At 70.9% G+C, this 110,980-nt stretch carries 107 protein-coding genes, 2 tRNA genes, 3 pseudogenes and 1 riboswitch (2 of these 113 only partly in view); of the genes and pseudogenes, 59 read left to right on the top strand and 53 right to left on the bottom strand.

What is annotated here, in order from left to right; all coding sequences use genetic code 11:
• On the top strand, window positions 1-191 hold the 3' portion of the coding sequence (locus AC6JBM_RS43730; RefSeq protein ID WP_350622652.1) for an acyl-CoA dehydrogenase family protein. The gene continues 967 nt to the left of window position 1, outside the view; only the last 191 of its 1,158 coding nucleotides appear in the window; the start codon falls outside the window, past its left edge; the stop codon is at window positions 189-191.
• Here the strand turns inward: AC6JBM_RS43730 and AC6JBM_RS43725 are convergent.
• Window positions 188-1,660, bottom strand: coding sequence for a glutamate-cysteine ligase family protein (locus tag AC6JBM_RS43725; protein ID WP_497979611.1), 1,473 nt, complete (start codon window positions 1,658-1,660; stop codon window positions 188-190). The two genes, AC6JBM_RS43730 and AC6JBM_RS43725, sit on opposite strands and share 4 nt — an antisense overlap.
• Before the next feature lie 202 nt (window positions 1,661-1,862).
• Window positions 1,863-2,438, bottom strand: a complete 576-nt coding sequence (locus tag AC6JBM_RS43720; protein ID WP_350622656.1) for a YceI family protein — start codon at window positions 2,436-2,438, stop codon at window positions 1,863-1,865.
• A gap of 97 nt (window positions 2,439-2,535) precedes the next feature.
• Between AC6JBM_RS43720 and AC6JBM_RS43715 the strand changes: the two genes are divergently transcribed.
• On the top strand, window positions 2,536-3,024 hold the full coding sequence (locus AC6JBM_RS43715) for a MarR family winged helix-turn-helix transcriptional regulator (RefSeq protein WP_497979610.1): 489 nt from the start codon (window positions 2,536-2,538) through the stop codon (window positions 3,022-3,024).
• Between the two features lie 142 nt (window positions 3,025-3,166).
• Here AC6JBM_RS43715 and AC6JBM_RS43710 read toward each other — a convergent pair whose 3' ends face one another.
• The 3 genes from AC6JBM_RS43710 to AC6JBM_RS43700 form a co-directional block, all read right to left on the bottom strand.
• On the bottom strand, window positions 3,167-5,716 hold the full coding sequence (locus AC6JBM_RS43710; protein WP_497979609.1) for an ATP-binding protein: 2,550 nt from the start codon (window positions 5,714-5,716) through the stop codon (window positions 3,167-3,169).
• 74 nt (window positions 5,717-5,790) lie between these two features.
• Window positions 5,791-7,827, bottom strand: a complete 2,037-nt coding sequence (locus tag AC6JBM_RS43705; protein WP_497979608.1) for an MMPL family transporter — start codon at window positions 7,825-7,827, stop codon at window positions 5,791-5,793.
• Window positions 7,828-7,866: 39 nt separating this feature from the next.
• Entirely contained in the window at window positions 7,867-9,066 is a 1,200-nt protein-coding gene (locus tag AC6JBM_RS43700) for a hypothetical protein (RefSeq protein ID WP_497979607.1), read from the bottom strand.
• 292 nt (window positions 9,067-9,358) lie between these two features.
• On the opposite strand from AC6JBM_RS43700, the gene AC6JBM_RS43695 reads away from it, so the two are divergent.
• Window positions 9,359-10,168, top strand: coding sequence for a PASTA domain-containing protein (locus tag AC6JBM_RS43695; RefSeq protein ID WP_497979606.1), 810 nt, complete (start codon window positions 9,359-9,361; stop codon window positions 10,166-10,168).
• A gap of 90 nt (window positions 10,169-10,258) precedes the next feature.
• On the opposite strand, the gene AC6JBM_RS43690 is transcribed toward AC6JBM_RS43695, so the two are convergent.
• On the bottom strand, window positions 10,259-10,531 hold the full coding sequence (locus tag AC6JBM_RS43690) for a hypothetical protein (protein ID WP_350622668.1): 273 nt from the start codon (window positions 10,529-10,531) through the stop codon (window positions 10,259-10,261).
• A gap of 367 nt (window positions 10,532-10,898) precedes the next feature.
• Between AC6JBM_RS43690 and AC6JBM_RS43685 the strand changes: the two genes are divergently transcribed.
• The 4 genes from AC6JBM_RS43685 (at window position 10,899) to AC6JBM_RS43670 (ending at window position 13,349) form a co-directional block, all read left to right on the top strand.
• Window positions 10,899-11,699, top strand: a complete 801-nt coding sequence (locus AC6JBM_RS43685) for a helix-turn-helix domain-containing protein (protein ID WP_497979605.1) — start codon at window positions 10,899-10,901, stop codon at window positions 11,697-11,699.
• Window positions 11,699-11,926, top strand: coding sequence for a DUF397 domain-containing protein (locus AC6JBM_RS43680; RefSeq protein WP_497979604.1), 228 nt, complete (start codon window positions 11,699-11,701; stop codon window positions 11,924-11,926). The genes AC6JBM_RS43685 and AC6JBM_RS43680 overlap by 1 nt, the downstream gene beginning before the upstream one ends.
• Before the next feature lie 233 nt (window positions 11,927-12,159).
• On the top strand, window positions 12,160-12,654 hold the full coding sequence (locus AC6JBM_RS43675) for a hypothetical protein (RefSeq protein ID WP_497979603.1): 495 nt from the start codon (window positions 12,160-12,162) through the stop codon (window positions 12,652-12,654).
• Between the two features lie 392 nt (window positions 12,655-13,046).
• Entirely contained in the window at window positions 13,047-13,349 is a 303-nt protein-coding gene (locus AC6JBM_RS43670) for a hypothetical protein (RefSeq protein WP_350622674.1), read from the top strand.
• Window positions 13,350-13,435: 86 nt separating this feature from the next.
• On the opposite strand, the gene AC6JBM_RS43665 is transcribed toward AC6JBM_RS43670, so the two are convergent.
• The 3 genes from AC6JBM_RS43665 to AC6JBM_RS43655 form a co-directional block, all read right to left on the bottom strand.
• A complete protein-coding gene (locus AC6JBM_RS43665; protein ID WP_497979602.1) occupies window positions 13,436-14,242 on the bottom strand; it encodes a WecB/TagA/CpsF family glycosyltransferase in 807 nt (268 codons plus the stop codon).
• Between the two features lie 4 nt (window positions 14,243-14,246).
• Entirely contained in the window at window positions 14,247-15,320 is a 1,074-nt protein-coding gene (locus AC6JBM_RS43660; protein ID WP_497979601.1) for an NAD-dependent epimerase/dehydratase family protein, read from the bottom strand.
• Between the two features lie 286 nt (window positions 15,321-15,606).
• Window positions 15,607-15,689: transfer RNA gene (locus tag AC6JBM_RS43655), tRNA-Leu, on the bottom strand.
• Window positions 15,690-15,856: 167 nt separating this feature from the next.
• On the opposite strand from AC6JBM_RS43655, the gene AC6JBM_RS43650 reads away from it, so the two are divergent.
• The 7 genes from AC6JBM_RS43650 to pknB all read left to right on the top strand — a co-directional run bounded on the left by AC6JBM_RS43650 (window position 15,857) and on the right by pknB (window position 25,147).
• Window positions 15,857-16,639 carry an FHA domain-containing protein gene (locus AC6JBM_RS43650; protein ID WP_497979600.1) on the top strand — a complete coding sequence of 261 codons (783 nt, stop codon included), beginning with the start codon at window positions 15,857-15,859 and terminating at the stop codon, window positions 16,637-16,639.
• Between the two features lie 41 nt (window positions 16,640-16,680).
• Window positions 16,681-17,160: an FHA domain-containing protein FhaB/FipA gene (locus AC6JBM_RS43645; protein ID WP_433054374.1), complete on the top strand. Its 480-nt coding sequence runs from the start codon at window positions 16,681-16,683 to the stop codon at window positions 17,158-17,160.
• Window positions 17,157-18,569, top strand: a complete 1,413-nt coding sequence (locus AC6JBM_RS43640) for a PP2C family protein-serine/threonine phosphatase (protein WP_497979599.1) — start codon at window positions 17,157-17,159, stop codon at window positions 18,567-18,569. The genes AC6JBM_RS43645 and AC6JBM_RS43640 overlap by 4 nt, the downstream gene beginning before the upstream one ends.
• A gap of 60 nt (window positions 18,570-18,629) precedes the next feature.
• The gene (locus tag AC6JBM_RS43635; RefSeq protein WP_497986673.1) at window positions 18,630-20,102 is read left to right on the top strand and encodes an FtsW/RodA/SpoVE family cell cycle protein; all 1,473 of its coding nucleotides are present in this window, start codon (window positions 18,630-18,632) and stop codon (window positions 20,100-20,102) included.
• On the top strand, window positions 20,099-21,619 hold the full coding sequence (locus tag AC6JBM_RS43630) for a peptidoglycan D,D-transpeptidase FtsI family protein (protein ID WP_497979598.1): 1,521 nt from the start codon (window positions 20,099-20,101) through the stop codon (window positions 21,617-21,619). The genes AC6JBM_RS43635 and AC6JBM_RS43630 overlap by 4 nt, the downstream gene beginning before the upstream one ends.
• A 13-nt stretch (window positions 21,620-21,632) precedes the next feature.
• Entirely contained in the window at window positions 21,633-23,336 is a 1,704-nt protein-coding gene (locus AC6JBM_RS43625) for a serine/threonine-protein kinase (RefSeq protein WP_497979597.1), read from the top strand.
• Between the two features lie 86 nt (window positions 23,337-23,422).
• The gene (pknB, locus tag AC6JBM_RS43620; protein WP_497986672.1) at window positions 23,423-25,147 is read left to right on the top strand and encodes a Stk1 family PASTA domain-containing Ser/Thr kinase; all 1,725 of its coding nucleotides are present in this window, start codon (window positions 23,423-23,425) and stop codon (window positions 25,145-25,147) included.
• Window positions 25,148-25,213: 66 nt separating this feature from the next.
• On the opposite strand, the gene AC6JBM_RS43615 is transcribed toward pknB, so the two are convergent.
• From AC6JBM_RS43615 to AC6JBM_RS43600, 4 genes are read right to left on the bottom strand one after another with little or no spacing between them, the layout of a single operon-like run.
• Window positions 25,214-25,858, bottom strand: coding sequence for an aminodeoxychorismate/anthranilate synthase component II (locus AC6JBM_RS43615; RefSeq protein WP_350622688.1), 645 nt, complete (start codon window positions 25,856-25,858; stop codon window positions 25,214-25,216).
• A 7-nt stretch (window positions 25,859-25,865) separates the two neighbouring features.
• A complete protein-coding gene (locus AC6JBM_RS43610; RefSeq protein WP_497979596.1) occupies window positions 25,866-26,132 on the bottom strand; it encodes a hypothetical protein in 267 nt (88 codons plus the stop codon).
• A 4-nt stretch (window positions 26,133-26,136) separates the two neighbouring features.
• Complete coding sequence (locus tag AC6JBM_RS43605) at window positions 26,137-27,138, bottom strand: class E sortase (RefSeq protein WP_350622692.1); 1,002 nt, start codon at window positions 27,136-27,138, stop codon at window positions 26,137-26,139.
• A gap of 4 nt (window positions 27,139-27,142) precedes the next feature.
• On the bottom strand, window positions 27,143-27,952 hold the full coding sequence (locus AC6JBM_RS43600) for a DUF881 domain-containing protein (RefSeq protein WP_497979595.1): 810 nt from the start codon (window positions 27,950-27,952) through the stop codon (window positions 27,143-27,145).
• Window positions 27,953-28,082: 130 nt separating this feature from the next.
• Between AC6JBM_RS43600 and AC6JBM_RS43595 the strand changes: the two genes are divergently transcribed.
• Both AC6JBM_RS43595 and AC6JBM_RS43590 read left to right on the top strand, forming a co-directional pair.
• Window positions 28,083-28,367 carry a cell division protein CrgA gene (locus AC6JBM_RS43595; RefSeq protein ID WP_350622694.1) on the top strand — a complete coding sequence of 95 codons (285 nt, stop codon included), beginning with the start codon at window positions 28,083-28,085 and terminating at the stop codon, window positions 28,365-28,367.
• Window positions 28,368-28,485: 118 nt separating this feature from the next.
• A complete protein-coding gene (locus AC6JBM_RS43590; RefSeq protein WP_350622696.1) occupies window positions 28,486-30,618 on the top strand; it encodes a (Fe-S)-binding protein in 2,133 nt (710 codons plus the stop codon).
• Window positions 30,619-30,694: 76 nt separating this feature from the next.
• Here the strand turns inward: AC6JBM_RS43590 and AC6JBM_RS43585 are convergent, their stop codons facing one another.
• On the bottom strand, window positions 30,695-30,928 hold the full coding sequence (locus tag AC6JBM_RS43585) for a hypothetical protein (RefSeq protein WP_350622698.1): 234 nt from the start codon (window positions 30,926-30,928) through the stop codon (window positions 30,695-30,697).
• 210 nt (window positions 30,929-31,138) lie between these two features.
• On the opposite strand from AC6JBM_RS43585, the gene AC6JBM_RS43580 reads away from it, so the two are divergent.
• From AC6JBM_RS43580 to AC6JBM_RS43570, 3 genes are read left to right on the top strand one after another with little or no spacing between them, the layout of a single operon-like run.
• Entirely contained in the window at window positions 31,139-32,467 is a 1,329-nt protein-coding gene (locus tag AC6JBM_RS43580; protein WP_497986671.1) for a hemolysin family protein, read from the top strand.
• Window positions 32,460-33,491, top strand: coding sequence for a hemolysin family protein (locus AC6JBM_RS43575; protein ID WP_497979594.1), 1,032 nt, complete (start codon window positions 32,460-32,462; stop codon window positions 33,489-33,491). The genes AC6JBM_RS43580 and AC6JBM_RS43575 overlap by 8 nt, the downstream gene beginning before the upstream one ends.
• A 42-nt stretch (window positions 33,492-33,533) precedes the next feature.
• Window positions 33,534-35,537, top strand: coding sequence for a beta-propeller fold lactonase family protein (locus AC6JBM_RS43570; protein ID WP_497979593.1), 2,004 nt, complete (start codon window positions 33,534-33,536; stop codon window positions 35,535-35,537).
• A 35-nt stretch (window positions 35,538-35,572) separates the two neighbouring features.
• Here the strand turns inward: AC6JBM_RS43570 and AC6JBM_RS43565 are convergent, their stop codons facing one another.
• From AC6JBM_RS43565 to AC6JBM_RS43555, 3 genes are all read right to left on the bottom strand, one after another.
• Window positions 35,573-35,977 (bottom strand): hypothetical protein, encoded by a 405-nt coding sequence (locus AC6JBM_RS43565; protein ID WP_497979592.1) that lies wholly within the window; start codon window positions 35,975-35,977, stop codon window positions 35,573-35,575.
• Window positions 35,978-36,324: 347 nt separating this feature from the next.
• Complete coding sequence (locus tag AC6JBM_RS43560; RefSeq protein ID WP_497979591.1) at window positions 36,325-36,594, bottom strand: sigma factor-like helix-turn-helix DNA-binding protein; 270 nt, start codon at window positions 36,592-36,594, stop codon at window positions 36,325-36,327.
• Window positions 36,595-36,708: 114 nt separating this feature from the next.
• A complete protein-coding gene (locus tag AC6JBM_RS43555) occupies window positions 36,709-37,734 on the bottom strand; it encodes a pectinesterase family protein (protein WP_497979590.1) in 1,026 nt (341 codons plus the stop codon).
• A gap of 171 nt (window positions 37,735-37,905) precedes the next feature.
• Between AC6JBM_RS43555 and AC6JBM_RS43550 the strand changes: the two genes are divergently transcribed.
• Together AC6JBM_RS43550 and AC6JBM_RS43545 are read left to right on the top strand one after the other, a co-directional pair.
• Complete coding sequence (locus AC6JBM_RS43550) at window positions 37,906-39,933, top strand: YVTN family beta-propeller repeat protein (protein WP_497979589.1); 2,028 nt, start codon at window positions 37,906-37,908, stop codon at window positions 39,931-39,933.
• Window positions 39,934-39,979: 46 nt separating this feature from the next.
• Window positions 39,980-41,038 carry a hypothetical protein gene (locus AC6JBM_RS43545; RefSeq protein ID WP_497979588.1) on the top strand — a complete coding sequence of 353 codons (1,059 nt, stop codon included), beginning with the start codon at window positions 39,980-39,982 and terminating at the stop codon, window positions 41,036-41,038.
• Between the two features lie 33 nt (window positions 41,039-41,071).
• Here AC6JBM_RS43545 and AC6JBM_RS43540 read toward each other — a convergent pair whose 3' ends face one another.
• Window positions 41,072-41,701: a class I SAM-dependent methyltransferase gene (locus tag AC6JBM_RS43540; RefSeq protein WP_497979587.1), complete on the bottom strand. Its 630-nt coding sequence runs from the start codon at window positions 41,699-41,701 to the stop codon at window positions 41,072-41,074.
• A 318-nt stretch (window positions 41,702-42,019) separates the two neighbouring features.
• Here AC6JBM_RS43540 and AC6JBM_RS43535 point away from each other — a divergent pair, with 318 nt between their 5' ends.
• A complete protein-coding gene (locus AC6JBM_RS43535; protein WP_497979586.1) occupies window positions 42,020-42,724 on the top strand; it encodes a LamG-like jellyroll fold domain-containing protein in 705 nt (234 codons plus the stop codon).
• A gap of 108 nt (window positions 42,725-42,832) precedes the next feature.
• A riboswitch (cyclic di-AMP (ydaO/yuaA leader) is annotated at window positions 42,833-42,965 on the top strand.
• 11 nt (window positions 42,966-42,976) lie between these two features.
• Window positions 42,977-43,975: a C40 family peptidase gene (locus AC6JBM_RS43530; protein ID WP_497979585.1), complete on the top strand. Its 999-nt coding sequence runs from the start codon at window positions 42,977-42,979 to the stop codon at window positions 43,973-43,975.
• Between the two features lie 28 nt (window positions 43,976-44,003).
• On the opposite strand, the gene dcd is transcribed toward AC6JBM_RS43530, so the two are convergent.
• Window positions 44,004-44,582 carry a dCTP deaminase gene (gene dcd / locus AC6JBM_RS43525; protein WP_497979584.1) on the bottom strand — a complete coding sequence of 193 codons (579 nt, stop codon included), beginning with the start codon at window positions 44,580-44,582 and terminating at the stop codon, window positions 44,004-44,006.
• The gene (locus tag AC6JBM_RS43520; RefSeq protein WP_497979583.1) at window positions 44,563-45,048 is read right to left on the bottom strand and encodes a MarR family winged helix-turn-helix transcriptional regulator; all 486 of its coding nucleotides are present in this window, start codon (window positions 45,046-45,048) and stop codon (window positions 44,563-44,565) included. The genes dcd and AC6JBM_RS43520 overlap by 20 nt, the downstream gene beginning before the upstream one ends.
• Window positions 45,049-45,114: 66 nt before the next feature.
• Between AC6JBM_RS43520 and AC6JBM_RS43515 the strand changes: the two genes are divergently transcribed.
• The 4 genes from AC6JBM_RS43515 to AC6JBM_RS43500 all read left to right on the top strand — a co-directional run bounded on the left by AC6JBM_RS43515 (window position 45,115) and on the right by AC6JBM_RS43500 (window position 46,785).
• Window positions 45,115-45,621 (top strand): pyridoxamine 5'-phosphate oxidase family protein, encoded by a 507-nt coding sequence (locus AC6JBM_RS43515; RefSeq protein WP_497979582.1) that lies wholly within the window; start codon window positions 45,115-45,117, stop codon window positions 45,619-45,621.
• Between the two features lie 9 nt (window positions 45,622-45,630).
• Window positions 45,631-45,704, top strand: a tRNA-Gly gene (locus AC6JBM_RS43510).
• 164 nt (window positions 45,705-45,868) lie between these two features.
• Entirely contained in the window at window positions 45,869-46,222 is a 354-nt protein-coding gene (locus AC6JBM_RS43505) for a hypothetical protein (protein ID WP_497979581.1), read from the top strand.
• 2 nt (window positions 46,223-46,224) lie between these two features.
• Complete coding sequence (locus AC6JBM_RS43500; RefSeq protein ID WP_497979580.1) at window positions 46,225-46,785, top strand: nucleotidyl transferase AbiEii/AbiGii toxin family protein; 561 nt, start codon at window positions 46,225-46,227, stop codon at window positions 46,783-46,785.
• Window positions 46,786-46,907: 122 nt separating this feature from the next.
• On the opposite strand, the gene AC6JBM_RS43495 is transcribed toward AC6JBM_RS43500, so the two are convergent.
• The 3 genes from AC6JBM_RS43495 to AC6JBM_RS43485 all read right to left on the bottom strand — a co-directional run bounded on the left by AC6JBM_RS43495 (window position 46,908) and on the right by AC6JBM_RS43485 (window position 47,834).
• Window positions 46,908-47,075 (bottom strand): hypothetical protein, encoded by a 168-nt coding sequence (locus AC6JBM_RS43495; protein ID WP_497979579.1) that lies wholly within the window; start codon window positions 47,073-47,075, stop codon window positions 46,908-46,910.
• 71 nt (window positions 47,076-47,146) lie between these two features.
• Window positions 47,147-47,437 carry a helix-turn-helix domain-containing protein gene (locus AC6JBM_RS43490; protein WP_426509109.1) on the bottom strand — a complete coding sequence of 97 codons (291 nt, stop codon included), beginning with the start codon at window positions 47,435-47,437 and terminating at the stop codon, window positions 47,147-47,149.
• Window positions 47,438-47,462: 25 nt separating this feature from the next.
• Window positions 47,463-47,834, bottom strand: a complete 372-nt coding sequence (locus AC6JBM_RS43485) for a type II toxin-antitoxin system RelE/ParE family toxin (RefSeq protein ID WP_497979578.1) — start codon at window positions 47,832-47,834, stop codon at window positions 47,463-47,465.
• Between the two features lie 21 nt (window positions 47,835-47,855).
• On the opposite strand from AC6JBM_RS43485, the gene AC6JBM_RS43480 reads away from it, so the two are divergent.
• The 3 genes from AC6JBM_RS43480 to AC6JBM_RS43470 all read left to right on the top strand — a co-directional run bounded on the left by AC6JBM_RS43480 (window position 47,856) and on the right by AC6JBM_RS43470 (window position 51,340).
• On the top strand, window positions 47,856-48,170 hold the full coding sequence (locus AC6JBM_RS43480) for a helix-turn-helix domain-containing protein (RefSeq protein WP_497979577.1): 315 nt from the start codon (window positions 47,856-47,858) through the stop codon (window positions 48,168-48,170).
• A gap of 260 nt (window positions 48,171-48,430) precedes the next feature.
• Window positions 48,431-48,796, top strand: coding sequence for a membrane protein insertion efficiency factor YidD (gene yidD, locus AC6JBM_RS43475; RefSeq protein ID WP_497986670.1), 366 nt, complete (start codon window positions 48,431-48,433; stop codon window positions 48,794-48,796).
• Window positions 48,797-49,027: 231 nt separating this feature from the next.
• Window positions 49,028-51,340, top strand: coding sequence for a PKD domain-containing protein (locus AC6JBM_RS43470; protein ID WP_497979576.1), 2,313 nt, complete (start codon window positions 49,028-49,030; stop codon window positions 51,338-51,340).
• Window positions 51,341-51,433: 93 nt separating this feature from the next.
• On the opposite strand, the gene AC6JBM_RS43465 is transcribed toward AC6JBM_RS43470, so the two are convergent.
• On the bottom strand, window positions 51,434-52,969 hold the full coding sequence (locus AC6JBM_RS43465) for a hypothetical protein (protein ID WP_497979575.1): 1,536 nt from the start codon (window positions 52,967-52,969) through the stop codon (window positions 51,434-51,436).
• A gap of 196 nt (window positions 52,970-53,165) precedes the next feature.
• Here AC6JBM_RS43465 and AC6JBM_RS43460 point away from each other — a divergent pair, with 196 nt between their 5' ends.
• Window positions 53,166-53,951, top strand: a complete 786-nt coding sequence (locus AC6JBM_RS43460; protein ID WP_497979574.1) for an alpha/beta fold hydrolase — start codon at window positions 53,166-53,168, stop codon at window positions 53,949-53,951.
• Here the strand turns inward: AC6JBM_RS43460 and AC6JBM_RS43455 are convergent.
• Together AC6JBM_RS43455 and AC6JBM_RS43450 are read right to left on the bottom strand one after the other, a co-directional pair.
• The gene (locus AC6JBM_RS43455; protein ID WP_497979573.1) at window positions 53,938-55,845 is read right to left on the bottom strand and encodes a DUF6311 domain-containing protein; all 1,908 of its coding nucleotides are present in this window, start codon (window positions 55,843-55,845) and stop codon (window positions 53,938-53,940) included. The two genes, AC6JBM_RS43460 and AC6JBM_RS43455, sit on opposite strands and share 14 nt — an antisense overlap.
• A 49-nt stretch (window positions 55,846-55,894) precedes the next feature.
• On the bottom strand, window positions 55,895-56,668 hold the full coding sequence (locus tag AC6JBM_RS43450; protein ID WP_497979572.1) for an endo alpha-1,4 polygalactosaminidase: 774 nt from the start codon (window positions 56,666-56,668) through the stop codon (window positions 55,895-55,897).
• A gap of 151 nt (window positions 56,669-56,819) precedes the next feature.
• Between AC6JBM_RS43450 and AC6JBM_RS43445 the strand changes: the two genes are divergently transcribed.
• From AC6JBM_RS43445 to AC6JBM_RS43420, 6 genes and pseudogenes are all read left to right on the top strand, one after another.
• Window positions 56,820-58,589 (top strand): proline--tRNA ligase, encoded by a 1,770-nt coding sequence (locus AC6JBM_RS43445; RefSeq protein WP_497979571.1) that lies wholly within the window; start codon window positions 56,820-56,822, stop codon window positions 58,587-58,589.
• A gap of 269 nt (window positions 58,590-58,858) precedes the next feature.
• Complete coding sequence (locus tag AC6JBM_RS43440; protein WP_497979570.1) at window positions 58,859-59,377, top strand: septal ring lytic transglycosylase RlpA family protein; 519 nt, start codon at window positions 58,859-58,861, stop codon at window positions 59,375-59,377.
• Between the two features lie 47 nt (window positions 59,378-59,424).
• Window positions 59,425-59,632, top strand: a pseudogene (locus AC6JBM_RS43435) (serine/threonine-protein phosphatase); the annotation flags it as partial.
• Window positions 59,633-59,751: 119 nt separating this feature from the next.
• Window positions 59,752-60,549 (top strand): annotated as a pseudogene (locus AC6JBM_RS43430) (PP2C family protein-serine/threonine phosphatase); the annotation flags it as partial.
• A 2-nt stretch (window positions 60,550-60,551) separates the two neighbouring features.
• On the top strand, window positions 60,552-61,277 hold the full coding sequence (locus tag AC6JBM_RS43425; protein WP_350610307.1) for a DUF899 family protein: 726 nt from the start codon (window positions 60,552-60,554) through the stop codon (window positions 61,275-61,277).
• Window positions 61,278-61,723: 446 nt separating this feature from the next.
• Complete coding sequence (locus AC6JBM_RS43420; RefSeq protein WP_497979569.1) at window positions 61,724-63,577, top strand: acyl-CoA dehydrogenase; 1,854 nt, start codon at window positions 61,724-61,726, stop codon at window positions 63,575-63,577.
• Between the two features lie 33 nt (window positions 63,578-63,610).
• On the opposite strand, the gene AC6JBM_RS43415 is transcribed toward AC6JBM_RS43420, so the two are convergent.
• The gene (locus tag AC6JBM_RS43415) at window positions 63,611-64,087 is read right to left on the bottom strand and encodes a SixA phosphatase family protein (RefSeq protein ID WP_497979568.1); all 477 of its coding nucleotides are present in this window, start codon (window positions 64,085-64,087) and stop codon (window positions 63,611-63,613) included.
• Between the two features lie 86 nt (window positions 64,088-64,173).
• Between AC6JBM_RS43415 and AC6JBM_RS43410 the strand changes: the two genes are divergently transcribed.
• A complete protein-coding gene (locus AC6JBM_RS43410; RefSeq protein ID WP_350610304.1) occupies window positions 64,174-64,446 on the top strand; it encodes a DUF6458 family protein in 273 nt (90 codons plus the stop codon).
• Window positions 64,447-64,490: 44 nt separating this feature from the next.
• Here AC6JBM_RS43410 and trhA read toward each other — a convergent pair whose 3' ends face one another.
• Window positions 64,491-65,120, bottom strand: coding sequence for a PAQR family membrane homeostasis protein TrhA (gene trhA / locus AC6JBM_RS43405; protein ID WP_497986669.1), 630 nt, complete (start codon window positions 65,118-65,120; stop codon window positions 64,491-64,493).
• Window positions 65,121-65,240: 120 nt separating this feature from the next.
• Between trhA and AC6JBM_RS43400 the strand changes: the two genes are divergently transcribed.
• From AC6JBM_RS43400 to AC6JBM_RS43390, 3 genes are read left to right on the top strand one after another with little or no spacing between them, the layout of a single operon-like run.
• Complete coding sequence (locus tag AC6JBM_RS43400; RefSeq protein ID WP_497979567.1) at window positions 65,241-65,834, top strand: 5-oxoprolinase subunit B family protein; 594 nt, start codon at window positions 65,241-65,243, stop codon at window positions 65,832-65,834.
• Window positions 65,831-66,688: a 5-oxoprolinase subunit C family protein gene (locus AC6JBM_RS43395; RefSeq protein WP_497979566.1), complete on the top strand. Its 858-nt coding sequence runs from the start codon at window positions 65,831-65,833 to the stop codon at window positions 66,686-66,688. The genes AC6JBM_RS43400 and AC6JBM_RS43395 overlap by 4 nt, the downstream gene beginning before the upstream one ends.
• A complete protein-coding gene (locus AC6JBM_RS43390) occupies window positions 66,672-67,415 on the top strand; it encodes a LamB/YcsF family protein (RefSeq protein WP_497979565.1) in 744 nt (247 codons plus the stop codon). Before AC6JBM_RS43395 ends, AC6JBM_RS43390 begins: the two co-directional genes overlap by 17 nt.
• Here the strand turns inward: AC6JBM_RS43390 and AC6JBM_RS43385 are convergent.
• Together AC6JBM_RS43385 and AC6JBM_RS43380 are read right to left on the bottom strand one after the other, a co-directional pair.
• Entirely contained in the window at window positions 67,412-69,232 is a 1,821-nt protein-coding gene (locus AC6JBM_RS43385; protein WP_497979564.1) for an NHL domain-containing thioredoxin family protein, read from the bottom strand. The genes AC6JBM_RS43390 and AC6JBM_RS43385 overlap by 4 nt on opposite strands.
• Window positions 69,233-69,237: 5 nt before the next feature.
• Window positions 69,238-69,618 carry an LppU/SCO3897 family protein gene (locus AC6JBM_RS43380; protein WP_497979563.1) on the bottom strand — a complete coding sequence of 127 codons (381 nt, stop codon included), beginning with the start codon at window positions 69,616-69,618 and terminating at the stop codon, window positions 69,238-69,240.
• 689 nt (window positions 69,619-70,307) lie between these two features.
• Here AC6JBM_RS43380 and AC6JBM_RS43375 point away from each other — a divergent pair.
• Window positions 70,308-70,586, top strand: a complete 279-nt coding sequence (locus AC6JBM_RS43375; RefSeq protein WP_497979562.1) for a hypothetical protein — start codon at window positions 70,308-70,310, stop codon at window positions 70,584-70,586.
• Window positions 70,587-71,165: 579 nt separating this feature from the next.
• Here the strand turns inward: AC6JBM_RS43375 and AC6JBM_RS43370 are convergent.
• The 6 genes and pseudogenes from AC6JBM_RS43370 to AC6JBM_RS43345 form a co-directional block, all read right to left on the bottom strand.
• On the bottom strand, window positions 71,166-71,300 hold the full coding sequence (locus tag AC6JBM_RS43370; protein ID WP_497979561.1) for a hypothetical protein: 135 nt from the start codon (window positions 71,298-71,300) through the stop codon (window positions 71,166-71,168).
• A 389-nt stretch (window positions 71,301-71,689) separates the two neighbouring features.
• Window positions 71,690-73,097: pseudogene (locus AC6JBM_RS43365) on the bottom strand (dihydrolipoamide acetyltransferase family protein).
• A gap of 14 nt (window positions 73,098-73,111) precedes the next feature.
• Window positions 73,112-74,095: an alpha-ketoacid dehydrogenase subunit beta gene (locus AC6JBM_RS43360; RefSeq protein ID WP_350610295.1), complete on the bottom strand. Its 984-nt coding sequence runs from the start codon at window positions 74,093-74,095 to the stop codon at window positions 73,112-73,114.
• Complete coding sequence (gene pdhA, locus AC6JBM_RS43355; RefSeq protein WP_497979560.1) at window positions 74,095-75,228, bottom strand: pyruvate dehydrogenase (acetyl-transferring) E1 component subunit alpha; 1,134 nt, start codon at window positions 75,226-75,228, stop codon at window positions 74,095-74,097. Before pdhA ends, AC6JBM_RS43360 begins: the two co-directional genes overlap by 1 nt.
• 864 nt (window positions 75,229-76,092) lie before the next feature.
• Window positions 76,093-76,272, bottom strand: coding sequence for a hypothetical protein (locus tag AC6JBM_RS43350; RefSeq protein WP_497979559.1), 180 nt, complete (start codon window positions 76,270-76,272; stop codon window positions 76,093-76,095).
• An 8-nt stretch (window positions 76,273-76,280) separates the two neighbouring features.
• Window positions 76,281-76,538: a hypothetical protein gene (locus tag AC6JBM_RS43345; protein WP_350610292.1), complete on the bottom strand. Its 258-nt coding sequence runs from the start codon at window positions 76,536-76,538 to the stop codon at window positions 76,281-76,283.
• Window positions 76,539-76,723: 185 nt separating this feature from the next.
• Between AC6JBM_RS43345 and AC6JBM_RS43340 the strand changes: the two genes are divergently transcribed.
• The 4 genes from AC6JBM_RS43340 (at window position 76,724) to AC6JBM_RS43325 (ending at window position 79,924) form a co-directional block, all read left to right on the top strand.
• Window positions 76,724-77,563, top strand: a complete 840-nt coding sequence (locus tag AC6JBM_RS43340) for a helix-turn-helix domain-containing protein (protein WP_497979558.1) — start codon at window positions 76,724-76,726, stop codon at window positions 77,561-77,563.
• Between the two features lie 28 nt (window positions 77,564-77,591).
• Complete coding sequence (locus tag AC6JBM_RS43335) at window positions 77,592-77,792, top strand: DUF397 domain-containing protein (protein ID WP_433082052.1); 201 nt, start codon at window positions 77,592-77,594, stop codon at window positions 77,790-77,792.
• 243 nt (window positions 77,793-78,035) lie between these two features.
• Window positions 78,036-78,569, top strand: coding sequence for a GNAT family N-acetyltransferase (locus AC6JBM_RS43330; RefSeq protein ID WP_497979557.1), 534 nt, complete (start codon window positions 78,036-78,038; stop codon window positions 78,567-78,569).
• Between the two features lie 179 nt (window positions 78,570-78,748).
• Window positions 78,749-79,924 (top strand): DUF4192 domain-containing protein, encoded by a 1,176-nt coding sequence (locus AC6JBM_RS43325; RefSeq protein ID WP_497979556.1) that lies wholly within the window; start codon window positions 78,749-78,751, stop codon window positions 79,922-79,924.
• On the opposite strand, the gene fdhD is transcribed toward AC6JBM_RS43325, so the two are convergent.
• Complete coding sequence (fdhD, locus tag AC6JBM_RS43320; RefSeq protein ID WP_497986668.1) at window positions 79,863-80,612, bottom strand: formate dehydrogenase accessory sulfurtransferase FdhD; 750 nt, start codon at window positions 80,610-80,612, stop codon at window positions 79,863-79,865. The two genes, AC6JBM_RS43325 and fdhD, sit on opposite strands and share 62 nt — an antisense overlap.
• Here fdhD and AC6JBM_RS43315 point away from each other — a divergent pair.
• The 4 genes from AC6JBM_RS43315 to AC6JBM_RS43300 all read left to right on the top strand — a co-directional run bounded on the left by AC6JBM_RS43315 (window position 80,572) and on the right by AC6JBM_RS43300 (window position 83,374).
• The gene (locus tag AC6JBM_RS43315) at window positions 80,572-81,240 is read left to right on the top strand and encodes a hypothetical protein (RefSeq protein ID WP_497986767.1); all 669 of its coding nucleotides are present in this window, start codon (window positions 80,572-80,574) and stop codon (window positions 81,238-81,240) included. The two genes, fdhD and AC6JBM_RS43315, sit on opposite strands and share 41 nt — an antisense overlap.
• 52 nt (window positions 81,241-81,292) lie before the next feature.
• Entirely contained in the window at window positions 81,293-81,880 is a 588-nt protein-coding gene (mobA, locus tag AC6JBM_RS43310; protein ID WP_497979555.1) for a molybdenum cofactor guanylyltransferase, read from the top strand.
• Complete coding sequence (locus tag AC6JBM_RS43305) at window positions 81,877-82,113, top strand: DUF6457 domain-containing protein (RefSeq protein ID WP_497979554.1); 237 nt, start codon at window positions 81,877-81,879, stop codon at window positions 82,111-82,113. Before mobA ends, AC6JBM_RS43305 begins: the two co-directional genes overlap by 4 nt.
• Window positions 82,114-82,291: 178 nt before the next feature.
• Window positions 82,292-83,374 carry a T3SS (YopN, CesT) and YbjN peptide-binding chaperone 1 gene (locus tag AC6JBM_RS43300; protein ID WP_497979553.1) on the top strand — a complete coding sequence of 361 codons (1,083 nt, stop codon included), beginning with the start codon at window positions 82,292-82,294 and terminating at the stop codon, window positions 83,372-83,374.
• 6 nt (window positions 83,375-83,380) lie between these two features.
• Here AC6JBM_RS43300 and AC6JBM_RS43295 read toward each other — a convergent pair whose 3' ends face one another.
• Together AC6JBM_RS43295 and AC6JBM_RS43290 are read right to left on the bottom strand one after the other, a co-directional pair.
• On the bottom strand, window positions 83,381-85,213 hold the full coding sequence (locus AC6JBM_RS43295) for a beta-propeller domain-containing protein (protein ID WP_497979552.1): 1,833 nt from the start codon (window positions 85,211-85,213) through the stop codon (window positions 83,381-83,383).
• 4 nt (window positions 85,214-85,217) lie between these two features.
• Window positions 85,218-85,700 carry an Lrp/AsnC family transcriptional regulator gene (locus AC6JBM_RS43290; RefSeq protein WP_497986667.1) on the bottom strand — a complete coding sequence of 161 codons (483 nt, stop codon included), beginning with the start codon at window positions 85,698-85,700 and terminating at the stop codon, window positions 85,218-85,220.
• Window positions 85,701-85,774: 74 nt separating this feature from the next.
• On the opposite strand from AC6JBM_RS43290, the gene ddaH reads away from it, so the two are divergent.
• The gene (gene ddaH / locus AC6JBM_RS43285; RefSeq protein ID WP_497979551.1) at window positions 85,775-86,578 is read left to right on the top strand and encodes a dimethylargininase; all 804 of its coding nucleotides are present in this window, start codon (window positions 85,775-85,777) and stop codon (window positions 86,576-86,578) included.
• A gap of 18 nt (window positions 86,579-86,596) precedes the next feature.
• On the opposite strand, the gene AC6JBM_RS43280 is transcribed toward ddaH, so the two are convergent.
• From AC6JBM_RS43280 to AC6JBM_RS43255, 6 genes are all read right to left on the bottom strand, one after another.
• Window positions 86,597-87,043: a subtilase-type protease inhibitor gene (locus AC6JBM_RS43280; protein WP_497979550.1), complete on the bottom strand. Its 447-nt coding sequence runs from the start codon at window positions 87,041-87,043 to the stop codon at window positions 86,597-86,599.
• Window positions 87,044-87,078: 35 nt separating this feature from the next.
• Window positions 87,079-87,708 carry a hypothetical protein gene (locus AC6JBM_RS43275; protein ID WP_350610280.1) on the bottom strand — a complete coding sequence of 210 codons (630 nt, stop codon included), beginning with the start codon at window positions 87,706-87,708 and terminating at the stop codon, window positions 87,079-87,081.
• A 9-nt stretch (window positions 87,709-87,717) separates the two neighbouring features.
• Window positions 87,718-89,079 (bottom strand): sensor histidine kinase, encoded by a 1,362-nt coding sequence (locus AC6JBM_RS43270; protein ID WP_497979549.1) that lies wholly within the window; start codon window positions 89,077-89,079, stop codon window positions 87,718-87,720.
• Window positions 89,072-89,755: a response regulator transcription factor gene (locus AC6JBM_RS43265; RefSeq protein WP_497979548.1), complete on the bottom strand. Its 684-nt coding sequence runs from the start codon at window positions 89,753-89,755 to the stop codon at window positions 89,072-89,074. Before AC6JBM_RS43265 ends, AC6JBM_RS43270 begins: the two co-directional genes overlap by 8 nt.
• Window positions 89,756-90,422: 667 nt before the next feature.
• The gene (locus AC6JBM_RS43260; RefSeq protein WP_497979547.1) at window positions 90,423-90,941 is read right to left on the bottom strand and encodes a hypothetical protein; all 519 of its coding nucleotides are present in this window, start codon (window positions 90,939-90,941) and stop codon (window positions 90,423-90,425) included.
• A 358-nt stretch (window positions 90,942-91,299) separates the two neighbouring features.
• Window positions 91,300-91,887, bottom strand: a complete 588-nt coding sequence (locus AC6JBM_RS43255; protein ID WP_497979546.1) for a hypothetical protein — start codon at window positions 91,885-91,887, stop codon at window positions 91,300-91,302.
• 170 nt (window positions 91,888-92,057) lie between these two features.
• On the opposite strand from AC6JBM_RS43255, the gene AC6JBM_RS43250 reads away from it, so the two are divergent.
• The 7 genes from AC6JBM_RS43250 to AC6JBM_RS43220 all read left to right on the top strand — a co-directional run bounded on the left by AC6JBM_RS43250 (window position 92,058) and on the right by AC6JBM_RS43220 (window position 99,493).
• Window positions 92,058-93,212, top strand: a complete 1,155-nt coding sequence (locus AC6JBM_RS43250) for an efflux RND transporter periplasmic adaptor subunit (protein ID WP_497979545.1) — start codon at window positions 92,058-92,060, stop codon at window positions 93,210-93,212.
• Window positions 93,213-93,223: 11 nt separating this feature from the next.
• On the top strand, window positions 93,224-93,952 hold the full coding sequence (locus AC6JBM_RS43245; protein ID WP_497979544.1) for a response regulator transcription factor: 729 nt from the start codon (window positions 93,224-93,226) through the stop codon (window positions 93,950-93,952).
• The gene (locus AC6JBM_RS43240; protein WP_497979543.1) at window positions 93,949-95,532 is read left to right on the top strand and encodes a sensor histidine kinase; all 1,584 of its coding nucleotides are present in this window, start codon (window positions 93,949-93,951) and stop codon (window positions 95,530-95,532) included. The genes AC6JBM_RS43245 and AC6JBM_RS43240 overlap by 4 nt, the downstream gene beginning before the upstream one ends.
• A 36-nt stretch (window positions 95,533-95,568) precedes the next feature.
• Window positions 95,569-96,804 (top strand): efflux RND transporter periplasmic adaptor subunit, encoded by a 1,236-nt coding sequence (locus tag AC6JBM_RS43235; protein WP_497979542.1) that lies wholly within the window; start codon window positions 95,569-95,571, stop codon window positions 96,802-96,804.
• Window position 96,805: 1 nt separating this feature from the next.
• On the top strand, window positions 96,806-97,528 hold the full coding sequence (locus AC6JBM_RS43230; protein ID WP_497979541.1) for an ABC transporter ATP-binding protein: 723 nt from the start codon (window positions 96,806-96,808) through the stop codon (window positions 97,526-97,528).
• Window positions 97,525-98,742 (top strand): ABC transporter permease, encoded by a 1,218-nt coding sequence (locus tag AC6JBM_RS43225; RefSeq protein ID WP_497979540.1) that lies wholly within the window; start codon window positions 97,525-97,527, stop codon window positions 98,740-98,742. Before AC6JBM_RS43230 ends, AC6JBM_RS43225 begins: the two co-directional genes overlap by 4 nt.
• Window positions 98,743-98,851: 109 nt before the next feature.
• On the top strand, window positions 98,852-99,493 hold the full coding sequence (locus AC6JBM_RS43220) for a hypothetical protein (protein ID WP_497979539.1): 642 nt from the start codon (window positions 98,852-98,854) through the stop codon (window positions 99,491-99,493).
• Window positions 99,494-100,231: 738 nt separating this feature from the next.
• Here the strand turns inward: AC6JBM_RS43220 and ccsB are convergent.
• From ccsB to hemL, 6 genes are read right to left on the bottom strand one after another with little or no spacing between them, the layout of a single operon-like run.
• Window positions 100,232-101,185 carry a c-type cytochrome biogenesis protein CcsB gene (gene ccsB, locus AC6JBM_RS43215; RefSeq protein WP_497979538.1) on the bottom strand — a complete coding sequence of 318 codons (954 nt, stop codon included), beginning with the start codon at window positions 101,183-101,185 and terminating at the stop codon, window positions 100,232-100,234.
• Window positions 101,185-102,819 (bottom strand): cytochrome c biogenesis protein ResB, encoded by a 1,635-nt coding sequence (resB, locus tag AC6JBM_RS43210; protein WP_497986666.1) that lies wholly within the window; start codon window positions 102,817-102,819, stop codon window positions 101,185-101,187. The genes ccsB and resB overlap by 1 nt, the downstream gene beginning before the upstream one ends.
• Window positions 102,756-103,502: a cytochrome c biogenesis CcdA family protein gene (locus tag AC6JBM_RS43205; RefSeq protein ID WP_497979537.1), complete on the bottom strand. Its 747-nt coding sequence runs from the start codon at window positions 103,500-103,502 to the stop codon at window positions 102,756-102,758. Before AC6JBM_RS43205 ends, resB begins: the two co-directional genes overlap by 64 nt.
• Complete coding sequence (locus AC6JBM_RS43200; RefSeq protein WP_497979536.1) at window positions 103,502-104,032, bottom strand: TlpA family protein disulfide reductase; 531 nt, start codon at window positions 104,030-104,032, stop codon at window positions 103,502-103,504. The genes AC6JBM_RS43205 and AC6JBM_RS43200 overlap by 1 nt, the downstream gene beginning before the upstream one ends.
• A 1-nt stretch (window position 104,033) precedes the next feature.
• Window positions 104,034-104,678, bottom strand: a complete 645-nt coding sequence (locus AC6JBM_RS43195) for a histidine phosphatase family protein (RefSeq protein WP_497979535.1) — start codon at window positions 104,676-104,678, stop codon at window positions 104,034-104,036.
• A complete protein-coding gene (gene hemL / locus AC6JBM_RS43190) occupies window positions 104,675-106,006 on the bottom strand; it encodes a glutamate-1-semialdehyde 2,1-aminomutase (RefSeq protein ID WP_497979534.1) in 1,332 nt (443 codons plus the stop codon). The genes AC6JBM_RS43195 and hemL overlap by 4 nt, the downstream gene beginning before the upstream one ends.
• A 101-nt stretch (window positions 106,007-106,107) precedes the next feature.
• On the opposite strand from hemL, the gene AC6JBM_RS43185 reads away from it, so the two are divergent.
• Window positions 106,108-106,431 carry an STAS domain-containing protein gene (locus tag AC6JBM_RS43185; RefSeq protein WP_223100440.1) on the top strand — a complete coding sequence of 108 codons (324 nt, stop codon included), beginning with the start codon at window positions 106,108-106,110 and terminating at the stop codon, window positions 106,429-106,431.
• Here the strand turns inward: AC6JBM_RS43185 and AC6JBM_RS43180 are convergent.
• Both AC6JBM_RS43180 and AC6JBM_RS43175 read right to left on the bottom strand, forming a co-directional pair.
• A complete protein-coding gene (locus tag AC6JBM_RS43180) occupies window positions 106,428-107,006 on the bottom strand; it encodes a response regulator (protein WP_497979533.1) in 579 nt (192 codons plus the stop codon). The two genes, AC6JBM_RS43185 and AC6JBM_RS43180, sit on opposite strands and share 4 nt — an antisense overlap.
• Window positions 107,007-107,091: 85 nt before the next feature.
• On the bottom strand, window positions 107,092-110,980 hold the 3' portion of the coding sequence (locus tag AC6JBM_RS43175) for a HAMP domain-containing protein (RefSeq protein ID WP_497979532.1). The gene runs 518 nt beyond the window's last position; 3,889 of the gene's 4,407 nt are visible here — the last part of the coding sequence; its start codon lies beyond the right edge, outside the window; it ends in the stop codon at window positions 107,092-107,094.

Here is a 110,980-nt window from a genome sequence, read left to right as displayed (position 1 = left end):
CCATCGCCAAGCTCGCGTCCAGCGACGCCGCCATGGTCAACGCGCGCGAGGCGACGCAGGTGCACGGCGGATACGGCTTCATGAACGAGACGCCGGTCGGACGCATGTACCGCGACGCCAAGATCCTGGAGATCGGCGAGGGCACGTCCGAGGTCCAGCGCATGATCATCTCGCGCTCGATGGGTCTCTAGATCGGCCAGGTGTGCACGGGAACGTTCTCGTGCAGGCCCTCGGCGTACCGCTGCAGCATCGTCCGCAGCGCGTCGGACCGCGAGAGACCGCGCTCCTCGAGGTCGGCCACGACGCGCGTCTGCCAGGCGGCGCCGTTGACCCCGGTGCGGCACCGGCCCTCGATCACCCCGAGGAGCCGGTCGCGGGTCGCGGGCGCCACGCCGAAGCGGTCCAGCCCGGCCTCGGCGAGCGGCAGCAGCTCGCGCAGCACGAGGTCGCCGACCGGCACCTCGCCGAGGTCGGGCCACCAGACGTGCGCGTCCAGCCCCTCGCGGGCGGCGACGTGGAAGTTCTCCTCGGCCGCCGAGAACGACATCTGCGTCCAGATCGGCCGGTCCTGCTCGCACAGCTCCCGCACCAGCCCGAAGTAGAACGCGGCGTTGGCGAGCTGGTCGACGACGGTCGGGCCGGCCGGCAGGCACCGGTTCTCGACGCGCAGGTGCGGGCGGCCGTTCATGATGTCGTACACCGGCCGGTTCCAGCGGTAGATCGTGCCGTTGTGCAGCCGCAGCTCGCCGAGGCGGGGCACGCCGCCGGCCTCGATCACCGCGACCGGGTCCTCGTCCTCGGTGATGGGCAGCAGCGGCGGGAAGTACCGCACGTTCTCCTCGAACAGGTCGAAGATCGAGGTGATCCAGCGCTCCCCGAACCAGACCCGCGGCCGCACGCCCTGCGCCTTGAGCTCCTCCGGCCGCGTGTCGGTGGCCTGCTCGAACAGCGCGATGCGGGTCTCGGCCCACAGGCGCCGGCCGAAGAGGAACGGCGAGTTGGCCCCGACGGCGACCTGGATGCCCGCGATCGCCTGCGACGCGTTCCACGCCTGCGCGAACGCCTCCGGCGCGACCTGGAGGTGGAACTGCACGCTCGTGCACGCCGACTCGCCGGCGATGGAGTCCGACTGCGCCTCGAGCCGCTCGTGCCCGCGGATGTCGAGCGCGATGTCCTCGCCCCGCGCGTTGATGATCTGATCGTTGAGCAGCATGTACCGCGGGTCGTTCGACATGTTCGCGAGCACCAGGTGCTCGGGCCGCAGGGTCGGCAGGATGCCGATCAGCACCAGGCGGGCGTCGGATTTGCGGGCCCGCTCGTCGGCGTGCAGGAGGCTGGCGAGGACCTCGCGCTCGTACACCTCCAGGCCGTCGCCCTCGATGACCCGCGGCGCGACGTTGATCTCGAGGTTGAACTGGCCCAGCTCGGTCTGGAACGACGGGTCGGCCAGGTCGGCCAGCACCTCGGCGTTGCGCATGGCGGGCTGCGCGTCCGGGTCGATCAGGTTGACCTCGATCTCCAGGCCCGTCATGGGCCGGTCGGAGTCGAAGCTGAAGTCGTTGAGCATGAGCGCGAAGACGTCGAGGCAGCTACGTACCTTGCGCCGGTATCGAGCGCGGTCCTCACGCGAGAAAGCACCCCGTGTGACGTCCTGGCCCATGCCTCGCCCCCTGGCCCCCTCTTGGACCCCTCACGTTAGGAGGAGTTCCAGAGGTACCGCTAGGGACAAAAGGGACGTGATGGCAGCAGGGGGTGAGCGGAACCTTGCAGAGGGTGGGAGATTTCGCCCACCCTCTGCACGATGGTCAAACTCCGGCCTTGCCGTTATATCCGGCAAAGCCTGGCCAATCGCCGGTTCGGCGTCAGCCCTGACGGACGGCCTCGGCGCCGATCTCGATCTTGACCTTCTTGCCGACGAGCACGCCGCCGGTCTCGAGGGCCTGGTTCCAGGTGATGCCGAACTCCTCGCGGTCGATCTCGGTCGTCGCGGAGAAGCCGATGACCTCCTGGCCCCACGGGCTCTTCGCGTGGCCCTCGAACTCCACGTCGAGCTCGACCTCGCGCGTGACGTCGCGGATGGTCAGGTCGCCGACGAGCTTGAACTCGTTGCCGGACAGGCCCACGACGCGCGTGCTCTTGAAGGTGAGGGTCGGCCACTGCTCCACGTGCAGGAAGTCGGGGCTGCGCAGGTGGCCGTCCCGGTCCGCCACGCCGGTGTCGATGCTGGCCGCGTCGATGCTGACCTCGACGGTCGACTCCAGCGGGTCCTCGGCGACGACGATGCTGCCGCTGGCGCTGGTGAAGCCGCCGCGCACCTTGCTGACCATCATGTGCCGGGCGACGAAGCTGACCCGCGTGTGGGCCGGGTCGATCTCGAACTTGCCGGCGGTCGGGATGGTGAGGCCGTTGTAATCGCGGGTGTTGGTGGGTGCCGTCATGGTGACTCCCTCGGTTGTGCTGTTGCGAAGAAGATTGTCGCCGCAAATATACACTCAGCAGACTCTCGTCCGTCAAGTTCTCTGTTAGACTCGCACCGTGACCGACGAAATGCTGGAAGATCCGCGAATCACCGCCATGGGGCTGTTCGTGGAGGCCTTCACCGGCGTGAACGCGCGGCTCAACGTCCAGCTCGCCGAGCACGGCCTCGGCAACGTCGACTTCGAGGTGCTGGTGCGCCTGGCCCGCTCCCCGGGCGGCGAGCTGCGCATGACCGACCTCGCCGCGCAGACCGGCCTGTCCACGAGCGGCGTGACCCGCGTGGTCGACCGCCTCGAGCGCGACGGCCTGGCCGCGCGCCGGGCCTGCCCGACCGACCGCCGCGGCTCCTTCACCGTCATCAGCGAGCGCGGGCTGGCCAAGATGCGCGAGGTGCTGCCCGGCCACGTCGCCCTGATCGAGCAGTGGTTCACCGGGCGCCTGGGCCCGGCCGAGCTGGAGACCCTGCTCGGCGGCCTGCGGACCATCCGCGACGCGGTCCGCCCGGACGCCACCTCCGGCGTTCCGTCGATGCGCACTGCCGCCTGAGGCACCCCTCAACCAATACGCCCGTCGATGCCGCTCGACAAATCGGGCACCGGCAGAACCACCGGCAGGTCCGGAACGAAGGTCCGACTTGCCACTTTCGTCCGCTTGTGCCTCGTCTAGCGTTTTTCCGGCACGGACGAAGTTAGGTGGGCCGGCGTGTCAACGCACCCAGGGGGTCTTCGTCCGTGCCCACAAGCCGGTCGAGCAGCCGGTGCTCGCGCGGCAGGAGCCGGATCCGGGCCCGCTCCCGCACCCCCGCGAGATCTGACAGCGCCCGCTCCCGCCCCGCCGGCTCGGCGCTCACCGCCAGGCCGACGAGCGCCTCGAGCACGTCGCGGACGTCGTCGCGGCCGGCCAGGAGGTTCGCGGCCGACTCGAACGCGGCCGCGGCCGCGGCCCGGGCCCCGCGCGCCAGCGCCAGATAGCCGTTGACGAGCGCCGCCATGCCCGCGCTGCCGGGCACCGCGGCGAGCTCGGACAGCACCGCGGACGCCTCGCCCGCCTGCCCGCTCTCGGCGAACGCCTGGCCGAGGGTGCCCAGCACCCGGATCCGGTGCGTGGGGTCCCCGACCTCGGCGATCGCGGTCGCGGCCCGCCGGGCCAGCGCGATCGCCTCATCGAAGCGGCCGTCGAGCCGGGCGATCTCGGCGAGGTTGGCCTCGGTGAGCGCCCGCAGCCGGATGTCGCCCGCCTCCAGCGCGCGCCGCCCCGCGCCCTCGAGCCGCCGCCCGGCCGCGGCCAGGTCGCCGGCGAGCACGTCGTGCCAGGCGAGGTTGTTCTGCACGACCGCGATCTCGCGCGCCCGCCCGGAGCGGATGGCCAGGCTGAGGGCGGCCTCGTTGTGCCCGCGGGCCTCGTCACTGCCGCCGAGCGCCTGCCAGATCCCGGCGAGGACGGCCCGCGCGGTGAGCTCGCCGGTGACGTCGCCCCGCGCGGCGAGCACGGCCAGGGCCGCCTCGGTCGCGCACAGCTCGCCGACCCCGCGCCCGTGCGCCGTCGCGAGCATCGCCGCGCCGACCTGCGCCCAGGCCCGGGTCACGGGATCGCAGCCCGCCGCGCGCCGGTCGTCGAGGAGCCGCCGCAGCAGGTGGAAGCCCTCGACATCGCGCCCCCGCAGCCGGCACCAGCGCGGGATGGCCCCGGCGAGCCGCAGCGCGAGCTCGGGCTCACGGACGGAGGCGTACCGCAGCGCCGTGCGAATGTCGGTGTTGAGGTAGTCCAGCCGCAGCACCGCCGCGGCGCTGCCCGGGCCGGTCAGCTCGGCCGAGATCCGCACCGCCGCGCGCGTGACGACCTCGGCGTGCCGCAGCCGGGCGGGGCGCAGCTCCCCGGCGTCGGCGCAGCGCTCGGCGGCGAAGTCGAAGACCACGTCGAGGAGCCGGAAGCGCAGGTCGCCCGGGCCGCGCACGCTCACCAGCCCCAGCCCGACCAGCCGGTCGAGCACCGCCTCGACGTCGTCGACCACCCCGTCGAGCAGCGCCTCGGCCAGCTCCACCGACCACTTCCCGCGAAACGCCGACAGCCGGCGTAGGGCCGCCTGCTCGTGCTCGGCCAGCAGCGCGTAGCTGTCGGCGACGGCGTCGCGCAGCCGGCGGCCGGCCGGGTCGGTGGCGGCGAGGTCGAGGACGCGGTTGCCGTACCGCGCCAGCAGCTCCCCGAGCTCCAGCACCCGCCCGCGCGCGGCCGCGAGCTCGATGGCGAGCGGCAGCCCGTCGAATCGGCGCACCAGCTCCGCGATCGTGGCCAGCTCGTCGTCCCGGACCGGCTCGCGCCGTACCGCCCGCAGCCGCTCCACGAACAGCGCCACGGCCGGCACCCGGCGCAGCTCCGCCGGGCCGAGCCGCCGTCCGACCGGCACCTCGAGCGGGTGCACCTGCCAGTCCACGACGCCCGGCAGGTCCCCGGCGAGCGGGCGGCGGCTGGTGACCAGCACGCGCAGGGCCGGCACCCGGGCCCGCAGCCACGCGATGGCCTCGGCCGCGGCCCGGGGCGAGTGGTCCACCCCGTCGAGCACCAGCAGCGCGGCCGGCGCCCGTTCACCGTGCTGATGGTCGCCGAAGCGCTCGATGAGCTCCTCGGCCCGGGCCACGCCGAAGACGGCCGCGACGGCGGAGAAGATGTCGGTGGGCTGGGAGATGTTCGTGACGGTCACCGAGACCGCGGTCCAGCCGCCGGCCACCGTGCGGTGCGCGACCGCGTGCGCGAGCCCGGTCTTGCCGACCCCGGCCATCCCGATCAGCGCGATGACCTCGGCCGAGCTCGGCCCGAGCAGGCCCAGCAGCTCGGCGATGTCCGCGTCGCGCCCGACCAGGGGCGGCATCGTGGGCAGCGGCAGCGCGGTGCGGGCCGCGTGGCTCGGCACCGGCAGCGGCGCGACGACCGGATTCTCCACGTGCCGGGAGCGGCGGGCCACGCTGTCGTGCCGCGGGCCGAGGTTGCGGTTCGTGGCCGAGTTCAGGAACGCCTCGCGGGCCGAGCCGGTGAGGTCGAGCGCGTCGGCCAGCAGGGCGAGGGTGTTGCGCTGCGGCCGGGCGACGCGCCCGCGTTCGAGCTCGCGAAGGGTGCGCACGCCCAGCCCGGACCGGGCGGCCAGCTCATCCTGGGTGAGTCCCCGCTCCAGGCGGCTGGCTCGCAGCGTCGCGGCGAAGCCTGCCCCGGCATTGCGCGGATCATGATCCGCAACGGGAGACATGTTGTCGAAGGCTACTGAGCCGGAGCCCGCGGCAGTAGCCAGCCGTCGGAACTACGACCATTGTCAATATTCGGTCAGGACTTGCGCGGCCACCAGTTCCAGCGGTCGAGCATCCCCATGAGCGCCGGCAGCAGCAGGCCGCGCACGACGGTCACGTCGAGCAGGATCGCCACCGCCATGCCGACGCCGATCTCCTTCACGGCGACCAGCCCGCCGGCGGCGAAGCCCAGGAACACGATCCCGATGCAGATCGCCGCCGCGGTGACGACCGGGCCCGAGCGGGTGATCCCGCGCAGCACCGCCCGGTCGGTGTCGGGGCGGTGGTCGTACTCCTCCTTGATCCGCGCGAGCAGAAAGACCTCGTAGTCCATGGACAGCCCGAAGATGAACACGAACAGCAGGACCGGCGTGGTCAGGTCCAGCCCGCCCCACGAGTCGAAGAAGAGCGGCACCTGGCCCCAGCCCCACTGGAACACGACGATCAGCACGCCGAGCGTCGCGGCCAGGGTCAGCAGATTCATCAGTACGGCCTTGAGCGGGATGACCACCGAGCCGGTCAGCCAGAACAGCAGCACCACGGTGACGAGCAGGACGACGAGCGCGGCCGCGGGCAGGCGTCCGGCGAGGGAGTCGCGGTAGTCCACGACCTCGGCCGCCGGGCCGGTCACCCACTTCGCGTAGGGCGTGGGCAGGGCGCGGACGTTGCGCACCAGGTCGTAGCTCTGCCGGTCGCCGACGCCGCCCTTGGGGGTCAGGTCGAGGATCGTCCAGCCGGCCGGGACGTCGGCGCGCACGTCCTGGCGCAGGACCTCGGCCGACAGCTGCCCGGCGATCCGGTTCATCAGATCCCGCACGTCCGCGCGCTCCGGGCCGGCCTGCAGCAGCACCGAGACCGTCGGCGGAGTGCCGTTGAGGAACTTCGACTCCATCACGTCGTACGCCCGGCGCGCCTCGTTCGAGCTCGGCAGCGCCCGTGCGTCGGAGTTGGCGAGGTTGGCTCCGAGCAGGGGCGCGGCGAGCACCAGCAGCCCGATGGTCGCGAGCAGGGCCACCCGGGACGGATCCCGCTGCGCTCGCGCGGCCAGCCGGGCCAGCAGGCCGCCCCAGCGGACCGTGGTGGCGGGTCTGATCCGGTCGCCGGTGAGCGAGATCAGCGCGGGGACCAGCGTCAGCGCCGACAGCGTCGCCAGCGCCACGACCGCCGCCCCGCCCAGGGCGACCGAGGCCAGCAGCGGCTCGGCGAACGCGGTCAGCCCGGCCAGGGTCAGCGTCACCGCGAGGCCCGAGATCGCGACCGCGCGGCCGGACCGGCGCACGGCGACCCGCAGCGCCTCGTCCGGCTCGTGGTGGAGCCGTTCCTCGCGGTACCGGGCCACGATGAGCAGGGAATAGTCGACCGCCAGCCCGATTCCGAGCAGCGTCACGACGTTGAGGGAATACTCGCTGACCTTCGTCGCGTGGCTCAGCCCGAGCAGGACGAGCAGCGACCCGGTGACGCTCGCGACCGTGACGGCCAGCGGCAGCGCGGCGGCGAGGAAGCCGCCGAAGAAGAGGTACAGCGCGACGAGCAGGGCCGCGAAGGCGACGCTCTCGCCGATCGCGAGGTCGTGCACGGACTGGTCGGCGAACGCGCGCTCGGCCAGCTTGTCCCCGCCGACCTGCACGCTGGGCGCCTGGATGCGCTCGAGGCGGGCGCGCACCCGGTCCTCGAGGGCCTCGCGCGGCGCGTCGGCCAGGCCCGGCTGGAGCTCCACCTGCACGCTCACGCTGCGGTTGTCCGCGCCGATGCGGCCGCCGACGCCGGTGTAGAGGTCGTTGACCTCCTTGACCCCGGGCATCGCGCGGATCTCCCGCGCCGCCGAGCCGATGCTCGCGACCAGGCCGGGGTCGTACGGGTCCGCCCCCTCCACCACCGCGAACACCTGCGAGCCGGTGGGCGTGAGCTCGTCGATGTGCCGCTGCCCGACGGCCGACTCGCTGTCCGGCCGGTTGGTGCCGGTGCTGCTCAGGCGGTCGAACAACCCGCCGCCGAACACGGCCCCGGCGATCGTGACCGCCAGCCAGAACCCGACGACGACCCAGCGCAACCTGACGACCCACGCGGCGAACACCGCAGTATGCAAGCACGCCGCACGGGCGGCCCGGATCGGCTACTCGGACGGCTTGCCGCGACCCCGGCCTCGTCCTCGGGCGGGCTTCTTCTTCTCGTCCTCCGTGCTCGGCTCCTCGGGCCAGAGCGGCGCGACGGATGCGCGCCCGGTGGACGTCGTCGACGAGCTGGTCGAGGCGGCGATCGCGGGCTGGTCGTCGACGGTCTCCTCGGCGTAGGCGCGCTTCGAGGCGTCGGAGGCATACGTGCGGCCCGCGGGTTCGGCGCTGCCGCTGCCGTAGGCCCGCGAGGGGGCGTAGGCGTCCGACTCCAGGTCGGTGGCCGAGTCGAGCGCGGGGGCGGCCCCGACCGTGACGGGCTCCTTGGAAGCCGCCTCGTCCTCGGGGTCGCGGCGGCGGTTCTCGGCCGCGTCCACCTCGGCCAGCGCGGCGTGCCAGTCGTTGTACTCGGCCGCCGAGCGGGCGTCGCGGTCCTCGGAGGCGGCGCGGCGGGCGGCCCGGGACTGCGCCCGCGAGCCGCGCGGGCCGATGGAGGAGACGATGACCGAGCCGGCCAGGCCGGCCAGCACCACGTACGGCGTGATGAAGAACGCCGACAGGTGCGGGTCGTGCTCGCCCAGGACGGGCTTGGAGAGCGAGTACGCCAGGGCCACCAGCAGCGGGCCGGAGCCGCCGGCGAAGGCCACGCCCACGCGGTTGTCGCCGCGGCGGCTCGCGGGCCAGGCGGCCAGGGCGCCGATGACCAGCGCGATCACGATCATGAGCAGGGCGCTCGGCAGGTTGACCATGCCGTTGATCCAGGTGGCGTCGGTGAACTGCCAGGTGCCCAGCTGCGCGGCGGTGGCGGTGTTCCCGTCGGCGCGCACGACGTCGGCGACGGCGACCACGGCGAGCGTCCACAGCCAGGCCGACGAGGCGATGATGTTCGCGGCCACGGCTCGGACGGACAGCGCGCCGATGGCCATGAGCAGGCCGACGATCAGGCCGGCGACGGCGTAGCCGCCGGCGGTGAAGTAGGGCGCGGCGTTGTCCGGCCGCGGCACCCGCGACGGGATGGCCACGAGCGGCACGATGATCAGCGAGCCGACGGCCGCGGCGAGCGCGATGACCACGCGCCAGGCGACCGTGTGGGCCCTGCCGCCGACGCTCTTGGATTCGGCCGGGACCATGGCTCCGGCGCCGGCGAGCCGGTCGGCACAGATGGCGCCGATGACCGTCGAGGACGCGGCGAGCCAGGTCACCCAGGCGATGCTGCTGACCCAGACGGTGGCGCTGTCGCCGGTCGGCTGCCAGGAGATGATGCCGAGTCCGTAGCCGAGCCCGAGCTGCGCGGCACCGGCGCCGGCCGCGACGCCGATCGCCGTAGATATTGAGGTAGCCCAGCTTCTCGCCGCCATGCCGCGCAGCATAAGCCCAGCCGTCCACCTCGGCGAGTCCAAGCGGGGGTTCGTCAAGACCCTCCGGGCGAGCCGCGTGGGTGGCCATATCGCGGCGATCCGACGGACCGGGAGGACATGGTGGTGAACTGGAGGCATGGCGAACGAGCGCGACGACGAGTCATCGACGCAGCCGTTCTGGCCCTTCGAGGGCGACCAGGACGACGCTGACCCCGACGCGACGCGGATCCAGCGCCCCGATCCGGATGCCACCCAGGTCAGGCCCTCGGACGCCACGCAGGTCGGGCTCCCGGACGCCGAGCCGATGCGCCGGGTGCGTCCGACGGCCCGGATCGTGGAGGAGACCTATGCCGACACGGAGCGCGAGCGCTGGTCGGCCCGCGCCGGCGTGCCCGCGCCCGGCGACCCCGCCCTCCGCCCGTCCGCGCAGCCGGAGTGGACGGAGGAGGAAGAGGACCCGTACCAGGGGCGCTCCTGGCTCATGCCGGTCGTCGTCGGCATCGTCGCGCTGGTGCTGGTCGCCGCGCTCAGCGTCGGCCTGTACCTCATCTACCGCGCGACCGCCGAGGGCCGCAACGCGCCCGGGGTGGTCGAGTCGAGCTCCGCGTCCGCCGCGGCCTCGCCCGCGCCGCCGCCGTCCAGTGCCCCGCCTCCGACCTCGGCCCCGCCGTCCACGGAGGCCCCCACCAGCGCGCCGCCCGGTCCAGTGACGATTCCGCCGCTGCGGGGCAACTCGCTGGCCGAGGCGACGGTCAAGCTGCAGGCGCTCGGGCTCAACGTGCGGGTGGAGCGCACGGTGGACGACTCGCTGCCGCCGGGCGAGGTGCTGTCCTCGCGGCCCGGGGAGGGTGCGACGGTGCTGCCGGGCGAGACGATCACCCTCTCGGTCGCCATGGCCCCGCCACCGTCGGAGAACCCGCAGCCCAGCGTCTCCGCCAGCCGCTGAGGGCGTGGTCTCCGCCAGCCGCTGGGGGCGTGGTCTCCGCCAGCCGCTGGGGGCGTGGCGGAGACGGGCCGCGACAAACGGAAGACCCGGTCAGCCGACGGTGACCGGAATGCCGGTCCGTGCCGGGGCCGCGGAGCGCTGGTTGCGGGCGACGAAACCCGGCTGCAGGCCCTGGAGCAGGACGAAGATCGAGCGGCGCTCCACGGCGTCGCCCGAGGTGTTGAGCTGATACCCGTCCAGCCAGGCCCAGCCGTCGTAGGTCTGCCAGTCGTGCACGCGGATCACTCGGAACAGCATGGGCTGCGTGAACTGCACACTCGCGGTCTTCGTCACGCGCAGCACGTCACCTGTCCTCGGTAACACGTGGGACTCCCGTCTTCCGTCGGCCTGCGGGGGAAAAGGGCTGGTCACGGGGTCCTTCGCGGGGGCCTTGTCCGTAACCGCCGATCGGCTGAATCGTTGGTCGCTGCGTCCGCCTGAGGGGGATTGGTCGGTCAAGTGAACAATCCGTGACCCCAGCCACACGGACAGGTTGCCCCACAACGGTGATCAATGCAACTTGCAAGTCGAACTTTCCACCGCAGGTATGAGTCACAGTATGTTGTGCTCAGCCGCCTTGTGCGGCTCTACGATGTTGCGCTGATCTATACGTAGATCCCGCGGCGTGGAGGTGCGACAAAACGTGGCAAGTCGACGAGGCAGCCCAACCCTCCGGCGCAGGCAGCTGGGCATGGAACTGCGACGGCTGCGCGAGGCCGCACACGTCACCATCGACCAGGTCGCCGAGCGGCTGGAGTGCTCCGGCTCGAAGATCTCGCGGATCGAGACCGGGCAGACCGGCGTCACGCCCCGCGACGTGCGCGACATGCTCGATATCTACGGGGTTGACCCGGAATACGCCGACCAACTGCTGAAGATCGCGCGCGAGGCGCGGCAGAAGGGCTGGTGGCAGCTGTACGGTGACGTGCTCACGAGCGCCTACGTGGGGCTCGAGGCCGCCGCCGACCACATCCGCTCCTACGAGGCGCTCGTCGTCCCCGGGCTGTTGCAGACCGAGGAATACGCGCAGGCCATGATCCACGCCGCCCGCCCCGACATCAGCGCCACGGATGTCGAGAAACGCGTGCGTGTCCGAATAAGCCGACAGTCGTTACTCACTCAGGATGACCCGATCGATCTCTGGGTGGTGCTGGACGAGGCCGTTCTGCGCCGCCCGGTGGGTGGAAGGGCGGTCATGCGTCGCCAGCTCGAGCATCTGGCTCTGGCGGCCGGCTGGCCGAACGTGACTTTGCAGGTCCTGCCCTTCTCCGCCGGTGCGCACGCCGGGATGGACGGGGCATTCACGATGTTGCTGTACGACGAGTCTGCCGGGCAGAACTTCGCGTTCGCCTCGAACGCGGCCGGCGGCCTCTTTCTCGAGAAGGACGACGAGCTTCAGCGCTACGGATTCATCTTTGACTACTTGCGCGCCAATGCACTCCGTCCGGACGAGTCAGTGTCGATGTTCGTGAAGCTGGCAAAGGAGTTGTAGTGGAGATCGAAGCCAAGGGCTTCAGCGTGAACCTCGACGGTGCCGCGTGGCGCAAAAGCACTCGCAGCGGCCCGTATTCGGACAACTGCGTCGAGGTCGCGTTCGTCGGCGGGGCCGTGGCGCTCCGCGACTCGAAGGACAAGACCGGCCCGGTTCTGCTGTTCACGCCGGAGGAGTGGGTCGCCTTCGTCGGCGGCACCAAGGACGGGGAGTTCGACCTGGCGTGACATCACGCGCCCCGCGCCAATCCGGCCGGCCCGTTTTCGTGGCGACTCGCCCGCGATACGGGCCGGTCGCTTTTTGGTGGCCCGGGAGCGCGACGCGCCGGTGCGGGCGGGGGTATTTCGCCCAGTGTTTGCCCCGGAGCGTGGCCGTTGCACCAGCAACGTCGTTGTAGGAGTGAGTGCCGCGAATCGCCCGATTCCGACACTTCCCCCCGAGTGAGATAAGGCTTCCTACCGTGAACATTGGCCCCGAAAACTTCGGCAACGGATCGTCGAAGACCGACGACCGTTTCTCCGGGCAACTGGGTAGCTACCGTCCGGGCGGTCGCCGGGACGGCATCGGCGACGGGCCGCTCGACGACCTGTCCCCGCGCAACGGCTCGCCGCTGGACCGGGCGACGATGCCGCTGGACATGACGCCGCCCAAGCTTCCCGAGTCGTCGCTCGTCGCGGACCTCGGCCCGCTCACCGGGGGCTCGCTGAGCAGCAGCTCGCTGGGTAGCAGCTCGCTGAGTTCCGCCTCCCCGCTGACCGAGCCGATGTTCGGCCGCGACTCCTGGCTCGACACGCCGACCGGGTCGATGGCCGACCACCCGCTGCTGCGCGGCCTGCTTATGGAGCTTCCGCCGAAGGGCACCATGCCGCAGCAGGAGTGGCTGGACCGCTGGTTCGAGGCGGCCCGCAGCATCCTGGAGCTCATCTACTCCCAGGAGTCTCGCCAGCTGAAGTAGGGCGAGCGTGCGCCCCTGCCTGTCTATCGACAGGTCGATCCGCACCCTGTACAAAGCAGGGAGGACTCGACCTGGGGAGGTCGGACGGGCTCCGGGTGCGCCCTCAGCGTGGCCGGGGCCCGTCATGAGCACCGGTGCTCGAACATCCTCCTGGCTCGATCCCTGGGCGCGGCCGGCGCCCACGTGCAGGCGAAGACGCCTCAAGACCGCGGGGACGCGGCCGATTCATCAGCATGGTGGGCAAGATCAGTGGTATCGGCTGAATGTCCGATTGGTCGCGCCACCTTCGGCCGAGTGCCGTGTCGCAAAGTTGATGGTCGATCTTGAAATGTCCGCTTAGCTTGGGTCGAAGTTTGCCGGTGTAACGGGCAGCGGAGCAAGGAGGAACTGACGTGACCGATTCGGATCTGATCTTCGCCTGTGTCAGCGGGTTCGGCCTGCTGGCGCTGAGTGTCGGCGCTTTCGGCGTGCTGGACGCCTACCACAAGCGCGGCCTCGGCGATCGGCGAATCGACTGGCTGATCGGTCTCTACGCCCTTGGCGTCGTCGCGAACATCGTCGCGTACGTGATGCTGGACCGCTGGTACATCGCGGCCCCGCTCGCCCTGATGCTGTGGCCGGCCGAGCGCGCCTTCGACAAGCGGGGGACCTTCAAGCGCCGCACCGCGAAGGTCGACGCCATCACCGGCCGCTGACCTTCCCACCATGCGGGATTTGTCCGCTTGATGTGACAAATCCCAAAAATGCGGAATGGGCGCCATTGCGGCGCCCATCAGCATCCTCAGACCGCGAACGTCTTGAGCGGCTCGGTCGCGGGGGCCGGCGGCGCCGCGCGCCAGAGGCGGGTCTTCTGGGCGCCGAGGCGAGCCAGGTAGTTCGGGTTGAGCAGGATGTACCGCCGCCAGAGCCGCTTCGGCTCGAGCCCGAGCCGCCACAGCCACTCCAGCGCGTAGCGCTGCATCCAGGCGGGCGGGTTCTTCAGGCCCCCGGCGTGGTAGTCGAACGCCGCGCCGACGGCGAGCATCGGCGCGTCGACCAGGTGCTTCATCGCGTAGACGAACACCTCCTGGCGCGGGCAGCCGAGGCCTACCATGACGACCCGCGCGCCCGAGGCCTTGATCCGGGCCGCGATCTGCTCCGGCTCGCCCTCGGCGGCCGGGCGGAACTTCGAGGGCTCCATCCCGGCGATCTTCAGGGCCGGGAAGCGCTCGTGCAGCTTGCCGGCGAGCCGGTCCAGCGTCTCCTGGGTCGAGCCGTAGAAGTACACCGGCAGGCCCTCCTCGGCGCTCGCGGCGAGCACCTTGAGGGTCAGGTCCGGCCCGTACACCCGGTCGGCGAGCTGGGCGTGGTGGAGCAGGTTGAGGGCCCACCGCACGGGCTGGCCGTCGGGCGTCACGAGGTCGAAGGAGTTCAGCCGCGCCCCGTGCGCCTTGTCCTGCACGCCGGTCATGACCCCGTGCACGGCGAGGGCGGTGACGGCCAGCGAGCGCCCGTCACGGGCCGCGCTCATCACCTTGTCCACGGCGCTGTCGTAGTCGACGGCGCTGACCTCGACCCCGAGAACGTTGCGCTTGCCCTGATCGATCACGGCGTCAGGCTTCCGGCGTCCACTTGCCGACGTTGGCCTCGTAGATCTCCTGGCAGATCATGGGCACGTCGTAGACCTGCTTCCAGTCCGGGTAGTCCATCTGGAAGCGCTCGTTCGACCCGATCCACCACTGGTGGTCGCCGACGCGGTTGGCCTCGTGGTATTCGGTGATCATCTCGTTGCCGGTGATCCGCTCGGCCAGCGCGAAGACCTCCAGGTGCGAGGTGTTCGAGTGCCGGCCGCCGCCGAGGTTGTAGACCGCGGCCGAGCGCGGGTTGCGGAAGAAGGCCTCGAAGGCGGCGACGACGTCGTGCGAGTGGATCGCGTCGCGGACCATCTTGCCCTTGTAGCCGAAGATCTTGTACGTCCGGCGCTCCATGTTGCAGCGCATGACGTAGCCGAGGAAGCCGTGCAGCTCGGTCGCGGAGTGCGCCGGGCCGGTCAGGGTGCCACCGCGGAAGCAGGCGGTCTTCATGTCGAAGTAGCGGCCGTACTCCTGCACCATCACGTCCGCGGCGACTTTGGAGGCGCCGAAGACGGAGTGCAGGCAGGCGTCGATCGACATGTCCTCCTTGATGCCGCCCTCGTACTCGTGCCCGGGCTCGATCTCCCACCGGGTCTCGAGCTCGCGCAGCGGCAGCGAGTTGGGGCGGTCGCCGTAGACCTTGTTGGTCGAGCAGTGGATGAACGGCGCCTCGATGCAGTGCTCGCGCACGTTCTGCAGCAGGTTGAGGGTGCCCCCGGCGTTGACGTCGAAGTCCGTGAAGGGGTCGCGGACCGCCCAGTCGTGCGACGGCTGGGCCGCCGTGTGGATGACGACCGCGATGTCCTTCGCGTACCTCTTGAAGATCGCCGCGAGCGCGTCGCGATCCCGGATGTCCACGTCGTGGTGGGTGTACGCCTCGCCGAGGTCACTCGTAAGGCGGACCACGTTCCAGGCGGTGGAGGCCTCGGCGCCGAAGAAGCGCTTGCGCATGTCGTTGTCGATGCCGACAACGTCCAGCCCCAGGGAGGCGAAGTGGCGCACGGCTTCAGATCCGATGAGTCCGGCCGATCCGGTGACTAGTGCAACGCTCACGAGACGGCAGCATACCCGTGGCAAGGCCGAGCCCCCCGCAGCCGCAGACAACGCAAGTCACGAACCCGACGAAGCAAAGCGAGTCGAGCAAAACGAGGGCCGAAGGCCGAGAGCGGAGACCGCAACCACCAGTCGGACCGCAACGAGCAGACGGACCGCAACCAGTGACCGGGGGGGTTGGGTGGGCGGGAGCCCCCCAATGGGGAGCGACCGAAGGGAGCGCGAAGGATCCACCGCTGACAAGCGAAAGGCAGCTCCGCTGCATGAGCAGGAGCTGCCTCAGCGGTGGGGAAGGGGGGAGTTGAACCCCCACGCCCTTTCGGGCACACGGACCTGAACCGTGCGCGTCTGCCATTCCGCCACTTCCCCTTGGACCATCTGAAGCAAGCTTCGGTTGGTCCGGCGCGTCAGAGCATAACCCAAGTCCCACTCGGCAGAATCACCGGGTAGGCACTAGGCTTCCCTGGGCGCCACGGAAGAGTAGCACGGGCCAGCCGGTCAGCTTGCATACGGGCGTGCGACGTCCGGATACCATCATGACCTCGGAACCCGAGGAGGAACCGGTGAGTGTGCTGCAGCGCTTCGAGAAGCGCCTAGAGGGCCTGGTCGAGGGGGCCTTCGCCAAGGTCTTCAAGGGGGTCGTCCACCCCGTGGAGATCCTCAACGCCATGCAACGGGAGGCGGAAGCCCACAAGGCGATTCTGGCCGGCGGGCGCACGCTCGTGCCGAATCGCTACGTGATCGACCTGTCCCCCTACGACCACAGCCGGCTGGCGCCGTACGCCGCCGCGCTCGCGCAGGAGCTCGCCCAGTCGCAGGCCGAGTTCATCGGCGAGCAGGGCTGGACGGTCTACGGCGACGTCATCGTCGAGATCGAGCGCGGCGATGGGCTCGACACCGGCATGTTCCGCGTGACCGCCGAGGTCTACACCGGTGCCGACGTCGCGCCCCCGCCGACCCCGGACCCGTATGGTGGCTACAACCAGCAGCAGGCCGGCGGCTACGGGCCTCCGCCCGGCGGACCCGGCGGCCCGGCGCGCAACGTTCGACTGGTGTCCGGCGACGGGCGAAGCTACCCTCTGTCGATTGGTTCGACCGTGATCGGCCGGGGCGACCAGGCCAACATGCGGCTCCCCGACGTCGGCATCTCGCGTCGCCACGCGCGGCTCGACTTCGACGGGGCACAGGTCGTGCTGACCGATCTCGGCTCCACCAACGGCACGATGGTCAACGGTCAACGCGTCTCGGCTGTCGCGTTGAACCCGGGTGACATGATCCAGCTCGGCACGACCACGCTGACCTACCGCGTGGATGGATGACCGTACTTTCACGTAGGCGGATCTGAATGAGCGCGTCGTAGATGGAATTCGTCATCACTGTCGCCCGGTACGGGCTGCTCGTGCTGCTGTGGATCTTCGTATTCACGGTCGTGGGAGTGATCCGCCGGGACCTGTTCGCGGGCTCGCGTTCGAGCCGGATCGTTGCCGCGCCCCGGGGGGTTGGTGCGGTGACGGCTCCCGGCCGTCCGGCGAAGGTGAAGCGGGGCAAGACCGCCAACCAGCTCTTCGTCACCGCAGGCGCGCTGGCAGGCACCCGCATCACCCTTGGTGAGGCTCCGATCACGATCGGGCGCGCCGAGGACTCGACGCTGGTGATCACCGACGACTACGCCTCGTCCAAGCACGCCCGTCTCGTACCGCGCGCCGGCCAGTGGTATCTCGAGGATCTGGGCTCCACCAACGGGACCTACCTCGACAAGACCAAGGTCAGCGCGCCTACCCCCGTCCCCCTCGGCGTGCCGATTCGCATCGGCCGCACTTCACTCGAGTTACGGCCATGACCCTCACCTTGCGCTATGCGGCTCGCAGCGACCGCGGTCTGATCCGGAGCGGGAACCAGGATTCCGTTTACGCCGGACCGCGGCTGCTTGCCGTGGCCGACGGCATGGGCGGCATGGCCGCCGGTGACGTCGCCAGCAACATTGTCATCGCCACCATGGCGCCACTCGACGAGGATGTGCCCGGCAACGCCATGATCGACACCCTTCGGGGCGCCGTCGACCTGGCGAACCAGCAGATCCGAGACGCGGTCGAGGAGAACCCGGCCATGGAGGGCATGGGGACGACCCTGACCGCCATGCTGTTCTCCGGCTCCAAGATGGGCATGGTGCACATCGGCGACTCGCGCGCATATCTCGTGCGCGACGGCGAGTTCGCCCAGGTCACCAAGGACGACACCTACGTCCAGATGCTCGTCGACGAGGGCCGCATCAGCCTGGAGGAGGCCAACAGCCATCCCCAGCGTTCGCTTCTGACCCGAGCGCTCGACGGCCGCGACGCCGACCCCGAGTACTCGGTCCGCCAGGTCAAGCCCGGAGACCGTTACCTGCTGTGCAGCGACGGCCTGTCGGGCGTGGTGAGCGCGGAGACCATCGAGTCCACGCTGCGCGAGTACGTCGATCCCAACCAGTGCGCCGGCCGGCTCATCGAGCTGGCCCTGCGCGGCGGCGGGCCCGACAACATCACCGTGATCGTCGCCGACGTCACCGACGAGGACATCGTCGAGGCGCGGCCGATCGTCGGCGGTGCGGCGGCTCAGGACCGGGGCATGGCGACCTCCGCCGACCAGTCCATGTCCTCGGCTCGGGGGGCCGCGCTCGCCGCGCCCCGCCCGCCGGTGCCGGACGACGAGGCCGAGCAGCGCGCCAACGCCGTGGCCAACGTCCGCGAGGACGGGGAGCAGCGCTCCCGCCGTCACCCGGTGCGCACCGCGATCCTCCTCGTGGTGCTGCTGGGCCTGCTCGGCGGCGGGCTCTGGTACGGCTGGAGCGTGACCCAGTCGCGCTACTACGTCGGTGCCACGGATGCCGGCCGGATCGCGATCTTCAAGGGCGTGCCCGGCAAGGTCGCCTGGCTCGACCTCTCCGAGGTCTACATGGAGAGCCCGACGCTCACCCTCGACGACCTCACGCCGGCCGCCCAGGGCACCGTCAAGCAGGGCATCCAGGTCGACACCCTCGCGCAGGCCCAGGACAAGCTGGCCCAGCTCGAGGATCCGGCCAACCCCAACCGCAAGCAGGCGTGCCCGACGGCGCAACCTTCCGACTCCACCTCGGCGTCTCTTTCCGTGTCGGCCACCTCGACCGCGAGCGGCGGTGTCAGCGCTCCCGCCGGGGATCCCGCCGTCCCGCCGTCGCCGACCGACGACCCGTCCGCCACGCTGACCCCGACCCCCGGCGCCAGTTGCTGACGTGCTGAGGCGAGAAGGAAGAAAGTCGTGACCGCCACCGCCATCCCGGCTCCGCCGCCCATGGGCGGCGGAGCGGGCGTCTCGGCGCCCTCCCGCCCCGCGACCCGGCGCAACGTCGAGCTGGGACTGCTGCTCTTCGTGATCGCCATCCTCACGATCTATGCGGCGGTCGTCGAGGGCAACGCGATCGGCCAGGTCACGGGCGACTTCTGGGTCCAGACCGCGATCATCGCGGTGATCTTCTTCGCCGCGCACATGGCGGTGCGGTTCCTGGCGCCGTATGCCGATCCGACGATCCTGCCCGCAGTGGCGCTCATCAACGGCATCGGCGTCGCCTTCCTGCGCCGGCTCGACCTGGCCACCACCAAGGCGGTCGACCGGCCCGAGCTCAACGTCTTCGGCGGCGACGGCTTCCGCCAGCTGGGCTGGACGGCCGCGGCCGTGGTGGGTGCGGTCGCGCTCCTGGCGATCGTGCGCGACCACCGTTCGCTGTCGCGGTACGCCTACACGCTCGGCCTCGCCGGCATCGTGCTCGTGCTCATCCCGGCGGTGCTGCCCGCGAGGTACTCGGCGATCCACGGCGCCAAGCTCTGGATCAAGCTGCCGGGCTTCACGATCCAGCCGGGCGAGTTCGCCAAGATCGCGCTGCTGGTCTTCTTCGCCTACTACCTGGTGCGCAAGCGCGAGGTGCTCTCCCTGGCGAGCAAGCGGTTCCTCGGCATCGACTTCCCCCGCGGCCGCGACCTCGGGCCGGTCGTGCTCGTGTGGCTGATGTCGCTGATGGTCCTCATCTTCGAGAAGGACCTCGGCACCTCGCTCATGTACTTCGGCCTCTTCGTCGTGACGCTCTACGTCGCCACCGAGCGGGTGTCCTGGCTGATCATCGGCCTCGGGCTCTTCCTCGGCGGCGCGTTCCTGGCGTACTTCCTCGGCAAGACCGTCGGCGGCCCCTTCCTGAACTTCTCCGAGCGCGCGACCACCTGGCTCGACCCGTTCGGGGACGCGGACAACAAGGGCTACCAGCTGGTCCAGTCGCTACTCGGGCTGGGCACCGGCGGGCTGACCGGCACCGGCCCCGGCGCCGGGCAGCCGACCAAGGTGCCCGAGGTCTGGACGGACTTCATCTTCTCCGGCCTCGGCGAGGAGATCGGGCTCTTCGGGCTGACCGCGCTGCTGGTGACCTACCTGCTGCTGGTCGAGCGGGGCCTGCGCGCGGCGATCAACGTCCGCGACTCCTTCGGCAAGCTGTTCGCCGGCGGCCTCGCGTTCACGCTGGGGTTGCAGGTGTTCGTCATCGTGGGTGGCATCAGCCAGCTCATCCCGCTGACCGGGCAGACCACGCCGTTCCTCTCGGCGGGTGGCTCGTCGCTGGTGGCCAACTGGCTGCTGGTCGGCCTGCTGCTGCGCATCTCCGACGCGTCGCGCCGGCCCGCCGGGGGTGCCCCCTCGGCCGGGCTCGGCGGCACGGCGCCCGGCGGTGGCGGCGGCGCGCCGGTTCAGATCAAAGAGATGCCCACGGAGGTCGTGCGATGAACGCCCCGCTGCGCCGGGTCGGGGTCGTGGTCATGGTGCTGTTCGCCATGCTGTTCCTGAACCTGAACTACCGCCAGGTGGTCAAGGCCGACGACTACCGCACCAACCCGCGCAACGCCCGCGTGCAGGCGACCGAGTACGAGCGGCCCCGCGGCAAGATCGTCGACGCCAAGGGCAACGTGCTGGCCGACTCGCAGGAGACCGGGGACTCGCTGAAGTTCCTGCGGACGTACCCGCTCAAGGAGGAGTACGCCTCCGTCCTCGGCTACAAGCCGGTCAACCTGGGCTCGACCAAGCTCGAGAAGCTCAACAACGACTTCCTGATCGGCACCTCGGACAAGCAGGCGGCCGACCGGATCGCCGGGATGTTCACCGGCAAGGAGCCGGCCGGCGGCAACGTCCTGCTGACCCTGTCCAAGGCCGCGCAGGACACGGCGTACCAGGCGCTGGGGACCAACAAGCTCGGCATCAAGAAGGGCGCGGCCATCGCGCTCGACCCGGCCACCGGACAGATCCTGGCCGAGGTCTCGCTGCCCAGCTACGACCCCAACCTGCTCAGCACCCACGACATCAACGCGGCCTCGGCGAACTACAAGACGCTCAACAACGACCCGAACAAGCCGCTGCTCAACCGGGCGACCTCGGAGGTCTACCCGCCCGGCTCGACCTTCAAGATCATCACTTCGGCGGCGGCGATGAGCGCCGACTCCTCCCTCACGCCCGAATCGACCGTGCAGGGTGGCGAGTTCTACCAGCCGCCGGAGACCTCGACGTTCCGCATCAAGAACTCCCACGAAGGCATCTGCCCCGACAGCATCACGATGAAGCAGGCGCTGACCGTCTCCTGCAACACGGTCTTCGCCCGCATCGGTGTCGAGCGGGTGGGTGCCGACAAGCTCAAGTCGATGGCCCAGGCCTTCGGGTTCGAGCAGGAGCCCCGCCTCATCGAGGACCAGGATCGCAACTACTGCGGCATCGTGGCCAGCCACACCGGCCCCATGACCGCCGGCACCGACAACCGCGTCGACCCGCCCGCCGTCGCTCAGTCGAGCATCGGACAGCGCGAGGTGAAGATGTCTCCGCTGCAAGGCGCCATGATTGCGGCGACGGTTGCCAATGGTGGAAAGCAGATGCGCCCCTACATTGTCGACCGTCTGCAGAACTCCGACCTGTCGATCGCCGACCACACCGAGCCCAAGCTGCTGCGTACGCCGATCAACGACGGCGTGGCCAAAGAGCTGCAGGACATGATGTTCAGCGTCGTGACGTCGAACGACGGCACCGGCCGCAGCGCGCGCATCTCGGGCTTGGACGTGGGTGGTAAGACCGGTACGGCGGAGAACGGCGAGGAGTCGGAGGACCACGGCTGGTTCATCGGCTTCGCGCTCAAGGATGGCAAGCCGATCGTCTCGGTCGCGGTCTTCCTCGAGAACGCTGGCAAGGGCGGCAGCGGCGAGGCGGCTCGGATTGCCGGCCTGATCATGAAGGCATACGCGGACGAAAAGGGCATTCGATAATGAGGTGCGCGACATGTTGAGCGCCGGCACCACCCTCGGCGGCCGATACCGCCTGGACGAACGCATCGCCGGCGGCGGAATGGGCGACGTGTGGCGGGGCACCGACGAGGTGCTCGGTCGCACGGTGGCCATCAAGGTGCTGCTCTCCGCCCTGATGGAGGAGCCGGGATTCGCCGAGCGCTTCCGCGGCGAGGCCCGCACCATGGCGACCATCAACCACCCGGGCGTCGTGGACATCTACGACTACGGCAGCGAGAACGGCACCGCCTTCCTGATCATGGAGTACGTGGAGGGCGACGCGCTCTCCCGCACCCTCTCGCGGGTCGGCCGGCTGACCCCGGCGCGCGCCATGGCGCTCATCGCCCAGGCCGCCGACGCGCTGCACGCCGCCCACGAGAAGGGCATCGTCCACCGCGACGTCAAGCCCGGCAACCTGCTCGTGCGCCCCAACGGCACGCTGGTGCTCACCGACTTCGGCATCGCCCGGTCGGCCGCCGTCGCCCAGCTCACCGCGGCCGGCTCGGTGCTCGGCACCGCCTCCTACATCTCGCCCGAGCAGGCCTCGGGCGCCCAGGCCACCCCGCTCTCCGACGTCTACGCGCTCGGCGTCGTGGCCTACCAGTGCCTCTCCGGCGCGCGGCCGTTCGAGGGGGAGAACCCGCTCGAGATCGCGATGCGGCACGTCCGCGACATGCCGCCGCCGCTGCCCGCCGACATCCCGCCGCCGGTCGCCCAGCTCGTCGAGCGGGCCATGGCCAAGGACCCGGCCGCCCGCTGGCCGAGCGCCGCGGCACTCGCCCAGGCCGCGCGCCGCGTCTCCGGCCAGCTCTCCGGCGGCACGGCGGCCGGCCCCGTGGTCCCGCCGATGGGCGCCCCGATGGGCCCGCCCGGCTCGCCGATGGGCCACGGCCCGGTCTCCGGCGGCCCGGTCTCCGCCTCGCCCGTCTCGCCCGGCTACGGCAACCACCCGATGTCCGGCTCGCCGATGTCGGGCCCGCCCACCTCGGGCGCGGCCGGCACCCGGATCATGCCCGGCGCCGTGCCGGGCGCGGCCGCCGGTGCCGCCGCGGGCCTCGGCGCCCACAACGCGCGCGGCGCCGCCGGCGTGGCCCCGCCGCCGTCCAACGACACCGCGACCTTCCTCGGCTCGACCGGCGGCTACCAGCCCGGCCCGCCGCCCGGTCCGCGGACCACGAACGGTGGCGGCCGGCGCAACAACAACCTGCTCCTGGTCGGCGTGGCCGCGGTCGTGCTGCTGGTGCTGGTCGGTATTGGCGGCCTCTACCTGGCCAATAGGGGCAACGACGAGCCGACGAACCCGGTCGGCGACAACCCCACGTCGGCGGCCCCGGTCCAGTCGTCGGCCCCGCCCAAGGCGACGGGCAAGCCGGTCGCCGTGGCGTGCCGGCCGATCGGCACCGGGGACATCGTCAAGCGCGAGCTCGAGCGCAAGGGCATGAAGGTCAACATCGTCGCCGAGCCGACCAAGGGCGCGTTCCCGAACGCGGTCACCAAGGTCGACCCGTGCGGCGAGAACATCGCGCAGGGCACGACGATCACGCTGACGGTCAACCAGGGCGCGATCGACGACAACCCCGAGCCGACCGGTACCACCGCCGACCCGGGCAACGGACCGTCCAACGGGCCGGGCCCGAAGACCAGCGCCACCTGCAACCCGCCGGGCATCATCATCGATGGCAAGTGCGTCGGGGGATGACCCGGGCAACACACGTACCAGCTGGAATGTGTCCCCGTCGCATGACGTGGCAAGGTAGATAGTCGATGACCGAAGGACGACACGACATGACCGCCCAGCCACGCCTCCTCGGCGGCCGTTACCAGGTCGGGGAGCTGCTCGGCTATGGCGGAATGGCCGAGGTCCATCGGGGTCGCGACCTGCGGCTCGGCCGCGACGTCGCGATCAAGACACTGCGGACCGACCTGGCCCGCGATGCCACCTTCCAGCTGCGGTTCCGGAGGGAGGCGCAGAACGCCGCCTCCCTCAACCACCCCGCGATCGTCGCCGTCTACGACACCGGCGAGGAGCGCGGTCCGGCGGGCGAGGAACTGCCGTACATCGTCATGGAGTTCGTCAACGGCCGCACCCTCAAGGAGGTGCTGGCGGCCGAGGGCCGGCTCATGCCGCGGCGGGCGCTGGAGATCACGGCGGACATCTGCGCCGCCCTGGAGTTCAGCCACCGGCACGGCATCATCCACCGCGACATCAAGCCGGGCAACGTGATGCTCACGCAGACCGGCCAGGTCAAGGTGATGGACTTCGGTATCGCCCGGGCGCTGGCCAGCGGGGCCACGACGATGACGCAGACGTCGGCGGTGATCGGCACCGCGCAGTACCTCTCCCCGGAGCAGGCCCGCGGCGAGCCGGTCGACGCCCGCAGCGACGTCTACGCGACCGGGTGCGTGATCTTCGAGCTGCTCTGCGGCCACCCGCCGTTCGTCGGGGACAACCCGGTGTCGGTGGCCTACCAACACGTCCGGGAGGACCCGCGGCCGCCGAGCTCGAGCAACCGCGACGTGACGCCCGAGATCGACGCGGTCGTGCTCAAGGCCCTGGCCAAGAACCCGCTCAACCGCTACCAGTCGGCCGGCGAGATGCGCGCGGACGTCATGCGCGCCGCGGCCGGCCGCCCGGTCTCCGCGCCCCCGGTGATGACCGAGGACGAGATGGCCGCGGTCATGGCCCAGCAGCAGACCACCGCCTACCGGCCGCCGCCCGCCTCGCGCCAGCCGGCCCGGGCCAACCAGCGGCAGAAGCGCAAGAGCTCCACCGGCGTCGTGGTGATGCTGACGGTGCTGGGCCTGCTCGCGGTGTCCGCCCTGGCGATCGGGCTCTACCTGGCCAACCAGGAGCCACCGGTGCGGGTGCCCCAGATCACCGGGCGCAGCCAGGGCGAGGCCGCCGAGGTGCTGCGCCAGTCCGGCCTGACCGGCGACCCGCGCGGCGGCTCGACGGAGAACTGCCAGCCCGGCGTGGTGACCCTGCAGAACCCGACGCCCGGCACCGAGGTCAAGCAGGGCACGCAGATCGACTACGAGATCTGTGGCGCGCCGCAGCTGGTCACCGTGCCGCAGCTGGCCCGGATGAGCAAGGACGAGGCCACCCAGCAGCTGCAGAGCCTGAAGCTGGTGCCGCAGATCCAGGATCGCGACGGCACCGAGCCCAAGGACGAGGTCCAGAGCTCCGACCCGGCGTCCGGCACCCAGGTCAAGCCGGGCTCGACGGTCACGGTCTACGTCTCGAAGTTCAACCAGGCGATCATGCCCAACGTGCTCGACAAGAGCCCGGGCGAGGCGCAGGGGCTGCTCCAGGCGGCCGGCTTCACCAACGTGACCACGCAGAGCATCACCGTCACCGACGACTCGAAGGTCGGGCTCGTGGTCTCCGTGCAGCAGACGGTCGGCAAGACGTACCTGAAGACCGACAAGATCGTGCTCAAGATCGGCCAGGGTGACAACAGCCCGTCGACCCCGGCGTCGGCGAACCCGAGCAAGAGCGCCGGGGGCTGAGCCTCACCGTCCGTGCCCTGTGGATAACTCGGTAGTTATCCACAGGGTTGTGCACAACCTGGCGCCTCAGGCGAAGGCCGCGACCCGCCGCGCCTCGACCTCCGCGACGAGCTCCGGCGCCCGCTCCAGCGCACCCGGCAGCCCGCAGGCCGCCAGCCAGTTGGCGAGCATCTGGTGCCCGCCCTGGGTCAGCACCGACTCGGGGTGGAACTGCACGCCCTCGATGGGCAGCTCGCGGTGGCGCATCGCCATCACCACGCCGGACTCGGTCCGCCCGGTCACCTCGATCTCCGGCGGGAGCGTCTCCTCGAGCACGGCGAGGGAGTGGTACCGCGTCGCGATGAACGGATTCGGCAGCCCCGCGAGCACGCCCTGCCCCGTGTGCTCCACGAGCGAGGTCTTGCCGTGCAGGAGTTCCGGCGCGCGGGTCACGGTGGCCCCGAAGGCCGCGCCGAAGGCCTGGTGGCCGAGGCACACGCCGAAGATGGGCAGCTTCCCGGCGAGCTCGGTGATGACGTCCATGCAGATGCCGGCCCGCTCCGGGGTGCCCGGGCCGGGGGAGAGCAGCACGCCGGCCGGGTTCGCCGCGGCCACCTCGGCCACGGTGAGCTCGTCGTTGCGGCGGACCTCGCACTCGACGCCCAGTTGGCCGAGGTACTGGACCAGGTTGAAGACGAACGAGTCGTAGTTGTCGATGACCAGGACGCGCACGGCTCTCCTAGCTGGGCAGGACCACCTGGGGGGCGGAGCTGGCGGGGGCCTTCGCCGGCGACGGTGCCTGCGACGGGGCGGGGCTTTCGATCGTGATGTCCGCGCCCGGGTCGTTGGTCTCGACCTGCACGTCGTCGAACGGCAGGATCGGCTCGACCGCGGGGAAGACCTGATACCACAGCAGGGCGCCCACGCCGAGCGCGAGCACGGCCGAGACGAGCGCCTTGAGCTGCCACTGCTTGAAGGGGATGTGGCGCCAGAGCCAGGAATACACGCGCTCAGCCCTTCAGCTCGGCGGGATCGCCGTCGGTGACGGGCTGGGACCGGGTGAGCTCGGCGTGCACCACGAGCCGCTGGTAGTTGTTGAACTTCGGGTTGCAGGTGGTCATGGTCAGCATCGCCTTGGTCGGCACCTCGCCCGGCTTGTCGGGCACGGGCGCCACCACCTGCACGGCGGTGGGCAGCACGATCTCGTGGCCGGTGACGCTGTAGACGTACCAGGTGTCGGCGGTCTTGATGACCACGGAATCGCCGGGCTTGAGCTGGTCGAGGTCCCACCAGATGGCCGGCGTGCGGTGACCGGCCATCGAGAAGTTGCCGACCTGGCCGGGCAGGGCCGTGTCCGGGTAGTGCCCGGGCGCGTAGCGGATGTCGGCCGGGGTCACGCCCTGCACGACCGCCCACTTCTTGTTGAGCCGCGGGATGTGCACGGAGGCGATGACGGCGCCGTTGGCCGGCTTCACCACCTGCGGCGACGGGCCGGCGCTGGGCCCGACGGTGGGTTGCTGGGCCCACTGCTGTTCGAGCTGGCGGTTCAGCTCGTCCTGGTGGGCGTCGACGATCGCGGATTTGCCCCAGACCTCGTAGCCGGCGAACAGCAGCACGATCAGGCCGAAGGTGATCAGCACCTCGCCCGTGCCGCGGCTGATGGCGCGTGCCACCGAGCCGAACGTGGTCCTCGTGTATTCGGAGTACACGCTCCGGTACCCTTCCTCGGTGCGGACCGGGCGCAGTGGAACGACCACGGCGCCCTTGGATGCCGCGGGTGCGGCGGGCTGGTCCTCGTCCTCGGGGGTGGGAGTCGGTGGAAGTTTCTCGTCCTCGGCGGCGGGGGCGGCCGCTTCGGTCTCGCTGAGTTTTGGAATATAGACAGTTTCGGTCGCGTCCGGGGCGACTTTCGGGATTACCGCGGTCGCGTCGTCCTTGGGCGGCAGCCGCGGGATCACGGTGGTGGCGATGTCGTCCTGGTCGAGCGCGCGGTGACGGGGCGAGTGCTCCATCGCGTCAGGACCCGGCCTGCGCCGCACGGAGGGCGGTCGAGCCGTCGTAGGCCGGGGTGCGGATGTCCGCCTCCACCCTGACCTGGTAGCCGAGCCCGAAGGAATCGGCAGCCTCGCTGAACAACCGGACCCCCTCGGAGCCTTCGAGCGCGCGTCGCATGGCGGCCTGATCGCCGATGGCGGCGACCTCGAAGGGCGGGGAGTAGACCCGTCCGTCGAGCAGCAGCGTGTTACCCACGCAGCGTACCGCGCTCGTTGCGATCACTCGGACGCCCATCAGCGTCATCGCCTCGGCGCCGCCGGCCCACAGCGCATTGACCACCGCCTGCACGTCCTGCTGGTGAACGACCAGGTCATCGGGGGTGGCGCCGGCCGGGCGGGTGCCGTCGGCGCGGCGCGGGGCGTCGTCGAGCCGGACCACCAGCCCGGGCCCGTGCATGGCGGTCAGCCCGGCGGCGGCCTGCTCGGCGTCGCCGCGCTTGCGCTGCTCGTCGACCTGTCCGTCGGCGCCGGCCTGGCCCTGCTGCTGCCGGTCGATCTCGGAGCGCAGCCGGGCGGCCCGGTCCCGGGCGTCGGCGATGGATTTTTTTCGCTCGGCGATGAGGTTCGTCAATTCCGGCCGCCGGTCGTCGCGAAGGTCGGTGCCGTGGGCGGTCGCGGCGCTGAGGGAGAAGAGCATCCCGGCCACCACGAGCACCACCGGTGTCAGCACTGACCAGGCAAAACCTCGCTTCTGCGGCCGGCGTGGCAGCATAGCGCGACCGAGCCGGCGCAGTGCGTGGGTCCACGAGGAGCCGCCTGATGTGTACTCCACCACGACCCCTCCCCGCACGCGCGTGCCGACTTGACTACGCTAGTCGCAGAACATTATTCAGGCCGACGCTGGCGGAGGTGGCGGCGTCACGTGGATAGTGTTGGCCAGACGACCCCTCCAGGAGAGCGCCGTGCCGAAGTCGACAGTTCGTAAGAAGAAGGTCTACACCGCTCCGGCGGAGCTGCGACCGCAGGAGACTGTGGCCGCCAAGCGCCGTCCGAGCCCGGTGTGGGTGCCCGCGCTCGCCGTCGCGTTCGTGGTGATCGGCATCGCCTGGCTGGTGTCCTACTACCTGACGCAAGGGTTCTTCGACGTCAACTGGCTGTCGACGCTCGCCGATCTGAAGTACTGGAACCTGGCCATCGGTTTCGGCTTCCTCGTCGCGTCGCTCGCGGTCTTCTCAAAGTGGCGTTGACCTGCTGATCTTCTCGCGTTTCCGGGCCGCTGCGACAAACTTCACGTTACCGATTGGTAACACGAGGGGCTAAGGTCCTTCTTGAAGATCTTCGGCCCGGATCGTGGGAGGCTTCGGCATGGGTGCAGTGCAGATCGTGACGACCTGTGTCGCCGCGGCGATCACCATCGTCGCGGCGATCCTTGTCGTGCGGACCGTCCGGCGCATGCTCGCCGTCATCCGGCTCGGTCAGCCCGATCCGACGCGGAGCGGCGACAAGGGCCTGCGGCTGCGCAACATGCTCGCCGAGACGCTCGGCCACACGCGCATGCTGCGCTGGACCGTCGTCGGCGCCGCCCACTGGTTCGTGATGATCGCGTTCATCGCGCTCTCGCTGCTGGTGATCGAGGCCTACTTCGAGGTCGTCAAGCCCGGCCTGGGCCTGCCGCTGATCGGCGCCTGGAACATCTACGGCCTGGTCACCGAGTGGATCGGCGTCTTCGGGTTCATCGGCATTCTGGTGCTGATGGGCATCCGGCTGCGCAACCTGCCGGGCAACCCCAACCGGCGGTCCCGCTTTACCGGCTCGACCATGTGGCAGGCGTACTACGTCGAGTACACGATCCTCGGCGTCCTGCTCTGCGGCTTCTTCATCCGCGGCTTCAAGGCCGCCAACGACGAGCTCGAGTGGCCGACCTGGGCCGCGCCCGTCAGCCACGCGCTCGGCTCGGTCCTGCCCGCCTGGCCGGCCGCGGTGAGCCTGATCGCCATGGTGAAGATCATCATCTCGATGGCCTGGGTCATCGTCATCGCCAGCAACGTGACCATGGGCGTGGCCTGGCACCGCTTCCTCGCCTTCTTCAACATCTTCTTCAAGCGCGCCCCGGGCCGGAAGGGCTCCGGCCTCGGCGCGCTGCGCCCGATGACCAGCGAGGGCAAGCCGCTGGACTTCGAGGAGGCCGACCCGGAGAAGGACCAGTTCGGCGTCGCGACCGTCGAGCAGTTCAGCTGGAAGGGCATGCTCGACTTCACCACCTGCACCGAGTGCGGGCGGTGCCAGTCGCAGTGCCCGGCCTGGAACACCGGCAAGCCGCTCTCGCCGAAGCTGCTGATCCTCAACCTGCGCGACCACGCGTACGCCAAGGCGCCCTACCTGCTCGCCGGTGACGACCACTCCCAGGTCAACGCGCTCGCGCTGGCGGAGCAGGCGCGCCCGCTGATCGGCACCGCCGAGGAGAACGGCATCATCGACCCGGACGTGCTGTGGTCGTGCACCACGTGCGGCGCGTGCGTCGAGCAGTGCCCGGTGGACATCGAGCACGTGGACCACATCGTCGACATGCGCCGCTACCAGGTGCTCATCGAGTCGAACTTCCCGACCGAGGCCGGCGTCATGCTGCGCAACCTCGAGAACAAGGGCAACCCCTGGGGCGCGGCCCAGTCCACCCGCGACGACTGGACGAAGGGGCTGGGCTTCGAGGTCCCCAACGTCGCCGAGCTGAACGAGGGCGACTACGAGTACCTGTTCTGGGTCGGCTGCGCGGGCGCCTTCGAGGACCGGGCCAAGAAGACCACGCGCGCCGTGGCCACCCTGCTGCACGAGGCCGGCGTCAAGTTCGCCATCCTCGGCCAGGGCGAGACCTGCACCGGCGACCCGGCCCGCCGCATCGGCAACGAGTTCGTCTTCCAGATGCTCGCCCAGCAGAACGTCGAGACCCTCAACGAGGCCGGCGTGAAGAAGATCGTGGCGACCTGCCCGCACTGCTTCAACACGCTGTCCAACGAATACGGCCAGCTCGGCGGCGACTATGAGGTCATCCACCACACGCAGCTGCTCGCCCAGCTCGTCGCGGCCGGCAAGCTCACGCCGGTGCAGCCGCTGGACGGCGCGGTCACCTACCACGACCCGTGCTACCTCGGCCGGCACAACCGCGTCTTCGCCCCGCCGCGCGAGGTGCTCGGCGCCGTCGCCGGCCCGGCGGACGACAACAAGGGCCTGGTCGAGATGGACCGGTTCGCCGAGCGCTCGTTCTGCTGCGGCGCCGGCGGCGCGCGCATGTGGATGGAGGAGCGGATCGGCAAGCGGATCAACGTGGAGCGGGTCGAGGAGGCGCTGTCGACCGGCGCCAAGACCGTCGCGGTGGCCTGCCCGTTCTGCCTGACCATGCTCGGCGACGGGGTCACCGGCAAGAAGGCCGCCGGGGCCGCGCCGGAGGAGATCGAGGTCGTCGACGTGGCGTCCGTGCTGCTCAAGGCGGTTCAAAAGCAATAAGCCATGGCTCCGGTCCGTCGGGGGCACGACCGTTGCTCCCGTCAGGAATCCCGGCGTCCGCGGTGGCAAGACCGCATCAGCGCTGGCCGATCACGTTCATGGCCAGGCCCAGCGCGATGAGCACCGCGGCCGCCGTGGCCACGACGCGCAGCCCCTTGAGCCCCTCGGCGAGCGCCGCCTTGCGGGCCCCGGGAACGAGCGCCTTCGTCCGCACGTAGTCCAGCCGTGCCCGCTTCGTCTTCGCGGCCGCGTTGCCCACCGCGATGCCGGCCGCGAGCGCCACACAGGCGCCGATCAACGCCGCACTCATCAAAGTCCCCCTCGATGCTTGCCCAGACCCCCGCTGGCATCAGCATCGGCGCTGTTCAACGCGCGGCAAAGCCCTCGAAAGAGGGAAGGTGATCTACGTATCTCGATCTTCAAGTGGCTCGTTTGACACGGACCTGTGGGCGGCCTCGGCGGTGCTTGGGTTCACGTGGAACAATCGGGGCACTCCTGAAGGGATCGTCGCGCGAGCGTGTTGACCACACTGTTGCCTCTGCTGGCGTTCGCGCTGCTCACTGCCGCGAACGCGGGCTTCGTCGCCGCCGAGTTCTCGCTCGTCACCGTGGACCGCGCGGAGATCGAGCAGCGGGCCAACGCGGGCGATCGCAAGGCCCGCACCGTCCGCCTGGCCCTGCGCGAGCTGTCGTTCCAGCTCTCCGGCGCACAGCTCGGGATCACTCTCGCGGGTCTGCTCACCGGCTACCTCGCCGAGCCCGCGATCTCCCATCTGTTCGAGCCGGTGCTCCACCCGATCTTCGGCTCGGTGACCGACACCGCCGCGCACGTCTGCGGCCTGATCGTCGCCACCCTGCTCTCGATGCTCTTCGGCGAACTCGTCCCCAAGAACGCCGCCCTGGCCAAGCCCATGCCGCTGGCGCGGGCGACGGCCGGGCCGCAGCGCGGCTTCTCCAAGTTCTTCTCGTGGCTGATCACCCTGCTCAACGGCACCGCCAACTGGGTCGTGCGCCGCTTCGGCGTCGAGCCCCAGGAGGAGCTGGCCAGCGCCCGCTCGCCGGAGGAGCTCGGCCTGCTCGCCGCGATCTCCGCCCAGGCCGGCGCGCTGCCGAAGGAGACCGCGGTGCTGCTGCAGCGCACGATCCGCTTCGGCGACAAGCGCGCCGCGGAGGCGATGACCCCGCGGGTCGACGTGGTCTCGCTGCGCGCCGACGCCACCGTCGCCGACCTGCTGGCCACCTCGGTGCAGACCGGCTACAGCCGCTTCCCGATCTACGAGCAGACCCTCGACCAGGTCACCGGGGTGGTCACGGTCACCGACGCGCTCGGCGTGCCGCCCGTGCGCCGCCCCACCACCCGGGTCAGCTCGGTCGCCCGGGAGCCGCTGTTCGTGCCGGAGAGCCTCGATCTCGACGGCGTCCTCGCGGCGCTGCGCAAGGGCAACTCCGATGTGGCGATCGTCGTGGATGAGTACGGCGGGACCGACGGCGTCGTGACCGTCGAGGACCTCGTCGAGGAGCTGGTCGGGGAGATCGCCGACGAGCACGACGTCCCGGAAGAGCCGGCCACCATGCACGGCATGCCCGACCTGACCGCCCCCGGCGCCGAGCGCACCGTCCTCGTCGACGGCGTGCTCCGCGAGGACGAGCTGGCCGAGCTCACCGGGTTCCACGTGCCGCCGGGGCCGTACGAGACGCTTGCGGGCTTCCTGATGGCGCGGCTGGGCCACATCCCGACCGTCGGTGAGACCTGGAACGAGGACGGCTGGGAGTTCACCGTGGTCGAGGTCGACCGTCGGCGCATCGAGCAGGTCCGCGTGGTGCGCCCGGAGGTGCCCGAGGATGATTGAGCTGGTCGTCACCGTCCTGCTGCTGCTCGGCAACGGCTTCTTCGTCGCCGGCGAGTTCTCGCTCATCGCCTCCCGCCGCACCGTCATCGAGCCGATGGCGGCCACGTCGCGCCGCGCCCGCACGGCCATGCGCGCCATGAACGAGATTCCGCTGATGATCGCCGGCGCCCAGCTCGGCGTCACGATCTGCACCCTGGGTCTCGGCGCCCTGGCCGAGCCCGCGCTGGCCCACGGCCTGCAGGGCCCGTTCGAGGCCGTCCACCTGCCCGAGAAGCTGGTGCACCCGGTCGCCTTCGCGCTCGCCCTCGCGGTGGTGGTGTTCGCGCACACCGTGGTCGGCGAGATGGTGCCGAAGAACCTGACCCTGGCCTCGCCCGAGCGCGCGGTGCTGTGGCTCGGCCCGCCGATGTACGCCTTCTGCATGGCCACCAAGCCCGTCCTCGTCGCCATGAAGTGGGCGTCGCGCACGATCCTGTCGCTGTGGCGCATCGAGGCCACGGGCTCGGTGAAGACGGTGTTCACGGCCGAGGAGCTGGCCGGCCTGGCCGCCCAGGCGACCACGGAGGGCCTGCTGGCCCCCGAGGAGCACGCCCGCATCACCGGCGCCCTGGCCCTGTCCCGGCGCACGGCCCGCGACGCCCTGCGCCCCTGGTCCGAGGTCACCACGATCGCCGAGGACGTCTCCCCGGCCTCGCTGGAGGTCCTGGCCACCCGCACCAACCGCTCGCGCTTCCCCGTGGTCGAGCGGGCCAGCCGCCGCGTGCTGGGCTTCGTCCACGTGAAGGACGTGCTGGGCTTCGTCGGCCCGCAGCGCCGCGCGCCGATCCCCGCCGACCTGATCCGCCCGCTGGGGATCGTCCCGCCGACCCGGACGCTGGCCGAGCTCCTGCTGGCCATGCGCCGCGAGCGCCAGCACATCGTCCTGGTCAGCGACGGCCGGACGCCGCTCGGCGTGGTGACGCTGGACGACGTGCTCACGGCCGTGGTCGGCGAGCCGGTCGTGAGCGAGCCCCAGCCCGCCTGAAACGGGGCAGCGCCGAACGGAACGCGCGGCCATAATCCGTGCGTGCACAAACCTCTCTTAGCCGGGATCACCGCGCTTGCGATCGGTGCGACCACCCTCATCGCCATCGCGAGCCCGGCCGCCGCGGCGGCGGCGACCCGGCAGGTCATCTACGCAACAGACCCGGACGACGGCTACCTGGTCGCCCTCGACGCGAACACCTACGAGTTCCTCACCTACCTCGACCGCGTCGGCGCGAAGCCGACCGGCGTGACCGTCAGCCCCGACGGCTCGCGGGCCTACATCGCCGGCTCCAGTGGCAGCACCGTCGCCGTGGTGGACACCGCGACCAGCACGACCACCGCCAACGTCGAGGTCGGCCCGGGGCCGATGAGCGTCGCGGTCTCACCGGACGGCGCCCGCGTCTACGTCACCAGCGCCACGAAACTGTCGGTGATCGACGCGCGCACCAACGCGGTCGTCGCGACCGTCCAGGTCGGCTCCCAGCCGGCCGACGTGGCCGTCTCCCCGGACGGCCGCCGGGCCTACGTCGCCGACGAATCCGGCGCCTCGGTGAAGGTCGTCGACACCGCGTCGAACACCGTCACCGCAACCGTCTCCGTTCCCGGGCAGCCGCAGCACCTCGCGGTGACGCCCGACGGCCGCCGGGTCTACGTGGCCAACTCGGCCGGCACCGGCTCGGTTTCGGCGATCGACACCGAGACGAACACGGTGACCGCGACCATCCCGACGAACGACGGCGCCCGCGACATCGCCATCACGCCGGACGGCACCCGGGCGTATGTGCCCGGCGACCGGACCGTGCGGGTGATCTCGACGGCGACGAACACGGTCACCGCGACGGTCACCGGGTTCGCCGCCCCGAAATCGGTCGCCATCACGCCCGACGGGACCCGCGCCATCGTCACCGGCGACGACCACAACCTGGTCGTGATCGACACGGCCACCAACACCGCCAAGGCTACCGAGGACGACCTCGGCTTCAACCCGGTCGGCCTCGCGATCGCGACCGTCCACCCGGCCCCGCCGACCGCGAGCCTCGTGCTCACGACGCAGCCGGAGTCGAACCGCGTCTTCTGGGATGCCTCGGGTTCGAAGCACGGCTTCGGCATCTACTTCGGCCAGAGCATCGACTGGGGCGACGGCAACACCGGCATCAACGCGCCGAACTTCCACGAGTACGCGCACGGCGGGACCTACACCGTGACTCTGACGGTGACCGACGAGCTGGGGATGAAGGCGACCACGAGCCAGCAGATCACGCTGCAGCCCGTGACCCGCTGGTTCGCGATGCTGTCGGCCAGCAACCTGCGGTACGTCTCGGCCGAGGGCGCCGGCGCGCAGCCGCTGGTCGGCAACCGGACGACGGCCGGGCCGTGGGAGGCGCTCGCGCAGATCGACGTGGGCGGCGGCGCGGTGGTGTTCCGGGCCACGGTCAACGGCAAGTACCTCACCGTCGACGCGGCCGGCAAGCTGACCGCGAACGCCGCGGCGATCGCCGACGCGTCCCGGTTCAAGGTCGTCACGGGCGGGAACGGGCTGTTCAGCCTGCTGTCGGTGTCCAACAACCGGTACGTCAGCGGCAACAACGGCTCCGGCCCGCTCACCGCCGACCGGGCCGCCATCGGCCCGTGGGAGCAGTTCTACGCGACGAGGTCGACGGATCGGCAGTTCATCTCGATGACCAACTACAAGTACGCGACGGCCGAGAACGGCGGGAACTCTCCGCTGATCGCCAACCGCGACGCGCCCGGCCTGTGGGAGACCTTCGACGAGATCGAGGCCGGGGATGGGTACATCGCCCTGTTCTCCCACGCCAACCAGCGCTTCGTGGTCGCGGAGAACGGCGGCAACGCCCCGCTGATCGCCAACCGCACCGCGGTCGGCCCGTGGGAGAAGTTCTACGTCGAGTACGGCTGGAACAGCACCATCACAGTGCGGGCCTACGCGAACAACCGCTATGTGACGGCGGAGAACGGCGGCAAGTCCGCGCTGATCGCCAACCGCACCCAGGCCGCGAGCTGGGAGCAGTTCAGCGGCCTGTGATCGGAAAGGGGCGCCCGCACCGCGGGCGCCCCTGCTCACATCGGCCGGTCGACCTCGACCTCGATGCCGTAGCCGGAGAAGACGACGGTGACGGTGTACCAGGGCTTGTAGTTGGGCGAGTCGTCCCCCCGCGTCCGCCAGGTGACCTTCTCGACCTTGCCGGACCGCACGCCGACCTCGATCGTTCCGGTCGTCGGCTCGATGTCTCCCGGCTGCCGGAACTCGAACGAGTGCGTGTCCACGGAGCCGCGGCGTCCGCTGTGGGTGACCGTGCCGAGGGTGCTGAACGACTTGAGCAGCGCGCCCGGGTCGCTCGTCAGCTCGGTGCCCTGGTGGAGCGCGAAGCCGGTGAACCCGGGCTTCTCCTTGACCCAGAACATCGCCTGGCCCTCGGGCTTGGTGCCGGTGTACCAGACGCCGTCGACGACACGCTGGTCCATGTAGAGCGTGCCGACGGCTCCGTGCAGGTAACCGGTGGGGCCGGCCGGGTCGACTCGGGGCCGCCGTCGATCTTGACCGTCATCGTGAACCTGTAGCTGGTCTCGGTGGTCGCGCTCACGGCCGCGGCCAGGCTCAGGTCCGGTCGGCCCCGGTCCTGGCCCGCCCAGGCGATCCCGCCGGCCAGCACCAGCGCGGCGACCACCCCGGCGGTGGCGTTCTTCCGGCGCGCTCGATGCGCCCGCCGCAGCACCACGCCGACCGGCGCTTCCCCCACCGGTCCCCGATCGGCGAGCCGCGCCAGCGAGGCGGACAGTTCGTCGGTGTCGATGGTCATCGCCGCACCCCTTCACTCCGGTACTCCGCCTGCGCGCAGTTCCCGCAGCCGGGCCATGGCTCGAGCATTGTGGATCTTGACGGTCCCGGCCGCGCACCCGAGCGCCGCGGCCACGTCCTCCTCGGACAGGTCGGCGTAGTAGCGCAGCACGACCACGGCCCGCTGCAGGGCGCGATCGGGGTCCCCTTGCGCGGCGCGCGGATCGGCGCCGTCGGGCGGCTCGGCGACCAGGCGCTCCCACCGCGCGTGCCGCCACAGGCTCACGTTTCCGTTGACGAGCATGCGGCGGAGGTACGCGTGCGGGTCGCCTTTCCGCGCTACGCGCCGCCAGCGCGGGTACAGCTTGACGAGGCGTCCTGCCCGGGGTTGACAGCGGTTCGGCGGCGCGCCTCGCTGCTAGTGGATCGGATTCCAGCCGTCGGATCCGGCGAGGTACGCGGTCGGGGTGTACTGGGCCGCGGTCGAGGCGCTCATCTGCGGGCGGTTGCTGTTGACCACGGCGCCGGCGCCGGTGCTGCTGTACTCCGTGAAGCGCGCGTTGCGCCACGAGAAGCCGGACATGTCCGTCCACGGGTCGTCGCGGATGTGGGCGTCCATGATGACGCCGCGGTACAGCACCTGCGCGATCGCGTTCACGTCGCCGCCCGGGTGCCAGGGCCGGCCCAGGTAGACCGTCTTGGCCGGCGCGTTGCTGGTCAGGTGGGTGCCCCAGAACAGGTAGCCGTACTTGTTGTTGACGTTCGTCGCGGCGGCGGTGATGTAGCCGTTGTTCGACGACGAGCCGCGGGTCAGCGAGCGGACCTCGCCGTTCTGGAAGACCATCGTGCCGGCGCCGAAGATGAAGTCGACGTCGCCCTCGACGTAGGAGTTGCGCACGTACAGCCGGCGCACCGCTGTTCCCGAGGTGTTGACGAGCAGCGTGTCCTGGTTGCCGAGGATCCGCACGTTGCTGAACTGCACGCGGTCGCCGTAGGTGTTGACCGCCACCGCCTGCTCGGCGCTGAGGTTGTGCGCGGCCTCGTCGAAGTCGTTGGACATGGTCAGGTTCGACACGGTGGTGTTGGCGGCCGCGATGGTGACGGTGGCGCTGCCGGCCGTGCCGTAGGTGCTGCCGTCCGGCTTGGTGAGCCCGGCCGCGTGCCCCTCGACGATGACCACGGCGGTTGCGGCGGACCCGGTGCCGACCAGGCTGATGTTCGGCTTGTTGGACGGGATGCTCACCGTGCCGCGGTACGTGCCGGCCTTGATGTTCACCGTGTAGGTGCCGCTGCTGTTGGCGGGGGCGGCGTCGATCGCGGCCTGGACCGTGCGGTAGTTGCCGGAGCCGTCGGCGGCCACGGTGACGGTCGTGGCCGCGAACGCCGGCGTCCCGCTCGCCGCCACGACACCGGCGGCGACGAGCATGATTCTCCCTGTACGCATCTGTCCTCCCAGGGCATTGAATCTAGAGCTGTCAATATTTGGCGCTCGGCCGCCGGTCGGGCAAGCGCTTTCCTGGGTTGCGTCGAGTGGCCGCCTTCCGGCGATGAAACTTTCGGTCCGGGGAGTTCGCGGGGGCTGCGCAAGATCGGTTTGTCGCGCATAATGCGCGCCGTGCGCACTCGAATCGTGGCCGGCCTGACGACAACGTTCGTGGCCGCCGGCCTCGTTCTGCTGTCCGGCGTTCACCCCGCCGCCGCGGCCACCCCCCTCGAACTCCTCTACATCGCGGCCTCCAACGGCCCCACCACATTCGTCGTCGACCCGGCTCTCGGCAAGCACGTCAACGAGGCCGAGGCCGGTAGCGCGTCCGGCGAGGTCGCCGTCGCACCCGACGCCGGGCTCGCCCTCATCGCCGACTCCGACCACAACGAGGTAGTCGTGGCCAGCCCCAGCCGGGGCACCATCCAGCGGCGGATCCCCGTCGGCACGGCCCCGCGCGGCGTCGCGATCGCCGCGGACCGCCGGCACGCCTACGTCACCAACCACGGCGCCAACTCGCTCTCCGTCATCGACCTCACGACCTTCACCGTCGTGGCCACCGCCCCCGTCGGCCTCGGCCCGGAGGATGTCGCGGTGACCCCGGACGGCCGGCGCCTCTACGTCACGACGGCCGACGGGGTCGACGTGGTGGACGCCGCGACCAACACGCTCACCAGGGTCGTCACCGCCGGCCAGAACCCGGTCGGCGTGGCCGTCACGCCGGACGGCAGGTACGCCTACGTCGCCAACCGTGGCGGCAACACGGTTTCGGTCATCAACACCGCGACGAACGCGGTCGCGACCGTCGCCGTGGGTCGCGGTCCGCTGTACGTGGCCACCACCCCGGACGGCGCGCGGGCCTACGTCACCAACGCGACCGATCGCACCGTCTCGGTGATCGACACGACCACCAACGCGGTCGCCGCGACCATTCCGCTCGGCTTCGCTCCGGTCGCGGTCGTCGTCACGCCGGACGGCAAGCGCGCCTATGTCTCCGGTACCGACGGGACGGTGGCGAAGATCGACACGGCCACCGACACCGTGGCGTCCTCGTTCGTCGGCTGGGGAGGCGGCTTCGGGATCGGCCTCGCGGTCGGCACCGTGGAGCCGGTCGCGCCCGTCGCGAGCTTCACCGTCAAGCCGGTCGTCGAGCTCGGCGGCTTCAACAGCGACACGTCGGCCTCGCTGCCCGGCACCGGGGGCTTCGGCAAGTACACCTGGGACTTCGGCGACGGCATCGTCGAGACCGTCTACGGGCCGAACAGCGGCCACTCGTACCAGCGCGGCGGCACCTACACCGTGACGCTCACCATCACGGACAACTACGGGGCGACCAGCACCACCAGCCGGCAGGTCTCGGCCTTCCCGAAGATCAAGCCGATCTCCCTACTGGCGAGCAACATGCGGTACGTCACGGCGGAAAACGGCGGCAACCAGCCGCTCGTCTCCAACCGCCCCGGCGTGGGCGGCACCTGGGAGCGCTTCGACCTGGTCGACGTCGGTGGCGACGTGGGCCTGCGCTCGCTCGCCAACGGCAAGTTCGTGACGGTCGACCCGGGCACCGGACGGCTGACGGCCAACGGCACCGTCGCCGACGCGTTCGAGCTGGTGACCATCGACCACGGCGCCTTCGCGCTGCGGTCCCGGCGAACCGGCAAGTACCTCAGCAGCAACGACGGCGCCGCCCCGCTCGCCGCCGACCGCGCCGCGCTCGGCCCCTGGGAACGCTTCTACCAGCTGGCGAACTACGAGAACAGCGCGAACACCGTCCTGCGGGCCGCGGTCAACAACCGCTACGTCACGACGGACCCGCGCGGCCCTCAGCCGCTCATCGCCAACCGCAACGCGATCGGCTCCTGGGAGACCTTCGACGTCATCGACGCCGGCGATGGCTGGATTGCGCTGTTCTCGCACGCCAACTTCCGCTTCGTCGCGGCGGAGGCGGGCGGGAACCAGCCGCTGATCGCCAACCGCACCGTCGTCGGCGACTGGGAGCGCTTCAAACGCGACCGCCTGCCGCTTTGGTACAACGTGGCCTCGGAGTCGCTGCTCGCGGGCGCCAACGGCAAGTACGTCACCGCCGAGGCGGGCGGCAACCAGCCGCTGATCGCGAACCGCACCGCGATGGGCGATTGGGAGCAGTTCTGGTTGATGTTCTGACGCCGCGGTACTCAGGTTCGTGGCGCCGGTGCCGATAGACGGGGCCGTGACGGTTCCGGACCTGCCGCCCGACTACGCCGGCTGGGCACACGTGCCCGCCCAGCCGGCCGCGACCCCCACGCTCCCGTCCGCGCCGATCGAGTCCGAGGCGTCGCGAACGCTGACCCGGATGGCCATCGGCGCGGCGGGCGTCCTGGTCCTGGCGCTCGGTACCGCCATCGCGGTCCGGCCCACCGACGGGTCCCCGGCCGAGACGGCGTGGCGGCCCGCCGGGATCACGCTCGCCGAGTGCCAGGCCCGGATCGCCGCGCCGGCCAACGTCCTCACTGGCAAGGAGACCTGCGACTACCCGCAGGAGGAGCGCGATCGCGCGGCCGCCGCGCCGGCGGCGGACCCGAAGGACCCCGTGTACGCCGGCGTGGTGCTCGCCGTTGGGCTGCAGTCCGACAACCGCGGCTGTACGACCGGAGCGAACCGGCCCGTCGTGCCGACCGTCTATCCGGTGCTGTCCGCGACGGTTCCGGCCGCCCCCGGCGTGCCGCATGTCGACACCGCGTTCCAGCTCCAGGGCCTCGACGGCCCCATCCCGCAGGAGGGCGAGCAGCTCGGCGGCGACGGCAACTGGCCGGAGCACACCACGGCGCTGCCGCTCGAGCGGGTCGCGCCGCTCGAGCACGGTGTGTCGTACCGCTGGCGGGTTCGTGCCACGCCTCCGCAGGTCGCGGCCGCGGGCTGGTCGCGGTGGTGCGAGTTCACCGTCGCGCGGGCGGACCTGCGGCTCGACGAGTACCACACCTACCAGGTCAGCCTGCCCGCCGAAGCGTGGCGCGAGATCCTGGCGGTGCTCGGGCCGGCGGTGCGGCGCGTCAACGGGTACGAGCCGCCGCACGGGCCGATCGAGTCCGCGGTGCGCGACACGAGCGGCTCGCGGGCGGCGGACCAGGTGATGGTCGCGATGAACGGCCGGCGCTGGACCAGGGTCATGGACGACCTGGCGCAGGTCGCGACCCAGCGGAACACGGGGGCCTGGCCGCTCGCGGACGCTCTCTCGGCCGGACTGGGTGGTCCGGAGCGCGTCACCATGGGCTTCCCGCGCCGGGCCTAGGGGCCACACGGCGGTTCCCGCTGACGCGCTCGGTCAGGGTTTCCGGGCGAAGATGGCCGCGCCCGGGGACTTGGTGTGCTGGTCCAGCAGCAGCGTTGTCTCCACCGCGAAGCCGGCCTCCGTCAGCCACTCGGTCATCCGGGCCGGTTGGCGGCGGTGGACGTGGACTCGCATCGGGTGGCCGCCGTAGCCCTCGGTCTTCAGGCGGGTGCCGTCGCCCGCGTGGAAGCCGAGCAGCAGGACGCCGCCCGGGTTCAGGGCTCGGTGGAAGCCGGCCAGGGTCGGCGGGATCGACTCGTCGGGGATGTGGATCAGCGACCAGAAGGACAGGATGCCGGCGACCGGGGGCAGGGTCAGCTCCGTCATGTCGCCGACCTCGAATGTGAGCTGGGGGTAGGCCTCGCGGGCCAGGTCGATCATGGCCGGGGACAGGTCGATGCCGAAGGCGTCCGGGCCCAGCTCCGCCAGGTGGGCGGTCACGTGGCCGGGGCCGCAGCCGACGTCGGCCACCGGGGCGCCCAGCGGCAGCAGGGCCGCGAACAGGTTCAGGGTGGCGGCCAGGTACGGGTCGCCGGTCAAGGCGCCGGTCACGAACTCGGCGTAGCTCTTGGCGACGGTGTTGTAGGAAGCTCGGGTCTCCTCGCGCCATTCGTCGTCGGGCATGGGCGAACACCTTACGCGGACGCGGCAGAGAGGCCCGCCAGGGCCGAACGGTGTCTGACGGGAGCAACGGTCGTGCCCCCGGCGGACCGGAGCAATGAATCTTGTAACGCATCGGAGGGAACGGCGCTCGAAACGGCCGCGCCGGCGTGGCGATTCGGGGCATCATGTCCGGTTATGCGCCGCCGCCGTCGGTTGTTGCTGTGTGCCCTGCTTGCGTGTCTTGTCGTGGTTGCCGGCCTTGCGGTGCGGTGGGCGTCGGCGCCGGCGGGGCGGAGTGCGGCCGAGCCGCTGGTCGGGCCGTCCGCGAAGGCGCCGGGCATGGGCAGCGCGCTGGGCGTGGCGGCGCCGTCCAGCGGGCCGGCCAGCGCGTCGGCGCACGGGGACGTCACGGTGCGGTACACGTTCGACAACGGCCTGGCCGAGCCGGTCACGGACGCCTCCGGGCGGCTGGCGCTGCGGTCGCGGCGGGCCGAGGGTGGGCAGCTCGCCACCGTGGCCCACGACGGCGGACTTGCGGTGCGCTTTCCGCCTCGGTGTGAGCATTACGGTGCGGAGAGTTGTGCACGGGTGATCCTGCAGAGTGGTCCGGCCGGGTTTCTCAATCCCGGTCGCGGACCCATTACGTATGGTGCCAGTGTGCTGGTTCAGCCGGATGAGACTTCTAAGGGCGCCAATGTTGTCCAAAAAGGGTTCTCGGTCGGTGACAGTCAGTTCAAGCTGCAGGTCGACGGCGAGGCCGGGCGGCCCAGTTGTGTGATTGTCGGCACTCGTTCGTCGAATATTTTCGTGGCGCTCGCGGCGCAGTCCGTCGCCGACGGGCGGTGGCACCGGATCGCGTGTTCGCGCAGTAACTCCCTGCTCACGGTGTCCGTCGACGGGGCCGAAGCGGGGCGGGCCACCATTCCGTCGTCACTGTCGATAGTGAACGACGATCCGCTCTGTATTGGTGGCAAGGGAACCAGCGCGAACAACGATCAGTTCGTGGGGGCAATCGATGATGTGTTCGTCACTCGAATTGCCTGACCTTCGGGACAAATCGGACAACAATCGCGCACTCACTTGTCGATGGGAACCTGGCGCGCTTAACGTGAATTCGCGTCGACTGGATGTCCGCGCCCACCACGGGCGCGCCAGGCGGCACCGCCGAGTCGATTTCGAGCCGGGGACCCACGTGTTCCACCGGGGTGAATCCGCGAGATTGCGGTAGGGCGACCTTCCCGCCCGAACCCGTCAGCTAACCCGGTAGGCGGCCATGGAAGAAGGAGTATCTCCTCGGTGGAGACCCATCTGAGGTGGACGCGGCGGCCCAACCGACTGGTACGGCTCCTCGTCGCCACCCTCGGCGGTCTGTCCCTCGCCCTCGGCGTCACCGGCCTCGCGCACGCGGACCCCACGCCCGGCGAGATCGAGAAGCAGATCGACGAGAAGTGGAACACGATCGAGCCCGTCATCGAGCAGCACAACCAGCTCAAGCTGGAGCTCGCCGCCAACAAGACCAAGCAGAAGCAGCTCGAGGACCAGATCGCCCCGCTGAAGGCACAGGTCGACGCCGCCTTTGACAAGGTGAGCGCGTTCGCCGTGATGCAGTACAAGAACGGGCGCGTCTCGAAGCTCGACGCGATGCTCACCACCGGGTCGCCGGACACGTTCATCGACCAGATGACGATGCTCAACATGGTGGCCAAGGACGAGCAGGACCGGATCAAGGACGTGCTCGTCGCCAAGCAGCAGTACGACGCCCAGAAGGGTCCCCTCGACGAGCTGATCGCGAAGCAGGCCGAGCAGGAGGCCGCGCTCAATCAGCAGGAGACCCAGATCAACGCCGACATCAAGAACCTGCAGGACATGCGCCTCCAGGCCTACGGCAGCGGCAACGGCACCGGGTCGCTCAAGCCGGTCGCGTGCCCGCAGCAGTACGACGGGAGCCCCGGCAGCCGGGCCGCCCAGTTCGGATGCCAGCAGATCGGCAAGAAGTACGTGTGGGCGACCGAGGGACCGAACACGTTCGACTGCTCGGGCCTGACGATGTGGTCCTGGAAACAGGTCGGCGTCACGTACCTGCGGCACTACACGATGTGGCAGTACCAGGACACCAAGCGCGTCTCGCGGGCCGACCTCAAGGCCGGTGACCTCGTCTTCTTCTACCCCGACAAGCACCACGTCGGGCTCTACGTCGGCAACGGCTGGATGGTCCACGCACCCAACCCCAGCCAACCGGTGCAGATGAAGAAGATCGACTCCGAGCCGATATCCGGATACGGCCGAGTGGCTTAAGAGGGTGGGCCTTCGGGCCCACCCTTTTTTACTGCGTCGGCCAGGTGCGCCAGTTCTGCCAGGAGCGGCTCGGGGTGGGGCCGCGCTGGCCCTGGTACCGCGAGCCGTACACCGCCGAGCCGTAGGGGTGCTCGGACGGCGAGGACAGCCGGAAGATGCACAGCTGCCCGATCTTCATGCCCGGCCAGAGGCGGATCGGCAGGTTCGCGACGTTCGACAGCTCCAGCGTGACGTGGCCGCTGAAGCCGGGGTCGATGAAGCCGGCGGTCGAGTGGGTCAGCAGGCCGAGGCGGCCGAGGCTGGACTTGCCCTCCAGGCGCCCGGCGAGCTGGTCGCCCAGCGTGATCACCTCGAGCGTCGACGCCAGCACGAACTCGCCCGGGTGCAGCACGAAGGGCTCGCCGTCGTGCACCTCGACCATGGAGGTGAGCTCGTCCTGCTGAATCGCGGGGTCGATGTGGGTGTAGAGATGGTTGTTGAACACCCGGAACCAACGGTCGAGCCGCACGTCGATGCTGGACGGCTGCACCAGCGCTTGATCGAAGGGCTCGAGGCGCAGTTGGCCGGCTTCGAGCTCTTTGTCTAGGTCACGGTCGGAGAGCAGCACCTTCTGAGGTTACCGAGTTGGCTTCGTCGGCTGCCCTGCCGGTGGCCTCCAAAGCCTGCTTGGTCACGCCGATCGCGGTTCTGAGAGCCTCTTGGGAGAAGTGCGAAAAAGCTTCCCGCATATGTACTCCCAGAGGCGCGAAAAACTCCGCCGCCAGCGCCCGGGCCTTCGGCTGGATGTGCAGGTGGGTTCGCCTGCGGTCCTCGGGATCGGGCCGGCGCTCGACGTGGCCGGCGCGCTCGAGCCGCACGAGGAGCGCCGTGGTGGCCGCGGGGCTGAGCGAGAGCCGGCGCGCGAGCTCGCCGGGCGTCAGCGGCGTCCGCTCCTCGGCCGCGCGCCAGATGTGCGCGATCGCGTTCATGTCGGTGCGATGCAACCCGTGCGCGCGCGCGAACACGTCGACGAACCGGTCCGCCTCGACGTTGAACCGGCGGAGAAGATCGATGAGCTCGTCGGCAGGCGTCACCGCTTCAGTTTGCCCCGTTCGGGGAATTCGGCAACGATCGTACACGTGTTCGAGTACTTTTGAGGCATGGCATCGTGGGCTGAGTTCGCCGCCGCCGACCCCGCGCTGGCGTCGGCCATTCACACGCTCGTGTGTCAGTACGGCCCGGGCCTGGGCTACCTGGCAACGGTCCGCCCCGACGGCGGCCCCCGCATCCACCCCGTCTCGCCGGTGATCACGGACGAGGGCCTGTTCTGCTTCGTCCTACCGTCCCCGAAGCGCCACGACCTGGACCGCGACGGCCGCTACTCCCTGCACAGCTTCCCGTCGGAGGACACCGCCGACGAGGCGTACCTGTCCGGCCACGCCAGCATCGTGTCGGACTCCGGTCAGGTCGCACGCCTGGCCCAGCTCATGCACGCGGCCCCGGGCATCGACTGGAAGCTGTACGAACTGACCGTCGACCTGGCGATGTACGTGCGGTACGACACGCCGACGACGTCGACGCGCACTGTGTGGAAGGACCGCCCGGGGCATGTTCCGCGGGCGAGGCATAATGGTCCGTGCGCTAACGCCGTGGATTCGGTACAGTAGGCGTCGCTCGCGGGTGTAGTTCAATGGCAGAACATCAGCTTCCCAAGCTGACAGTGAGGGTTCGATTCCCTTCACCCGCTCCAACGCTCAGGCCCTGGTCAGGACTCAAGTCCAGCCAGGGCCGTTCTTCTCAGGCCACTCGAAACGGCCCGCGTGCCATGGGCGTGCCGTTACCTCAACTGTCAGCTGTCTCGACTGGTCGGTGGACTACCGTTGATACGAGTCGCATGGCGATGGAGGTGCGGGAATGAGTAAGGACGGCGCCCGAGCGCCGCTTGGGTCGCGCTACGCGGACCAGCGTCCCTACGTCGTCGTGACCGAGCTGGGCGAGTTGCATGGGCCGACCACCGGTGAGGCAAGGCTTGACCGGCGGTTGAACTGGTCGGGACGCGCTGTCTACGACCTCGGTAATCCACGACGGTTGGCGAGCATGTACGAGACAGTGCTTCGCGAGGCCACACATGTCGAGGAACTCCAGACATGGCTCGACGCCCCGACGTTGCGGAGGCTCTGGCCTGATCTCGTGCTGCCGCCGCAGGTCCGGCAGCTCTGGGAAGCTCAGTTTCCCGACCTCGCCACCACACGGCGGCCCGCTGCGTAGTGATGCACGACAAAGCGCCGACGCACCGACGGCTCGCGGAGATCGGACTACGGGCCGGCGGACCGCACGGGTTCGCCCTGGCCGGCGGTCACGCCGTTGCCGCGCACGGCATCCTGCAGCGTCCGAGCGAGGACGTCGATCTCTTCGCCGACTGGCAACGACGGGCCGACTTTCCCGCCGCGGTCGAGGTCGTCATCGCCGCCTACGTGGCAGCCGGCTACCAGGTGGAGATCGACCACCGAACGGAGACCTTCGCCCGGATTTACCTCACAGACCCGGTAGAGCCAAGCGAGCACCACCGCGTTGAGCTGGTCGCCAACTGGCGCTCGCAGCCGCCGGTGCTGTCACCTGTATCGCCGGGGTCTGCTTTATCGCTTGGATGTGAGTGCTCAGGGCTTCCCGGACCGGAACATGCCCGGAGTCGGATGTGCACTGCCTCTGGCGGCCGGGGACAGGCTCCAACTCTGGTAAGCGAGCTCGCGGTCGATTGCGAGGGCGTGCCGCACTCGGCGGGGCTGGGCGGCGGCCTCATGCGGCCTTCAGGGTTTCACTATGAGCGGTGACGCGGAGTTGCCGGATCTGCATCGTCCGTGTTGATGAGCTCGAACAGGCCGGTCTGGAATATGCGGGCAGCCTCCGCAAGGAATCTCTCTCGGAGCTCGACGGACGTGAACCGGAACTTCACCTACTTGTCGTTCTTCTCCCACACATCGCCGGTGGTCCCGCCAGAGGAGATCTGGGAATAGTCGGCAGTCTCCACCTCGAAGGACAGGCCACGTAGTGCGCCAAGAACAGATTTGTCGGTTGCCTTGATCGTGGCGCTGAAGTGGTACAGCGAGTGGTGGAACGACATGGCATCCTTCCGGGCTACCTGATCTGGGCTGTTCCGAACTGCCGAGCCGAATTGGTCGGTGCTGAGCGACTTCAGGCGGCGGCGTCGCGGTGTGGCTTGAAGGTGATGTCGAGTTCCGCATCAAGTGCCGCTGCGAGTCTTGCCAGGAGCGGCACGGTGGGCGTGGCACCGCCTGATTCCAGGCGGGACAGTTGGGGCTGAGTCATGCCGGCGCGTTCGGCGAGTTCGCCCTGTGTGAGTCCAAGTTCGGTGCGACGATCGTGGACCATTTGGCCGAGCAGGAGCGCTGCTCGTGCCTCCTCGTAGGCGGAGTTGTGCTGCTCGGCGCCGGTGCGTTCCCAGCGAGAGTGGCGTGCCGTCATGGTCCTTCCGCCCTTCCGTTGTGCTTCACTGCCATTTGCGCTCGAAGATCTCGGTCGCCGGCGCATGGTCTTCATGTCCCAGTTCGCATGTCTGCTGAGCGGTGATGGCTCGCACGACCTCGGCACGTTCGACCTGGCGGGACTTTCGGAACACGGTCAGCAGTACCACCCGGGTCTGTGGTGCAAGCCAGTAGCTGATGCGGACGGCCGACCTGTCGAGGTGGAACCGCAGTTCGCGCGTCTTGCCGCTGAGATGGCGTGAGTAGGGTTCGCCGAGCGTCTCGGCGCGCTCGGCCAGGATGTCGGCCATCGCCTCGACCTTGGCATACTCCGTGAGCCGCAAGGTTTCGAGCCAGTCCCGCACCTCTGGCTCCAGCTCGATAACGTAGCGTCTCACCCTTCGAACGGTATACCGTTCTTGGTATATCCGGCAAGCCGCGTCCGGGCCATTAGCGGGCCATTAGCCCAGGCGAAGGCTGGCCGCTCCAGGCCGCTCGCCGCCAGCGGGTCGACGAAGCTCGCGTTTGAGCTGGGCCGGGCGGTCCGGGAACTCCGGGAGCGGCGCGGCTGGAGCCAGACCGAGTTGGCCGACGCGGCCGCGATGACGCAGTCCGCCGTCGCGCGTTTCGAGGCGGGCGGCACCGTGCCGACCTTGCCGGTGCTCGAGCGCCTGGCGCGGGCACTCGATGTGGAGTTGGCCGTTGGGGTCCAGGCCAGGCCCGACGCGGCGTGACCGCGGCGTCGTGTCGTTGGCGTGCCATTACTGCAGGTCGGTCGAGGCTGCCTCTGGCCACTCGGAACCCCGGTTGCCAAGGCGTAGGCGACTGTGGATGTGCCTGCCTGTCACCGAGCGTCTCGGCAAGAATGCCGGCCGTCGCTTCGCTCTTGGCGTACTCCGTGAGCTACGTGAGGCGAGCGGCAGGATCGCGGGCGGTAGTTGACCTTGGGCGATCTGGGCAGTAAGAAAAGCCGGTGCCGAGCACTGTGTACGAGATGTGTAACTGCTTCGATGTCGCCTGCGCCCCCTGTCAGAGCGTGCTGGCGCCCTGTAGCAGTGTGCTCGGGCTGGGCCGGCTGAGCGCGCTGCTGTTGGTTGTGGCGCCGTACCGCCTCGGTGTGCCGTCCCGGCCTTCTTCGGCGGGTCGGTTGGGCGTTCGGGCGATCCGTGGGTATCAGCGCTGGCTCTCGCCCCGGCTGCCCGTCCGGTGCCGGTATTCGCCGTCGTGCAGCGCGTACGGGCTGACTGTGGTGGACCGCTTCGGGCTGGTGACCGGCGGCAGACTGGCTGCGGCCCGGATCGCGCGGTGCCGGTGTGATGTGCCTATGGGTACCGTCGACGAGCCGCCGGTAGGGCGCTGACCATCCAGCACGGCGCTGGGCGCCACCGCCACGCCGAGGAGCCGCACCGGGGCCTGTCGCTGGTGCGCCGGCCCCGGTCGTGACGACGTTGGGGCGCAGTCCGCGCAGTGAAAAAGCCCGGTGATCGCTTTCAGGGTTGTCCGATGTGATTGGGCCGCGCATAATCGGCGCGCGCCGCTGAATGATCAGCGGCAATGCAATCCCGCCGAGTGCCCCCGAAAGAGGAGCAGCGTGGGTAAATCTATTCTTTCCGGCCTCACGACCGTCGTGCTGGCCGCCGGTGTGGGGCTGGTCGCGGGGGCCGGCTCCGCATTCGCCGCAACGACCCCGTTGTACGTCAACAACACCTTCGACTCCGGCTGTTCCGACAGCGGCGGCGGCAGCCAGAGCAAGCCGTTCTGCACGATCACGGCCGCGGTCGCGGCGTTGGCGCCCGGGCAGACGGCCCAGATCACCGGCGTGTTCAACGAGCGCGTGAACGTCAACAAGTCCGACGTCGTGCTGCAGGCCTCCGAGGCGGGGGCCGCGCGGGTGGCCGGGCCGAACGCCGGGTTCACCATCGACGGGCAGCACGACGTCGCCATCCTCGGCATCAACGTGCTGAACGTGGTGAGTGCGCCCGCGTTCGCGGTGAGCAACGGCGCGCGGATCTCGGTCGCCGACACGAGCGTGACCATGGCGAACGGCGCGACCGGGCCGGCGATCCAGCTCTCCGCCGTGACGGACTCGGCGCTCAACGGCGTGAAAGTCAGTGGCGGCGCGGTGTCGGCCGGCGTGGCCCTGGACGCGGCTACGTCCCGGACCGTGCTCAAGGCGCTGAACGTCAGCGTCGGCAGCCCGGCCGGCAGCACGGCCGTCGACGTCGCCGGCTCGAACAACACGATCGTCAACAGCAGCGTCTACGGCGGAGCGGTCGCGGTCATCGCGCTGCGGCCCGGGGCGGCGGGCAACACGATCGTCAACAGCACGGTGATGAGCGGACACGGCGTCGGCATCCTCAACAACGGTGCCACCGGTACCGCGATCACGAACAACTCGTTGGACTTCAACTGCCTCGGGGGCATCCGCGTGGCGGGCGCGTCCAGCGGCGTGTCCGTGCAGAACAACGTCGCGACCAGCAACGTGTCCTCCACGACCGGCTGCGACCCGGGAGCCCCGAGCGGCCCCGAGATCGGCCTGTACGACGGCGCGGCGGGCACCACCGTGGTCGACTACAACGCCGTCTCCCGGTCGGCGGCGCCGAACTCGCTGTACTGGTGGAACGGTCCGCTGAGTCTGGCCGGCTTCCGGGCCGCCTCCGGTCAGGCCGCGCACGACACCGACGTCGTCGACCAGGCGCACCTGGAGGACTCGGCGAACTCGGCCGCGCCCGGCTACCAGAGCACCGACTCCTTCGGCAAGCCGCGCGAGGACAATCCGGCGCAGCCCAACACGGGCGCCGGCCCGGTCACCTACGCCGACCGCGGAAACTCCGAGATGATCCCGGGCCCGTACCCGATCGTGACCATCACGGCGGACCAGGCCGGCAACTCGGTCACGGTGGACGCGTCGCGCAGCGTCCCCGGCTACGTGCCCATCACCACGTACCGCTTCGACTTCGGCGACTCCACCGGCCTGGTGTCGCAGCCGTCGCCGGTCGCCACCCACCACTACTCGACGCCGGGGACCTACTCCATCTCGGTCACGGCCGTCGACGTCAACGGTTTCAGCGGGACTCAGCAACAGTCCAAGTCGCTGTGGCCGGCGGCCCGGACGTTCGCCCTGCTGGCACACGACAACAACCGCTACGTCAGCGCCACCGAGGGTGGCAACATGCAGATGCGCGCGTACCAGCCCACGATCGGCGACGCCGAGCTGTTCGACCTCGTGAAGGTCGGTGGCGACCTGGTCGCGTTGCGGTCCCGCGTCAACGGCCTGTACTTCACGGTGCTCGTCGGCCCGGAAGTTCCCGCGGGGTCGAACGTCGTGGGGGCCTGGAGCGCGTCCACGAGCAGCGACGACACGCGGTTCACGGTCACGAACAACGCCGACGGCACGTTCAGCCTGCGTTCGGTGGTCAACGGGAAGTACCTGAGCAGCAACCACGGCGGCAGCATGATGACCGCCGACCGGGCCGCGATCGGCCCGTGGGAGGAGTTCAGCCCGGTCGACGCGGCCAACGTCGCCGTCACGCTGCGGGCCCGGGTCAACAACCGGTACGTCACGGCGGAGAACGGCGGCAACTCGCCGCTGATCGCGAACCGCACCGCGGTCGGCTTCTGGGAGCAGTTCGACCTGGTCGACGTGGGCGGCGGCTGGGTGGCGCTGTACTCGCGGGCCAACGGCCTCTTCGTCACCGCGGAGGCGGGCGGCAACCAGCCGCTCATCGCCAACCGGGCGGTCGTCGGGCCGTGGGAGAAGTTCAAGGTGATCGCCAACGCCGACGGCAGCATCAGCCTGCAGGCCGGGGTCAACAACCGGTACGTCACGGCGGAGAACGGCGGCAACTCGTCGCTGATCGCGAACCGCACGGCGATCGGTCCGTGGGAGAAGTTCGACCGCTGATCCGGTCAGACGCCTAGAGCGATGCGAGTGAGGGCCCGCGCTCAAGCAGCGCGGGCCCTCACCGTTGGTCACGCGGTCAGCGCATCTCGAGGCCTAGGAGGCGGTCGGGGACCAGAGCCCGTGGGCCGCGGGCGACACCCAGCCGTTCGCGCTGCGGCTGGAGACGTCGACCTGGAACGCGCCCGGCCGGTCGGCCGTGACCTCGATGAACGCGGTGCCGTCAGGGGCCGCGGCGATCGTCTGCTCGGCCCCGCCGTTCACCGTGTACACGTAGTCCGTGACGGTGCCCGTGTTCGGGCCGGGCGTGAAGTCGACCCGGAACGGTACGCCGACGACCGGAGCGGCCGCGGCGGTCACCGTCGGGGCGGTGCTCGCGATGATCACTCGGTACGACGTGATCGGCGAGAGGTTGAATGCCCGGTCGAAGCTGCGCACGCTCAGCGTCACGAATCCGCTGGTCGGTGGCGACAGGGTTAGGGTCGCGCCGCCGGTCTGGTCGGCGTGCACGACGCCCGGGATCGAGAACGGGTCGATCCACTCGGGCACGCCGTTCGGGCCGATGTTGGCGCCGAAGCCGGAGAACACGCCGTTCCAGCTGTACTGGTAACCGTAGACATCGTCGGCACCGTTCGGGGACAGGTTGTAGACGATCGGGTCGCCGCCCGGGTAGCGGCTGGTGTGGCTCGGGTAGTTGGGCGACGTTACCTCGGGCGCGTTGTCCGGCGCTGCGGCGTCGGTGGTGAAGTAGCACGTCTGCGACCACGGCGAGTTGTCGGTGCCGTCGTTGGTCCGCACCTGCCACGCGTAGGTCGTGTTGTCGGCGAGTGCGCCGGTCGGCGGGGTGACGCCTCCGACGTGGCCGTTCGGCATGTACTGCTGCGTGACCGTCGTGCGCTGGTCGGGGTGGTCTACCGGCCAGATGGCGAACTCGCCGGTGAGCTGCACATCGTCCTGGTCGGCGTCGTGCGCCTGGGCCGCGAGCTCCGGCGTCAGGCCGCTCAGGTACGGGTACGGGGCGCCGGTCGCGCACGGCCGGAGGGCGTTGAACATCGGGGCCGGCGCGGCGGGCGGCGTGTTGTAGCCGAGGTACAGCGCCGGCGCGGCGACGCGTCGGCCGAGGGGCACGCGGTGCTCGAGCGCCCCGGGCAGCCGCACCTCGATCGTGACGTGCGACGGCAGGTGGACGCCCGCCGCGGTCGCCTGGTTGACGAGGCCGATGAGGTCGAGCAGCGGATAGGTGGTCGGACACTGTTCGACCGGGCCGAGGGTGCCCAGCTTGAGCAGCTCGCGCGGCGGGTTGCGCCACGTCGGCCGCGCGCTCTCGGCGGTCGCCCAGACCTCGATCTGGCGGTTCGCGCAGTCCGTGGCCTGGGTCTCCGGCACGGCGAGCTTCGCCGACAGGATGTGCTTGCTCAGCACCGCGGCGACGTCGAAGGTCGCGTAGACGCGCGACACGTGCTGCCGGTTGCTGCCGTCTCGCCAGGCGCCGAGCGGCGCGTCGCCGGCGGGGTTGAGGTACGTGGTGTCGGGATGCGCCGAGTCCGTGTAGGCCCACGAGATCCGGATCGCATCGAGGTTGGTTTGGCCGGCTTGAGCCGGTGTGGCGGTGCCGAACAGACCGGCAGCCACGGACAGCACCACGGCGGACAACAGCGCACCGCGGCGCGGACGTCGTGACACAGGACCACGCCCTCCCGTTACCGCGGGTGGCGGATTCCCCCGCGGATCATGACGAGCGTAAATCTCGCCGCCGATCCTGTGCCGCCCCGCTGCGCGTTGTCGACATCCGGCTTGAAACGGCCGAAAAGCGGCGCAAGATGATGCGATGGAGCGGTTTCGCAACGACGGGCTTGCGTTCGAGGTCGACGACCTGGGCGACGAGAACGCGCCCGCGGTCGTGCTGCTGCACGGGTTTCCGCAGGATCGGCGGGCCTGGGCCGAGGTCGCGGAACTGCTGACCCGGGCCGGCCGGCGCGTGCTCGTGCCCGAGCTGCGGGGATATGGCGAGCAGGCGAGTCCGAAGGAGCGCGGAAAGTACACCCTCGATGTCCTGGCGACCGACGTCCTGGCGCTGGCGAGAACGGCCGGCGTCGAACGGTTTGATCTCGCCGGGCACGACTGGGGCGCTGCGCTGGCGTTTCATGTGGCCGGGCGGCATCCCGAGCTCGTGCGGACCCTCACCGCCTTCTCGGTGCCGCATCGCGGGGCGTGGGCCGGGGCCGGGGCACGGCAGCTGTGGCGGTCGGCCTACGTCGGGTTCTTTCAGCTTCCGTGGCTGCCCGAACTGGTGCTGACGCCCGCGCGACTCGAGCGCCGGCTCGTCCGCAGCGGGCTCGGGGTCGAACACGCACGCCGCTATGCGCGGGCGAAGAACCGGCGGGCATTGAACTGGTACCGGGCGATGCCGCTACAAGCCGCCTTCCCGCGGGTCGAGGTGCCGACCGTCTTCGCGTGGGGGGACGGGGACGAGTTCGTCACCGAGCGGCTCGCGCGCCGGTGTGAACGGTGGGTCGACGGGGAGTACACCTTCGAAATCCTGCGTGGCGTGCGCCACTGGATTCCGGAGATGCACCCCCGCCGAGCCGCGGAGCTGGTGCTCAGGCGCCGCTGATCGAGCGCACGTCCCAGAGGTAGACCCCATCGACGACCTGGGACGGGGCCGCGTCCGGGGCGACGAGCTTGTCGATCGTCTCGCGCAGGACCTTCTCGTTCCAGTAGCCCACCGGCATCACCAGGTTGGTGGCCTTCCAGTGCTTGATGTCGGCCCGGATCGCGGCCTTCTGCGCCTCGGTCACGTCCGGCGAGGTGCGCTGGCGTGCGACCCAGCTCAGGTAGATGACCGTGTCGCGGTACCCGGGGCCGAAGTGCGCGAACTTGTCGTCCGGCTCGGTGTCGTTGGGGCCGAGGAAGTATCCGGCCGTCAGCTTGACCTCGAAGTTGGTCTCGGTCGACCAGCGCATCATCTTGATGTTGTCGTCCCAGCCGCCCGGCAGCGGGGCCACGACCGGGTTCGGGGGCAGCTTGGTGCGCCAGTTGCCGTTGGTGAACAGCGCCGGCAGCGGCGGGCGGCCGGTGGCGGGCTGGGGGGTCGGGAACAGCGGGACGAGCGCGGCGAGCAGCGCGATGCCCCAGATCAGGGCGAGCTTCGGGCTCCGGCGCGGGGCCGGCTCCTCGCTGCGGACCGGCGGAGGCGGCGGCTCCTCGGAAACTTCCCCAGACGAACCGGAGCCAACCAGTGCGGGCTCGAGCTCAAGGGCCGGAACCGCTGCGGGAACGGCAGCAGAAACATTGGCGGGACGCAGGCGCTCGACCACGAGCTTGTCGACCAGCAGGGCCAGGCCGACACCCACGCACACGGTCACGATGAGCCCCAGCCGCGTCGGCACCACCGAGTCGAACAGCGGCAGCTTGCTGATCCACTTCCACGGGCCGTGCACGTGGGTGTGCTCGACGCCGTTGAAGCGGATCACGTCGCCGAGGGAGAAGACGGCGAAGAGGGCGGCGGTGAGGAACAGGGCCCGGGACAGCCGGTTGCGCCACAGGGCGACCGCGCCGGCGACCAGCACGATGGCGAGCGGCCAGCCGAAGAAGCCGTTCTCCTCGCTGGCGTTGTTCTTGTTCAGCCGGGCCGCCTCGGCGACGTCGCCGGCGATCGAGTAGCGGCCGAAGGTGACGTAGGAGTACGCGTCGAGGTTGATCGCGCGCACGCCCGCGTCCAGGCCGCTGTAGTGCTGGGGGCCGGTGAACTGGAAGTACAGCGGGTAGGCGAGCACGGCTCCGGCGACGAGCAGCGTCACGCCGCACTTGGGCAGCAGGACCTTCGCGAAGCCGGGCAGCTGCTTCCACGGCACGTAGGCCAGGATGAACACGAACAGGGCCATCGCCGTGAAGAACAGCATCTCCTCGTTGATGCCGGCCTGCAGCACCACGAGCAGGGCGAGCCAGAGGCCCTGCCGCCACACGTTGCCGGGGTGGCGCATCCGGAAGACCGCGGCGATGATCAGCGGGATGAAGTACTGCCCGGCGATGTTCGGGTGCCCGGCGATCTGCGACATCATGGCAGGCGCGAAGCCCAGGAACGCGGCGCCGACCGCGGCGGCGAGGCGGGAGCGGCCGAACTCGCGGGTCAGCACCCAGTACCAGGCGATCGCGGTCGCGGCCAGGGCCAGCGTGGAGATGAACGCGAAGGTCACCCCGGCGCCGAGCCACAGCGTCACCGGGGTCAGCGGCAGCGCGAGCGTCAGGACCGACGTGTTCGCCATCAGGTTGACGCCCAGGGGCGCGTTGATGTCGTCGGAGAAGAAGGGTGACTCACCCTTCGTGAACAGCTCGGTCGCGTGGGTCAGGAACCACTCGAACGTGAAGCTGTCCTGAAAGTTCAGCGTCAGATAGCGCCCGTTCGGGTCCACCCAGAGGCGTCCCAGCACGTAGACGGCACCGAGGACAAAACCGACCATGACCAGCGCGTCGACGGTCTTCCCCGTCACCCGCCCCCGAATTCTCACCCGGTGGAGTGTAGGCGAGGGTGATTACCGCCGACACGCCGCGCCGGTCCTAGCAGGTGGCGCGGAAGGCATCCAGGTTCAGGTTCTTGCGGATGTTGCTGAACCGCAACGAAGCCGGGGCCGGGCACTGGGCCGCGCTGTACTCCACGTGGAACACCGGCTTACCGGCGGCGATGAACGGCTTGATCTGACCGCACTCGCCGTATTCGCGGCAGGACTCGTTGACCGCGAAGTCGAACGCCGGCTGCAGCGCCTTGACCTGGTCGAGGTCGTTCTTGAGCCCGACCGCCAGGCCCAGACCGTGCGCGAGGTCGGCCACCCGGCGGTTGAACGTGAGCTGGTCGGCGGCGGTGAGCGGGAAACCGGAGTCGTTGCTGTAGCCGTCCATGTTGTCCGGGTCGACCGCGTCGAAGCCCTTGGCCTTGCAGTCGGCGAAGCGCGCGGCCAGGATCGGCCGGAGCACGGTCCAGTTGCGCACGTCGAGCCACTGCTCGCCGGGCCAGCCGTCCAGCGCCTTGCCGCGTACCGAGGCCGGGTACTTCCCGGCGTCCGCGCGCCAGTTCTCGTAGGAGCCGGCGTCCACGTAGCAGACGACCTTCCGGCCCGCCTTGTGCAGCGCGGCGACCTGGGCCTTCGTGGAGTCGGCGCCGTCGATGTCGTACACCTGCGCCTTGACGCTCGTGTCAAGCTTCCCGCTGAACTGCATCTGCCAGGTCAGGCCGACGGCGGGCTTCCAGCGGCTCGGGGTGGCGGCCCGGGCGGGGGCGGCCACGGCGAGGACGGCGGCCGTCGCGGCCAGGGCGCTCATGAGGAGTCGACGCATGGCCCCGAGATCGGCCCGCGGCCGCCCGAGGTCGGGTGAAAGCTGGTAGCGCCCTGGGAAGCACCCGGGACGGCGAAACCCGGAAGACCGCAAAACGGCCGGTTCGGTATCGTCCAACGTGACGGATACGGCCACAAGAAGGTGGACACTGATGGTCCTGAAGATGTCCTCGCTGTTCCTGCGGACACTGCGCGAGGATCCTGCCGACGCCGAGGTCACCAGCCACAAGCTGCTGGTCCGCGCGGGCTACGTGCGCCGCGTCGCGCCGGGCATCTTCACCATGCTGCCGATGGGCCTGCGGGTGCTGCGCAACGTCGAGCGGGTGATCCGCGAGGAGATGGACGCGATCAGCGGCCAGGAGCTCACGTTCCCGGCCCTCCTGCCGCGCGAGCCCTACGAGGCGACCGGGCGCTGGACGGAGTACGGCCCCAACATCTTCCGCCTCAAGGACCGCCGCCAGGGCGACTACCTGCTCGGCCCCACGCACGAGGAGATGTTCACGCTCGCCGTGAAGGAGTTCTACTCCTCGTACAAGGACCTGCCGCTGACGCTGTACCAGATCCAGTCGAAGTACCGCGACGAGGCGCGCCCCCGGGCCGGCATCCTGCGCGGCCGCGAGTTCGTCATGAAGGATTCGTACTCCTTCGACGTCGACGACGACGGCCTGCGCGCGGCGTACGGCCGCCACCGCGAGGCCTACGTCAAGATCTTCGACCGGCTCGGCCTCGACTACGTGATCTGCTCGGCGACGAGCGGCGCGATGGGCGGCAGCGCCTCCGAGGAGTTCCTGGCCCTCTGCGACATCGGCGAGGACACGTTCGTGCGCTGCGCCAACGGCGACTACGCGGCCAACGTCGAGGCGGTCGTGACCCCGCCCCCCGCCGCGCTGCCGATCGAGGGCCAGCCCGCGGCCCGGGTCGCCGACACGCCCGACACGCCGACGATCGAGACGCTGGTCGACCTGTTCAACGCCCGCGCGGACCTCAAGCGCGAGGATCGCGCCTGGACCGGCGGCGACACGCTCAAGAACGTCATGCTCATGCTGACCATGCCCGACGGCAAGCGCGAGCCGCTGGCCGTCGGCGTGCCCGGCGACCGCGAGGTAGACCTGGGCCGGGTCGCGGCGGTCGTCGCGCCGGCCGAGGTGGCGCCCATGACCGAGGCCGAGTTCGCGCAGCACCCGGCGCTCGTGAAGGGGTACATCGGCCCCGGCGTGCTGGGCGAGAAGAACTCCTCCGGCATCAAGTACCTGGTGGACCCCCGGGTCGTCGACGGCACGAGCTGGATCACCGGCGCCGACGAGCCGGGCAAGCACGTCGTGCACCTCGTCGCCGGCCGGGACTTCACCCCCGACGGCACCATCGAGGCGGTCCGGATCGTCGACGGCGACATCTGCCCGGTCGACGGCGGCCGGCTGGAGCAGGCGCGCGGCATCGAGATCGGGCACATCTTCCAGCTCGGCCGCAAATACGCGAAGGCCCTGGGCCTGTCGGTGCTCGACCAGAACGGCAAGGCGCAGGTCGTCACGATGGGCTCCTACGGCGTCGGCGTGACCCGCGCGGTCGCCGTGGTCGCCGAGCAGACCGCCGACGAGCGCGGCCTGTGCTGGCCCCGCGAGCTGGCCCCGGCCGACGTGCACGTGGTCGCCGCGGGCAAGACCGAGGAGATCCGCGACGGCGCCGCGCAGCTGGCCGCGGACCTCGAGGCGGCCGGGCTGACCGTGCTGCTCGACGACCGCAAGGATGTCTCGCCGGGCGTGAAGTTCAACGACTCCGAGCTCATCGGCGTGCCGACGATCGTGGTGGTCGGCAAGCGGCTCGCCGACGGCGTGGTCGAGCTCCGCGACCGCAAGTCGGGCGAGAAGACGGAGATCGAGCTCGGCGCCGCGGTCGACGCGGTCGTGGCGGCCGTTCGCTCCTAGTTCGCTATCCGTACAGTTTCGGCATTTTCGGGTTCGGCCGATCGGCTCCTTGGCGGGTCGGCCGAACGGACGGAAGTATGCGGGCAAATCACCACATGAAGCACTCTTCGGTTTGACGGGCGAGCGGGAGGGGCGGATACGTTCAGTCACGGCCTTGCTGTCGACGAAGGGTGCAGACGTTGTCCGGCCGACATTCCTTTGTGGGTCGCCGTCACCTCATCCCGATAATCGCGGGGGTCGGTGCCGTCGCCGTGCTCGTCGGAGTCGCGGTGGCGACCATCAATCTCGGCGGGGGCGATCCCAAGCCGGTCGCGGCGGTCGACGCCCCGCGCAGCCCGCAGGAGCGTGCGGACCGCGGCGAGCGCCCGTCGCCCTCGGCCGAGCCGAGCCTCGGCCAGGGACTGGAGTCTGTGCCGGTCACGGCCTCGCCGACGCCCTCGAAGACGCCGAGCAAGACCAAGACGCCGAGCAAGAGCCCGACCACCAAGGCGCCGACCGAGGTGGCGGACAGTGGCACCTGCCAGGTGTCGTATTACGCTGATGGGCAGAAGACCGCCAACGGCGAGAACTTCGACCCCAACGGGCTGACCGCGGCTCACAAGACGCTGAAGTTCGGCACGATCGTCCGGGTCACGAACCTGGCCAACGGCAAGTCCGTCGACGTACGGATCAACGATCGGGGACCCTTCGTAGCGGGACGCTGTCTCGATCTCGCCAAGGGCGCCTTCGTGAAGGTCGCTTCGGTGAGCGCTGGAGTAATCAACGCGAAGTATGAAGTACTGAAGTAAGGCAGACCCGGCCGTTTGATGGAACGGTCTGGCGGTCGGTTGGTGGCATGCTGTTGGCCGGACCTATGAAACGTCAGCTGCTTCCCGAAGCCCGTGCCGGAGTCGGCGCGGCCTTCGTGCTGCTCGCGCTCGTCTTCACCGCGGAGGTGGCGGACGGCTTCCGGGCCGACTACGTCGGCCTGCTCGCGGCCGCGCCCTTCCTCGCCGCGGCGTTCGCGTCGTGGCCGGAGGTGCTCGCCGTCGGCAGCACCGCCACGCTGCTGGCCTTCGTCTTCTGCTCGATCGAGCTGATGCACAGCCGCGATCGCCTGCTCGTGCTGATGCTGAACCTCGGCGGCGTGCTCGTGGCCAGCGGGATCGGATCCGCCGTGGGGGCGATCCGGCAGCGGCAGATCGCGCGGTACGCCGAGCTCTCCCACCTCGCCCAGGTCGCCCAGGGCGCCGTGCTGCGGCCGCTGGGCCCCCAGGTCGGCCCGCTGACGGTCGCGGCCCGCTACATCTCGGCCAGCGCCGCCGCGGACATCGGCGGCGACCTGTACGAGGCCCTCGACACCCCGTACGGCGTGCGCATGATCATCGGCGACGTCCGCGGCAAGGGCCTCGACGCGGTGCGCCTGGCGAGCATCGTGCTGGGGTCGTACCGCCATGTCGCCTTCGAGCGCGCCGACCTGCGCGCGATCGTCGCCGACCTCGACCGCGCGGTGGCCCGCTCGCTGGGCGACGAGGACTTCGTGACGGCCGCGCTGATCGAGGAGCGCGGTGGCACCCTGACCATCGTCAACTGCGGCCACCCGGCCCCGCTGCTGCTGCGCCGGGGTCGCGTGATCCCGCTCGACCCGCCGGCCAACGCGCCCCCGCTGGGCTTCATGCCGGTGGTCAAGCCGCGCGTGGAGCGGCTGGAGCCGGGCGACCGGCTGCTGTTCTTCACCGACGGGCTGGCCGAGGCGCGCCGCGACGGGCAGTTCTTCCCGACCGCCGAGCGGGCTCAGCGGCTGCTCGGGCACGGTACAGTCGCCGACGGGCTGAAGTCGCTCGAGAGCGCGCTCGTGGAGTGGGTGCGGGGGCGGCTCGACGACGACATCGCGCTCGTGCTGGTGGAGTACCAGGGTGTGAAGCCGCAGGCCGCGGTGCCAAGCTGGGAAATCGGCGGTGCCGGAGTGGCATCCTCGTAGCTGTGAGTGCTGCGCAGGGACTGCCGCCCGCCGTCGACCGGGCCGAGTTCGAGGCCGAGGTGGCGCGGCTGCGGCAGCGGGAGAAGGCCCACACGCGCGAGGGTGACGCGATCGCCGCGGCCCGCCGGCGGCTGCCCATGGTCGAGGTCGACGCGGGCCTGACCGTGACCGGGCCGGACGGGCCGGTGACGCTGCTGGACGTGTTCGAGGGGCGTCGCCAGCTGATCGCCTACTACTTCATGTGGCACGACGGGAAGCCGGCCGCGGAGCAGTGCGAAGGCTGCACGTGGTGCAACACGCACGTGGCGGAGCTGGCGTACCTGCACTCGCGGGACATCACCTACGCGGTCTTCGCGCAGGGGCCGTACGAGCCGAGCCGGCGCTACCGCGACTTCATGGGCTGGACGATGCCGTGGTACTCGGCGCTGCCCTCGCTCGACCGGCTGCTGGTCGGCCGCGTGGTCGGGATGATGCACCTGGTCTGCTACGTGCGCGACGGGGACCGGGTCTTCGAGACGTACTGGACCACCCGGCGCGGCGTCGAGATCATGGACAACAGCTACTCGCTGATGGACCTCACGGTCTGGGGGCGCCAGGAGGAGCAGGAGGAGTCGCCGGTGGGGTGGCCGCAGCCGTGGCCCGTCGACGGCTCGTTCCACCGGCTCGACGGGCGGCCGATCGCCCATTGGTCGCGGCTCGAGGCTGGGCGATCGGATGACCTCGGCTGAGTGGCTCTTGACACCACGGACGTCGGGATTCCTGGCGGGAGCGACGGTTAGATACTGACGCGGCCCGAGCAAAAACCCTAAGCGGCTTCGATGGCTCTTTGGCGGGGAATGAGTCGGCGCATCGGGGCGCGGTGGCGGCCCGTGTAGAAGCGCGGGTACTTGGGGGCGAAGAGCGAGCCCATGAGCCGGACGATCATGGCGGCGGCCCTCCTTCTGACTGGGAGTAACCGATCAACGACCACGTCACCCGGGGGTGACGGCGTGTCCGCTACTCAACTGCTCCCGGGCGGTACTCAGCAGGCTCTGCTGTGGTCCGGTTCACTCGCAGGTGTGCCTTGTTCCTCGTTACTAGCGAGTAATAAGATGGCTGTTACCGACTGGTAACTCACGTCGGCCATGCTCCTTGGCACGAGATGCTGCGACCCAGAGACGGGGGCCACTCCGCGATGACCCATTACAAGAGCAACCTGCGGGACCTCGAGTTCAACCTGTTCGAGGTCTTCGGTGTCGAGAAGGTCCTCGGTCAGGGACCGTACGGCGACATCGACGTCGACACCGCCCGCAGCATCCTCGGCGAGGTGGACCGGCTGGCGCGCGAGGACCTCGCGGCGAGCTACGTCGACGGCGACCGCAACCCGCCCGTCTACGACCCGGCGACGTTCTCGGTGCGCATGCCCGAGAAGTTCCGCCAGTCCTACGACGCGTTCATGGCCGCCGAGTTCTGGCGCCTCGACCTGCCCGCCGAGCTCGACGGGACCGCGGCGCCGCGCGCGCTGTGGTGGGCGCTGGCCGAGCTCGTGCTCGGGTCCAACGCGCCGATCTGGATGTACGCCTCCGGCCCCTCGTTCGCCAACACGCTGCGGATCGAGGGCACCGAAGAGCAGAAGAAGTGGGCCAAGCTCTTCGTCGACAAGCAGTGGGGCTCCACGATGGTGCTGACCGAGCCGGACGCCGGCTCCGACGTCGGCGCGGGCCGCACCAAGGCGATCCCGCAGGCCGACGGGTCCTGGCACATCGAGGGCGTCAAGCGCTTCATCACCAGCGGCGAGCACGACCTGGCCGAGAACATCGTGCACTACGTGCTGGCTCGGCCGGTCGACACGCCCGGCGCGGGCGGGCCCGGCACCAAGGGGCTCTCGCTCTTCGTCGTGCCGAAGTTCCACTTCGACACCGACACCGGCGAGCTCAAGGACCGCAACGGCGTCTTCGTGACCAACGTCGAGCACAAGATGGGCCTCAAGGTGTCCACCACGTGCGAGGTCACCTTCGGCGGGCACGGGGTGCCGGCCCAGGGCTGGCTGCTCGGTGACGTGCACGAGGGCATCCGGCAGATGTTCCTCATCATCGAGTACGCCCGGATGATGGTCGGCACCAAGGCGATCGCCACGTTGTCGACGGGCTACCTCAACGCGCTCGAATACGCCAAGAGCCGCGTGCAGGGTGCCGACCTGGTCTCCACGGACAAGGCCGCGCCGCGGGTCACGATCATCAACCACCCGGACGTGCGCCGCTCGCTGTTCATGCAGAAGTCCTACGCCGAGGGCCTGCGCGCCCTGGTCTGCTACACGGCGACCTGGCAGGATAAGGTGGCCCTGGCCGAGGCCGCGGGCGACGAGAAGGCCGCGAAGATCGCCAAGCGGGTCAACGACCTGCTCCTGCCGCTGGTCAAGGGCGTCGGCTCGGAGCGCGCCTACGAGATGCTGAGCCACGAGGCGCTGCAGACCTTCGGCGGCTCCGGGTTCCTGCAGGACTACCCGCTCGAGCAGTACGTGCGCGACTCGAAGATCGACACGCTCTACGAGGGCACGACCGCGATCCAGAGCCTCGACCTGGTGTTCCGCAAGATCGTGAAGGACCAGGGCAAGGCGCTGCTCACCGTGGCCGGCGAGATCCAGCAGTTCCTCGAGTCCGAGGGCGGCAACGGGCAGCTCAAGGTCGAGCGTGCGGCGCTGGGCAAGGCGCTCGCCGAGGTGCAGCAGATCCTGGGCATCTTCACCGGCTGGCTGGGCGAGGCCCAGGCCGGCGACCCGCAGGCGCTCTACAAGGTCGGCCTCAACACCCGGCGGTTCCTGCTCGACCTCGGCGACATCGTGGTCGGCTGGCTGCTGCAGCGACAGGCCGAGGTGGCGCTGAAGGCCCTCGCCGGCGCGGTGTCGCCCGCGGACAAGGCCTTCTACGAGGGCAAGGTGGCCGCGGCGAAGTTCTTCGCGCACGAGGTGCTGCCGCGCGTTGGCGCCGACCGGCGGGTCATCGAGTCGACGACGCTGGACGCGATGCAGGTCGGCGAAGACTCGTTCTGATGCTTAAGTGGGAGGGCAACGGAGCCCTCCCACTTAACCCCGCCCCGTGTGCTCCGCGGTGAGTTCCGCCGTGGACAAGCCCGACCAGGCGCCCTCGAAGCGGTGCACCGCGATGCCGGAGGTGGCCAGGCCGCGGTCCTTGAGGGCGTACGGGGCCAGCTCGTGCGACAAGTCGGACAGCGTCGGGTTGTGCCCCACCAGCAGCAGGGTCTCGACCGTCGCGCCGACCTGCTGGAGCAGCTCCAGGGTGTCGGAGGCCGGGCCGGTGTAGATCCGGTGCTCGAAGACGGCCGGCACCTCGACGCCCAGCTCCGCGAGCGTCTCCCGGGTGCGCACGGCGGTCGAGCACAGCACGGCGTCGGGCCGGAGGTCCTGCTCCTCGAGCCACGCCCCGGCCGCGGCGGCGTCGCGGTGCCCGCGCGGGGCGAGCGGCCGCTCGATGTCGGTGGCGTAGTCGTCCGGGTCGGCCGCCTTGGCGTGCCGCAGAAGGATGAGCGTGCGGACGGTCATGGCACAAGCCTCCCCGATTGAAGAATGTCCCGCGTGGGTAACCCTGCGACAGACAGTTACCCAACAGACGCCTCGGGAGGCCTTCGATGGGTATCGGCGGAAGCATCCTACTGATTGTTGTCGGTGCGATCCTGACGTTCGGGCTCAAGGACACGGACGTCGGTCCGTTCAACCTCGACACGATCGGCTGGATCCTCCAGATCGCCGGGCTCATCGGCCTGGTCCTGACCCTGTACTTCTGGAACTCGCGCCGCCGCACGGTGGTCTCGGCGGCCCCGCCGCCGCCCCCGCCCGCGGCCGGCACCGTGATCCCGCCCTCGGCCGACGAGGTCATCGAGCGGCGCACGCGGCGCTACTGAGCGTTGGACATGCAAGGGGGTCGGTCTCGGACCGGCCCCCTTTTTCAGCGCGCGTAAAGGGCGAAGTAGATCGCGATGTGGTGGCAGATCGCGGCCACGAGCGTGCACGCGTGGAAGAACTCGTGGTGGCCGAAGACGGTCGGCCACGGGTTGGGGCGGCGCAGGGCGTAGAACACCGCCCCGACCGTGTAGAAGGCCCCGCCCGCCAGGGTCAGGACCAGCGCGGTCACGCCGCCCACGTGCAGGATGTCCGGCAGCACGGCGACGGCGACCCAGCCCAGCGCGACGTACAGCGGCGCCGAGAGCCACCGCCGCTTGCTCATCGCCGTGCCCATCTTCATCGCGACCCCCAGCACGGCGCCCGTCCACACCGTGGCCAGGATCGCCATCCGGGTGTTGCCGCTGAGCAGCAGCACGCTGAACGGCGTGTAGGTGCCGGCGATGAAGATGAAGATCATGGAGTGGTCGAGCCGGCGCATGATCTTGTAGCCGCGCTCGGACCAGACCCGGCGGTGGTACAGCGCGCTGGTGCCGAAGAGCGCGACGACCGTCAGGCTGTAGATGACGCAGCTCACGAACGGGGCCCAGCCGGGCCGGGTGGCGGCGAGCGAGCACAGGACGATGCCGCAGATCACGGCCACGCCCGCGGCGTAGGCGTGCAGCCAGCCGCGCATCCGCGGCTTGCCGAGGTCGACCGGGCGCAGGCGGGTTTCGGTCTTCACGGTCACGACTCCAAGGTTACGGTACCGTAGGCTACTCGCAAGTAGCGGCGATGTGACGTCTATCGTGGCGGCGTGCAGTTTCGCCGGGTCGGCGCCGACGCGCTCCTCATCGAGGTCGACACCCCTCTCGACTGGTTCACGGCGCTGGACGCCGAGCGGGCCGCCGGCCGGCTTTCGGTGGTGGACATCGTGCCCGGCGCCCGCACGATCCTGCTAGACGGGGTGGCCGACCCGGCGGGACTGGCCGCCCGGCTGTCCGACTGGGCCTTCGATCCGGCATCGGTACGGCCCGAGCCACCCCTGACCGTCGACGTCCGCTTCGACGGGGAGGACCTGCCGTTCGTCGCCGAGCTCGCCGGGCTGAGCGTCGCCGGCGTGGTCGACACGCTCACGAGCACCGACCTTACGGTCGCGTTCTGCGGCTTCGCGCCCGGCTTCGCCTACCTGCGCGGCCTGCCCTGGAATATCCCCCGCCTCCCCACCCCGCGCACCCGGGTCCCGGCCGGCTCGGTCGCGCTCGCCGCCGAGTTCTCCGGCGTCTATCCGACCGCCTCCCCGGGCGGCTGGCGGATCGTCGGGCGGACCGAGGCCGAGCTCTTCGACGTGGCCCGCACGCCCCCCGCGCTCATGACGCCGGGCCGCACCGTGCGATTCCGGGTCGCATGAGCGCCGAGCTGCGGGTCGAGGTCGCCGGCCCGCTCACCACCGTGCAGGACCTCGGCCGGCCCGGCTTCGCGCACCTCGGCGTGGCGCGCTCGGGCGCGCTGGACCGGCCGGCGCTCGAGCTCGGCAACCGGCTCGTGGGCAACCCGCCGGGCGCGGCCGGGCTGGAGATCACGCTCGGGCCGTTCGCGGCGGTCGCGACCCGGGCCGGCACCGTCGCGCTCACCGGGGCCGTCACGCCGCTGCGGGTCGGCGGCCGCCCGGCCCCGCTCAACGCGCCCGTCCCGGTGCGGGCGGGCGATCGCATCGAGGTCGGACGGGCGATCTCGGGGCTGCGGGCGTACCTCACCGTCGGCGGCGGCCTCGCCCCCGACCCGGTGCTGGGCAGCCGCTCGACGGACACGCTGTCGCTGCTCGGCCCGCCCGTGCTGCGCGCCGGGGACCGGCTCCCGCTCGGCGCGCCCGGGTGCGAACCGGCGCCCGTGGACCTGGCGCCCCGTGCCGCGCTCGGCGGGCCGATCGTGCTGCGGATCGCGTGGGGGCCGCGAGCCGATCTGTTCACGGACGCGGGGCGGCTCGGCACCGGGGAGTACAGGATCCGCAGCGAGAGCAACCGGGTCGGCACCCGGCTGGACGGTCCGGCCCTGACCCGCGCGGACGCCGGGGAGCTGCCCAGCGAGGGGATCGTGCTCGGCGCGGTGCAGGTCCCGGCCGACGGCCGGCCGCTGGTCTTCCTCGCCGACCACCCGACGACCGGCGGATACCCGGTGGTCGCGGTCGTCCGCGCCGCCGATCTGCCGCTGCTCGCCCAGGCCCGGCCGGGAGATAGCGTTCGCTTTCGTGGACCTCAACAGTGACCTCGGCGAGGGCTTCGGCATCTGGCGCCTCGGCGACGACGACGCCCTCCTAACGATCGTGACCAGCGCCAACGTCGCCTGCGGCTTCCACGCGGGCGACCCGGCGACCATGCGGCGGGTCAGCGACCGCTCGGGGACGCTCGGGGTGCGGGTCGGCGCGCAGGTGAGCTACCGCGACCTGGCCGGCTTCGGCCGGCGCCGGATCGACGTGCCGACGGACGAGCTCGCCGACGAGCTGCGCTACCAGATCGGCGCCCTGGCCGCGTTCGGGCCGGTCGCGTACGTCAAGCCGCACGGCGCGCTCTACAACGCCGCGGCGGTCGACGCCGACCACGCCGCGGCGGTCGTGACCGCGGCCGCGGCCGCCGGGGAGCTGCCGGTGCTGTGCCAGCCGGGCTCGGTGCTCGCCGGGCTCGCGGCCGAGCGCGGGCTGCGGGTGGTCGCGGAGGGGTTCGCCGACCGCGGGTACCTTCCCGACGGCCGGCTCGTCCCGCGCTCCCAGCCCGGCGCGCTCGTCACCGACGTGGCCGCGGTGACCGCCCGGGCCGTGCGCATGGCGGTCGACGGCGTGGTCGAGGCGGTCGACGGCTCGGTGATCCCGATGCCGATCGAGTCGCTGTGCGTGCACGGCGACACCCCGGGCGCGGTGGACATGGCCCGGGCCGTGCGGGACGCGCTCGCCGAGGCGGGCGTCCCGGTGGCGACCTTTGTCCGGGACCGGGCTTAGGCGTCCATCCCGCGCAGGATCAGGGGCAGGCGGGCCGCGCCGTCGTGCACCACGCGGATCGGCACGCCCCAGTCCTGGCGGGTGAGGTGGCAGGCCGGGAACTCGGCGTCGACGTCGCAGGTCGCGGCCTGGGCGACGACCTGCAGTACACCCGAGGCGACATCCGCCGAGAGGACCAGGCGGCGGCGCAGGTCCGTGGTCACGCCCGCGCCCTCCAGGAGCAGCTCCGGCGGCGAGGCCGAGACCTCGAGCCGGGTCGACGGGCCGAACGACTCGTCCAGCTTCTGCCCCGGCGCGGGCTCGAAGATCAGGTCGAGCTCGACCTCGCCGGGCGCCAGCATGGTCGGCGGGCGCTCGGTGCGGTGCCGCACCCCGGCCACGTCGATGCCGGCCGCCGCGAGCGTGCCCGCGCCCAGCCGCACCAGCCGGTGCGCGCCCGACTCGACCACGACGATGTCCCCGTCCGCGGTCAGCACCAGGTCGCTCGGCTCCGACAGCCCGTCGAGCACCGTCGAGACGCGCCCGCCGGCGATGCGGCGGACGGCGCCGTTGTAGGTGTCGGCGACGAGCACGCTGCCGTCGGCCAGCGCCAGCACGCCGAGCGGGTGCTGCAGCAGCGCCTCGTCCGCGGGCCCGTCGACGTGGCCGAAGTCGAACAGCCCCTGGCCGGCCGCGGTGTGCATCTCGCCGTCCTCGATCCAGCGCACGGCCGAGGACTCGCTGTCGGCGATCCACAGCCGGGAGCCGTCGGGCGACGCCGACAGGCCGGACGGCTGGGCCATCCAGACCTCGTGCAGCGGGCCGTCCTTGAGGGCCTCGACGGTCGTCCCGGCGTACATGCCGGCCGTTCGCCGCACCGGGTCGAACCACCACAGCTGGTGGATGCCGGCCATCGCGATGACCACGCGGTCGTCGTACCAGGCCACGTCCCACGGCGAGGAGAGATCCACCGCGAGCGAGTCGTGCGCGTCGAAGTCCACCGTCCCGCGCCACTGCCGCCCGCTGCCGGCGACCGTGCTCACCTCGCCGGTCTTGAGCTTGAGCCCGCGCAGCAGGTGGTTGACGGTGTCGGCGACGACGACGTCGTAGCCTGCGACCTCGGCCACGTGCGGCGGCAGCAGGCACAGCCCGCCCGGCTCGGAGAACTCCGGCTCGGTGCCGTCGTTGCGGCCGCGCTTGCCGGTGCCGATGCGCCGCACGAGCGTCTCGTTGTCGGCGTCGAGCTCGGCGAGCGACTGGTGCGTGGCGTCGGCCACGAGGAAATGCCCGTCGGGCAGCGCGAGCGCCTTGCCGGGAAACCGCAGAAGCGTCAGATCACTGTTCTGTACGGCATGAGGCGCGTTCCCTCGCCGTAGCGTCCCCTTGCCCTCGTGGACGTCGATCAGGTCCTCGATGAGCCTGGTGAGCCCCTGCGCGTGGCCCTCGCCGGCCATGTTGGCCACGACGTAGCCCTCGGGGTCGATCACCGTCAGCGTGGGCCACGCCTTCGCGGCGTACTGCTGCCACATGTTCAGCTCGGGGTCGTCCAGCACCGGATGGTCCACGCCGTAGCGCTCGACCGCGGCGGCCAGCGCGTCCGGGTCCTTCTCGTGCTCGAACTTGGGGCTGTGCACGCCGATCGTGACGAGGACGTCGCCGAAGCGCTCCTCGAGCGGGCGGAGCTCGTCGAGCACGTGCAGGCAGTTGATGCAGCAGAAGGTCCAGAAGTCGAGCAGCACGATCTTGCCGCGCAGGTCCTGGAGGCTCAGCTGCTCGACGTTGAGCCAGCCGCGCCCCTTGAGCTCGGGCGCGCGGACTCGGGCGTACTTTTCCGGCATTTCCCTTATTTCTCGCTGGCCGGGCGGAGGCAGAGCACCTGGTCCTTCTCGCCCTTGTGCTGGAGCACGATGTACGGCTGACTGGCGTCGGAGCAGCTCTCGGGCTTGTCGACCTTCGACACGATCTTGAAGGCGTCCTTGCTCGAGCAGTCGACGCCGGTCGCCGAGTCGCCGTCCTGCTTCACGCAGGAGTTGACCGCGAAGCTCGTGCCGCCCGCGCCGCTGATCTTCACGATGATGGCCGTGCCGGCGACCGCGACCAGGAACACCGCGGCCACGATGAGCAGGCCGACGAGCAGGCCGCGGCGGCTCTTGACCGGGGGCTCGGGGGTCGGGATCGGCTCGCCGTCGATGGGCCCGGCGTCGTACGGGTTCTCGCCGGGCATGGTGACGAGGTCGCCGTACCGGGGGGCGCCGGACGTCGGGAACTGGCCGGTCGCGGGCGGGGCCGAGGTCTGGTAGGTGCCGCCGGCCGCCGGGGGAGCGGAGGCCTGGTAGATGCCGGTGCCCGCGCCGCTGACCGGAGCGGCTCCGGCGGGGGCGCCGCTGAACGGCTGCGCCTGGAACGGCGGGGCGCTCGACGGGGCGCCTGCGAATGGCTGCGCCTGGAACGGCGGGGCGCTCGACGGCTGGGTGGCTCCGGCGGGGGGCGTCGCCGAACGGCTGTGCCGGGAACGGCGGGGCGCTGGCCGGGGTGGCTGCCTGGTAGCCCGCCGGAGGGGCCGACGTCGGGGTGACCTGGGCTCTCGCGCCGTAGGTCCGCGGGCCCGGCTCCGGTGGGATCTGGCCCAGGTTGACCGGGGCGGGGACCTCGGGGTTGGCGGGTGGGGGCGGGACCTTGGCGCTGCCCGTCGGGACCTTCGCCGATCCCGACGCGCCCGCGCCGGAGGTCGGGGCCCAGGGGTTCGGGCTCGGGTCAGCGGGGGCGGGGCTCGGCTCGTCCTTCGGCGGGTTCTGATTCGTGGGCGTGAATCCCGGGAAGCTTCCGGGCGGGCCCGGGACGGCGGCCGGGGCGGGGCTCTGGCCGTACGTCGTGGGCTGGCCGTAGGTGGTGGGGACGCTCGCCGAGCCGTAGGTGGTGCCGGCGCCCGAGGTCGGGACGCTCGCGGCGCCGGAGACACCCGGGACGCTCGCGGAGCCGCTGGCCCCGGGGACGCTGGCCGAGCCGCTGGCGCCCGGGACTCGGGCGGAGCCGGAGGCGGGCGGGCCTGCGTCGGCGGTCGGCGGCACGTTCGGCAGCGCCTGGGCCGGCATCGGGAACTGGGCCGCGGGGGGCGCGCTCGTGGGCGGCACCGAGGCGGCCGCGGAGTACGGCGGGGCCGACGACGGCGGAACCGGGGCGGCCGGGGGGTAGGGCTGGGCGGAGCCGGCGGCCGGCGCGTACGGCGGCGGCACCGGTGCGGCGGCGCCCGTGGCCGGCGGGTATGGCGGCGGCGCGGCGGCCGGCGGGTAAGACGGCGGGGGCGCGGCGGCCGGGGGGTACGGCGGCGGAGGGGGCGCGGCGGCCGGCGGGTAGGGCGGGGCCTGTGACGGGATGGCGGCCGGTGGTGCGGTCGGGCCGGCCGGCGGGAACGGGCCGGGGCGGGCGGCGGCCGCGTCGGCGGGGTCTTGGCCGGGCTGCTGCTGACCCGGGGCGGGCGAGGACGGGACGGGGACCGACGCCTTCGCGCGCACGGCCGGGGGACGGCCGGGCGGGGGCGTGCTCGACGCAGCCTCGTCCGGCTGCTCGGACGGGTGCTGCTGGTCGGACGTCATGCGTGCCTCCTGTAGGTCAGACCCCGACCGTAGTCGACCGGAGTGTGACATCCCAGAGCCGGTACCGACGTTCGTCGGTTCGGATGCTCAGCAAACCAGGACCGGACAACAGACGCACAACCGCCCCGGTCCGGGGAGGTCGGACCGGGGCGGTTCGGGGGTGCGCAAGGTCTTCGGCCTAGCTGCGGTTGATCATGGTGTAGAGCTCGTCGCGCAGGGCGCTGGACGGGTTCTTGGCGATGGCGCGCTCAATGGCGTCCATGCGACGGGCGGCGCTGCGGCGGGCCTTGATGCGCTCGAACAGGGTGCTCACGGTGGCTCCTCGGGGCGGTGTAAGGGATGTACTCGCTTCACATCCATTACACGCCGAAACGATGATCCAGAGCCAGCGATTACTAGGTGATGCGGCCCACCCGCCGAAGATTCGTAGGCTCTTGTCCTGCGAAAACGTCCTGTTCGTCGGCCATGTGACAGCCCGGGGGCAGTCCACCGCGCGCGAATTGGCCTGCTCGGAGCCCCTTTTCCGGCGCGATCCGCTCGCGGTGGCGAGCTTGGAGCACCAAAGCGCGGAAGTCGGACTTATAACCTGCCGGGCGATAAAGGCGATAAGTCGTGGCGCGGAGCGCCCGACTTATCGAACCGAAAGAGAACGGTGGCCCCGCGCGAGTGCGCGAGGCCACCGTTGGCGTTGCGGGTGCCGGGTCAGCCCCAGGCGAGCAGGGCGCCCTCGGGGTCTTCCAGGAACGCGCCCACGTCGCGGAGGAACTTCGAGCCCAGTTCGCCGTCGATGATCCGATGGTCGAACGACAGGCCGAGGGTGGTCACCTGGCGGATCTTGATCTTGCCCTTGTGGACCCAGGGCTGCTCGCGTACGGCGCCGAACACGAGGATCGCCGACTCGCCCGGGGGCAGGATCGGGGTGCCGGAGTCGACGCCGAAGACGCCAACGCTCGTGATCGTGAAGGTGCCGCCCGTCATGTCGGCCGGCGGGGTCTTGCCGTCGCGCGCGGTGCCGACCAAGGCGGTCATCGCGTCGGCGAGCTCGCGGGTGGTCAGGTCCTGGGCGTCCTTGATGTTCGGCACGATGAGCCCCCGCTGGGTGGCGGCGGCGATGCCCAGGTTGACGTAGTGCTTGACCACGATCTCGTCGCCGGCCCAGGTCGAGTTGACCATCGGGTAGCGGCGCAGGGCCAGCAGGCACGCCTTGGCCACGATGAGCAGCGGCGAAACCCGCGCGTCCCTCCAGTCGCGGTGCGCCTTGAGCCGCTCGAGCGCCTTCATCGACCGGGTCACGTCGACCGTGAGGAACTCGGTCACGTGCGGGGCCGTGAACGCGCTGGCCACCATGTTCTCGGCGGTCAGCTTGCGCACGCCCTTGACCGGGATGCGCTCCTCACGCCGCCCGGGTGCCCGGGCCGGGGCCGCGGCCTCGGCGGGAGCGGGGGGCGGACTGGGCGCCGAGCACGTCGTCGCGCGTGATCGAGCCCGACGGGCCCGTGCCGGCGATCGTGCTCAGGTCGACGCCGAGATCCCGGGCCAGCTTGCGCACCGGGGGCTTGGCGAGCACCGAGCCGTTCCGGGCGGCCGGAGCCGGAGCGGCGGGAGCCGGCGGGGCCGGAGTCGGAGCCGGTGGCGCCGGGGGAGGCGGGGTCGCGGCGACGGGCGCGGGCTCCGAAGCGGACACCCGAGGCCGGCGCTTCGCGGCGGTCGTGCGGGGGCCGTAGCCGACCAGCACCGCCGTGCGGCCGCCGGGCGCGGGGCCGCCGATCATGCCGGGCTCCACCGGGCCGTCGCCGGCCACCTCGACGGCGGCGAGCGAGGCGGCCGACGGGGTCGGCGCGCCGGCGGGCAGGTCGCCCGCGGCCGGGTCGGTGTCGATCGAGATGATCGGGTGGCCGACCTCGACCATGGTGCCCTCGGGGTGGAAGATCCGGATCACCTTGCCGGCCCACTTCGCCGGGATCTCGACCGCGGCCTTGGCGGTCTCGACCTCGACGATCGGCTGGTTGAGGGTGATCGTGTCGCCCTCGGCCACCAGCCACTTGAGGATCTCGCCCTCGGTGAGGCCCTCGCCCAGGTCGGGCAGGTTGAACTCCTTGACCCTGGTCATCTGCGCGCGGCCCCCTAGAACCCGAACGAGCGGTCGACGGCGTCGAGCACCCGGTCGAGGTCCGGCAGGTACTCCTCCTCCAGGCGCGCGGCCGGGTACGGAGTGTCGAAGCCGGTGACGCGCAGGACCGGGGCCTCGAGGGAGTAGAAGCACTCCTCGGTGACCCGGGCCGCGACCTCCGAACCGAGGCCCAGGTTCCCGGGCGCCTCGTGCACGACGACCGCCCGGCCCGTGCGGCGCACCGACTCGTACACCGGCGCCATGTCCAGCGGCGAGAGCGTGCGCAGGTCGATGACCTCGATGGAGCGCCCGTCCTCGGCCGCGGCGGTGGCGGCGTCCAGCGCGGTGCGGACCATCGGGCCGTAGGCGATCACGGTGGCGTCGGTGCCGGCCCGGGCGACGCGCGAGGCGTGCAGGGGCAGGCTGGCCGAGTCGACGTTGACCTCGCCCTTCTCCCAGTAGCGGCGCTTGGGCTCCATGAAGACGATCGGGTCGTCGGACTCGATCGACTGCTGGATCATCCAGTACGCGTCGTCGGGAGTGGCGGGCGAGACGACCTTGAGGCCGGCGGTGTGGGCGAAGTACGCCTCCGGGGACTCCGAGTGGTGCTCCACCGCGCCGATGCCGCCGCCGAACGGGATGCGGATGACGATCGGCAGGCTGAGCTTGCCCCCGGAGCGGTAGTGGATCTTGGCTACCTGGGAGACGATCTGGTCGTACGCCGGGTAGACGAACCCGTCGAACTGGATCTCGCACACCGGGCGGTAGCCGCGGATCGCGAGGCCGACCGCGGTGCCGACGATGCCCGACTCGGCCAGCGGGGTGTCGATGACCCGCTCGTCGCCGAAGTCCTTCTGCAGCCCGTCGGTGATCCGGAAGACGCCGCCGAGCTTGCCGACGTCCTCGCCCATGATGAGGACCTTGTCGTCGCGCTCCATGGCGCGGCGCAGGCCGGTGTTGAGCGCCTTGCCGATCGTGAGGTTCTCCGCGGCGGCCATCAGTGCCCACTCCCCTCGAAGGACGCGAGGTACTTGGCGAACTGTTCCTTCTGCTGCGCGAGCTCGGGGGAGCCGTGCGGGTACACGTGGTCGAACAGCGTCATCGGGTCGGGGTCCGGCATCGAGAGCACGCGCTCGCGCAGGGTGACGGCGGCCACCCGGGCCTCCTCGTCGATGGCGTCGAAGTAGTCGTCCTTCGCCATGCCCTGCTTGGTCAGGAACGCACGGAGCCGCTTGATGGGATCCTTCGCCTGCCAGGCCTCGACCTCGCTCGCGATGCGATAGCGGGTCGGGTCGTCGGAGGTGGTGTGGGCGCCCATGCGGTAGGTGTACGCCTCGATGAGCGACGGGCCCTGGCCGTGCCGCGCGTCGTCCAGCGCCTTGCGGGTGACCGCGTAGCAGGCGAGCACGTCGTTGCCGTCCACGCGCAGGCCGGGGAAGCCGAAGCCGCTGGCGCGGTGGTACAGCGGGACGCGCGTCTGGCGCTCGAGCGGCTCGGAGATCGCGTACTGGTTGTTCTGGCAGAAGAACACCAGCGGCGCGTTGAAGACCGACGCCCAGATGAAGGCCTCGTTCACGTCGCCCTGGCTCGTGGCGCCGTCGCCGAAGTAGGCGATGACCGCCTCGCCGTCGTCCGAGCCGACCTTGCCGTCCTTGGTGATGCCCATGGCGTAGCCGGTCGCGTGCAGCGTCTGCGCGCCGATGACGATCGTGTACATGTTGAACTTGAACTCGTTGGGGTCCCAGGCGCCCTGGTCGACCCCGCGGAACAGGCTCAACGGCATGATCGGGTCGATGCCGCGGGTGTAGAGCACGCCGTGCTCCCGGTAGGTCGGGAACGCCATGTCCTGCGCGCGCAGGGCCCGGCCCGATCCGACCTGGGCCGCCTCCTGGCCCAGCAGGCTCGCCCAGATGCCGAGCTCGCCCTGGCGCTGCAGCGCGGTGGCCTCGGCGTCGAGCTTCCGGACCACGACGAGGTCGTGGTAGAGCGCGCGGAACTCATCGTCGGTGAAGTCGACCGTGTAGTCGGGGTGTTCGACCCGGTCGCCCTCGGGGGTGAGCAGCTGCACGAACGCGGGTTCCGGCGCGGCCCGTGTTCCTGACGCCCGGGCCTTGACTTCGCCCTTCGCCATCCGTATCTCCCTGTCGTCTCTCGCGTCGGCAGCGGGGGTTGACCCTGCCACGCGGCGGGGGGTGTCTGCCACGCGGCGACCCGGTGGGATCGGCGCGTCGCGGGTGGGCACGAGGATTCGTGCCCGGGAGCCGACCCCGGGCTCTGCCTCGCAGGGTATGCGGAGGCTACGGCCCCGTTGCCGGTGTGTGTCCAGCATCGCAGAAGGCGTGTGGATCGACACCCTGGAGTCGGCCCTCACCGACGGGCTAATACCGAAAAATCCCCCCACGTCGGGCAGATCTTCTCCGCGTTACGTCACGTTAGTCCGAATGACCCCGCTAGGTTTGGAGCCCCGTTGTCCTCGGACGTGCGCCATCATCGGCTGTTCTCGCCCAACCGGCGGCCGCTGCTGATCTCCGCGCTGCTGGTTCTGCTCACCTCGGTGCCGACGATGATCGTCGTGGTGGCCGGCAGCGCGACGCTGGACAGTGCCCCGCCGACCCGCACGCCCGTCGTGGCCGACCCGCAGCCGGGCCCGGTCGTGGTGGGCTCGGGCCCGACGTCCGGCCCGCACGCCTCGGGGCCGGCGGGTGGCCACTCGATCGCCGCCGTGCCGACCGCGCCTCAGCCGCCGCTGCGCCCCCGCACGACTCCACGGTCCACGCAGGGCTCCGGGGGATCGGGAGGTGGCGGCGGTACTTCGAGCCGAACGCCCCATCGCCTCAACCCCTCGATGGAGGCGTCGCCCCCGAAGACGGACGAGACGCCGATACAGGATAGGGCGTGGCCCGGCTGGGACAGCAGCATCAAAGAGTCGTCATTCGGTATCCATCAGGGTCGGTCGATCGGACACTTCCGGTCGGCCGATTCGGCTTTTGGGGCGTCACCGTCCGGCGCGCGTGTTCGAGTTGCGCGTCACGACCGCCCATGCCGTGGCGAAGGGCTTGCACGGCCAGTGCGCGCACCCCGCCGTGCAGCCGCCGCCGGGCCGGCCGGTGACGGGCTGGTGGCGCTCGACCCGGCGCCGCGCGTCCGTGACCGCGTGGTCGTAGATGACGGGCATGATGCTCCTCAGACCCCCTGGACCGCGGGCGCGGTCCACAGCAGGCGCGCGTTGTAGAGCTGTTGCGCCGTGGCCAGCGCGGCCTCGGCGGACCGGAACACGGCGACCTCCGTCTTGCCGTTGCCCAGACGCCAGCTGAGCACCGCCTGGTCGGGCAGCTCGTGCCCCCAGGCGACGACTTGCGGGTGGTCGTCGTCGAGTGGATCAGCGACAATGCCGAAGAGCCGTGGTGCGCCTTCGAGCAGGAGCGTGTCGTCTTCAAACACCACTGGACACCACTGATCTCCCTCCCGGCCGAGGTGCGATCTGACGCATCCAGAATGCACGTGCAAGTTACGCACGGCAATACGGGCTTTCGAACTTGAGTAGAGCAAGGCAATCGCTTACCCAACCCGCGCTTGCGCGCCACCCCGGTAACGGACACACTCGTCCTGAGTAATGGAGGTGAGCGGTGTCCAGCGCCCACAGCCCCACGTTCCCCCGTTTCCAGTTGGGCAAGCAGCTGCGCGAGTTGCGCGAGAGGGCTCGGCTCACCACGGAGGACGTCGGCCTGCAACTGGACTGCTCACCGAGCACGATCAGCCGGATGGAAGGCGGCAAGGTCGGCATCCGGCGCAGCACGCTGGAACGCCTGCTGGAGATCTACGAGGTCACCGACCAGGCACAGATCGACACGCTGGTCGTCCTCGCCCGGCAGGGCAAGACGCGAGGCTGGTTCGCCCGCTACGGCGACCTGCCCGCGAGCTACTCCCGTTACATCGGGTTGGAGTCCAACGCAATCGAGATGCGTGACTACGAGGCGCTCGTGGTGCCGGGGATGCTCCAGACGGAGGAGTACACGCGGGCGCTGCTCGCGGCCTCTCCCAGCGAGTCCGAGGATGCCGTCGAGGCGCACGTCAAGGCGCGTCGTGAGCGGCAGAACCTCCTCAGCCGCGCCGAACAGCCACTGCAGCTCATCGCGGTCCTCGATGAGAGCGTCATCCGGCGCAGCATCGGGGGACCGGACGTCATGCGGTCGCAGCTCAAGCACCTGGCCGACATGGGCCGGGCGAGAAACGTGACGATCCAGGTCCTGCCCTTCTCCGGAGGGGCATATGCCGGCATGGCCGGATCGTTCGCGATTCTCAAGTTCCAAGATGCACCAAGCGTCGTGTACGCCGAGGCCATGACCGGCGATATCTACCCGGACGCCGATGATGTCCTGCGGTACGCCGACGTGTTCGAGAATCTGCGAGCTGCCGCGCTCAGCCCGTTGGAGTCGATCAAGCTGATCGAGGATTCTGCGAACTGAGTCCGGCCCAACCCGAAGGAGTGCGCAGATGGCTGCGCTGAACGAGCAGTGGCACAAGCCCACGCGAAGCGGTAACAACGGACAGTGCGTCGAAGCGCGGTTCGTCGACGGCGTCGTCGAGGTCCGCAACTCCAACTCCCCCGACGCGGGCCTGGTTCGCTTCACCCGCGCGGAATGGGACACCTTCATCGCCGCGGTCGACGTGGACGGCGAATTCCGCCTTCCGTAATGTGAACTCCCGCCCCATCTGTCGGGGCGGTGCGAATGGATCGGTGAACAGCGAAGGGACGACCCCCGACCGGGTCGTCCCTTCGTCGTAGCTGCGAGCCGTTTTCGATGCTATCCCGCACATCGGGGCCCGGATACCGCCTGGTCTTCAGTCGCGGGATGCAGCAAAAAGCGGCGAATCGGGCCCGGTAGCAATCCTGCGATGTGGGTGTCGCGATCCGGCCGGGCGGGGTAACTATGAGTTATGAGCACTCAGGTGTCGACGGCGACGCAGGTGTCCGCGCTCACGATCCGGTCGTACCGTCCGACCGACCATCGCGAGTGCCGGCAGCTGTGGGCCGAGATGACCGCGGCGGATGCCGGGCTCTACGGAGGCCCGTCCGACGACGACTCCGGGGCGGCCTTCGAGGAGTACCTCACCCGGCTCGACCTCTCCGGCATGTGGGTCGCCGCCGACGTGAGCGGCGGGGTCCTCGGCATGGTCGGGTTGCTGCTGGACGGCCGGGGCGGCGAGGTCGAGCCGCTGGTCGTCTCCGCTTCCCGGCGCGGCGAGGGCATCGGCCGCACCCTGCTGGCCCACGTGGCCGACCAGGCCCGGCGGCGCGGTCTGGGCCAGCTGAGCATCTCGCCGTCCGCGCGGAACCTGGACGCCATTCGATGCCTGCACGCGGCCGGGTACGACGCGCTGGCTCGGGTGACGCTGGCGATCGATCTGCGGCCTTCGAGCGCGTCGTTCGACGATGGCATCGACCTGTATGACCTTCGGTTTCGGTATTAGTCGATAAGTCGGGCGCTCCGCGCCACGACTTATCGCTTATTTCGTAATAATCTGGCTTTAGTCCGTTTCCGGGCGCGCGTTAGCACATGTCGCGCGGCGGCGTGGTCCCCTGTGGACCGTTATCCACAGGCCACGGTTCGGGCTTCCGGGCCGGCCCGGAGCGGTCCAGGCTCGTCGGCATGGCTTCCCGACTGCGTCTGCGCGGACCCGCCGAGCTCCTCTCGGCCATGCCCTACCTCATGGGGTTCCACCCCACCGACAGCCTCGTCGCGCTCGGTCTGCGCGGCTCCGGCCTGCACCTGCAACTGCGTGGCGACCTGCCCGACGACCACGATGCCGCCGCGGTGCTGGCCGAGCACTACGGACGCCTGTTCCGGCGCAACGCGATGGACGGCGCCATGCTCATCGGCTACGGCCCGCCCGAGCGGACCGAGCCGTTCCTGCGCGCGGTGGGCGCGGCGATGACGGAGCGGGGCATCGCGGTGCTGGACCTCCTGCGCACCCACGAGGGCCGGTACTGGTCGCTCCTGTGCGAGGTACCCGGCTGCTGCCCGCCCGAGGGCCGCGCGTTCGACCCGGCGACGTCGATCGCGGCGGCCGAGGCCACCCTCGCCGGGCTGGTCGCGCTGCCCGATCGGGCCGCCGTCGCCGCCACGTTCGCCGGGCCGAGCGGACCGGCCCTCGAGGCGATCGAGGAGGCGGGGAACCGGGCCAATCTTCGTGTACTGCGCCTTGTGACCGGCCGCGACCCGATCGGCGTCCGCACCGCCGCCGTGGTCGCGGGCCGGGCCGCCCTCGACGCGGCCCTGGCCTGCTACGCGGCCGGGCACCGGCTCACCGACGACGAGATCGCGTGGCTGCAGGTGCTCCTGCTCGTGGTCGACTTCCGCGACCGGGCCTGGGAGCGCCTCGACCGCGACGTGCGCCGCGCGAACGGCCTGGCCGAGGCGCACCGCGAGCTGTGGACCGACCTGGTGCGCCGCTGCGAACCGTCCTCGGTCGCGCCGTCGGCGACCCTGCTGTCGTACCTGTCCTGGCGCACCGGCAACGGCCTGCACGCCTCGCTGGCGCTGGATCGGGCGCTGGCCGCCGATCCCGGGTACTCCGCGGCCGCCCTCATGGCCGAGATCCTCGCGCGCGGGCTGTCGCCGCGGCAGGTGCCGCCGATCGGGCGCTCCCGCCGCCGGACCACTCGGCGGGTGGCCGTGCGGGCGCACTCCTTCGCGCGGTCCGGGCCGCGTTCGAAGCTCTGTCCGGGCGCTTTTCGGGTCTTCGGGGACGGCGGGCCAGGGGTCAACGGTGGCGAGGGAGGGCCGGAGCGCCCTGGACTCGATGAGGGGAGGCGTACACGTTGAACGTCGACCCGCGCAGGAAGCCGACGAGCGTGAGCCCCGCCTCGGCCGCGATGTCGACGGCGAGGGTGCTCGGCGCGGACACGGCGGCGAGCATCGGGATGCCGGCCATCCACGCCTTCTGGCACAGCTCGAAGCCGGCCCGCCCGCTGACCATGAGGATGTGCCCGGCGAGGGGGAGGCGTTCCTGGCGCACGGCCCACCCGACGACCTTGTCGACCGCGTTGTGCCGCCCGATGTCCTCGCGGAGGCAGACGAGCTCGCCGCCGGCCGTGAACAGCCCCGCCGCGTGCAGGCCGCCGGTCGTGTCGAACGCGCGCTGGCGACGCCGGAGCGCGGCGGGGAGCCCGGCCAGGACCGCGGGCGCGACGGTGAGGGGGTCGCGGCTCACGTCGAACGCCGACCGGGTGCGCACGGCGTCGATGCTCGCCTTGCCGCACACGCCGCACGAGGAGGTGGTGTAGAAGTTGCGGGCGGCCTGCTGAGCGACCGGCGCGGGGACGTCGGCGCTCAGCCGGATGTCCACGACGTTGTAGGAGTTCGGCTCCTCGTCGCCGGCGCACAGCTTCGCGGTGACCACGTCCGCGGCGCGCGCGATGACGCCCTCGGTCAGCAGAAAGCCGATCGCGAGGTCGAGGTCGTCGCCGGGCGTGCGCATGGTGACGGCGAGGGCCTGGCCGCCGACGCGGATCTCGAGCGGCTCCTCGGCGGCGAGCGTGTCCGGCCCGACCCGCGCCTCGACCCGCGCCGCGCTGGCTGGGTCGCTCGCGCTGGTCGGGCTCGCGCTGGCTGGGTCGCTCGCGCTGGTCGGGCTCGTGCTGGCTGGGTCGCTCGCGCTGGTCGGGCTCGCGCTGGCTGGGTCGCTCGCGCTGGTCGGGCTCGCGCTGGCTGGGTCGCTCGCGCTGGTCGGGCTCGCGCTGGCTGGGTCGCCCGCGCTGGTCGGGCTCGCGCTGGCTGGGTCGCTCGCGCTCGTGGATGCCGCCGCGGCGGTGCTCGGCTCTGTGGCCGCGTGCTGCGCGTTGGTCGGCCGCGTGATCGTGGCGGTGGCGTTGATCGATCCGGCGGCGGCGTCGGAGGGGGTGGGTGGGGCGATGCGAGAGGGGGCGTCGGAAGCAGGCGGCGGAGCGGAGTTGGTGGGCGCGGCGGCGAGGAAAGAGGTGCCGGGAGCGGGTGTGGGTGGCGCGGAGTTGGTGGGCGCTGCTGGTGCCGGCGGGCGGTCGGAGGTGTGGGGCGCAGCGGCGGGTTGGTCGGCCGTGGTCAGGTGTATCCGGACGATGGTGCGGCGTTGCGTGACGCGGCCCATGGTGCGGCCCTCCTGACGGCGGCGTTCGTCGGCGTTTCTCCGTTCCCGTCCGACGGTAGGTTCTCGTTGTGCTCGACGGCCAACTGGGGACGCTCGCGGCGGTCATTCTCGCCGGCGGCAGGGCCTCGCGGCTCCACGGACGGGACAAGCCGATGATCGCCGTCGGTGGGGTGCCCATGCTGACGCGGGTCGTCCGGGCCGTGGTGGAGGTGGGAGCCGCGCCCGTCGTCGTGGTCGGGCCCGACCGGGACGAGATGCCGGCCGGGGTTCGGGTCGTCCGGGAGGAGCCCGCCGGGGGAGGGCCGGTCGCCGCGGCCGCTGCCGGGATGGCCGCGATCGAACCAGTCGGTGTGGTTGCGCTGCTTGCCTCCGATTTGCCCTATATGTCCGCCGCCGCGCTCCTCGTACTGATGGATGCTCTTGGAAACGCCGACGGGGCGCTGTTTGTGGACGAGCACGGGCGGCGGCAGCTGCTCTGCGGGGTCTGGAACCGCGCCGCGCTGCGGGGGGCGATCGACGCGTTCGGGGACACCGGCGGTGGGTCGCTCCGGCGGCTCGTCCGAGGCCTGGACATTGTCGAGGTGCGGTGGGACGGGGAGAAGGCGCCGTACGTTGACTGCGATACCGAGGAAGATCTCCGAAGGGTGGGGCCGTGAGCGAGAACGTGCTCGGGGAGTGGCTGGACACCGCGGCGGCGGCGCTCGGCGTCGACGCGCCCGACGGCGAGACGCGCAAGGTGGTGCTCGACCTCGCTCGGGACGTGGCGCACAACGTGGCCCGGCCGGGGGCGCCGCTCACGGCGTTTCTGCTGGGGCTCGCGGTGGGGCGCGGGGCGGATGTGCACGCGGCGAGCGCTGAGTTGAGCCGGTTGGCCGTCGGCGGGGAGTGAGCGACCGGGTGCCGGCGGTGGTGTGTGGGCGATCGGCTGGACCGGTTCCCGTGCGGCTGGCGGTGGTCCATGAGGCGGATGTGCAGGCCGCGGGCGCTGAGTTCACCCGCCTGGCCACCCGCGCCGAGTGAGCGATCGACTCTGGATAGGGTGAGGGCGCGGGGATAGGGAGGCGATCATGGCTGGTGAGCCCGGCGACGGCGGCGCGGTGTTCGAGAGTGCGCTGTTCGACGACGAGGATCCCGCGGGCGGCAACCTCAAGGAGAAGGTGGCCGAGGCCTGGCGGGACTTTGCGCGGCACCTCGTGGACGGGCTGCGTGACCTCGCGCCCGGGACCACGCTCGACCTGACGCTCGACCCCACGGCCTCCGGGACCGGGGACGCGATCTACTCGGTCCAGGTCACCGGCGAGGAGGGCGACCAGCTCGCGGCGACGGCCGTGAGCAATGCCGATCTGCCCACCGCGTACCGGCTGGACCGCACCGTCATCGCGGAGATCGTGGCGCTGGGCTGGTCGCCGCCGGGAGTCGTGGCCGGCTCCGGCGAGTCGTTCGGGCTGCGGGTCGGCAAGGGCGAGGCGCAGCAGCTGAGCCGGTTGATCACGCGCACGCTGCGCGACATCTACGGCGCTCCGCACCCGGCGTTCCTGACCTATCTGGCGCACGACGCCGAGGGGCTCATCGCCCCGGTGCCGGCGCTCGGGGTGGCGCGGTCGCTGGCGTCGCTCGTGGACGCCGCGGACGTGGTCCGCACCGGCGCGGGCAGCCTCGCGGAGCTCAACGAGCAGACCGAGGACCTGCCGCTGTACGACAAGGTGACCACGGTCGTCGCGAAGCTCATGAAGACCACGCCCGAGGAGCTGCCGATCGACCCCGACGGGGACATCGGCATCCGCTCCGGCTCGGCGATGGTGTTCGTGCGGGTGCGCGACAACCCGCCCCTGGTCGACGTCTTCTCGCCGATCCTGACCGAGATCGAGCCGACCGAGCGGTTGTACGTCAAGCTCTCGGAGCTCACCAACCGGATGCCGATCGGCCGGCTGTACTGCACCAACGACACGGTCTGGGCCAGCGTCCCCGTGTTCGGCCGCGACTTCCAGGCCACGCACCTCATGCTCGCCGTGCAGGTGATGACCGGGCTCGCGGACGAGCTCGACGACCGGCTGCACGGCGAGTTCGGCGGGAAGCGCTTCTTCGGCGAGGGCGACAAGCCGAAGCAGGCGATCACCAGCGACAGCGAGCGAACGGGCATGTACCTCTAGGAACCTCTAGACCAGCGGCAGCCAGGCCTGCTGGGCGAGCGTCACGAGATCGTTCGCCTGCAGGCCCTGGTCGGACAGCGTCCACAGCGTCCCGCCGATCACGAGCGAGCGCTGCATCTGGGCGTAGCGCGCCGCCGGGTGCGTGATCGACCCCGCCTTCGTGACCTGGTTGTCGTGCACCGACAGGACCAGGGCGCTGGGCTGCTCGCCGCGCACCGGCAGTACCACCGCACCCGTCGCGGGCCAGAACAGGAACGCGTGCGGGTCGAACTCGGCCTCGGAGCCGGACCCCGGCACCTGGAACTGGGCCAGCCGCGCCGGCTTGGTCAGGTCGTGCACGTCGAACAGCGACACCTGCAGGCCCTGCACGCGGCCCTTCTCGTTGGCCTCCTGCCCGACGCCGAGCAGGAGCCCGTCGCCGGCCGGGTGCAGGTAGGCGGAGTACCCGGTGATCTTGAGTTCGCCCAGCGTGCGGGGCGCGGACGGGTCGCTCAGGTCCAGCGTGTAGAGCGGGTCGGTCTGACGGAACGTGACCACGTAGGCCGTCGTGCCGATGAACCGCACCGAGTAGATCTTCTCGCCCCGGCCGAGGCCGCCGACCTTGCCGGTCTCGGCGAGCGTGCCGGCGCGCTGCTCGAGCACGTAGACGGTCGAGGCGTCGTTCGCGGTCGTCGCCACCCGCAGCCGGCCGTCCCACTCCGACATCGAGTACTGGTTGAGCAGCCACCCGGGCACCTCGCCCGCCGCCACGTACTTCGGCCTGGCCGCCCCCGCGATCGTGAACTTGAACAGCTGCGTCTTCGGGTCCGGCGCCGGGCCGGCCCGCTTGACCAGCGGCCCGCTCACACGCCAGCGCTGGTCGTTGGCGACGTAGAGGCTCGGGCCGTTGGCGTAGACGATGCCGCCGTCGACCGCGACCGAGACGGGCTCGCCGGAGCCGAGGCCGGCCGCCCCGAGGTCGAACGAGGCCACGGTGAGCAGCGACGTCCCCGAATACGTTTCCGGCAGCTGTACCGCCCCACACCCGACCTGCCCGTCGGTCTTCTTCCCCGCGGCGTCCGTCGAGGTCCACCGGGGCAGCCAGTCCTCGACCGGCGCGGCGGCGACGGCCGAGCGGTTGGCGGCCAGCCGGGCCTCGTCGTCCTGGAACTTCGAGGAGTCCGGGAACGCCAGCCGCGGCGCCGAGCGGATCACTACCCGGGCGACGCTGCCGACCTGGCGCGCGTCGAGCAGGGCGCCGTCGATGCGGTACGTGCTCACGATCTTCGGCGCGCCGGCCAGGTCGACGAGTGTGAGCAGCGGCCCGCCCCGCTCCGGGTCGGAGTAGTCGAAGCCGAGCACCAGCGCCCGGTCGCCCGCCAGCAGCAGCCGGTCGGCGCCGGCGGCGGGCTTGGCGCCGTCGCTCGCGCCGTTCAGCGCCAGCGTGCCGGTGACCTTCCGCGAGGCGGCGTCGACCACCACGAGGCGGCCGCGCGCGAGGGTCACGATCCGCTTGCCGTCGGTCTTCACCACGTCGGGCTCGTCGACGCCCGCTTCATGGGTGTTGGTACCGGAAAAGCTCTGATCGCCGCCGGCGGCCTTCGCCTGCGCCTCGGGCACGACACCGCTGTTCAGCGTGGTGCGCATGCCCCCGGGCAGGGTGTTGAAGCCCCACGGGCCGACCGCGTCCATGGTGGCCTTGCGCAGCCCCTTGGCCAGCTCCTCGCAGTCGTCGAAGGCGACGAGGCGCAGCGCGGGGGCCGGGCCGCTCTGGGCTACTTCGGACAGGTCCGACGCTGTCGCGGTACATCCGGAAAGCACCAGGCACAGGGCGCTCAGCGTGGCGGCGGCGCGTTTCATGGCTCTAGGACGGCGCCGGGCCTCCCGCGGTTCCCGTGTCGGGCGCGATTCGCGGGGCCAGCGTCTCCACCAGCCGCGACAGCACGATCATGCTGCGGGTCGAGGTCACGAACGGCTCGGCGCGCAGCCGCTCGAGGGCCTCCTCGAGGCCGGCCATGTCCATCGCCCGCAGATGGACGAGCGCGTCGGCCTCGCCGGAGATGGTGTACGCCCCCACGACCGCCGGATGCCGCTTGGCCGCCGCCTTCAGCTGGGCCGGGGAGGTGCGCCCGGTGCAGAAGAGCTCGACGAACGCCTCCGTGGTCCAACCCACCGCGCCGGGGTCGATCAGGGCCGTATAGCCGCGGATCACACCGCTGGATCGGAGCCGGTCGACGCGTCGCTTCACGGCCGGGGCGGACAGCGCCACCCGCTCGCCGATGTCCGCATACGATGAGCGGGCGTCTTCCTGCAGCAGCGCAATGATTCGCTGGTCGATCGGGTCCAGCCGCAACGAATCCCTCCTCGAAAGCAACTTTTCTCGCTGTTTTATGAAACACAGGAAATCTACCGTTTGATCTCGTGACGCGGTCGTACCTGATGTCGCCACCCGAGCACTTCGTGGTGGAATATGCGATCAATCCCTGGATGGACACCACCGCCTCGGTGGACACCGAGCTGGCCGTGAAGCAGTGGGAGGGCCTGCGCGAGACGCTGGTCCGCCTGGGCCACGAGGTCCACGTGCTGCTGCCGGAGATCGGCCTGCCGGACATGGTCTACGCGGCCAACGGCGCCTTCTCGGTCGACGGAGTCGTCTACGGCGCGAAGTTCAAATACCCGCAGCGCACCGCCGAGGCGGCCGCGCACCGGCGGTTCTACGACACGCTCGGCTGGCGCTACCACCTGGCGTCGGAGACCAACGAGGGCGAGGGCGACTTCACCTACCTGCCCGCGGCGCTCGGGGGCCTGGTGCTGGCCGGGCACGGCTTCCGCACCGAGGTCGCCGCGCACGCCGAGGCGCAGGAGACGCTGGGCCGGCCGGTGGTCTCGCTCCGGCTCGTCGACCCGCGCTTCTACCACCTCGACGTGGCGCTGGCCCCGCTGGACGACGCGAACATCGTGTACTACCCGGAGGCGTTCTCCGAGTCTTCGCGGCGAGTGCTCGCCCAGCTCTTCCCGGACGCCGTGGTCGCGACGGAGTCCGACGCGCTCGCGTTCGGCCTCAACCTCGTCTCCGACGGGCGCAACGTGGTGCTCAACAGCGAGGCGACCGGGCTGGCGGCGCGGCTGCGCGAGGCCGGCTACGTCCCGGTCCCCGTCGAGCTGAGCGAACTCAAGAAGGGCGGCGGCAGCGTGAAGTGCTGCGTCGCCGAACTGCGCGGCTGACCGCTGGGGGTCGGCCGGCTAACTGTTGGGCTCGGCCGGCTCGGAGGCACTCCGCACGACTACCCGCTTCGCGGTCCACGTGGCCGACTTCGTGGCCGGTGCGGTGCCCGCGACCGTCAGTTCGGTGCCGGGCATGATGCCGCTGGGCTGAATGGTCTGCCGCTTGGCGTACACCTTCAGGTCCTTCGGCAGCTGCCAGGTGCGTGTGAAGCCGTCGGACGAGCGGACGGTCAGCGCGGTGTCGGTCACCTTCGTCGCGTCGCCGTTCTGGATGGCGACGCGCACGGGGCCGTGCTTCGTCTGCACGAGCCCCTCGCCGTGCAGCACGTCCTTGAGCATGTCACCGTGTCCCGCGGTCGAGGGCGCGCTGGGCTCCGGCGTCGGCTGCGCGGCCGCTGCGACGGGCGGCAGCGCGCCGGCGAGGGTGAGGACCGCCGCGCCGCAGAGCAGGCCAAGTCGTTTCATCGGGGTACCTCCTCGCAAGAGGGCGAGGGTGTGCCCTACCTCGGATCCCGCGCCGCAAACTTGACGTAGGGCGTGCCCAGCGCGCGGAACGCGTCGCCCGGGCGCTCGTGACCGTCGGTGGAGTGGCCGAGCGCGTCGGCCGGGTCCTGGCACATGAGCACGTGCGAGGCCTGCGCGCCGAGCGCGGCCAGCGGCCAGAAGAGCAGGTGGACGAGCAGGCCCAGGATCTTGATGGCGACCACGTCGCCGACCGCGCGGCCGGTGTACTCGTGGCGGTACCAACTGAGGACGAGCCGCCAGTAGGGCTGCCCGTCGACGCGGACGCCGTCACGGTCGACGACGGGACCGTGCTCGTATCCGATCCCGCGCACGATCACGGCGATCGCGCGCAGGTTCAGCAGCCGGCGCACCGGCATCGACAGGACCGTGACCACGCCGCCGATCCACCAGCCGGGCTGGTCGAGCCGGGTCAGCAGCAGGAACAGGATCACGTGCAGCACCGTGAGCGGCACGCCGACCCAGCCCAGCGCGACGCCCTGCGTGAAGATCCCGACCGGATCGGCGCCCACGCGGCGCAGCCGCTGCCAGAACAGCACCTGGACGAGCAGGATCCCCAGCGACGCGCCGGCGCCGCCGAGCCCCAGGACGACCCACCAGGTATGCATAGACAGTCATCATGACACGGTGCGCAACGGGAAGGTGACCGTGAATCTGGCCCCGCCCTCGGGCGCGTGCCCGGCGTCGATGCGGGCCCCGAGCCGCCGCGACAGCCGCGCCGCCAGCGCCAGCCCGAGCCCGCTGCCGACCTTCCGCACGCCCTGGTACCGCCGCGACAGTGCCCCCCGCTCGAACGCCACCGCCAGGTCCTCGTCCGTGAACCCGGGCCCGCCGTCGCGCACCTCGATCCAGGCCGCCGACGGGCTCGTGTAGAGCGCCAGCACCAGGGGGGCCTGTGCGGGTACCACACGCAGCGCGTTCTCCAGCAACCCGTCCAGGATCTGCCGGATGCGCCCCGGGTCGGTCGACACCGGGACCGGAAACGGCGGCAGCTCCGTGCGCAGGACCAGCCCGGCGCTCGCGACCCGCCCGCCCCACGCCTCGGCGGTCGTGGCGAGCAGCTGCGTGAGGTCGACGTCCACGACCTCGATCGGCAGGTCCGCGGCCTCGAGCCGGGCCAGCACGAGCAGATCGGCGATGAGCCGGTCGAGCCGCTCGGCCTCGTCGAGCACCGTCTGCCCGGCCCGCTGCGCGCCCTCCTCGCCGACCACCCCGTCCGCGAGCGCCTCGGCGTAGCCGCGGATCGTCGTCAGCGGCGTGCGCAGCTCGTGCGAGACCGACAGCAGGAACTCCCGCTCCCGCCCCTCGCTCGTGGCCAGGGCGGCGGTGAGCGCGTTGACCGCGTGCGCGAGCTCGGCGACCTCGGTCGGCCCGTCGGGGGAGAGCGTCACCGTGCGGTCGCCCGCGCTGAGCCGCTTCGCCGCCGTCGCCACGTTGCGGATCGGCCGCGCGATACGCCGGGCGAGCAGCGGCCCGGCGATGAGCCCGGCGGCGAGCCCGGCCAGCAGCGCGATCCACAGCTGGCTGGAGAACCGCTCGAGCGCCCCGCCCGGCGGCGCCTCGGCCAGCACCACGCCGTTGCCGTCCTTGCCGATCGGGCGCCCGGCGATCAGGCGGATCCGCCCGCCCACCTTGGCCAGGCGCACCTCGACGTTCTGGCCGACGGCGATCGCCTTGACCACGTTCGCGGGCAGTCCCTCGCGATCGGGCTTGCCGGAGCGGATGAGGTACACCTCGATGTTCTGCTCTGCCAGGCGCTTGGCGACGTTCTCCTCGTCGGTCGGGTTGCGGGGCGTGTTCACGAAGCGCGGGCGCAGCAGCTCGGCGGTGAGCTTGGTGTCGTCGGCGAGCCGCTGGCGGGCGGCCTTGTTGGCCTGGGTCGCGGTGAGCGGGATGCCGACCGCCGCCGTGACGAGCACCGACATCACGGCGACGACGCAGGTGACGAGCGCCGTGCGGGCGGCCAGGGACTTAAGCATCGGCGGTGTATCCGACGCCGCGCACGGTACGGATCACCGAAGCGGCCTGGCCCAGCTTGCCGCGCACCTGGGCCACGTGGACGTCGACGGTGCGGGTGCCGCTGTGTGCCGCGTACCCCCAGACCGACCCCAGCAGCTCCTCCCGCGTGAAGACCCGCCCGGGCCGGCCCATGAGGTGCGCCAGCAGGGAGAACTCGGTGGACGTCAGGCTCACCGGGGCGTCGCCGACCCGGCACTCCCGGCGCGCGGGGTCGATCGTGATCGGCCCGACCGTGCGCACCTGCTCCACGTCCGGCGGCCCCTGGGTGCGGCGCAGCACCGCCTTCACGCGCGACACCAGCTCCCGCGGGCTGAACGGCTTGGTGATGTAGTCGTCCCCGCCGAGCTCGAGCCCGAGGATGCGGTCGACCTCGTCGTCGCGGGCGGTCAGGAACAGCACCGGCGTCCAGTCGCCCGCTTCCCGCAGCCGCCGGCAGATCTCGGTGCCGTCCAGGCCGGGTAGCGCGATGTCGAGAACGCAGGCCACGGGCCGGAGCTTGCGCGCGGCCGCGAGTCCGCCGGGGCCGTCGTGCTCGACGTGCACGCCGAAGCCTTCGCGGGCGAGGTACATCCGCAGGAGGTCGGCGATCGGCTTCTCGTCCTCGACGACGACCACGAGGCCTTTGCCCTGATCCACCGTCTCATTCTGACGGTTTTCGCGTGTGGGGCATGTTCGGGAGATGTTTGGGAACGCCCCGCCGCGGAAATCAATGTGGCGATCGGCCCCCTCGCAGCGGCAGCCAGCGCCCGCAGTCGAGGCGGGCCGATCACATTGCCCCTGAGTGCTCCTGTCATGATTGTCTGATTTTCACCTTAAGGGCTTCAAACCCGATTTCAGCAGAATTGGATCGCGCGAGCGGTCGCGCGTGCTGATGGTCGGAGGGCGAGTGGACTCCGACCGCTCGCCGCGCGTCGAGCGCTCGTGTCACCCCTGAGCGGTCAACTAGTCGCTTCATGGCCGCTCACGTTCACTGCTGCGTCGGTGCCGGGTCGACCCCGAGTACCCCTCCACGAGTGTTGGAGAAGGCCGACATCGTCTCGCGCAAGCTCTTCGGAAGGCCGCCATGTGCCTTCTTGACTTCCACGTCGGCGACATGCCCAGCACGCGGAGGTTCTCGACGATCTCCGCAAGCTCTTCCACGTTCACCGCACCACCATCCTGCTAACGATCCTGCTCACCAGGAAGGTGAGCAGGATCGTGCCACGCAAGAGTCGGTCCGACCCAGCCCTGCTGCTTGCGCGCGCTGCGAAGATGCTTGGCGAACGGTGCGGCGGCGGACGGTGCGAGCCGCGGCCGAGAAGGGTCAGGCGAGGCGCAGTTCGGGGCGGGACTTGACCGGCGCCGTGGCGCGGACCGTGGAGGCCGAAGAAGTCGCGGCGCGAGCCGGCTCGATGACGCCCCACGGCGTCCGGAACGCCTGCTTCAGAGCCTCGTCCAACCGCCACATCTCGGCCGTCGAGCCGAGGCGGATCCAAAGGTTCTCGCGCACCCCGTCGATGGCCGTCACGCCCAGCTGAATCCCGTTGCGCGCCGGCTCCGGCGTCCAAGCCACGTCGGCCAGCTGGTGGAGGTCGGCGTTGAGGTGGAGGCTGACTCGGCGCAGTACCGCGGACTCGCTCGTCACCACGAGGCGGTTGCGCGTCAGCATGAGCACGTTGCGCCGGCCGTGGCTCGTCGTGCACCGCGCGATCACGGCGACCGCGTCGCGGTCCCCGGCGCAGCGGCGCAGCACCTGGACATGGCGCGCGACGGTGCCGCCCGGCAGCTTCGCCAGCGCGGTGGCCGGCAGGAACGTCCGTGAGAAGGTGTCCAGCGCTTCCATACCGTGCGCAACGACGGGGCTCGCGCACCGACACGCGTTTTGAGCGCCGATCTCGCGGCCTCGGTACCCGGACACTCCCACGATGTCCGGATTGGCCGATTCGCGGCCGCGAGACCGGCGCACAGGGGGTGCGACGCCGACGCACCCTGGAGTGAAGACTTCATGCGTTCGGGCGAGTCCGGCGTGTCGGACATGCCCGAATGGTTCGCGGTGACCGGTTACCCGGTGACCCGCCGGGCAACCGGTCACCAGTCCGGTGTACCCGAAAGGGTCGACCCGCCCGGCTGGGCGCTGGGCGCAGTGACCCGGCGGCGTGCACCGCCGGGTCCAGCGACCAGCCGGGCGGGTGGTCGATGGGTCAGGACGCGCGCGGGCTGGGCTTCAGCGGGGCGCACGCCTGCACCGCGGCCGCGACCTTCGCGTCCGAGGTGTCGAGCTGCTCGGTGGAGCCGGTGATGGTGACGCCGTGCTCGGTGAGGCAGTTGCGGTACGCCGCGTCCTGGCCGTTGCCGCGGTTGCCGCCGCCGTTGCCGAAGCCGCCGCCGGGGAAGCCGCTCGGGCGCAGCGACGCGCACGCCTTCTGGGCCTTCTCCCACACCTGCTGGTCGACGCCGTTCGGGGCCTCGCTGCCGAAGAAGCCACCGGGGCCTCCACCAGGGCCGCCGCCGCGGAAGCCGCCGCTGCCGGACGGGCGCGGCTCGCCGGAGAACCGGGGCTGGCCGGACGGGCGGCTGTCCGGGAAACCCGACGGGCGGGCGGTGGGCCGGCCGGAGGCATTGTTGAACTGTCCGAGATCGACGCCGTTGTTCCGCAGGCAGGACACGTAGTCCGTGCCGCCCGACGCACCCGCGGCGGTCGGGGTGTTGTCGTCGGAGGAGCCGCAGGCGGCGGCGAAGAGCGCCACCGCGGCGAGCGCCAGAGCGGCGCCGCCGATCCGCTTGTTCATCACCCGTGTGATGGAACGTCGCCAAGCTCGATGGCAAGTCGGCCGAAGCTCAAAGTTTCCTCATAACCGCAAGGCGCGTAAATGCCGCGATTCGGCCGGACGGCGGCTCCCAGGGAACTTTGAGGTCGGGCCTAGCTGGCCGGGAGGAGAACCCGCTGAACTACGTTCCCATGAAGGTCTGGTGGCTGGCCGGAGGGGTCGCCGTGCTCGCGGCCGCAGCCGTGACGACGGTCGTGCTGACGAGTTCCGACGCGAAGGCTCCGGTGCAGGTCAGCACCGCGAAGGTGGGCCGGGGGCAGGTCAGCAGCACGGTGTCCGCGTCCGGCACGGTGCAGGCCCAGGCCACCCGCAATCTCGGGTTCACCACCAGCGGCACGCTCACCGAGCTCAACGTCAAGGCCGGCGACGTCGTCGCCGAGGGCGCGGTGCTGGCGAAGATCGACGACGCGTCGGCCCAGGACGCGGTCGACCAGGCCGCCGAGAGCGTCTCCAACGCGCAGGACGCGCTGACCAAGGCGGTGACCGCGCACGACACCGCGCTGGCCCTGCCCACGAGCAACCCGACGACGGCCGCGGCGAATCCGTCGAGATCGGCCGGCGGGCAGACGGGTGGCCAGACCGGCGGCCAGACCGGCGGGCAGACCGGTCAAGGCGGGCAAAATACGCAGAGCGGCGGACAAAGCGGACAAAATGCCGCGCAGACCCGCGCCAACCAGGTGCAGCAGACCAGCGACAACCTCATGAACGCCCAGCAGCGGCTCAACAACGCCAAGCTGAGCCTCACGCAGGCCAACGCCAAGCTCGCCGGCACCGTCATCACGGCCCCCGTCGGCGGCAAGATCCTCTCGGTCAGCGGCTCGGTCGGCAGCCAGGCCGGCTCCAACGTGATCACGCTCGCCGGCACCGGCGACGCGGTCGTCAAGGCCCAGTTCACCGAGGCCGAGGTGGCCGCGCTCAAGGTCGGCCAGACGGCGCAGGTCAGCCTGCCGGACAACGCTTCGGAGAAGTACGCCGGAAAGGTCCTGCAGATCGATCCGGCCGGCACGGTGTCGAACCGCCTGGTGCGCTACGCGGCCCTGATCTCCTTCGACAAGGTGCCCGACACGCTGCTCTACGGTCAGAGCGCTACTGTCGCAGTAGTCACCGCGTCCGCGGACGACGTGCTGTTCGTCCCCTCGACCGCCGTGCACGACGGCTTTGTCACCGTGCGCGTCAACGGCAAGGACGAGCGGCGGGCCGTCGAGACCGGGCTGCGCGGCGACGTCAACACCGAGATCAAGAGCGGACTTGCCCAGGGCGACGAGATCCTGGCGGCGGGTCAGTGACGATGGAGCCGATGCCGATCGCGACGCAGGCGACCGAACGCCAGCCGAAGGTGCTCGTCGTCGACGACGAGGCGAGCATCCGCGCCCTGCTCTCGGCCACGCTGCGGCTGACCGGCTTCGAGGTCCGGGTCGCCACCGGGGGCAACGAGGCGCTGGCCACGGCCGCCGAGTACTGCCCCGATCTCGTCGTGCTCGACGTCATGATGCCCGACCTGGACGGCTTCGAGGTCGCCCAGCGGCTGCGCACGAGCGGCCGGCCGGTGCCGGTGCTGTTCCTGACCGCGCGCGACTCCGTCGAGGACCGCATCTCCGGGCTGACCGTCGGCGCCGACGACTACGTGGCCAAGCCGTTCAGCCTCGAGGAGGTCGTGCTGCGGATCCGCGCGATCCTGCGCCGCAGCCTGGGCGAGCAGCAGCAGCTCGTCGACGGCGGGGTGCTGCGCTACGCCGACCTGGAGATGGACGAGGACGCGCACGAGGTGCGCCGCGGCGGCATTCGCGTCGACCTGTCCCCGACCGAGTTCAATCTGCTGCGGTACCTCCTGACGAACGCCGGCCGCGTGGTGAGCAAGGCCCAGATCCTCGACCGGGTCTGGAACTACGACTTCGGCGGCGACGGGCGGATCGTGGAGAGCTACGTCTACTACCTGCGCCGCAAGATCGACAAGTGGGACCCGCCGCTGATCCACACGGTCCGCGGCGTCGGCTACGCGCTGAGACTGCCGAGAACCGAGGGGTGAACCTGCGGCTCTGGCGGCACTGGACGGTCCGGACCCGGATCGTCGTCTCGGTCGTGTCGATCGCCGCGGTCGCCTTGATCACCGCGAACGTGATCGGCGTGCTGTTCCTCAACTGGTACCTCATGCAGCGCGTCGACCAGCAGCTCGCCGGACCGTTCCGGGGTCGTCCGCCGAGCAGCGCCACGCAGAACAAGCGCCCCGAGGGCCAGTTCTCGCCCGGCCCCGAGTTCCAGATCTACCACTTCGACGCCGACGGCCGGCTCGACAACACGACCGAGACGCCGCTGGTCGACCCGAAGCTCTTCGGCGACCTCAAGGCGCGGGCCGAAAACGGGCAGCCGTTCACCGTCGACGGGCCCGGCGCGCAGTGGCGGGTGCGCGTGTTCCCGGCGACCTGGGCCGGCACTCCGGGCTACGGGGCGTTCGCGATCTCCCTGAAGGACGTCGCGGCGACGCGGGACCAGATGGTGCAGTACACCTCCGGCATCAGCCTCTTCCTCCTCGCGCTGGTCGGCATCGCCACCGCCGCGCTGGTGCGGGTCGGGCTGGCGCCGCTGACGCGCATGGAGGAGGCCGCGGCCGACATCGCCGCCGGCAATCTGTCCCGCCGCATCGACGACGCCGACTCGCACACCGAGTCGGGCCGCCTCGGCATCGCGCTCAACACGATGATGACCCGCATCGAGGGCGCGGTCGACGACAGCGCGGCCTCGGAGCGGCGGCTCCGGCAGTTCCTCGCCGACGCCGCGCACGAGCTGCGCACCCCGCTCACCAGCGTGCAGGGCTTCGCCGAGCTGTACCGGCGCGGCGGCGCCCCGCCCGGTCCGGCCCTGGACGAGGCGATGGAGTGCATCGAGGCCGAGGTCAGCCGGATGCGCCTGCTCGTCAACGACCTGCTGACGCTGGCCCGCCTGGACGAGGAGCGCCCGCTGCAGCAGCACCCCGTCGACCTGCTCGCCGTCGCCGCCGACACCGTGCGGGACGCGCACGTGCGGGTGCCGACGCGGTTCGTGCAGCTCGCGGCGCTGGAGGAGCGCTCGGTGACCTTCGAGCCGATCACGGTCGAGGGCGACGAGGCCCGGCTGCGGCAGGTGGTGGCCAACCTGGTCAGCAACGCGCTGCAGCACACGCCGGAGGACACCCGGATCGTGGTCAAGGTCGGGCGCGCCGGGCCGCCGAAGATGCTGCCGATCGCGGCCGTCGGGGCCACGCTGCCCGAGGGCGCGCCGCTGGGCTGCGTCGAGGTCAGCGACACCGGCCCGGGCATGAAGCCGGAGGACGCCGTGCGGGTCTTCGAGCGGCTGTACCGCGCCGAGGGTTCCCGCTCCCGCCGCTACGGCGGCGCCGGCCTCGGGCTGTCGATCGTCGCCTCGATCGTGCAGGCGCACGGCGGGCGCGTGGAGCTGTGGACGGCTCCGGGGCAGGGCGCGACATTCCGGGTACTGCTGCCGGCTCTGGATCTTCCCGATGAGTTCGTCGACATCGACCTCGATGAGGGCGTCGAACCGGGGCCCGAACGCCCCGACGAATCGGTGGAAATGCGGGCAACGGGATTCCGAGGCAACTCCGAGGTTCGCTGAGGTTTGCTCCGAGCGATTTCCACCACCATTCCCCTCATGCGTTTGTCGCTGCCTTCTGTGGGCAAGCCACGGCTCAACTCCGTGACCCTTGTGAACACCGTGCTCGTGCTCGCCGCGGTCGGCGGGGCGTTCTGGGCGTACCAGATCGTCAGCGGACCGGCCGCGAACGCCGACACCGGGACGAGCACCACGCGCACCCGGAACGTGGCGGTCACCGAGGGCACGGTCTCCCAGACGGTCTCGGCGACCGGCTCGGTGGCCAGCGCCTCGACCGCGAACGCCAACTTCGCCACCTCGGGCACGGTCACCGAGGTCGACGTGAAGGTCGGCGACGTGGTCACGAAGGGCCAGACGCTCGCCAAGGTGGACCCGACCTCGGCCCAGGCCGCGCTGGACACCGCGAAGGCGAACCTGACCGCGGCCAAGGCGGCGCTGACCCGCGACCAGAACAACTCCGCCGACGACGCCACGATCGCCTCGGCCCAGGCCCAGGTCGCGACCGCGCAGGCGAACGTGACCTCGGCGCAGACCAACGTCAACGGCACGGTGCTGACGGCCCCGATCGCCGGCACGGTCACCGCGGTCAGCGGCGCGGTCGGCTCCTCGTCGGGCGGCTCGAGCTCGTCCAGCGGCGGGGGCGGCGGGAACGGCACCACCGGCTCGACGACGTCGAGCTCCTCGAGCTCCGGCAGCGGCTTCGTGCAGATCGCGGACCTGTCGAAGCTGCAGATCAACGCGAGCTTCGCCGAGTCGGACGCGACCAAGCTCAAGGCGGGCCAGGCCGCCAACATCACCTGGAGCGCGCTGTCCGGCACGCGGGCGACGGGCAAGGTGGCCACCATCTCTCCGACGGCCACGACCAGCAACAACGTGAACTCCTACGCCGTGACGATCTCGCTGGACTCGCTTCCGGAGGGGGTACGGCTGGGTCAGAGCACCACCGCGGTCGTGACGATCGCCGAGGCGCAGAACGTGCTGCGCATCCCGAGCACCGCCCTGCGCACCGCCGGCGGCCAGCGCACGGTGCAGGTGTCGGTCAACGGGCAGACCGAGGAGCGCCAGGTCGAGGTCGGCATCACCGGCGGCGGCTTCGTGGAGGTCAAGTCCGGGCTGCAGGCCGGCGAGCAGGTCGTGATCACCACGACGACGACGAACTCGACCACCGGCACGACGAACCAGTTCCCCGGCGGGGGCAACTTCCCCGGCGGTGGTGCCGGCAACTTCGGCGGGGGCGGCGGCAACTTCGGCGGCGGCGGTCGTGGGGGCAACTGACATGACCACGCAGACGATGACCGTGGTCGAGTCGACCACCAAGCCGGTGCTCGACATCCAGAACGTCAAGAAGATCTACGGCCAGGGCGAGACCGAGGTGCACGCGCTGCGAGGCGTGACGCTCACCGTCGAGCGCGGCGACTACGTCGCGATCATGGGCTCGTCGGGCTCGGGCAAGTCGACGCTCATGAACATCCTGGGCTGCCTCGACATTCCGACGTCCGGGCAGTACCTCCTGGACGGCGTCGACGTCAGCCGGCTCAACGACCGCCAGCTCGCGCTCGTGCGCAACCGCCGGATCGGCTTCGTGTTCCAGTCGTTCAACCTCATCGCCCGCACCACCGCGCTGGCCAACGTGGAGCTGCCGCTCGCCTACGCCGGGGTCAAGGCCGCCGAGCGCCGCCGCCGCGCCCGGGCCGCCCTGAACATGGTCGGCCTGGCCCAGCGCGAGGACCACGAGCCCAACCAGCTCTCCGGCGGCCAGCAGCAGCGCGTCGCGGTCGCCCGGGCGCTGGTCACCGCGCCGGCCCTGGTGCTGGCCGACGAGCCCACGGGCAACCTCGACACCCAGTCCACCAACGACGTGCTCGCGGTGTTCGACCAGCTCAACCGGTCGGGCCGCACCATCGTGCTGATCACTCACGAGCCGGACGTCGCCGAGCACGCCAAGCGGCTGATCCGGCTGGTCGACGGACGCATCGTCCAGGATGAGCGGCTGAAGTGAACATCTTCGAGACCATCCGCTTCGCGCTGCGCGCGATCACGGCGAACAAGCTGCGCTCCAGCCTCACGGTGCTGGGCATCCTGATCGGCGTCGCCGCGGTCATCCTGCTCGTCGCGGTCGGCAACGGCTCGGCCCAGGCGGTGCAGAACCAGATCGAGTCGCTGGGCACCAACACGCTGACCGTCACGGCCGGGGCCGGCGGCGGGGCGCGCGGGGCGGCCTCGACCCAGAACACCGCGCTGAACATGGACCTCGTGCCGGCCCTGGAGAACAAGGACGAGGCCCCGCACGTCAAGAGCGTCTCGCCGGTGGTGACCGGCTCGCAGGCGGCGACCTACGAGGGCACGGATCACACCATCCCGCAGTTCGTCGGTACGTATCCGGGCTATGTCGCGGCGTCCAACTTCAAGATCTCGAAGGGCACGCTGTTCACCGACGACGACGTGAAGGACTCGCGCAAGGTCGTGGTGATCGGCTCGACCGTCGCCGAGGAGCTCTTCGGCAACGTCGACCCGCTGTCCAAGCAGGTCACCGTCTCCGGCAAGCTCTTCACGGTCATCGGGGTGCTCGCGGAGAAGGGCGGCAGCGGCTTCAACGACCCGAACGACGTGGCCATGGCGCCGGTCTCCGCGGTGCAGGAGTCGCTGACCGGGTACGGCTCGCTCAACCAGCTCCTCGTGCAGGCGACCTCGCCGGACGCGGTCAGCGCGGCGCAGTCCGAGATCACCGCGATCCTCAACGAGAAGCTGAACATCAGCGGGTCCTCGACGACGTCGGCGTACCGCATCCTCAACCAGTCGCAGCTGCTGGAGACCCGGGCCAACACCGCCGAGACCTTCACGCTGCTGCTCGGCGCCGTGGCCGGCATCAGCCTCCTGGTCGGCGGCATCGGCATCACGAACATCATGATGGTGACCGTCACCGAGCGGACCCGCGAGATCGGCATCCGCAAGGCGCTCGGCGCCCCAAAGCGCACCATCCTCACCCAGTTCCTGGTCGAGGCGACGGTGTTGTCGCTGATCGGCGGCCTGCTCGGCGTGGCCGCGGCCATCATCGGCAGCCAGTTCACGATCGTGAGCATCAAGCCGGTCATCGTGCCCAGCTCGGTCGCCCTGGCGCTGGGCTTCTCGGTCGCGATCGGCCTGTTCTTCGGCAGCTACCCCGCCTCCCGGGCGGCCGGCCTGCGCCCGATCGAGGCCCTTCGGTACGAGTAAATGCCCTGTCGTTCTCCGCGCGGGTAGGTCCCGGTTGCGGTGCCAAAACCCCCCGCGGGCATCGCAACCTGGTCCCACCCGCACGGCCGGTGTTCCAAAAGGAGTTCCCGTGACCCACGCCGCTTCGCCTTTCCGCCGTCCGGACGCGTCGCCGTACGAGCGCCCGGCCGCCTCCGACGACGACACGGAGTTTCTCCCCGCCGTCCTGGACGGGCCCGAGCCCGACCTCCTGGAGGAGCCCGAGCCCGACCTCCTGGCCGAGCCGCCGCTGGACGACGACCTGAACGAGCGGATCGCGAAGGCCGCACCCCGGCGCCTGGCCAACCGGGCCACCTACGTCCTGGCCGGCCTGGCCCTGCTGGTGGTCGGCTTCGTCGGCGGCGCCCAGGTGCAGAAGTCCTACGGCACCGCCCCCGCCGCGTCGGGCCCGGGCGGCGCCAACCCGGCCGCGCTCGCGAGCGCCTTCGCGGGCCGCAACGGCGGCCAGTTCCCGGGCGGCGGCACGCAGGGCGGCGGCCAGGGCAACACGGGCACTCGCGGCGGCGTGACCGGCACGGTCAAGCTGGTCGACGGCACCACGGTGTACGTGGAGACCGCGGACGGCCAGACGGTGATCGTGAAGACCAGCGACAAGACCACGGTCTCGGCCCCCGGCGCCCTGAAGGACCTGACCGCGGGCTCGACGGTGACGATCCAGGGCCAGCAGGCTGACGGTTCCGTGACAGCAACCTCGATTACGAAGACGAAGTAGCTACCCTCGGGCGGCATGCCGGTTCAGCGGATCATGTTCTACGACTTCCCGTGGGACGTGCGCATGGCCGGCCGCCTGATGATCTGGCACCTGTACGCCTGGCCATCGACGGCGGCCGCGGTGGGCTCGACCTCCGACCTGCTCACGCGGGCCGAGATCACGTCGCTGACCTTCGGCGACCTGGTCGAGCACGGCCTGGACTCCCCGCGCGGCCGGGAGATCCTGCGCTTCGTGAACCGCAGCCACCGGGGCACCCCGGTGACGGCCGCGCACAACCGCTTCGCCCTGGCCGCCCTCGCCGTGACGCTGATCCGGTGGCTGGACGCCTACGGCTGGCGCCCGTTGACGCCGCCGGAGCGGGACGCGCTGATCGGCTTCTACGCCGCGCTGGCGCACCGCATGGGCGTGCGCGACTTCCCGAGCGACCCGTTCGCCTACCTCGCCGCTCGCGAGGCGGAGTTCGCCTTCTCCGAGGCCGGGCGCGTGTGCAGCGAGCAGACGCTGGCGATGGCCCGCGCTCGGGTCCGCCCCTGGCTGCGCTTCCTGGTCCGCCCGGTGGTGGCCGCGCTGCTCCTGCCGTCGGTGCGGGCCGCCGTGGGCCTGCCGGACCCTCCGCGACCGGTGCGGGCCGCGGTGGTCACGGCGCTGCGAATCCGCCGCGCGGTGGTGCGGTGGCTTCCCCGGCGGACGAAGCCGACGACTCCCCGCACGCGGCGCCAGGAACGCCGGACGCGGAGGTCAGACGCCGGCGTAGGAGTGCAGGCCGTTCGCCACCAGGTTGACGCCGAACAGGTTGACCAGCATGGTGCCCCAGCCGATCACGGCGATCCAGGACGTCACCCGGCGGCTCACGCTCGGGGTTGACCGCGCGTGCAGGTAGCCGGCGTACACGACCCAGGCGATGAAGGACCAGATCTCCTTCGGGTCCCAGTTCCAGTACCGGCCCCAGGCCGCCTCGGCCCAGATCGCGCCCGAGATCACGCCGAAGGTCCAGATCGGGAAGGCGAAGGCGTGGACCCGGAAGGTCACGCGCTCCAGGGTCGCGGCGGCCGGGAGGCGCTCGCCCAGGGAGTACGGGAAGCGGGTCTTGCCGGCGTCGTAGCCCATGCGGATCAGGTGCATCGCGGCGGCCACGAAGCCGACCAGGAAGATGCCCGACGACGTCGACGCGGCGCCCACGTGGATGACCAGCCAGTAGGAGTGCAGGGCGGGCACCAGGGGGCCGACCGGCACGTAGAGGCTCATGCCGGCGATCGAGAGCAGGACCGCGGCGACCAGGGTGACGAACAGGCCCAGGTGGCGCAGGTTGGGCAGGCGGACCATCGTGAACAGCCAGGCCGTCATGCCCACGGCGGTGGCCATCATGACGAACTCGTACATGTTGCCCCAGGGGGCGCGGTCCGCGGCGATGCCCCGCGTGACCAGGGCGCCCACGTGGGCCAGGTAGCCGATCACCATGAGGACGACCGCGGTGACGCCGGCCCGACGGGCGCCGGGGGAGGGAGCCGAGGCGACCTCCTCGGCCGCGACCTCCGACGAGACGCCACCGCCGCCCACGGTTGCCAGCTCCCGCACGGCCAGGCGGGCGACCACGCCGCGGCCGCCGAAGGCGTACTCAACCGCGTAGGCCATCATCGCCAGCACGTAGCTGAAGATCGTGACCACCAACAGCTGGTTCGACAACCCGCCCATCACACAACCTCCTCGACGGTCTCAGTCTGCGCCACCTGCTCCGGCACCGAAGCGGCGGGGGCGGCCGCGCGCACGATCTCGGCGAACTCCTCGGCGAAGCCGGGGTGGTCGCTGCGCGGCAGGCCGCCGGCCGTGATGCCGGTGGGTGCGATGCGGAAGAAGACCCGGCGGCGCTTGCCCGACAGCGAACCGAGCAGGCCGGCGAGCAGCGCGATGGCGCCGCCCAGCACGATCGGCTGGCCGGGGTCGTGGCGCACCGAGATGCTGATCCACTGGCGGGTGCCGACGAACTGCACGGTGGTGCCGTCGGGCAGGGTCGCGCTCTGCCCGGGCTTGAGCATCAGCGGGTCGCCGAACTTCGCGAGCCGTCCGGCCTCGATCTGGCGGGTGTCGAGGGTGTAGACGGACAAGGGGGCGCCCGCGTCGAAGCCGAGCACTCCGCGGTACGGCTGCAACATGAGGCGGGGATCGTTCTCGGCCGGGAACGCGGAGGAGTTGACGGACGGGTCGGACGGGACCGTGGGCAGGTAGATGCCCGAGAATCCGATCTGCGCCTTGTCGTCGCGGGTGTGCGTCTCCGGGTTGATGTTCACGTCGGGGAACGTGGCCACGCCCTGGCTGGTGAGCAGGCCGTCCGAGGGCAGGAAGTTCGACACGTTCTCCGAGGTCTTGCCGTACTTGTCGGTGTACCGCAGGATCGGCGCGTACCCGTGCCCGAGCAGCGACACGTTCGCCCCGTCGAGGCGCAACGGGTCGTTGACCTGCAGCCGGCGCTCGGAAGACTTGCCGTTCTCGGTCACGTGGACGTCGGCCTTGTACGTCACCGGCTGCCCGTTGTCGAGGTAGCTCGCGGTGAACTTGTCCAGCCGCAGGCAGAACCGGGGCAGGTCGTTCTCGCCGACCTGGGCGCCCAGCGCGTGCTCGTCGTAGTTGAGCAGCGTGTTGCAGAAGGCGAAGTCGTCGCCCTCCACCAGCAGGCGGTTGCCGTGCCAGCCGAACCACGAGCCGAACGCGACGCCGAAGAGCAGCGACAGCAGGGCGAAGTGGAAGACCAGGTTGCCGGTCTCCTTCAGGTAGCCCTTCTCGGCGGAGATCTCCAGCACCTCGCCGTCCTTGCGCACCGTGGTGCGGAAGCGGCGCTTGCGCAGCATGCGACGGATGCGGTCGGCATCCTCGGCGGTCCCCGACCCGGCGAGCACGGCGTGCTGCGGCAGCCGCTCGAAACGAGCGGGAGCTTTCGGCGGTACCTTCACCAGCGCGACGAAGTGCTGCCGGAACCGCGGCACCAGGCACCCGACGAGCGAGATGAACAGCAGCAGGTAGATCGCCGAGAACCAGGGCGAGCCGTACACGTCGAAGAACGAGAGCCGGTCGAGCGTCGGCCCCCACTGCTGGTGCGTGTCGAGATAGGTGTCGACCTTCTCCGGCGACACGTTGCGCTGCGGCAGCACCGAGCCCGGGATCGCGGCCACGGCGAGCAGGAACAGCAGCACCAGGGCGGTGCGCATGCTCGTCAGCTGACGCCAGGCGCGGCGGCTCACGGCGACGACGGTGTGGTAGAGCCGGCGCATCAGATCGGCACCGTTCCGGCCGGGCCGATGTTCGCCTGCAGGGCGGTCATGAGGTAGCTCCAGACGCCGGTGACCAGGGCGAGGCCGATCAGCACGAGCAGGGCGCCGCCGATGCGGGTCACCCAGCGGCTGTTGCGCCGGATGAACTTCACGACCCCGATGAGCCGCTGGAAGCCCAGCCCCATGGCGATGAACGGGATGCCGAGGCCGAGCGAGTACGCGACCGCGAGCGTGACCGCCCGGGCCTGCGAGCCGCTGGTCGAGCCGAGCGCGATCATCGCGCCGAGGGTGGGGCCGGTGCACGGCGCCCACGACAGCGCGAAGACCACGCCGAGCACGGGCGCGCCGACCAGGCCCGCGGAGGGCAGCCGCTGGATGCGCCACTGCCGCTCCAGGCCCGGCACCAGGCCCATGAAGGCCAGGCCGAGCACGATCACGGCGACACCGACCACGATCTCGATCGTCCGGCGGTGCACGACCATCGTCATCGCGGCCTGGGTGGCGAGCACGATCAGCCCGACGAACACCACGCCGAAGCCCGCGACGAACAGGCCCACGCCGGCGAGCACCCGGCCGCGGCGCTTGCCGGAGTCGAGGTCCGCGCCGGCCAGGCCGGTGACGTAGGACAGGTAGCCCGGCACGAGCGGCAGGATGCACGGCGACAGGAAGCTGACCAGCCCGGCGAGCGCGGCCACCCCGACGGCCAGCAGCAGGGGACCGCTCGCGGCGACCGAGCCGGCGTCCATCAGGCCTTCTCGGCCAGCAGGTCGCGAACGACCGGTTCGAGCAGCGCCTGGTCGACCTCGGAGCGCATGACGGCCGCGATGCGCCCGGCCTTGTCGATCACCAGCGTGGCGGGGATCGAGTTCGGCGGCACGTCGAAGTTGAGCGCGAGCGATCCGGACGGGTCGAAGATGCTGCCGTACGTCGGCTTGATGTCGGCCAGGTACGCCTCGGCCGGGTCGCGCTGGTCGCGGATGTTGACCCCGATGAAGGTGACGCCCTCGGACTTGGTCGCCGCGAGCACCTTCTCCAGCTCGGGGGCCTCGGAGCGGCAGGGCGGGCAGTACGAGGCCCAGAAGTTCACGACCACGACCTGGCCCTTGTGCTGGGCCAGCTCGAACCGGCCGGAGCCGTCCATGAGCTCGCCGCCCATGGTGGGCGCCGCGACCCGCTTGGCCACGTCGATCTTGCGGCTGCCGAGGGCGTTCTTGGGTGTGCTGCTGGTGCAGGCGGCCAGGAACAGCACGAGAACCAGCACGAGGGCCCGGCGCATCTCAGGCGCCCTTGGCGTTGCGGGCCGAGGCCGACAGGGCGACCAGGTGCGCGGCCGGCTCCGAGTAGGCGATGCCGACGATCTTCGTGTCGTCGAAGTGGAAGCTGGTGAGGCTGGCCAGCGAGCACTCGCGGCGCCGCGGGTCGTGCCAGAGCCGCTTCTTCTCGATGTGCCGGCGCAGCGTCCAGATCGGCAGCTGGTGCGAGACGCACACGGCCTCGTGCCCCTCCGCCGCCTCGCGGGCGGTCAGGATGGCCTGATACATCCGTGCCGCGATGACGTTGTAGGGCTCGCCCCAGGACGGGGTCCTCGGGTCACGCAGCACCCACCAGTTGCGCGGGTCCTTGAGCGAACCGTCGCCGACGCCGACCTGCTTGCCCTCGAAGAAGTTCGCGCTCTCGATCAGCCGCTCGTCGACCGCCACCGGCAGCCCGAGCTGCTCGGCGAACGGCTCGGCGGTCTGCTGCGCGCGCTCCAGCGGGCTCGCGACCAGGTGCGTGATGTCGTGGCCGGCCAGCGACTCGGCCGCGGCCTTGGCCATCTGCACGCCGAGCTCGGAGAGCCGGAAGCCGGGCAGGCGCCCGTAGAGGATCTTCGTCGGGTTGTAGACCTCGCCGTGGCGCAGCACGTGGACGATCGTCTTCATGCCGCCACCCGCGCCGCCGCCCGGGCCGCGTGCGGCAGGGCCGCCTCGAGCACGCCGAGCGCCTCGTCGTCGATCGCGGTGGAGACGAACCAGGACTCGTACGCGCTCGGCGGCAGGTAGACGCCGCGCGAGAGCATCTCGTGGAAGAAGGCCCGGAACGCGGCCACGTCCTGCGTCTGCGCCTCGGCGAACGAGTGCACCGGCCGGTCGGTGAAGAAGATCGAGAACATGCTGCCGGCCGTGGACAGCACGTGCGGTACACCCGCAGCGGCCAGGGCGTCGGAGGCCAGCTTCGACACCGTCGCGGCGGTGGCGTCCAGGCGCGCGTAGACGTCCGGGGTCGCCAGCCGGAGGGTCGCGAGGCCCGCCGCGCACGCCAGCGGATTGCCGGAGAGGGTTCCGGCCTGGTACACCGGGCCGGCCGGGGCGAGCCGCGACATGATCTCGGCCCGTCCGCCGAACGCCGCGGCCGGCATGCCGCCGCCCATGACCTTGCCGAACGTGTAGAGGTCGGCGTCCACGGGCGCGAGCCCGGCCCAGCCGCCGCGGCTGACCCGGAACCCGGTCATGACCTCGTCGAGGATGAGCAGGGCGCCGTGGCGGTGCGCGAGCTCGGCGAGCTTCGCGTTGAACCCGTCGCGGGGCGCGACCACGCCCATGTTGCCGGCGGCGGCCTCGGTGATCACCGCGGCGACCTGGTCCCCGTGGGCCGCGAAGGCCTCCTCGAGCGCGGCGACGTCGTTGTACGGCAGGACGATCGTGTCGCCCGCGGCCGCACCCGTGACGCCGGGCGAGTCCGGCAGGGCCAGCGTGGCCACCCCGGACCCGGCCGCGACGAGCAGCGCGTCGACGTGCCCGTGGTAGCAGCCGGCGAACTTGATCACCTTGGGCCGCCCGGTGAACCCGCGCGCCAGGCGCAGGGCGCTCATCGTCGCCTCGGTGCCCGAGTTGACCAGGCGCACCTGGTCGATCGGGGTCCGGGCGACGATCTCCTCGGCGAGGGCGACCTCGCCGGGCGTCGGGGTGCCGAAGCTGGTGCCGCGCGCGGCGGCCTCGGTGATGGCGGCGACGACCTCGGGGTGGGCGTGGCCGAGGATCAGCGGCCCCCACGAGCAGACGAGGTCCAGGTAGCGCCGGCCGTCGGCGTCGGTGAGCCAGCAGCCGGAGCCGCCGACCATGAAGCGCGGGGTGCCCCCGACTGCCCGGAAGGCCCGGACAGGTGAATTCACCCCACCCGGCACGATGGCCTGGGCACGGTCGAACAGGGCCTGCGAGGCCGGCGCGTCGCCCGAGAACGGGCCGAGACCGGCGGTGTCAATATCGGTCACAGCCTGCCCATTCTGACAGCCGCTCCGGGCGTGCGACGCGCGGCCCTCGGGCCCGTGTGCCCGACACCACTGCCAGGCCTGATCAGATATAGGCTGGTGTCGTGGATCGACCCGATCTCTCCGTATCCGTGCGCCGCGCACCGAGTGAGACCGTCGTGTCGCTGACCGGTGAGATCGACATGTCGACCGTTCCCCGCCTGGCCGCGGCCGTGGACGACGTGCTGAACGAGCCGCCGGCGCGCGTGGTGCTCGACATGGCGGGCGTGACGTTCTGTGACTCCCAGGGCCTCGGGACGCTGGTGGTGCTCAGCCGCAAGGCCACCCTGGCGCAGAGCTACCTGGTGCTGGTCAACGTGGGCGCGTTCCTGATCCGGGTGCTGGACATCACCGGGCTGCGCAACGCGCTGATGATTCAGGAGGTCTAGAACCTCGAGCGCGCCTTCGCCAGCGCGGCCATCGCCTTCTCCACCTGCTCCCGGCCGAGCTCGCCGTCGGCCGCCAGCGCGCCCTTGAGCAGCGCGGTGGCCTCGTCCACGGCCAGGCCGGCCGCGCGCAGCTCGGCCTCGCGCACCCGCACGAGCTCCGACTGGGCCGCGAGCTGCTGCGTCATCGTCCAGAGCTCGACGAAGACGGAGACCTTGGCGCGCAGCACCCACGGGTCGAACGGCTTCGTGAGGTAGTCCACGGCCCCGGCCGCGTAGCCGCGCAGGGCGAGGTGAGAGTCCCGGTCGGCGGCCGTGAGGAAGATGATCGGCACGTGCCGGGTCTTCTCGCGGCGCTTGATGTGCCGGGCGGTCTCGAAGCCGTCCATCGTGGGCATCTGGGCGTCGAGCAGGATCAGCGCGAAGTCGTCCACGAGCAGCCGCTTGAGCGCGTCCTCGCCGCTGTCCGCCCCGACCGTCTGCACCGGAAGGCCCTGCAGGATCGCCTCGAGGGCCAGCAGGTTGTCCCGCCGGTCGTCGACGAGCAGCACCTTCGCGGGCCGGTCCGGTCCAGTCACCACAGCAACCTACACCCCGCGGCTGGGTCGGAGTGGATGGCCGGGCAGCGGCTGACCCCGTCCGACCTCCACTTCGACACAGACCTCAGACGGCCCGCCCCTCCCCGTTCACCCACGCGGCCATGACGTCGAGCAACTCGTCCAGGTCGACCGGCTTGGTGATGTAGTCGCTGGCCCCCGCGGCGAGGGACGACTCGCGGTCGCCCGGCATCGCCTTGGCGGTCAGGAACACCACCGGCAGCTCCGCGAAGCGGCGGTTGCGCCGGATCGCGCGGGTCGTCTCGTTGCCGTCCTGGTCGGGCATCATCGCGTCCATCAGCACGATGTCGACGTCGGGGTGCTCGGAGAGGATGCGCACGCCGTCGGCGCCGTTGTCCGCGTAGAGCACCGTCATCCCGTGCAGCTCCAGCGCGCTGGTGAGGGCGAAGACGTTGCGAACGTCGTCGTCGACGATGAGCACGGTGGCGCCGTCGAGCTGGTGGGCCGCGGCGGTGGTCGAGCGGCGATCCGCCGACGGCAGCGAGCGCAGCATCGGCGGGGCCGAGGGCATCGGCCGGTTCGCCGGCGGCAGCGCCTGCGACTGGATCGGCAGCGACGGGTGCAGCGACTGGTGCAACTGCTGGTGCAGGGTCGGCGTGACCTCGGTCGCGATGACGTCGGGCAGGTAGAGCGTGAACGTCGCCCCGTGCCCGACCTGCGAGGTCACCCCGATCGCGCCGCCGAGCAGGCGGGCGAGCTCGCGGCTGATCGACAGGCCGAGGCCGGTTCCGCCGTACTTCCGGCTGGTCGTCCCGTCCGCCTGCTGGAACGCCTCAAAGATGAGCGCCACCTTGTCGTCCGAGATGCCGATGCCGGTGTCGGAGACGGCGAACTGGATCACTCGGCGGGCCCCGGCGAGCGTCGGCGCCTGGAAGTCCAGGCCGGCCGGGGCGACCCCGATGGCCAGCGTCACCGTGCCGTGGTCGGTGAACTTGACGGCGTTGGAGACCAGGTTGCGCAGGATCTGCTGGAGCCGCTGCGGGTCGGTGACGATGGCCGGGGGCAGCGCGGTGTCGGTGGCCACGGTGAAGTCCAGGCCCTTGTCCTCGGCCTGCGGGGCGAAGGCCTGCTCGACGTACGCCCGGATCTCATCGAACGAGACCTCACCCGGCTCGACGTCCATCCGGCCCGCCTCGATCTTGGACAGGTCGAGGATGTCGTCGATGAGCGCGAGCAGGTCGGAGCCGGCGTTGTGGATCGTCGCCGCGAACTCGATCTGCCGTGCGGTCAGGTTGGTGTCCGGGTTGTCGGCCAGCAGCCGGGACAGCAGCAGCATCGAGTTGAGCGGGGTCCGCAGCTCGTGGCTCATGTTGGCCAGGAACTCCGACTTGTACTGCGACGCCTGCGCGAGCTGCTGCGCCTTCTCCTCCAGGCCGAGCCGCGCCATCTCGATCTCGCGGTTCTGCTTCTCGATGTTGCCCTTCTGCTCCGACAGCAGCGTCGCCTTCTCCTCCAGCTCGGCGTTGGTTCGCTGCAGCTCGGCCGACTGGTCCTGCAGCTCCTCGGTGAGCCGCTGCGACTGGGACAGCAGCTCCTCCGTGCGCCGGTTGGCCAGGATCGTCTTGAGCGCGACGCCGATGGTGACCACGAGCCGGTCGAGGAAGGACAGGTGCAGGTCGCTGAACGGCGAGACGCTGCCGAACTCGATCACGCCGAGCGGCTCGCCCTCGAAGAGCACCGGCAGCACGACGAGGTCGGCCGGGGCCGTCTCGGTCACGCCCGAGCGCACTCGCAGGCGCGCCTCGGGCGCGGCCTGCACGCGGATCGCCCGGCGGGACAGCGACGCCTGGCCGATGAGGCCCTCGCCGGGCGCGAAGCTGATGTCGGCGCCGGGGGCGACGTAGCCGTACGAGGCCTCGAGGCGCAGCCGCAGCCCGATCTCCGGGTCGGCGCCGGACAGGAAGAACGCGCCGATCTGGGCGTCGACCAGGGGCGTCACCTCGGCCATGATCATGCGGCAGACCTCGCCGAGGTCGCGCTGGCCCTGCAGCAGGCCGCCGACGCGGGCCAGGTTGGAGTCCAGCCAGCCCTGCTCCGCGTTCTTCTTCGTGGTCTCGCGGAGCGTGACGATCATCTGGTTGATGTTGTCCTTGAGCTCGGCCACCTCGCCGAGCGCCTCGACCGCGATCCGCTGGGTCAGGTCGCCGCGGGTCACCGCGGTGGACACCTGCGAGATGGCGCGCAGCTGCGTGGTCAGCGTCGAGGCGAGCTGGTTCACGTTCTCGGTGAGGTCCCGCCAGGTGCCGGAGACGCCCTTCACCTGGGCCTGACCGCCGAGCTTGCCCTCCGAGCCGACCTCGCGGGCCACGCGGGTGACCTCGTCGGCGAACGACGAGAGCTGGTCGACCATGGTGTTGACGGTCGACTTCAGCTCCAGGATCTCGCCGTGCGCGTCGACGGTGATCTTCTGCGACAGGTCGCCGCGGGCCACGGCCGTCGTCACCTGGGCGATGTTGCGGACCTGGCTGGTCAGGTTGGACGCCATCGAGTTGACGTTGTCGGTGAGGTCGCGCCAGGTGCCGGAGACGCCCTTCACCTGGGCCTGACCGCCCAGCTTGCCCTCGGTGCCGACCTCGCGGGCCACGCGTGTGACCTCGTCGGCGAACGACGAGAGCTGGTCGACCATCGTGTTCACCGTCGACTTCAGCTCCAGGATCTCGCCCTGGGCGTCGACGGTGATCTTCTGCGAGAGGTCGCCCCGGGCCACGGCCGTCGCGACCTGCGAGATGTTGCGGACCTGGGCGGTGAGGTTCGAGCCCATGAAGTTCACGTTGTCGGTCAGGTCGCGCCAGGTGCCGGCCACCCCGCGCACCTGGGCCTGGCCGCCGAGCTTGCCTTCGGTGCCGACCTCGCGGGCCACGCGGGTGACCTCGTCGGCGAAGGACGAGAGCTGGTCGACCATCGTGTTCACGGTGCTCTTGAGCTCGAGGATCTCGCCGCGGGCGTCGACGGTGATCTTCTGCGAGAGGTCGCCCCGGGCCACCGCGGTCGCGACCTGGGCGATGTTGCGGACCTGGCTGGTCAGGTTGGACGCCATGAAGTTGACGTTGTCGGTGAGGTCGCGCCAGGTGCCGGCGACGCCGGTGACCTGGGCCTGGCCGCCGAGCTTGCCCTCGGTGCCGACCTCGCGGGCCACGCGGGTGACCTCGTCGGCGAACGAGGAGAGCTGGTCGACCATCGTGTTCACGGTGCTCTTGAGCTCGAGGATCTCGCCGCGGGCGTCGACCGTGATCTTCTGCGAGAGGTCGCCCCGCGCGACCGCCGTGGACACCTGGGCGATGTTCCGCACCTGGCTGGTCAGGTTCGAGGCCATGAAGTTGACGTTGTCGGTGAGGTCGCGCCAGGTGCCGGCGACGCCGGTGACCTGGGCCTGGCCGCCCAGCTTGCCCTCGGTGCCGACCTCGCGGGCCACACGCGTGACCTCGTCGGCGAACGAGGAGAGCTGGTCGACCATCGTGTTCACGGTGTCCTTGAGCTCCAGGATCTCGCCCTGGGCGGCCACCGTGATCTTCTGCGAGAGGTCGCCCCGGGCCACCGCGGTCGCGACCTGGGCGATGTTGCGGACCTGGCTGGTCAGGTTGGACGCCATCGAGTTGACGTTGTCGGTCAGGTCCTTCCAGGTGCCGGCCACGCCGGGCACCTCCGCCTGGCCGCCCAGGTTGCCCTCGGTGCCGACCTCGCGGGCCACCCGGGTCACCTGCTCGGCGAAGATCCGCAGCGTGTCGACCAGGGAGTTGATCGTCTCCGACAGCTCGGCGATCTCGCCCTTCGCGCTCACCGTGATCTTCTGCGAGAGGTCGCCGCGGGCCACCGCCGTCGCCGCCGTCGAGATCGACCGCACCTGCCCCGTGAGGTTGGCGGCCATCGAGTTCACCGAGTCCGTGAGGTCGCGCCAGGTGCCGGCGACGCCGGTGACCTGGGCCTGGCCGCCGAGC

Source organism: Dactylosporangium thailandense, from assembly GCF_059739745.1.
This window is presented reverse-complemented; position numbering and strand designations above follow the sequence as displayed.

What these genes read in the sequence shown, in the direction of transcription:
- AC6JBM_RS43725 (WP_497979611.1), bottom strand. Translation starts at nt 1,660, where the DNA reads ATGGGCCAGGACGTCACACGGGGTGCTTTCTCGCGTGAGGACCGCGCT.
- AC6JBM_RS43720 (WP_350622656.1), bottom strand. Translation starts at nt 2,438, where the DNA reads ATGACGGCACCCACCAACACCCGCGATTACAACGGCCTCACCATCCCG.
- AC6JBM_RS43710 (WP_497979609.1), bottom strand. Translation starts at nt 5,716, where the DNA reads ATGTCTCCCGTTGCGGATCATGATCCGCGCAATGCCGGGGCAGGCTTC.
- AC6JBM_RS43695 (WP_497979606.1), top strand. Translation starts at nt 9,359, where the DNA reads ATGGCGAACGAGCGCGACGACGAGTCATCGACGCAGCCGTTCTGGCCC.
- AC6JBM_RS43685 (WP_497979605.1), top strand. Translation starts at nt 10,899, where the DNA reads ATGGAACTGCGACGGCTGCGCGAGGCCGCACACGTCACCATCGACCAG.
- AC6JBM_RS43650 (WP_497979600.1), top strand. Translation starts at nt 15,857, where the DNA reads ATGACCTCGGAACCCGAGGAGGAACCGGTGAGTGTGCTGCAGCGCTTC.
- AC6JBM_RS43645 (WP_433054374.1), top strand. Translation starts at nt 16,681, where the DNA reads ATGGAATTCGTCATCACTGTCGCCCGGTACGGGCTGCTCGTGCTGCTG.
- AC6JBM_RS43640 (WP_497979599.1), top strand. Translation starts at nt 17,157, where the DNA reads ATGACCCTCACCTTGCGCTATGCGGCTCGCAGCGACCGCGGTCTGATC.
- AC6JBM_RS43635 (WP_497986673.1), top strand. Translation starts at nt 18,630, where the DNA reads ATGGGCGGCGGAGCGGGCGTCTCGGCGCCCTCCCGCCCCGCGACCCGG.
- AC6JBM_RS43630 (WP_497979598.1), top strand. Translation starts at nt 20,099, where the DNA reads ATGAACGCCCCGCTGCGCCGGGTCGGGGTCGTGGTCATGGTGCTGTTC.
- AC6JBM_RS43625 (WP_497979597.1), top strand. Translation starts at nt 21,633, where the DNA reads ATGTTGAGCGCCGGCACCACCCTCGGCGGCCGATACCGCCTGGACGAA.
- pknB (WP_497986672.1), top strand. Translation starts at nt 23,423, where the DNA reads ATGACCGCCCAGCCACGCCTCCTCGGCGGCCGTTACCAGGTCGGGGAG.
- AC6JBM_RS43605 (WP_350622692.1), bottom strand. Translation starts at nt 27,138, where the DNA reads ATGGAGCACTCGCCCCGTCACCGCGCGCTCGACCAGGACGACATCGCC.
- AC6JBM_RS43590 (WP_350622696.1), top strand. Translation starts at nt 28,486, where the DNA reads ATGGGTGCAGTGCAGATCGTGACGACCTGTGTCGCCGCGGCGATCACC.
- AC6JBM_RS43585 (WP_350622698.1), bottom strand. Translation starts at nt 30,928, where the DNA reads ATGAGTGCGGCGTTGATCGGCGCCTGTGTGGCGCTCGCGGCCGGCATC.
- AC6JBM_RS43575 (WP_497979594.1), top strand. Translation starts at nt 32,460, where the DNA reads ATGATTGAGCTGGTCGTCACCGTCCTGCTGCTGCTCGGCAACGGCTTC.
- AC6JBM_RS43565 (WP_497979592.1), bottom strand. Translation starts at nt 35,977, where the DNA reads ATGGACCAGCGTGTCGTCGACGGCGTCTGGTACACCGGCACCAAGCCC.
- AC6JBM_RS43560 (WP_497979591.1), bottom strand. Translation starts at nt 36,594, where the DNA reads ATGCTCGTCAACGGAAACGTGAGCCTGTGGCGGCACGCGCGGTGGGAG.
- AC6JBM_RS43555 (WP_497979590.1), bottom strand. Translation starts at nt 37,734, where the DNA reads ATGCGTACAGGGAGAATCATGCTCGTCGCCGCCGGTGTCGTGGCGGCG.
- AC6JBM_RS43540 (WP_497979587.1), bottom strand. Translation starts at nt 41,701, where the DNA reads ATGCCCGACGACGAATGGCGCGAGGAGACCCGAGCTTCCTACAACACC.
- AC6JBM_RS43535 (WP_497979586.1), top strand. Translation starts at nt 42,020, where the DNA reads ATGGGCAGCGCGCTGGGCGTGGCGGCGCCGTCCAGCGGGCCGGCCAGC.
- AC6JBM_RS43515 (WP_497979582.1), top strand. Translation starts at nt 45,115, where the DNA reads ATGGCATCGTGGGCTGAGTTCGCCGCCGCCGACCCCGCGCTGGCGTCG.
- AC6JBM_RS43505 (WP_497979581.1), top strand. Translation starts at nt 45,869, where the DNA reads ATGAGTAAGGACGGCGCCCGAGCGCCGCTTGGGTCGCGCTACGCGGAC.
- AC6JBM_RS43500 (WP_497979580.1), top strand. Translation starts at nt 46,225, where the DNA reads ATGCACGACAAAGCGCCGACGCACCGACGGCTCGCGGAGATCGGACTA.
- AC6JBM_RS43495 (WP_497979579.1), bottom strand. Translation starts at nt 47,075, where the DNA reads ATGTCGTTCCACCACTCGCTGTACCACTTCAGCGCCACGATCAAGGCA.
- AC6JBM_RS43490 (WP_426509109.1), bottom strand. Translation starts at nt 47,437, where the DNA reads ATGACGGCACGCCACTCTCGCTGGGAACGCACCGGCGCCGAGCAGCAC.
- yidD (WP_497986670.1), top strand. Translation starts at nt 48,431, where the DNA reads ATGTGTAACTGCTTCGATGTCGCCTGCGCCCCCTGTCAGAGCGTGCTG.
- AC6JBM_RS43460 (WP_497979574.1), top strand. Translation starts at nt 53,166, where the DNA reads ATGGAGCGGTTTCGCAACGACGGGCTTGCGTTCGAGGTCGACGACCTG.
- AC6JBM_RS43450 (WP_497979572.1), bottom strand. Translation starts at nt 56,668, where the DNA reads ATGCGTCGACTCCTCATGAGCGCCCTGGCCGCGACGGCCGCCGTCCTC.
- AC6JBM_RS43445 (WP_497979571.1), top strand. Translation starts at nt 56,820, where the DNA reads ATGGTCCTGAAGATGTCCTCGCTGTTCCTGCGGACACTGCGCGAGGAT.
- AC6JBM_RS43420 (WP_497979569.1), top strand. Translation starts at nt 61,724, where the DNA reads ATGACCCATTACAAGAGCAACCTGCGGGACCTCGAGTTCAACCTGTTC.
- AC6JBM_RS43415 (WP_497979568.1), bottom strand. Translation starts at nt 64,087, where the DNA reads ATGACCGTCCGCACGCTCATCCTTCTGCGGCACGCCAAGGCGGCCGAC.
- AC6JBM_RS43410 (WP_350610304.1), top strand. Translation starts at nt 64,174, where the DNA reads ATGGGTATCGGCGGAAGCATCCTACTGATTGTTGTCGGTGCGATCCTG.
- trhA (WP_497986669.1), bottom strand. Translation starts at nt 65,120, where the DNA reads ATGCGCGGCTGGCTGCACGCCTACGCCGCGGGCGTGGCCGTGATCTGC.
- AC6JBM_RS43395 (WP_497979566.1), top strand. Translation starts at nt 65,831, where the DNA reads ATGAGCGCCGAGCTGCGGGTCGAGGTCGCCGGCCCGCTCACCACCGTG.
- AC6JBM_RS43385 (WP_497979564.1), bottom strand. Translation starts at nt 69,232, where the DNA reads ATGCCGGAAAAGTACGCCCGAGTCCGCGCGCCCGAGCTCAAGGGGCGC.
- AC6JBM_RS43380 (WP_497979563.1), bottom strand. Translation starts at nt 69,618, where the DNA reads ATGCCCGGCGAGAACCCGTACGACGCCGGGCCCATCGACGGCGAGCCG.
- AC6JBM_RS43360 (WP_350610295.1), bottom strand. Translation starts at nt 74,095, where the DNA reads ATGGCCGCCGCGGAGAACCTCACGATCGGCAAGGCGCTCAACACCGGC.
- pdhA (WP_497979560.1), bottom strand. Translation starts at nt 75,228, where the DNA reads ATGGCGAAGGGCGAAGTCAAGGCCCGGGCGTCAGGAACACGGGCCGCG.
- AC6JBM_RS43350 (WP_497979559.1), bottom strand. Translation starts at nt 76,272, where the DNA reads ATGCCCGTCATCTACGACCACGCGGTCACGGACGCGCGGCGCCGGGTC.
- AC6JBM_RS43335 (WP_433082052.1), top strand. Translation starts at nt 77,592, where the DNA reads ATGGCTGCGCTGAACGAGCAGTGGCACAAGCCCACGCGAAGCGGTAAC.
- AC6JBM_RS43330 (WP_497979557.1), top strand. Translation starts at nt 78,036, where the DNA reads ATGAGCACTCAGGTGTCGACGGCGACGCAGGTGTCCGCGCTCACGATC.
- AC6JBM_RS43325 (WP_497979556.1), top strand. Translation starts at nt 78,749, where the DNA reads ATGGCTTCCCGACTGCGTCTGCGCGGACCCGCCGAGCTCCTCTCGGCC.
- AC6JBM_RS43300 (WP_497979553.1), top strand. Translation starts at nt 82,292, where the DNA reads ATGGCTGGTGAGCCCGGCGACGGCGGCGCGGTGTTCGAGAGTGCGCTG.
- AC6JBM_RS43295 (WP_497979552.1), bottom strand. Translation starts at nt 85,213, where the DNA reads ATGAAACGCGCCGCCGCCACGCTGAGCGCCCTGTGCCTGGTGCTTTCC.
- AC6JBM_RS43280 (WP_497979550.1), bottom strand. Translation starts at nt 87,043, where the DNA reads ATGAAACGACTTGGCCTGCTCTGCGGCGCGGCGGTCCTCACCCTCGCC.
- AC6JBM_RS43275 (WP_350610280.1), bottom strand. Translation starts at nt 87,708, where the DNA reads ATGCATACCTGGTGGGTCGTCCTGGGGCTCGGCGGCGCCGGCGCGTCG.
- AC6JBM_RS43270 (WP_497979549.1), bottom strand. Translation starts at nt 89,079, where the DNA reads ATGCTTAAGTCCCTGGCCGCCCGCACGGCGCTCGTCACCTGCGTCGTC.
- AC6JBM_RS43260 (WP_497979547.1), bottom strand. Translation starts at nt 90,941, where the DNA reads ATGGAAGCGCTGGACACCTTCTCACGGACGTTCCTGCCGGCCACCGCG.
- AC6JBM_RS43255 (WP_497979546.1), bottom strand. Translation starts at nt 91,887, where the DNA reads ATGAACAAGCGGATCGGCGGCGCCGCTCTGGCGCTCGCCGCGGTGGCG.
- AC6JBM_RS43250 (WP_497979545.1), top strand. Translation starts at nt 92,058, where the DNA reads ATGAAGGTCTGGTGGCTGGCCGGAGGGGTCGCCGTGCTCGCGGCCGCA.
- AC6JBM_RS43245 (WP_497979544.1), top strand. Translation starts at nt 93,224, where the DNA reads ATGCCGATCGCGACGCAGGCGACCGAACGCCAGCCGAAGGTGCTCGTC.
- AC6JBM_RS43235 (WP_497979542.1), top strand. Translation starts at nt 95,569, where the DNA reads ATGCGTTTGTCGCTGCCTTCTGTGGGCAAGCCACGGCTCAACTCCGTG.
- AC6JBM_RS43230 (WP_497979541.1), top strand. Translation starts at nt 96,806, where the DNA reads ATGACCACGCAGACGATGACCGTGGTCGAGTCGACCACCAAGCCGGTG.
- ccsB (WP_497979538.1), bottom strand. Translation starts at nt 101,185, where the DNA reads ATGGGCGGGTTGTCGAACCAGCTGTTGGTGGTCACGATCTTCAGCTAC.
- AC6JBM_RS43205 (WP_497979537.1), bottom strand. Translation starts at nt 103,502, where the DNA reads ATGGACGCCGGCTCGGTCGCCGCGAGCGGTCCCCTGCTGCTGGCCGTC.
- AC6JBM_RS43200 (WP_497979536.1), bottom strand. Translation starts at nt 104,032, where the DNA reads ATGCGCCGGGCCCTCGTGCTGGTTCTCGTGCTGTTCCTGGCCGCCTGC.
- AC6JBM_RS43195 (WP_497979535.1), bottom strand. Translation starts at nt 104,678, where the DNA reads ATGAAGACGATCGTCCACGTGCTGCGCCACGGCGAGGTCTACAACCCG.